This is a genomic window from Sphingobium sp. CFD-1, from assembly GCF_024611115.1.
Lineage (GTDB): Bacteria > Pseudomonadota > Alphaproteobacteria > Sphingomonadales > Sphingomonadaceae > Sphingobium > Sphingobium baderi_A.
Genome location: NZ_CP084398.1, coordinates 2,741,949 through 2,854,055, shown reverse-complemented (window position 1 = coordinate 2,854,055; position 112,107 = coordinate 2,741,949). Strand labels below are relative to the sequence as shown.

Sequence of the window (112,107 nt, the reverse complement as noted above, 5' to 3'; positions counted from 1 at the left end):
TCCGGCTCCAGGCTGGGGCCGCATTTCATGCCGATGGGGTTGCCGATCCCGCGCAGATATTCGACATGCGCTGAGCCTTCGAACCGCGTGCGGTCGCCAATCCAGAGCATATGCGCGGACGTGTCATACCAATCGCCGGTCAGCGAATCCTGCCGGGTCAGCGCCTGCTCGAAAGGAAGAAGCAAGGCTTCATGGCTGGTGTAGAAGCTGGTCCCGCCAAGCTGCGGCACGGTTTCGGGCGACAGGCCGCAGGCACGCATGAAGTCGAGCGCTTCGCCGATCCGGTCGGCCACCGCATCGAACTTCGCGGCGAGCGGGCTGCGGCCCATGAAATCCAGCATCCAGCCATGGACACGGTCGAGGCTGGCATAACCGCCGGTTGAGAAGGCGCGCAGCAGGTTGAGTGTTGCCGCCGACTGGTTATAGGCGCGGACCATGCGCTGCGGATCTGGCTCGCGCGCTTCGGGCGTGAAGGCGATATCGTTGACGTTGTCGCCGCGATAGCTGGGCAGTTCGACCCCGCCGATGGTTTCCGTCCCGGCCGAGCGCGGCTTGGCGAACTGACCCGCCATGCGTCCGACCTTCACGATCGGCAATTTCGACGCGAAGGTCAGCACCACCGCCATCTGGAGCAGCACGCGGAAGGTGTCGCGGATATTGTCCGGATGGAACTCCGCGAAGCTTTCCGCGCAGTCGCCGCCCTGCAGCAGGAACGCTTCGCCCGTCGTGACCTTGGCAAGCTCCGCCTTCAGGCTGCGCGCTTCGCCGGCAAAGACGAGCGGGGGAAACTGGCCAAGTTGGGTCTCCACAGCAGCCAGCGCCGCCGCGTCCCGATATTCGGGCATCTGGATGCCCTCTTGGCTGCGCCAGCTTTCCGGCGTCCACTTCGCCGCCACAACGAGTCTCCTTGAACATATGAAAATAGGCGCCGCACCTACGATGAAGCAGCGATCAAGGCAAGTTTATAGCGGTTTTAGGTGGAGTAGCGCTAATGGATTGCTTCGATCAGGCTGATCGACGTCATTTATCGCAAGAATAGCGTTCGTTGAGCGCCACGCTGACGAGCACGGAGGCAGGGGCTTTTCGCTGGTCGGGATAGCGTTCCAGATAGGCGACGACGACGCGGCGCACGTCTTCCCCCTTCATTTGGGCGGGCCAGCAATTAGGGCGGGCGCGGCCCAGGAACACATCTTTCTTGATGCCGTCCACTGCCCCGACGATATAGGCGGTGCAGGCGAGTGCATATTCCGGCGCCTTGTTTCGGCATTTGGCGAGCAGGGTCGTGCCGGTTTCGAACATGAACGCCTGTGTGGGCGTACCCTCGGCCGCAGACTGGGGCGCGGCAACGGCAGGCGTTATCGCCGCACCGCTCAAGGCGGCCATGATCGTCAACCACTGTTGGAACATGCAGAGAAAGTTATACTTTTGCTCATTTCTGTCCAGTCGGATCGACGGTGGACGGAAACGGCTCGTCGCATATCGAATCAAGTAAATATTTGATAAATAATGTTTATAGAGAGAGGCGCCAATCCCACCGCAGGGGATCACCATCCATCACCTCCACCCCGCGTGCGGCGAGCGCATCGCGAATTTCGTCGGACAGGGCGAAATCCTTGCTGGCGCGGGCGCTCTGGCGGCGATCGAGTTCGGCTTCGATCTCCTCCGGCGTGATTTGCGCGTCCTTCGACTGGAGGCGTAGATCGGCGCGGTTGAGCGTGAGCAGATTGAGGCCGAGCGCGAAATCGAAGGCTGCGATCAGGCAGAGCTTTTCATCGACGGGCACTTTCTTGAGCGCAATGGCTTCCTCCAGCAGCGGGAGCGCGCGTGGCGTCATCAGGTCGTCGCTGATCGCGGCGTCGAATTGTTCGAGCAATGGCGCCAACTTGGGGTGAAGGTTGGCGCGCAGGAAGTCGAGGCGCGGCGATTGCCATGTCACGCCTTCGGCCCTGGCTTTCAGGGCCTCCACGCCCATGACGAGCCGTTTCAAGCGCGTGAGAGCTGCGCCCACCCCTTCCGCGCTGAACTCCAGTTCGCTGCGGTAATGCGCGCCGAGGCAGAGCAGGCGATAGGCGAGCGGGTGTATGCCGGCGTCGATCAGGGAGAAGAGCGTGGTAAAGCCGCCCTTCGACTTGCTCATCTTGCCTTGGCGGTCGACGAGAAAGTTGTTGTGCATCCACCAGCGCGCGCCCGTGAAGCCCGCCGTCGCCGCGTCCGGTTCGCCGCAGCACGCTGCGTGGAACGCCTGGTTCTGAGCGATTTCATTGGGATGGTGGATTTCGCGATGGTCGATGCCGCCGGTATGGATGTCGAAGGGGTGGCCAAGCCGCGCCTGGCTCATCACCGAACATTCAAGGTGCCAGCCGGGTGCGCCCTTGCCCCAGGGGGAATCCCATTCCATCTGCCGCTGCTCGCCTGGCGGAGACTTGCGCCAGATGGCGAAGTCGGATGCGTTGCGCTTGCCCGCGACCGGATCGATGCGGGCATGAGCGGCGTCATCGCGACCGCCCGCCAGCGCGCCATAGTCGGGCACGGTGCCGCTGTCGAAATAAAGGCCGGTTTCCAGTTCGTAGCAATGATGCGGCGCGATTTTTTCTGCGAACGCGATCATCTGCGGGACATAATCGGTCGCGACAGTCCATTCGCTCGGCGCGATGATATTGAGCGCGGCAACATTGGATTTGAAGGCGTCTGTATAGTGCGCCGCTATGTCCCAGATGCTCTTGGCCTGGGCACGGGCGGCAGCCTCCATCTTGTCGTCGCCCGCGTCGGCGTCGGAGGTGAGGTGGCCGACATCGGTGATATTGATGATGTGGGTGACGGCCAGCCCTTTCCATAACAGAGTGCGGCGCAGCGTGTCGGTGAAAACATAGGCGCGCAGATTGCCGAGATGGGCGTAATTATAGACGGTCGGACCACAGCTATAGACGCGTACATGGCCCTGTTCGATCGGCGCGAAGGACTCGGTCGAACGGGTGACGCTGTTGAACAGGCGCAGCGGTGCGGCGATATGCTGGTCTTCGGACATGGCGAGGAGCCATGCGGCCAGAAGCGCCGGGCGTCAACGGGGAGAAGGGATGGCGGCGGTGGCCGTTGGCGGAAGATTGCTCCGGGGGGTCTTATACGCAGGCGCGTTTCGCCTGAATGTCGCGCAGGATGTGGGCACAATGTTGCATCCTCTTCATCCTCGCCTGAAGGAAAATGACGGCCAGTTTTTTTTAATGAACCGCATGGGGCCGCACTGTCGATTGTAACAAAGTATTGCTGATGCACCGATCCCTTGCGCTGGGCCGTTTGACTTCCGATATTGCCGTTGCGGGCCGGGCCCCTCTGGCGGTTGGACAATTCCAGCCGTGATGTCGGACCGCATCGAGTGTGCTCGGTGCAGGTTCGGGGGATTGTTGCCCCCTTCATTCCACCGAAGACCGCGCTGGGCCGCTCGATCCTGTGTGTTTTGGAAGGATGGAGTTTTAACGCCGTGAATAATCCCGTTCGCATGCCGGGCTATGATGCCAGCCAGACGGTGCAGGTCGATGCCGGCTTGCGCGCGCATATGCTGGGCGTTTTTCGCAATATGGGCATTGGTCTGGTTATCACCGGCCTCGTGGCTGCATTTGTCGGCAACACACCCGCATTGGCCGCCGCTATTTTTGGCACGCCGCTCAAATGGGTGGCGATCTTCGCGCCGCTGGCCTTTGTGTTCTTTTTCAGCTTCCGCATCGAGAAAATGACGACTGCGGGTGCACGCATGGCCTTCTACGCCTTTTCGGCGGTGATGGGCGTATCGCTGGCCAGCATTTTCCTGATCTTTACAGGCGGGAGCATCGCCCAGGCCTTTTTCTCCGCGTCGGTGATGTTTCTCGCCATGGCGCTGTGGGGTTATACGACGCAGCGCGACCTCACGAAAATGGGATCGTTCCTCATCATGGGCCTGATCGGCATCATCGTCGCCAGCCTCATCAACCTGTTCATCGGTTCTTCGGCGATGGCGATGGTGGTTTCGATCCTGGGCGTGGTGATTTTCACCGGCCTGACCGCCTGGGACACACAGCGCATCAAGTCGGAATATTTCACCTATGCCGGCCATGAAATGGCGGAAAAGATGCAGGTGATGGGTGCACTGTCGCTCTATCTGAACTTCGTCAACCTGTTCCAGATGCTGCTCAATCTGACCGGCGAGCGGGAATAAGCGGATGCGTGACGCACAGGCCGTATCGGCCATGCTCTGCCCGGTCTGTCATGTCGGATTGGCGATGACGGACCGGCAGGGGGTGGAAGTCGACTATTGTCCGCAATGCCGAGGCGTTTGGCTGGACCGGGGCGAACTGGATAAGATCATCGAGCGGTCGGCGCGGGAAGCCATGCCAGCCGCCCCGGTGAGCCAGCCCAGCTACCGGCCCGACCGCGACTATCGGGACGATGGGCGATATTATCAGAAAAAGCGAAAGAAGAGCTTTCTGGAAGAGCTGTTCGATTGAGGAAAGGCCGGTCGTGATGACCGGCCTTTTCTTTTTGCGGCGTGCTTCGTCATGCCAGTGACTGGCCGCCGCTTAGTGCGCTGCGCCCCAACTGGGGCCGTGGCCGATTTCGACGCCCAGCGGGACGGAGAGCTTCACCAGAGGTTCGGCTGCGCCTTCCATGACGCGGCGGATGACGGGGCTGGCGCGCTCCACATCGCTTTGCGGCAATTCAAACACCAGTTCGTCATGGACCTGTAGCAGCATCCTTACCTGATCCAGTCCCTCGGCGGCCAGCGCCGGGCCCATGCGGGCCATGGCGCGTTTGATGATGTCGGCGCTGGTGCCCTGGATCGGGGCGTTGATTGCGGCCCGCTCCGCGCCCTGCCGTTCATGCTGGATGGATGCCCGGATGCGAGGGAACCATGTCTTCCGGCCGAAGAGGGTTTCGGTGTAGCCGCGCTCGCGTGCCTTCTCGATTGTCTCGTTGATGTAGATGCTGATGCCGGGGAAGCGCTCATAATAGCGGGAGATCATGTCCTGCGCCTCGTCCGCCGTGATCTCCAGCCGTGCGGCCAGGCCCCAGCGGGAAATGCCGTACAGGATCGCGAAGTTGATCGTTTTGGCGCGGGCGCGGGTATCGCGGTTGACCTCCCCGAAAAGCTGTTCCGCCGTGGCGGCGTGGATGTCCTCGCCATCTGCGAAGGCCTGTTTGAGCGCGGGCACATCCGCCATGTGCGCGGCGAGGCGCAGTTCGATCTGGCTATAGTCCGCCGCGAGGATGACATTGCCCGGTTCCGCGACGAAGGCATGGCGTATCTGGCGGCCGACTTCGGTGCGAATGGGGATATTTTGCAGGTTCGGATCGGTGGACGACAGACGGCCCGTCTGCGCGCCCGAGAGCGAATAGCTGGTGTGGACGCGGGCTGAATCCTTGTTGATCTGGGCTTGCAGCGCATCGGTATAGGTGGATTTTAGCTTGGAGAGCTGACGCCAGTCGAGCACCTTGCCCGCGATCTCCGCGCCCTGGGCCTTCAATTGTTCGAGAATGTTGACGTCGGTGGAATAGGCGCCGGACTTGCCCTTGCGCCCACCCTTATAGCCCAGCTTGTCGAACAGGATCGCCCCCAGCTGCTGCGTCGAACCGATGGCGAAGGGCTGGCCCGCGAGCGCGTGGATTTCCGTTTCCAGCGCCGCGATGCCAGCGGTGAACTCGGCGGACAGGCGGGACAGCGCCTCGCGGTCCACCTTGATCCCTTCATGCTCCATCTTCGCGATGACCGAAACGAGCGGGCGGTCGACCAGTTCGTAGATGCGGGTCGCGCCTTCGTTCGCGATGCGCGCCTTGAACAGTTTCCACAGGCGCAGCGTGACATCTGCATCCTCTGCGGCATATTCGGTTGCCCTGTCGAGCGGTACTTCGGCGAAGCTGATCTGCTTCTTGCCTGTTCCCGCCACATCCTTGAAGCTGATGCAACTGTGGTTGAGGTGGGTCTTGGCTGCCTCGTCCATGCCATGCCCGGCGAGGCTCTGCCCTGCGTCGAGGTCAAAGCTCATGACGATGGTGTCGTCATAGGGCGCGATCTCAATGCCGTGGCGGCGCAGGATCGTGATGTCATATTTGAGGTTCTGGCCGACCTTAAGGACGCTATCGTCCTCCAGCAGAGGCTTGATCTTGGCAAGGACAAGGGCGAGCGGCAACTGTTCGGGACGTTCGGCGAACATGTCCTTCCCGCCGTGGCCGACCGGGATGTAGCAGGCTTTGCTGGGGCCGATGGCGAGGCTCACGCCCACCAGAGCGCAGGACACGCAGTCGAGCATGTCGGTTTCGGTGTCGACCGCCACAACGCCTTCCGCATGGGCTTCAGCGATCCAGCGTTCGAGTGCTTCTTCCGTCACCACGGTTTCGTAGAGGCTACGGTCAATGGGCGGTTCTTCCTCCGCTTGAGGAGCGAGCGGTGGCGTGCTTTCGCTGATGGCAGCAGAGGTGGCCGCGACCGCCACCGCTGCAGCGGGCGCACCAAGGCGGGCCAGCAGCGATTTGAAGCCGTGGTGGGACAGGAATGCCTGCAAGGGTTCAGGCGGGATACCCTTGAGCGTCAGATCCTCCAGCGGTTCCGGCAGGTCCATGCTGTCGTGCAGCGCCACCAGCTTGCGCGATAGGCGCGCCATATCGGCATGGGCGATGAGGTTTTCCTGCATCTTCGATTTTTTCATCGACGGCGCGGCTTTGAGCGCGGCTTCAAGTGAGCCATATTCGGTGATGAGCTTCGCCGCCGTCTTGGGACCGATGCCCGGCACGCCCGGAACATTGTCGACGCTGTCACCCATCAGCGCAAGGACATCGCCCAGCTGCTCGGGCTGGACGCCGAACTTGCCCATCACATAGTCCGCGCCGCGCCTTTCGTTCTTCATGGTGTCATACATGTCGACGTCGGGCTGGATGAGCTGCATCAAATCCTTGTCGGAACTGACGATGGTGACTTTCCAGCCCTGCGCGATGGCGGCCTTTGTATATGTTGCGATGATATCGTCGGCTTCGAAACCCGCTTCTTCGATGCAGGGGAGGGAGAAGGCGCGGGTCGCATCGCGGATCATTGGGAACTGGGGAACCAGATCTTCCGGCGCAGGCGGGCGGTTCGCCTTATACTGGTCATACATGTCGTTGCGGAAAGTGTGGCTGCCCTTGTCCAGCACCACGGCCAGATGCGTGGGGCCGTCCGTATTGCCCAGCTCCGTCGCCAGCTTCCAGAGCATCGTCGTATAGCCATAGACCGCGCCCACCGGCTGGCCATGTTGGTTGGTGAGCGGCGGAAGCTGGTGATAGGCGCGGAAGATATAGCCGCTGCCGTCCACCAGATAGAGATGATTCTGAGACATGGAGCGGAGATAGCGGGTTATGCCTTCGCTCTCCAGTGCCGGACGGCGGGGAACCAGCCATCATGCCGTTTATTTCCCTTTTGTTTCCATATACGCCTTTCACAAAAAGGGGGATGCATGAAGGGTTTCAGCGGATCGTGCGTTGGATTGGCGGCCTTGCTGGTGGTGGCTGCCGCAGGAATTGGCGCGCAGGCGCAGGCGGCGGAACAACGGGATTTCTGCGCCGACCGGCCGGGCATCGGGACGCCGGCCTGCACCATGAATCCGGGCCGCGTGCAACTGGAACTGGGACTAGGCGACTGGGCGCGGGAGAAGGATGCTGCGACCCGGACCGACAGCGTGGAGCTGGGCGAGGTGCTGGTGCGGGTGGGCGTGACCGGCAGCACTGAAGCGCAGATCGGCTGGACAGCCTTTGGCCATGTGCGGGAAAAGGATCGCATCACGGGCGTCGTGAGCAAGGATAGCGGCGTCGGGGACGTGACGCTGGCGATCCGGCAGAATCTGCGAAATCCGGATGGCTCGGGTTTTTCGGCGGCGGTCATGCCCTATGTGACGTTGCCCAGCGGAGGATCGGCCATAGGCGCGGACGATTGGGGTGCGGGGGCGTTGCTCCCTTTGTCCTTCGATCTGGGAAGCGGTCTGTCGCTCGAAGCGATGGGCGAGATGGACGCTGCGGTCGATGAGGATCGGGACGGACGGCATCTGGCCTATGGCGGGGTGCTGGGGGTGGGTTTCGATCTCAGCCAAACGGTGTCGGCCATGTTCGAGATTTCCATGCTGCGCGACAATGATCCGACTGGTCATGCGACGGAGGCATTGTCGGGCCTGTCGCTGGCGTGGCAGCCGTCAGGCAATATGCAGGTCGATATCGGAACCAATGTCGGCCTGAACCACGACAGTCTCGATAGTGAGGTCTATCTTGGTATATCGCGACGCTTCTGAGAAGGCCGAACCCACCTGTGCGAAGGGCGGGCTCGGCGGACATCATCGCTTCTCGTGATTGGCGGCGACGGCTTTTGCCACGGCCTGCATTAACTGCCAGCGGACGGGAATAGGCTCGGTGGTACTGCCGATCATCACGGCGACGGCATAGCTGGTGCCGTCTGGCGCTGTCATGATGCCGATATCGTTGTAGCCGGTAGAACGCGGCGCCAGATCCTGCCCCGTCCCGGTCTTGTGCAGATAATGCCAGCCCGGCGGGACACCGCCCTTGATCCGTTGCGGACCTGTCTTGGCCTCGCCCATGATGGAGAGTAGCGCGCTGGTGGAGGAGGGCGACAGCATGTCCCCTTGTTTAAGCTTTGCCAGTGCCTGCACGACGGACGCAGGCGCCGCGCCATCCGGTGGATTGGCTAGGTAATTGTCGAGCGCCTTCTTGCGGACCGATGGGGGCAGCTTGGCGCGCGCGGCGTAGAAATTACGACCGATCGAATAATCCTGCCGCCAGTCGAGACCTGCCGTCGCCGATTGCAACAGCCGCTCTCCCGGGCCGAAGCGAATATTGCTGATGAACCGCCGGGCGAGGAAGCCGCGCACTGCGTCAGGTCCACCGACCGCGCGCAGCAGCGCGTCGTTGCAGGTATTGTCACTCTGCGTCATCGCGCGGTTCATGAGGTTGCTGTAAGTGGTCGTCCAGCCGGTGTTGCCGACCATGGCGGCGCTGGGCTGGTGGAAAAGGGTCAAGTCCTTGCGCGTGATCGTGGTGGTGTCGGACAGACGCAGCTTGCCCCGGTCGACCGCGTCGAGAAAGGCCATTGACACCCAGAGTTTCGACACGCTCTGCTGTGGAAAGAGCTGATTACCATTAAAGGCGACGGTCCAGTCCGCCCCCACGCGGCGGACGGCGATGCCGACATGGCCATTGAAGCTCTGCCCCAAATTGCGGATGACGCTGACGAGCGCGGGGGAAGGCGCTTCGCGTTGATCGACATCCTGATAAGGGCGCGGAGGATTGGCGACCTGTTTGATGGGAAAGGTTGCCGTGGTGGGCTGTGGCTTGGCGGCGCGGGCCTGCGCGGCGGGCGGCTGTGGCGCGCTTACACAGGCAGACAATGCCGCAACTAACAGAATCAGCTTCGCGGAAATGATACCGCCTTCAGGCCGCCCACCCGGCCCTTTATCCTTCGAATTCATGAACGTCCCCGCTCTCCAGAGCATCGTTTAGGCACTCTCTTTCCCATAGGCCGCAAGATTCATGCGACGAATGATTCCACATTCGCGATGTAAGGAGTCTGAACATGGGAACCGTCTCATCCAGCCGCTCAGTTGCGGTTCAGGTCGGCGTCGCGATAGAAAAAGGCATATGATGGACAGGCGAACATGGTTGTTGGGTAGCGGCGCGCTGCTGGCTGGATGGGCGGCATGGAGTGGCCCGGCGAAGGCGGCCGCATTCGCGTCGCGGCGTATCGCCGTCACCGTGCGCGGCAGCGGGCGCGACGTACTGTTGATACCCGGTCTGGCGAGCGGCCCGGACATCTGGAACGGCTTGGTAAGTGCGGTGCCGGGTTTTCGCTGGCATCTGATCCATGTGCGTGGCTTTGCCGGGCTGGCGGCGGATGCCAACGCCAGTGGGCCGCTGCTTCAGCCGCTGGCGGACGAGATCGCGCGTTATGTGCGAACCTGTGGGCTGGTCCGGCCTGCAGTGGTGGGGCACAGCATGGGCGGCACGCTGGCGATGATGCAGGGGTTGAAGGGAATCAGCGGGCGGATCATGGTGGTCGACATGTTGCCCGCCGGGGCTGCGATGGTCGGCGGGACGGCCGGGGGCGTGGGCTATCTTGCCGATCAACTGGGACAATATTTCACGGGAACCAAGGCTGGGCGGGCTTATCTGGCGCAGATCGTGGCGCAGGCGCCCGGTGCGAAGGGCAGCGACCCGGATGTCATCGCCAATGCGCTGCGCGATCTGGCCAATGTCGACCTTGGTCCGCAATTGCCGCGTTTGGCTAAACCGCTGGAGGTGGTCTATGCCGTGGGTAGCGACGGGGAGCAGGCCAGGGAAATCAGTGCGCGCTTTCGCGCTGCTTATGCGCTTAAGAAGGATGCGCGGCTGGTGCCGATCGGGCCGAGCGGTCATTTGGTGATGGCGGATCAGCCGGCACGCTTTCAGACCACGCTTCGCAATTTTCTGACGCGCTGACCTGGGCTTGGTCTAGGCCAGGGAAGCTGCGTGAGTATCGCCGCCGGTTTTCTTACGGCGTCAGCACGGTATCGACGGCCTGCGGCAGCATGTCGGGATAATCGAGCGTATAATGCAGACCCCGGCTTTCCTTGCGATGCAGCGCGGAGCGGACGACGAGCCGCGCGACTTCCAGCAGGTTGCGTAGTTCGATGAGGTCGGGCGTCACGCGAAAATTGCCATAATATTCGTCCACCTCCTGCGCGAGCAGGGTGACGCGGTGCTGGGCGCGTTCCAGCCGTTTCGTTGTCCGGACGATGCCGACATAATCCCACATGAACCGACGGATTTCCTTCCAGTTGTGCTGGACGATGACTTCCTCGTCGCCATTGGTGACGCGGCTTTCGTCCCATGGGCGGATGGAAGGCGGGGATGGAAAATCATCCCAATGAGTGCGGATATGCTTCGCTGCCGCTTCGCCAAAAACGAAACATTCGAGCAGCGAGTTCGAGGCAAGGCGATTGGCGCCATGCAGCCCGCTTTCGGTGACTTCGCCTGCGGCATAGAGACCGGGCAGATCGGTGCGACCGTCCAGATCTATGATGACGCCGCCGCAGGTATAATGCTGGGCCGGAACGACGGGGATCGGCTCCTTCGTAATGTCGATATCGAGGTCCAGCAGTCGCGCATGGATGGTCGGGAAGTGATGCTTCACGAATTCCGGCGGCTTGTGACTGATGTCGAGATGGACATAGTCGAGGCCGAGCCGCTTGATTTCATGGTCGATGGCGCGGGCGACAATATCGCGCGGCGCAAGTTCGGCGCGCGGATCGAAGCGGGGCATAAACCGCTCGCCGCCGCCAGGGATGCCGGGCGGGAGCTTGAGATGTCCGCCCTCGCCACGCACGGCTTCGGTGATGAGGAAGTTCTTGACCTCCAGATTGTAGAGGCAGGTCGGATGAAACTGATTCATCTCCATGTTGGATACACGGCAGCCCGCGCGCCAAGCCATGGCGATGCCATCGCCTGTCGCGCCGCGTGGAGCGGTGGAGAACAGATAGGTACGGCCCGCGCCGCCGGTAGCGAGGATGGTCGCCTTTCCCAGCAGGGCGTCGACATGGCCGGTTTTCTTGTTGAGGGCGTAAACGCCCCAGACATGGCCGTCGCCCGAATATTTCTCGCCATGGCGAGAGGTGATGAGGTCGATGGCGATCAAATCCTCGATCAGGGTGATGTTCGGGTTGGCGCGGGCAGCCTTGAGCAGCGCCACCTGCACGGCATGTCCCGTCGCGTCGTCGACATGGACGATGCGGCGGTGACTGTGCCCGCCCTCTCGCGTCAGGTGCCAGCGTTCACCAAATTCCTCCCCGCCGTTGAAGGGAACGCCGAGCTTCGCGAGCCGCTCGATCGCGACGGGCGCTTCGGACACGACGAATTCGACCGTCTCGCGATTGTTGAGACCCGCGCCCGCTATCATCGTGTCTTCAACATGCGCGTCGAAACTGTCGCCTGCGTCGAGCACCGCCGCGATGCCGCCTTGCGCCCAGTTGGTGGAGCCGCCGTCGAGAGCTCCCTTGGCCAACACCACGACCTTGCGGTCCTGCGCTAGGTTGATCGCGGCGGTGAGCCCTGCAGCGCCGGAGCCTATAATGACGACGTCATGGGTGGTTGTGGGCATCTGCTCTCTGACTTTTCTGGCCGTTCGGCGGGTATTGTTTCAAGTCCTGCCTTATGAAGGGAAGAACAGTCCTTCGACAAGCGCAGGACGAAGGGGCGTTTCAGATAGTCACGCCGCCGTCGTCAGGTTGAGGAACACATCCTCCAGATCGGGATCGCGCGTTACCACATCCACGATGGCAAGGCCGCTCGCCTGCACGGCGGAAAGCACCTGTCCGGCATTGGCGCGATCTTTCATATAGGTGATCGTCAGGGTGCGGTCGCCCGACAGTTCGACCTTCTCGAAACAGGGCGCGTCGGGCGCGATGGCGATGTCGCGATCCACCGTCACCTGCACCACTTTTTCCTGCGCCATGGCGATAAGTTCGCGGGTCGGCTTGTCAGTGATGAGGCGGCCATGGTTGATGATGCCGATGCGGTCGCATAGTTCTTCGGCTTCTTCCAGATAGTGCGTGGTAAGGACGATGGTCACGCCTTGCGCGTTGAGTTCGCGCACATAGGTCCAAAGCTGCTGGCGCAATTGCACGTCCACGCCTGCCGTGGGTTCGTCCAGCACGAGGATGGGCGGGGAATGGACCATGGCCTTCGCCACCAGTAGGCGACGTTTCATGCCGCCCGACAAAGTGCGGGCATAGGCGTTCGCCTTGTCGTCCAGATGAACGGCGCGCAACAGCTCCATCGAGCGGCGGCGGTCCTTGGGCACGCCATAATAGCCCGCCTGATTTTCCAGCGTCTCAAAGGGCGTGAAGAAGGGATCGAAAACGATCTCCTGGGGCACGATACCGATGCTGTTCTTGGCGTTGCGGGGGTTCTGGTCGATGTCGAAGCCCCAGATGCTTGCGCTTCCGCTGGTCTTGTTGACGAGCCCCGCCAGGATGTTGATCGTGGTCGATTTGCCCGCGCCATTTGGCCCCAACAAGCCATATATCTGCCCGCGCGGGATGGTGAGGGAGATATCATCCAGCGCGCGCTTGCCGCCCGTATAGACCTTGGTGAGGTTGGTGATCTCGATGGCGGCCTGGGAAGAGATGTCGGTCATGGCGCTCCATATGGGGGACCAACCGGCCCGGCGCAAAGGGGTTCAGAACTGATCGGCGGCGTCCAGCAAGGCGGTGAGCTTCCTTGGCGCGACGGTGCGCCAGCTTCTCTGAAGACGATCTTCCACCAGATCCCAGTCCACCTGACCAAGGTCGAGGCGGATGCCGATCCAACCCGCCGGCCCTAGATAGGCGGGGCGGTAATAGAGGTCGGGATCGCTGTCGATCAGCATCGCCTGTTCTTCCGGCGCACTGGTCTTGACCAAGAGTGCAATGATGCCGATGCCATGATGATCCTGCGTGAAATAGGCGAATTTCTTGCCCTTCTCGATACCGAAGCTGGACATTCCATGCGACAGCCCTTCGTCCGATTGGGGCAGGGCGAGGGCGCGCTGGCGGACCTGATCGAGCAGCCAGTCGGGCGAGCGTTCGCGTGTCACGAAGTCAGCGAGGACATGAGGATAAAGCTGATGCTCGGCGAAGAGGGTGCGGGCGGCGAGGCTGTCCGCCGTGTCGCCGGGCAGGATCGCAACTTCGATCTGGGCCAGCACCGGGCCATCGTCGAGATCGGCGGTGACGATATGGATTGAGCAGCCGCCGTGGCTATCGCCAGCGTCTATGGCGCGCTGGTGCGTGTCGAGGCCCTTATATCTGGGTAGCAGGCTGGGGTGGACGTTCAGCATCCGGCCTTCCCAGCGTGCCACGAATTCGGGTGAGAGCAGGCGCATATAGCCTGCCAGTGCGACATATTCGGCCCCGGCTTTGCGGAGTTCAAGGTCGATGAGGCTGTCGAACTCGGCGCGCTTCATCCCCTTGTGGCTGTGGGCGAAGGTAGGAACGCCTTCGGCCGCCGCCAGCGCCAGACCGGGCGCGTCCGGGTTGTTGGAGGCGACCAGCGCGATCTCATAGGGGCATGTCGGGTTCTTCGCCGCATAAAGCAGCGCCGCCATATTGGAGCCGCGACCGGAAATGAGGACTGCGACTTTTGCCTTGGTCATCTACCAAACTCCGTTCGGTTCGGGCGAAGTCGAGAACCGTTCGCGCTGTCGTGTCTGGACTTCGCTCGACACGAGCGGGGGGCTATCCTAGATGCGTGGCTTTCCAATCGGCCTTGGCGCTCCATGTTTCCACCGAACCCTTGACCGTGCAGCCCTTGTCGCCCGCTTCGATCACGCCGATGCGGAAGACCGTTTCGCCTGCGCCTTCCAGCGCGGCGATGACGGCGGCGGCTTCGCCTTCATCCACGGCCAGCACCATGCCGACGCCGCAGTTGAAGGTGCGCGCCATTTCGCCCGGCTCGATATGGCCCTGCGCCTGGAGGAAGGCCATCAGGCGCGGTTGTTCCCACGCGTCGGCATCGACGACTGCGTGTGTGCCTATGGGCAGCACGCGGGGGATGTTCTCCAGCAGGCCGCCGCCGGTGATGTGGGCGAGGGCGTTGATCCTGCCTTCGCGAACCAGCGGCAGGAGTGGCTTCACATAGATGCGCGTTGGCGCCATCAGCGCGTCGATCAGCAGAACCTCGTTGTCGAACAGAGCAGGGCGGTTCAGCTTCCAGCCCTTGTCGGCGGCGAGGCGCCGGACCAGCGAATAGCCGTTCGAATGCACGCCCGACGAAGCGAGGCCCAGCAGCACATCGCCCGCTTTCACTTTGTTGCCGGTGAGCGCTTGGGTGCGTTCCACCGCGCCGACGCAGAATCCGGCGAGATCATAGTCGCCATCGGCATACATGCCTGGCATCTCCGCCGTCTCTCCGCCGATCAGCGCGCAGCCTGCCTGGCGGCAGCCTTCCGCGATGCCCGCGATTACGCGCTCGGCGATGCCGCTCTCCAGCTTGCCTGTCGCATAGTAATCCAGGAAGAACAGCGGCTCCGCGCCCTGTACGATCAAGTCGTTGGCACACATGGCGACCAGGTCGATGCCGACGCCGTCATGGCGGTCATAGTCGATGGCGAGCTTCAGCTTGGTGCCGACGCCATCATTGGCCGCGACCAGCAAGGGGTCGTCATAGCCTGCCGCTTTGAGGTCGAAGAAGCCGCCGAAGCCGCCCAGTTCCGCATTGGCGCCGGGCCGACGGGTGGACTTGGCCAACGGGGCGATGGCGCGGACCAGCGCATTGCCAGCCGCGATGTCGACGCCAGCCTTGGCGTAGCTATAGGATTCGTTGTCGCTCATATCCGCGCGACTAGAACAAAGCGCGGGAAAACGGAACGGGAAATGGGTTGCCGCTTGGCATATCGGGCAAATCTCGCCAAAAGGGCGCGCGTGAGCCTCAACATTGCCCTTCGTCGTTTGACGTTATCGCCGCAGCGTCTGCTTTCGCTCCTGTCGCGCCCGACCCAGATTGTGGGCGCCATCGCGCTCGGCCTCGCCGCAGCGGTGCTTTTCGCGCAGATGGAGGGCGAACGCGGCGTCCCGCCCATTGCCAGCGGCGGCGATTTCGAAGTGCGCGACGTCAAAGTGGATGTCGTCGCCAAGGACGCCGACAGCGCCCGCAAGGCGGGCTGGCGGCTGGCGGAGCGGCAAGCGTGGAAGATGCTCTGGGCGCGCACCCATGGAGGTGCGGGCGCGCCGGCGCTGCCCGATTCGCAGCTTGAAGGCATGATTTCCGGTATCGAGATCGAATATGAGCAGATCGGTCCGACACGCTATGTCGCGACTCTGGGCATTTTGTTCGACCGCGCGCGGACCGGGCAATTGCTGGGGGTCAGTGGCCATGTGATGCGATCGCCGCCTCTGTTGGTGATTCCGGTGTTGTGGGACGGCGGATCGGCCGTGTCCTATGAGCGGATCAACCCCTGGCAGGAAGCATGGGCACGCTACCGCACGGGGGAAAGCGCCATCGACTATGTGCGCGTCGCCGGATCGGTGGCGGACCCCATCCTGCTTAACGCCGGGCAGATCGGGCGGCGCGGGCGCTTGTGGTGGCGTGTGCTGCTGGATCAATATGGCGCGGCGGATGTGGTGATCCCCATTGCGCGGCTGGAACGGCAATGGCCGGGCGGGCCGGTGCTGGGCACCTTCACCGCGCGCTATGGCCCGGATGACAGCCTGATCGGCAGCTTCTCTTTGCGCGCCTCCAACGACAGCGCGATCCCGAAGATGATGGACGAAGCGGCGCGGCGGATCGACGCGCTTTATACCACGGCGCTGAATGACGGCCGCTTGCGGCCCGACCCCTCGCTCATCATTGAGGAGCCGGTCGATCTTGAAGCGCTGGCCATTGAAAATGCCGCGGACTTGCCGATCGAGGCGCTGGATGTCCCTGTGGAGAGCGGCATGACCACCTTTGCGGTGCAATTCGACACGCCCGACGTGGGATCGGTGGCGCAGGGCGAATCGTTGATGCGTACCATCGCCGGCGTGCGGTCCGCGTCCACCAGCAGTCTGGCCCTGGGCGGAACTTCGGTGATGCAGGTGAACTTCGTCGGGGGCGTTGACGCATTGCGCGCGGCCCTGCAGGCGCGGGGTTATACGGCGGCGGTTTCCGGCACGACGATTCGTATCCGCCGTGCAGCGGCGCCTGCCGGAACCGCCAACGCCCCATGAGTCAGATCAGCCTGCCATTCGATTGGGTGGGCCAGGGGACGGGCGAGGATTTCCTGGTCAGCGACGCCAATCGCATTGCGGTTCGTCACCTGGAAAGCTGGCGCGACTGGCCCCTGTCGGTTAGCGTGCTGACCGGGCCGCCTTTGTCAGGCCGCTCGATACTCGGGCAGCAGTTCGCCCGCATGAGCGGCGGTACGTTGATCGACGACGCGCAGGGACAGGACGAGCATAAGCTGTTCCACGCATGGAACGAGGCGCAAACGCAGCGAAGGCCCTTGCTGATGATCGGTCAGGCATCCCCCGCGCAATGGACGGTGGCGCTGCCGGACCTGCGGTCCCGTCTTGCCGCCGCACCGCATGTCGCCATCGCGGAGCCGGATGAAGCGCTGGCACGCGCCTTGATCGAACGTGGGCTGGCGACGGTGGGGGCCAGCTATGCCGCAGATCTGCCCGACTGGCTGCTGCGGAGGGTGGAGCGCAGCTATGCGGGAATTGCGGGGGTGGCGCGGCTGTTGAACGAGGCGTCATTGTCATCCGGGCGTAAGATTTCCGTCGCAATGGCGAAAGAGGCTCTGCAAGGAGCCGGTTTTCTGCCTATACTTCCATCCGACCCTTCCCACTGATCCCATGCGAGACATTTGTGGCCGAAGCTGATCCCTCCGCCAGCCTGACAGTGCCGGGCGAACGCTATTTCAACCGGGAGCTGAGCTGGCTGGGCTTTAATCAGCGGGTGCTGGAAGAAGCGATGAACCGGGCGCATCCCCTGCTGGAGCGGCTGCGTTTTCTGTCGATTTCGGGTGCGAATCTGGATGAGTTTTTCAGCGTGCGGGTCGCGGGGCTGAAGGGTCAGCAGTTGCAGGATGTGGACATGCGTTCCGCCGACGGGCTGACCCCGGCGCAGCAACTGGCGGCGATTACCGATGAAACGGTGCGGCTGATGGCGGCGCAGCAGAAAGTGTGGGGCGCGCTGCATGGGGAGCTGGCCCAGGTCGGGATAGAAGTGATCGGCCCCTCCAGCGAGATCGACCCGCTGGCGCAGGCATGGCTGCGCGAGCATTTCCTGACGCAGATCTTCCCGATCCTGACGCCGCAGGCGCTGGACCCGGCGCATCCCTTTCCCTTCATTCCCAATCAGGGGCTGTCGATCGTGTTCGATCTGGAACGCCTGTCGGATAAGCAGCCGATCCGCGAACTGGTGATGATCCCTTCCTCGCTCGCCCGCTTCGTTCGCATGCCGGGAGAGTCGGCGCGCTTCATGGCGCTCGAAGCGGTGATCCGTCGCTTTTCGGCAGACCTCTTCCCCGGATACCGTGTCCGCAACAGCGGCGTGTTTCGCATCATCCGCGATAGCGACATCGAGATCGAGGAAGAGGCGGAGGATCTGGTCCGCTATTTCCGCAGCGCCATCAAGCGCCGCCGTCGGGGCCGCGTGATCCGCATGGAGATCGAGGAGCGCATCCCCGAACCCGTGGAAGAGATGTTGCAGGACATGCTCCAGGGGCATGAGGCGATCGTCGCCGAGGTTGAGGGGTTCGTCGGGATCGGCGACCTGTCGAACATTGTGGATGAGGATCGGCCGGACCTGAAGTTCGAGCCTTATGCGCCGCGATTCCCAGAGCGAATCAGAGAATATGGCGGGGATTGCTTTGCGGCGATTCGGGCGAAGGATATTCTGGTCCATCACCCCTATGAAGCGTTCGATGTGGTCGTTTCGTTCCTGAAACAAGCGGCCTCCGACCCCGATGTCGTGGCGATCAAGCAGACGCTTTATCGTGCGGGCAAGCAGTCCGCGATCATCCGCGCGCTGATCGATGCGGCGGAGGCGGGCAAGTCGGTGACGGCGGTGGTCGAGCTGAAGGCGCGTTTCGACGAGGAGCAGAACCTGATGTGGGCCGACGCGCTGGAACGCGCGGGCGTGCAGGTGGTCTATGGCTTCATCGACTGGAAGACCCACGCCAAGGTGTCGATGGTGGTTCGGCGCGAGGGCGAGCAGTTCCGCACCTACTGCCATTTCGGCACAGGCAATTATCATCCCGTGACGGCGCGCATCTACACGGATTTGAGCTTTTTCACCGCCGATCCGGCCTATGGGCGCGACGCCGCCGCGCTGTTCAACTACATTACCGGCTATGTGGAGCCGCAGGCGCTGGAAAAGCTGGTCATGTCGCCGCGCGACCTTCGCAATCGCCTGTGCGAGCTGATCGAGGCGGAAATCGGCCATGTGCGCGCCGGGCGGCCCGGCACGATCTGGGCCAAGATGAACTCGCTGGTCGACCCGGCGATCATCGAAAAACTCTACGCCGCCAGCAATGCGGGGGTCGAGATCGACCTGATCGTGCGGGGCATATGCTGCCTACGCCCCGGCGTTCCGGGCATGTCGGAGAATATCCGCGTCAAGTCGGTGGTGGGCCGCTTTCTGGAGCATAGCCGCATCACGGTGTTCGGCAACGGCAAGGCGCTGCCCAATAATGGCGCGAAGCTGTTCATCAGCTCGGCGGACTGGATGCCGCGCAATTTCGACCGGCGCGTGGAGTTCCTTGCACCGATCGAGAATCCGACCGTGCATGACCAGATACTCGACCAGGTGATGGTCGCCAATCTGATCGACACGGAACAAAGCTGGGAATTGGCGAGCGACGGCCATTATCAGCGGGTCGAACCGGGCGACCGCCCGTTCAACCTGCACCGCTATTTCATGACCAATCCGTCGCTGTCCGGACGCGGCGCGTCGCTGGACAGCGGAGCAGTACCGACGCTGCGCCTGCGCGCGCGTGCGGGCTGACGCGCATGAATTCCATGCTGAGCCGCGTGAGGGAGGTCGCCCAGACCATGGCGACCTCTCCCCAGGCCGCCACCGCGCGGACGGCCATCATCGATATTGGGTCCAACAGCGTGCGTCTGGTCGTCTATGACGGGCCGCGCCGTATCCCCTTCACCTTGTTCAACGAAAAGGTGATGGCGGGGCTGGGCGCGTCACTGGGCAAGACCGGGCGGATCGAATCGGAAGCCATGGAACGTGGGCTGCGGGCGGTGGCGCGCTTTGCCCATCTGTGCCGTGAAATGCGGGTGGCCGATATTCGCTGCGTGGCGACGGCGGCGGTGCGCGATGCGACCAACGGCCCGGAGTTCATCGCCCGCACGCAGGCGCTGGGCCTGGACGTGGAATTGCTGTCCGGCGCGCAGGAAGCGATCGGCGCGGCCCATGGCGTGCTGTCGGGCATCCCCGACGCGGACGGCATTGTCGGCGATCTGGGCGGCGGCAGCCTGGAACTGGCGCGGGTGCGTGACGGGGCGGTGCATCAGACCGTGTCGCTGCCGCTGGGCGTGCTGCGCCTGCCGCAGATTCGCGCCAAAGGGCCAAAGGTGTTGGAGCGGCTGCTGGCGAAGATGCTGGACAAGGCGGGCTGGCGACCCGAGCCGGGCCTGCCCTTTTACATGGTGGGAGGATCATGGCGCGCCCTGGCGCGGTTCGACATGCAGACGACGCAATTCCCTTTGCCGGTGGTCCATCAATATGAAATGCCGGCGGAACGGGCCGAGCAGCTGACCCGCATCATATCCCATGTCGGCAAGTCGCGGCTGAAGGACATTCCGGCGATCACCGGATCGCGCGTGCCGACCCTGCCGAATGCGGCGGCGTTGCTGTCGGTCGTCGTGCGCCAGTTGAAAGCGGGCAGGCTGGTCGTATCGGCCTATGGCCTGCGTGAAGGATTGCTGTTCGAGGATCTGCCCGCCCAGTTGCGCGCGCATGATCCGCTGCTGGTCTCGGCGGAAGCGGAAGGTGAGGCGCAGGCGCGCTTTCGCGGTCATGGCGACATGATCGAACGCTGGATCGCGCCGCTATTCCGTGACGATGATGCCGCCGCGCGCCGGATTCGCCGCGCCGCTTGCCTGCTGGCCGATGTCGGCTGGCGAGCCAATCCGGATTTCCGGGCGGAACGGGGCGTGGAAATCGCCATGCACAGCAATTGGGTGGGCATCACCGCGCCCGAACGGGCCATGCTGGCGCAGGCGCTTTACAGCAATTTCGGCGGGGGGGCTCAGGCTCCGGGCGGACTGGATCGCCTGGCTTCGCCCGATATGCTCAAACGCGCCACGCTGTGGGGCCTTGCAATCCGTCTGGGACAGCGGCTGTCGGGCGGCATGGAAGGGCCTTTGGCTGCGTCCCGACTGGATCGGGAGGGCGACGTGCTGGAGCTGATGCTGCGCGACGAGGATCGGGACCTGCTGGGCGAGGCGGTCGAAAAGCGGCTTCGCCAGCTCGCGCAGGCGATGGGCATGCGGTATCGCCTGACGCCCTGAAAGAGGATGGGGCCAAAAGAAAACCCGGCGATCAAGCGATCGCCGGGCCAAACGGGCCTTGGCTGGGAGCCGCCCTTATATGACTGCCTTCAGCCCTTCTTTTCGGGCGGCAGGGTGATCTTCACATTCTCGCCGCTCTGGCCGGGGAAGCCGGTGAACATCGCGTCGATCAGGTTCGGCACCAGATAGGTGAGTTTGTTCGAGAGTGACTGCGCGCTGGCCTTCCCTTCGAACAGGCGGCGATTATCGGCCGCGCGGTCGATCTTCATGATGAGATCGCTGGTATAGACGGTATAGCTCGTCACGTCGCTATAGCCGCCGCCACCGGGGCCGAACAGCCAGGGATCGTAGAAGCCATAGCCCCATGGCCGTGTCCAGCGCCCGCGCCAGCCCCATCCGCCATAGAAGGGATCGGGCGCAAAGCCGGTCGAACGCACCCGCTCACGGCCATTATCGACATCATAGGCGACCCGGACGATCAGGTCCGCGCGCGCCGGATCGCTGGCCTGCACATAGCCGGTCTGGCTGAGGCGCTGGCCGACCAGATCGGCATAATGGCCAAATTCCAGTCCGCCCGCGAGGCGAGGATCGTCGGCGACGATGGTGAAGCTTTGCCCGGCGGGGGCGGGGAGCTGCTGAAAACGGGCGACATCCGCCTTGAACGATGTAGCGCAACCCGAAAGCGCCACAAGCGCCAGCGCTGGCGCCGCAATCATGCCGATCTTCTTGAAACGGATCATTTTCCTGCGTCCTGTATCAGGCCGTCATGGCCTGCCAATAGTCTTGCGCCCTGCCATAGCAAAACGCAACTGAACATCGTTTGAACGCGCGAGCGGGTCGAACGGGCGCAAAACCATGCTCTGTCATTGCCAAGACGCCGCCGGCGGCTTTGTTCCGTCATGGCTTGCGAAATGGCAGCGTGATGTCGCCCGCCAGATCTTTACCGCATCAATCCCATGGCGTCATATGCCGCGCGCAGCATCGGTTCCGCCGCCGCCGAAGCCCTGGCCGCGCCTTTTTCAAGGATGGCGTCCAGCGCCGCATCGTTGGTTCGCAACTCCAGGAAGCGTTCCCGAATCGGGCGCAGCGTTTCGACCAGCAATTCGCCCAGCGCTGGCTTGAACGCGCCGAATCCCTTGCCCGCGAATTCCGCGCATACCGAATCCGCCGTCCGGTTCGAAAGCGTCGCATAGATGCCGACCAGATTGTTCGCCTCCGGCCGCCCAGCCAGTCCCTCCGCCGTTTCCGGCAGCGGTTCGGGGTCGGTCTTGGCCTTCTTCACCTTCTGCATGATAGCGTCGTCGTCATCGGTCAGGTTGATGCGGCTCATGTCGCTGGGATCGGATTTGGACATCTTCGCCGTGCCATCGCGCAGGGACATGATGCGCGCCGATTCCCTGGGGATGATCGGATCGGGCAGGGTGAACAGCTCTACGCCGAAATCGGTGTTGAACTTGGCCGCGATGTCGCGCGACAGTTCCAGATGCTGCTTCTGGTCCTCACCCACCGGCACATGGGTCGCGTTGTAGACGAGGATGTCGGCGGCCTGCAGCACCGGATAGACGAACAGGCCGACCGAAGCGCCCTCGCGGTCCTTGCCTGCCTTGTCCTTGAACTGGGTCATGCGATTGAGCCAGCCGATGCGGGCGGTGCCATTGAGCAACCAGCACAGCTCCGCATGGGCGGGCACCCGCGCCTGATTGAAGAGGACCGAGCGATCCGGGTCGATCCCCGCCGCCACCAGCGCGGCGGCCATGTCGCGGACATTGCGGATGCGCTGCTCGCGGCCTTCATGGATGGTGATCGAATGCATGTCGGCGAGGAAGAAGAAGCACTGGCTTTCGCGGTCCATCTCATCCTGCATCCGCACCCAGTTGCGGATCGCGCCGAGGTAGTTGCCAAGGTGCAGATTGCCGGTGGGCTGGATGCCGGAAAGGACGCGCATGATATTTTAGCTCGCTTTGGGCGGACGGCGCAGGGCCGCGCGCAGTTCGGATAGGGTGTAGGCCCTGAAGATCAGGGACGCCGCCCCATAGACCAGACCGCCGATGCCGCACAACAGGCCAAGCGCGACGATGCGCTCCATCAGGCCCTTCGCCATATAGGGGTCGAAAAGCGGGTTCATGAACCATAGCGCCACGCCCATCAGCGTGCTCGCCGCGATGATCCGCACGGCCTTCGCCCGAAAGCGCGCGTCCATCCGCAACTGGTCGCGCCGGTGCAGCAGCCAATAGAGCGCGATGACATTGACCCAGGCCGCAATCGCGGTGGAGATCGCCACGCCCACATGGCCAAAGGGCCAGATCAACGTCAGATTGCCGACGAGGTTGAACAGCATGGAAAAGACCGCGACGCGCACCGGCGTCTTCGTATCCTGCCGCGCATAGAAGCCGGGCGTCAGCACCTTGATGAGGACATAGGCCGGAACGCCCACGGCAAACGCCGCCAATGCTCCCGCCGCGCCGATGGTGTCGGCAGGGGTGAAGGCCCCATGCTGGAGCAGCCCCCGGATCAGCGGCGTCGCCGATATGCAGAGCGCGACGGCGGCGGGCAGAGCGAGGAACAGCGACAGTTCCATCGCCCGGTTCTGGGTATGGATGGCCGCATCTTCATTGCCCGACCCGATCTGACGAGAGAGCGCCGGGAGGATCGCAGTCCCCACGCCAATGCCGATCAGCCCCAGTGGCAACTGATTGAGCCGGTCCGCATAATAAAGATAGCTGACCGCACCTTGCGGCAGGAAGCGCGCGGCGAGGCTGGTGGAAATGAGCAGGTTGAACTGCACCGCCCCCGCACCCAGCGCGGCGGGACCGATCAGCGCCAGCAGCCGCTTCACCTGCGGCGACAGGCGCGGCAGGCCCAGTTTCAGCACGACGCCCGCTTGCCGGCAGGAAATCATCAGCCACGCCAACTGCATCACGCCTGATACAGTGACGGCGATGGCCTGGGTATAGGCCGTCTCGACGGCGGTGTCGCCGTGGAAGAACAGGATCGCGACGATCATGCAGATATTCAGCAACACCGGCGCCGCCGCGTTCACCCAGAAACGGTCGAGTGAATTGAGGATTCCGCCCAGCAGCGACACGATGCTGATGAGCGCCAGATAGGGAAAGGTGATCTGCGTCAACCGCACGGCCAGCTGGAACTTTTCCGGCCCGCCATCGGGGAAGCCGCCCGTCATCGCCCAGACGACCGGCCCGGCCAGCACCATCATCAGGACGGTGAAGACAAGCAGCACCGGGAACAGCACGGACAGCACCTGCCCGGCAAAGGCGACCGCCGCCGCCTTGCCGCTGCCCGGATCGTCGCGGTCATGTTCCGCCATGGTCCGGTTGAACATCGGCACGAAGACGGCGGAAAAAGCCCCTTCCGCAAAGAGCGCGCGAAAAAGATTGGGCAGCCGCCATGCGATCAGGAAGGCGTCGGACGCCAGCCCCGCGCCCAGGAAACGCGCCACCAGCATGTCGCGCACCATGCCCAGCACGCGGCTCACCAGCGTCAGTCCGCCGATGGTGGAGGTGGCTCTTAAAAGGCCCATGGCTTTACCCTGATCCCCGCTCGTTCCGTGTTGGTGTCGGGCGAGCGGGGAGGAAGATCAAGGCCGCGCCGCTCAGGCGTGGCCCGCCGGCTCGCCGGCGGTCTGCGCCATGGCCTGCGCCTGTTGCAGGTAAAGCCCGCCGAAATCGATGGGATCGAGCAGCAGCGGCGGGAAGCCGCCGTCGCGGATCGCGTCGGCCAGCACGCGGCGCGCGAAGGGGAAGAGCAGACGTGGCGCTTCAGCCAGCAGGAAAGGCTGGGCCTGATCCTCCGGCACGTTCCGCATCCCGAACAGTCCGGCATAGAGCAGCTCGACGGCGAAGGCGGTGCCCTGCGGCGCGACGGCCTTCACTTCGATCTTGAGTGACACTTCGACCACCTCGTCGCCCACCTTGTCGGCACCGATGTTGAACTGCACATCGATCTGCGGCTGGTCGGGCCATTGATAGACGGCGGGCGCGTTCGGATTTTCGAAAGACAGATCCTTGGCATATTGGCTGATGAGCGCGATCTGCGGCCCGTTGTCCGCGCCGTTGGGCTGGTTGTTGTCGATGATGTCGGCGTCTTCGGCCATGTCCTGTCCCCGCTGATGATGAATGCCGGACGCGCTGCGCGCCCCATTTGAATGATTGACCCGCGCGCTTAGCAGGGGCCGCGGGGCAGGGCAATGGCGGCGCTTGGCCGATGCGAGCGTCCCCGGCATTTGAAGTTGAAGCGAAACATGCCTATGTAGGCAGGAACCATTATTGCCAAAAAGGGTATTTGCCCCCGTGTATGTAATCGTCATCCTCGCCCTGATCGCCGGTTTTCTGGCGTTGCGGCTTTATTCCGTGCTGGGAAAGCGCACGGGGCATGAGCAGGAGCCTGCCCTTCGCCCGGCGGAAGAGCGCGCCAAGGTGACGGTCCTGCAACCCCGGCCCGTGCCGGATATGGGCGGCGATTCGGTGCGCCTGTCCGACGGCTTGCTCGCACCGGGAGCGGAAAATGGCGTGCGCGCCCTGATTTCCGCCGACCGCAATTTCGACGTGCCGCAGTTCGTGGACGGTGCGAAGAGCGCGTATAAGATGGTGCTCGAAGCCTTTTGGCGCGGCGACCGGGATGAATTGGCATGGTTGTGCGACAGCGACGTGTTCGCCTCCTTCCAGGAAGCAATCACCGCGCGCGAGGCGGAGGGGCATGTTCTCGATAACCGCCTCGTCCGTATCGAAAAGGCGCAGATCGTCGAAGCCTCGATCCAGGGCGGCATCGCCGAAGTGGCCCTGCGTTTCGAGGCGGATATCGCCGCCGTCACCCGTGACAAGGACGGCAATGTCGTCGCCGGGTCGCTGACCGACGCGGTCGGCACCAACGACATCTGGACCTTCACCCGCGATATCCGTAGCGCGGACCCAAACTGGAAGCTCAGCGAAACCGACGAGGCTGCATGAGCTTGCGCCAGTCGGGGGGGGCGCTGACCGCAGCGCTGATGCTGTCTGCGTGCGCGGGCGGCCTGATCCCGCCTTCCGCCGGTGGGCCATCGCCGAGCCGTCCGGCGCCGGAGAGCGGTCCGCCATCTTCCGCTGGTGAAACGGCGACCAAACCCGTGCCCTCGACGCCGCGTCCGACGCTGCCGGCCACGCCGCCGTCGGTGCAACCCGCCGATCAGCAGGGCACCGCCGCCGCGGCCGGCGTGACGCGTGGTCCGGACATCGCAAGCCTCATTCCCTCGGGCGAACGCTCCCGCGCGGCCCTGCAGGCATTCCGCCTGTCCTGCCCGACGTTGATGCGCCGCACGGATCAGAGCGGCCTGACCCGCGGATCGGACTGGAACAATGCCTGCGCCGCCGCATCGAGCTGGCCCGAAGCGAGCGCCTCGGAATTCTTCTCCCGCTATTTCGAAGCGGTGCAGGTAGGGGAGGGCGCAGCCTTCGTCACCGGCTATTATGAACCGGAAATATCGGGATCGCGCACGCGTCAGCCGGGTTATCAGGTGCCAATCTACCGCCGCCCCAATGATCTGATCGACGTCGATCTCGGCCAGTTCAGCGAAAGCCTCAAGGGCAAGTCCATTCGCGGCAAGGTCAGCGGTACGAAGTTCATCCCCTATGACGAACGCTCGCAGATTGTGGATGGATCGCTGTCCGGGCGCGGGCTGGAACTGGCCTGGGCGGCCGATCCGGTCGAATTCTTCTTCCTCCAGGTACAGGGCAGCGGACGTTTGCTGTTGCCCGATGGCGGGGTCATGCGGATCGGCTATGACGGGCAGAACGGGCGCGATTATACCGGCATCGGCAAGCTGATGAAGGATCGTGGCCTGATCCAGGCCGGTTCCATGCAGGACATCATGCAATATCTACGCGCGCATCCGGCCGAAGGCGCGGCGATCATGGATGAGAATAAGAGCTTTGTTTTCTTCCGCGAACTCACCGGTGCTGGGCCGGTCGGCGCACTGGGCGTTGCGGTGACGCCCGAAGCGACCGTGGCGGCCGATCCCAAATATGTGCCGCTGGGCGCGCCGGTGCTGCTTTCGCTCGACCGGGCGGAACCCAATGGCATCTGGATCGCGCAGGACACGGGCGGCGCGATCAAGGGCGCGAACCGATTCGACAGCTTCTGGGGCGCGGGCGCGAAGGCGCGCAGCGTTGCGGGCGGCATGTCGGCGCGGGGCAGCGCGCTGGTCCTGTTGCCGATCGGTTCCTATGCCCGGCTGAGTGGTCGATGATTTCCCACCATGCCGCGGCGTTCGCTTTCTCCTGAAGAGCAGGCGCTCTGGGCGGCGTTGACCCGCTCGGTAAAGCCAATCCGCGCGGCTGCCCGAATGCCGGCGCCAGCGGTTGTTCCGATAAAGCCGGTCGAGCCAAAAAGGTTAACGCCATCGTCAGCGCGTCCATTCGTCGCGCCACCGGCACGCTCCCCCGCAGCCATTCTGGATTCAGGCTGGGAACGCCGAATCCGCGGCGGCAATCTGGTCCCTGACATGACCATCGACCTGCATGGCCATACGCTGTCTTCGGCCCATGTCCGGCTGGGCCAGGCGATCGCGCTGGGGCTGGCGCAGGGGGCGCGAATCTTGCTTGTCATTACGGGAAAACCACCGAAAAGCGCGGCTTTTGACAGCCACTCGCGGCGCGGCGCGATCCGGGGGGAGATTGGCCATTGGCTTGAAACCGGCAGCTATGCCGACCGCATTGCCAGCGTCCGCGCCGCCCATCCGCGCCATGGCGGCGATGGTGCGCTTTATGTGATCCTGCGTCGGTCGCGATAACGCTTTTTCTGCGTTGGCGCAGACCATTTCTTAACCACTGTCCTTCATATCCTGATGATCCATCCGGTCATTCCGGCACAGCAAGATAAGGAGGCATATGCAGGGCGTTACAATGACGAGTCGCGCCACCGCCTTTGCTTGTGCCGCGGGCGCGGTGGTTTTCATTCTTTCGTTGCTGCTGGGACCGGGGCAGGATCGGCAGATCGCCGACATCGGTCGTTCGCTCATCATCGCCATATTGTGCGGCACGTTGAGCTGGGCTTCAGCGCGTCGCACCGTCGCGACCATAGCCGCCGCGCTCGACCGCGCGACCGACCGCCTGCTCGCCGCCGCGCATGGCGATCTGCAATCGCCCGTGCCGCCTGAAGCGACCAAGGAACTGCCCGACCTTTCAGTGGCGATGGAAAGTCTGTTCAGCCAGGTCCGCACCAATCTCGACCATGTGCAGGCGCTGGCGCTGTTCGATCAGGTGACGGGCCTTGCCAACCGCACCAGCTTTTGCCGGCAGGTGGAGCGCCTGCTGATCGAGCGGCGGGACGCGGGCACCGCCGCGCTGTTCTTCATTGATCTCGATGGCTTCAAGAATGTGAATGACACGCTGGGCCATGCCGCGGGCGACCAGTTGCTGGCGCGCGTCGCGGGGCGGCTGCGCGAAGTGGTGATGGCGCAGGTCGGCGCGGGTGTCGGCGATGCGGTGATCGGTCGTCTGGCGGGCGATGAATTCACCCTGTTCTTCCCTAGCCTCCCCGGCCGCGACGCGGCGGCCAAGGTCGCGCGCTCGGTTCAGTTCGCGCTGGGCGAGCGGTTCGACCTTGGCAGCCAGCATGTCGATCTGGGCGCTTCCATCGGCATCGCCTGCTGCCCCGATCATGCCGATACCCTGCCGGGCCTGCTGCGCGCGGCCGACATCGCCATGTATCATGCAAAGGATGAAGGGCGCGGGCGGACCGAGATGTTCACCGCCGAACTGGCGCTGAAGGCGGCGGACCGGGCCGAACTGGAGCGCGACCTGCTCCGCGCGTTGGAGCGGGAGGAGTTCCTGCTGGAATTTCAGCCGCAGATCGAAAGCCTGAGCGGCCGGGCGGTCGCGGCCGAGGCACTGGTCCGCTGGGCCCATCCCGAGCGCGATCTCGTCATGCCCGGACTATTTGTGCCGATCGCGGAGGAAAGTGGGGTTATCGTCGCGCTGGGCGACTGGGTGATGGACCGGGTCTGCGAAACCGCAGCGCGCTGGGCGCGGGCGGGCATCGCGCACCGCATCGCGATCAACATCTCCAGCCGCGAACTGGAGCAGGCCGATTTCTTCCTGCGCCTGCGACATGCCATGGCGACACATGCCACGCCGCCCGTCATGCTGGAACTGGAGATCAGCGAATCGCTGGCGATGGATATGGAAGCGCGCCTGCTCGACCAGCTAGGCGCGCTGCGCCGCGAGGGCGTGCGCGTGGCGATCGACGGTTTCGGCACCGGCTATTCCAACCTGTCGCGGCTCAAGGACTTGCCGGTAGACCGGATCAAGATCGACCGCAGCCTGGTGCGCGACATCGCCATATCGGCGGAGGCGCGGACGATATGCACCGCCATTGTCGGTCTGCTCCAGGGACTTGGCCTTGAAGTGGTGGTCGAGGGGGTCGAAAATCAGGCGCAGATGGACATGCTGCGCGTTATCGGCTGCACTCTGTTCCAAGGCTATCATTTCGACCCGCCAATGCGGGAGCTGGCCTATATCGGCCGTTACGCGCCGCAGCCTTCGCTGGACCAGCGCGACATAGGTTGACTGCGCTCCGTTACCCCGCCAGCGCCCGTCGGACGATCAATCCATAGATGGTCGCTAGATCCTGAAGATCCGTCACGCTGACGGCCTCGTCCAGCTTGTGCATCGTGGCGTTATTGAGGCCGAATTCCACCACCGGGCACAGACGCGAAAGAAAGCGCGCATCGGAGGTGCCCCCGGTCGTCGAAAGCTCCGCATCCAGCCCGGTCACTTCGCGGATGGCATCCGTCACCAGCTCCGACAATGCCCCCGGCTGCGTCAGGAAGGGCTCGCCGCTGATCTTCGCTTCCACCGTGCCGCCCTCGGCCGCGGCGAGTGTCCTGATCCGATCGATCAGGGACGCGCCGCTGTGCCGGTCGTTGAAGCGGATGGAGATGCGAGCTGTTGCCGCGCCGGGGATCACATTATGCGCGGCATTGCCGACTTCCAGATCGGTGATCTCGATATTGCTGGGCTGGAACCAGTCGGTCCCTTCGTCCAGCACCTCCGCCTCTATGGCGGACAGGATGCGGACCAGCTTCGGGATCGGATTGTCGGCGAGATGGGGATAGGCGACATGCCCCTGCGTGCCCGCCACGCGAATCCACATATTGACCGATCCGCGCCGCCCGATCTTCACTACGTCGCCCAGCCGGGCGGTGGAGGTCGGCTCGCCCACGAGGCACATGTCAGGCCGCAATTCCCGCGCGGCCATCCGCTCCATCAGCGCCAGCGTGCCGTAAACCGCCGGGCCTTCCTCATCCCCCGTGATGATGAGGCTGATCGTACCGGGCAGATCGTCGGGCAGGCCGCGCAGCGCCGCGACGAAGGCTGCGATCGCGCCCTTCATGTCCACCGCGCCCCGTCCATAGAGCAACTCGCCCCGCACCTGCGGCGTGAAGGGGTCGCTGGTCCAGCCAGGGCCCGGCGGCACCACGTCCAGATGGCCGGCAAAGGCGAAGTGCGGTCCCGGCCCGGTGGTCCGCCATGCCAGCAGGTTTTCGACCGGTCCGTCGGGCGCTTCGCCCACGGTGAAGCGGTCGATGGTGAACCCCAGCGGCCGCAGCATCTCTTCCAGTGCCGCGAACACATCGCCGGTCGCGGGGGTTACGGATGGGCAGGCGATCAGACGCTCGGTCAAGGCCACCGCGTCGGCATTGGTGCTGGTCATGCTCATGCCGCTGCGTTAGCGAAAGCCTTGCCGCTTGACCAGCAAGAGGAGGACAGGTCATGCCCCGGTTCGATCTCACTGCTATCGCGCAGACCAATGCGACGGGCTACCCTGCGCCTCATGCAGCGGCGGTCCGCGGCCGATGGGTCCGCCGCTTGGGGCCTGCTCTGGGCCTCGCCGATTTTGGCGTCAGTCATGTGACGCTGAAGCCGGGGGCAGCTTCTTCCCACCGACACTGGCATGAAGATGAGGATGAATTTATCGTGATGCTGGCAGGACAGGCGGTGTTGATGGAGGAAGGTTGCCGGACGCTGATGCGGGCTGGCGACATGGCGGCCTTTCCTAAGGGCGAGCCCAATGGGCATCAGCTGCTGAACGAGAGCGAGGCGGACTGTGAATTTCTGGCTTTTGGTCGCGTTCCCCTAGGCGACGCCCACTATCCCGACATCGACCTGCATTGGTCGGCAGGCCGCTATCACCACAAGGACGGAAGCCGCTATTGATGATCGCTTTTGACCGCCGCGCTTTGATGGCCGCCATGGGCGGCGCGCTCATCGCGGCCAGGGCGCCGGCCGCTTCCCATGCCCCTGCGGCATCCCTTGTGAAACCGCCGCGCCTGCGCCCCGGCGATACGGTGGGGCTGATCGAACCGGCGGGCTTTACCGACGACGCCTTCGATCTCGATCTGGTCAAGGAAGCGATCACCGCCATGGGCCTCAAGCCCAAAGCTGCGCCTCATCTGGCCGAACGCCATGGCTATCTGGCGGGCAGGGATGCGGACCGGGCCGCGGATGTGAACGCATTCTATGCCGATCCGGAAGTGCGCGCCATCTTCGCCGTGCGCGGCGGCTGGGGCTGCGCGCGCATCCTGCCCTTCCTCGATTTCAGCATGATCCGCGCCCATCCCAAGCTGCTGATCGGGTTCAGCGACATCACGGCGCTGCATCTCGCCTTCGCCGCGCGGGCTGGCTTTACCACCATCCACGGCCCCAATGCCTCGGCCAGCTGGCCGGCCTTTTCCTGGGACGCCTTCCGCGCCATCGCCTTTGATGGCGCGACGCCCACGCTGGTCAATCCGGTGGGCAGGGAGGATCGCCTGGTCCAGCGTATCGGCCGCATCCGGACCTTCCGCTCCGGCAAGGCCAGCGGGCGGTTGCTGGGTGGCAACCTCACCGTGCTGGCGGCGCTGATGGGAACGCCCTGGCTGCCCGATTTCACCGGCGCGATCCTTTTCCTCGAAGACACCAACGAAGCGCCCTATCGCATCGACCGGATGCTCACCCAATTGGCGCTGGGCGGGGTGCTGGGCAAGCTGGCGGGCGTGGTTTTCGGCCAGTGCACCGGCTGCGCCGCCGATGGCCCCTCCTATGGCGGCTTTACCCTGTCGGAAGTGTTACAGCAGCATTTTGAGCCGTTGGGTATTCCTGCCTTTCAAGGCGCGCAATTCGGCCATGTCGCCAGCCAGTTCAGCCTGCCGGTCGGCGTGCGCGCGGAAATCGACGCGAATTTGGGCAGCATTCGCCTGCTGGAACCAGCCGTGGCCTGAGCCGGTCGGTCCTGCGCGTCTAACCCAATCCCGCCAGCGGCACGATGTCCACCGGCCGGCCGTTGCGGCGCAGTTCTATCGTGATCATGGGTCGTCCTGCGCCCGCCACACCCACCGGATCGCCCTGCCGCACGGCTTCGCCCACCGGGGCCGTCACGCGGTGCAGGCCGGTGATCAGCGTGGTCCATCCCTGTCCATGGTCGATGATGAGGATCTGGCCATAGCCGCGATACGGCCCGGCAAAGGCGACGCGACCCGCCGTGGGCGCCACGGCCTGCGCCCCGGCCTGCGCGGCGATAGTGAGGCCGCGCGAGCGGACGCCGCTGTCGCTGACTTCACCCATGCCGGTCACGAGCTGGCCAATCACGGGGAGGCGGTAAGGGGGGGGGCTGCTATTCGCCCTGGCTTGCTGTGGCGCGGGAGCCTGCGTCTGATCGGGGCGGGCAGGGCGCATAATTGGCCCTGACAGCCGCGCCAGCCGATCGCGCAGGTCGCCCGCTTCCTCCAGCTTGTCCATCAGGTCGACAATGTCGCGCGCCCTTTCGCCCAGCGCTAGCGCTCGTTCGCTTTCCAGCCCGGCGTTGGAACGATAATCCCTTGCCGCTAGCCGTTTCTGCGCTTCCAGCTGTTCCAGCGCCGCCTGACGCTGTTTCAGTTCCGTCCGGCCCCGCGCCAGCGCGTCCGCCGCCTGCTGCGCCGTTGCACGCAGCGCCCGGCTGCGGTCCAGTTCGGCGCGCAGCCCCGCCGTTCGTTCGCGGATCGCGGGCAGCACATTGTCCAGCACGGCGCGCATATGGACCGCGTCAGTGATCGATCCGGGCTGCACCAGCGTCAACGCCAGCGGCCGCCGGGCTATCATCTGGAGGGCGGCGGTCAATTTCACCACCGGCTCCTGCCGCACCGCCAGCCGTGCCGCCTGCGCCCGTTGCAGCCGGGCGATGATGGCGATGCGCGCCTGCGCGGCCTGAATATCCGCCTCCGATTCCTGTATCCGCGCGGCCATGGCGGCGGCGCGGCGACGGGCCTGGTCCGCCTCGTCGCGGGCCATGGTGGCTTGTTGTTCCATCCGCTGCGAGCGGCTGCGGGCCTCGTCCGACTGCCGCCGCGCCGCCTTGAGCGCGGCCTGTTCCTGCTCCAGCGTCGTGCCGGCCGTGCCGGGGAGGATGATCGCGCCGTCGTCCGCCGCCGGCAGGCGCGTGGCCGCCAACGCCGCGCCGCTCATCAGCGCCGCCGCGGCCATCCATTTTGCATATCTGGTTGAGCCCCCGCCCGTCATGACGCCAAGGTTAGGCGGAAAGCCTGCCCGCTGTCGAGCCGCACGCGCTCATCCCTCGCGATGATAGGGGTGGCCCGCCAATATGCTGCACGCCCGCCAGAGCTGTTCGGCCAGCATCGCCCGCGCCATCATGTGCGGCCATGTCATCGCGCCAAAGGCGATCAGCAGGTCGGCGCCCGCCCGCTCCGCATCGTCGAAGCCGTCCGCCGCGCCGATCAGGAAGCGGCACTCCCGCGTCCCCGCATCGCGCCAACCCTCGATGCGCCTCGCAAAATCCATGGAGGAAAGCTGCCTGCCCTTTTCGTCCAGCATCACCGTGACGGCGCCGGGCGGGGCGGAGGGCAGCTTGCCGCCCCGATCAGGCATTTCGGTGATTTTATGCGGCATGGTCAGCCGTTTCATATAGCGCTCGACCAGTTCCCCTTCGGTCGAGCGCCCGATCTTTCCGCGCGCGATGATGTGGAGCAGCATGGCCGCTCCCTAAACGCTCGCGCCGTGCTTGTCGAACCTTACGCCGTCCCGGCGGTCGGCGCGTCGACGAAGCCCCACATCCGTTCCAGATTGTAGAAGCTGCGTACTTCCGGCCGGAACAGGTGGACGATCACGTCGCCCGCGTCGATCAGCACCCAGTCGGCGACCGGCAGCCCCTCGATCCGCGCGGAGCGGCCCGTGGTCTGCTTGATCCGCTCGGCGAGCTTCTGCGCCATCGACGCGACCTGACGGGACGAACGCCCGCTGGCGATCACCATATGGTCGGCAATGCTGCTCTTGCCCTGAAGAGGGATGGAGATGGTTTCCTGCGCCTGGTCGTCGTCAAGCGACTTGAGGACAAGGTCGTGCAGGGCGGCAACGCTATCGGCATCATGCACCGTGTCGTTGGCGGGCTGGGGTCTGGACAAACAAGCTCCTTTTCAGACAATCATCCGGCGCGTGAGCGGGTCGCGCACACGCGTGTGTTCATATTCGCGATGCCAGAGAGGGTCCGCCTGCCTAAGCAGGGTCGCCGATCTTGGATCAGGGCGAAAGCGCAACAGCACAAGCGCCGGCGGTCTCCAATCCGTCCAGTCTGCACTCTGGCGCACGGGCCGGACGAAGCGCCGCAGCCAAGCCATGGCCTTAGAGCCATAAGCGGCTTCATCATAGCCCGGACGCGCGATCACGGCAATGGGCATCTGTCGCGCAATGCCGCGCCAGTCCTTCCATTGGGCGAACTGCGCCAGATTGTCCCCGCCCATCAGCCAGATGAAGCGATGGCGCGGATAACGCTGCCGGATCGCGCGCAGCGTATCGACGGTATAGCGGGTGTGAAGTTCGCGCTCGACCGCGGTGGCCCGAATCGGCGCCCGCCGCGCCATCGCTCGCGCCCGCGCGAGGCGGGCGGGCAGGGGCGCCATCCCCGCTCGCGGTTTCAGCGGATTGCCTGGCGACACCAGCCACCATATTTCATCCAGCCCCAGCGCCTGCGCCGCGAACAGGGATATGGCGCGGTGCCCCCCATGCGCCGGATTGAAGGAGCCGCCAAGAAGGCCGATGCGTGCCATGCTCAGCGCCATGCCAGTTGCGGGGCGCGGGGGCAATGAGGTGCATTAGGCTCGAATTTTCAGGGTTGGAACAGACAATGAACAGCCGGCTTGTGATGGTGATGCGAATCGCTGAATATAATCCGTAGTCTGCAAGCCGATGGTGAGCTGAAAGGGGCATGTATGAGAGGATGAAGCATTTAATTTAGAGTTGGCCCGTCAAAGCTGTCACGATTTGCCAAATTTTTGGTCCCTGAAGCGCAGGCGGCTGTTGAAGAACAATGGTTCCAACAGTCAGAGCATTTCAAACCACACAAGAGGAATTTACTATGAACGGCACAACGGAGCGGTTATCTCATTTAGGGAGACCCGTCATGCTGAAGTTCCCAACCGGTTTTCATTTAAATGCTGATTCAAAATGGCATTGGTGTCCGCTGGATAAATCGGGAGATTTTATCGCGATTTCAGTTTAATCCTACGATAGTTTTGAAGAAGCAAGATTCGGTTATGGATGAACATGCTTTTCGTTATTACAATCTGCTTAATTTAGACTTTTAGGTGTAATTTATCTTGCAGGTGTAGGGGGGATTTGCTCAGGCCGCCCTGGTTTTATTTAAAGCCATTCTATATTTTTATGTGCATTTAAGGGTTTTTTGACGGAAACATTCGAATACTTTCTTCGGCCTGTGAATCGCGCGCTGTCACGTCGAGCGGTTCCATCGCCTCTATCTCCTTGCCCCCAGTTTCGATGTCGAGGTCGCGGAACTTCCGGCCGGTGGAAAGGACGCGGCTCTCGAAACTGCCGATGAAGCTATTATAGTTGGAGACGGCGCCGTTGAGGCCAGAACCGAGCCGCTTGAGGTGCGTCGCCGCTACCGCCAGCCGCTCGTAAAGTTCCTTGCCGAGTTGACCGACCTGCCGCGCCTGGTCCTGCATCCGCGCCTGTCGCCAATGGCCAGCCAGCGTGCGAGCCAGCGGCAGGAAGGTCGCGGGGCCGCAGATGATGACTCGGTTCTTGGCGGCGCGCTCCCACAGGTCCATGTCCGCCTCCAGCGCGGCGGTGACGAAATTGTCGCCCGGCACATACATGATGACGAAGTCGGGCGCCTTGTCGAACTGCTCCCAATAGGCCTTGCGCCCCAGCGCGTCGGCATGAGTCCGCACCGCGCGCGCATGGTCGGTCATATAGCGCTCGCGCGCCGCCGGATCGACCTGCTCCACTGCGTTGAGATAGGCTTCCAGCGAACATTTCACGTCCACGACAAGCTGCTGGTCACCGGGGAGGCGGATGATGAAATCGGGCCGCAGCCGCCCTTCCTCGACCGTGACCGACACTTCCTCGCGAAAGTCGACGAAGGGGGAAAGGCCCGCCGTTTCGATCAGGTTCTTGAACTGCTGCTCGCCCCAGCGACCCCGCGTCTTGGGCGCAGCGCGCAAGGCATTCACGAGCTTGGCCGTTTCTTCGCGCACCTGCCCCTGTCCAAGTTGCACCTGTTGCACGGCCTCGCGCAGTTCGGCATAGCTACCCACGCGCTCCTTTTCGACCCGCGCCAGCCCTTCCTCATAGCGTTTGAGGGTTGTTTCGACCGGCGAGAGCAGGGTCTTCAATTGCGCCTCGCTCTTTTCATGCGCCTGGGTCAGCCGCTGGTCGGCGCGTTCGAGGAACTGGCTTTGCGCCTGATGCAGCAGCTTGCCGCCAATTTCGCTGAATTGCGCGGAAAGCTGTTCCTTGGCCTCTTTGAGCGCCGCGATCTGCGCTTCGAACGCCTCTGCCCGCGCACGCGCGTCGGATTGCAGCGCCGCCAGTTCCCGCGCCGCTGCCTCCCGCGCTTCGCGCGTCGCATCCAGCCGCTGTTCCAGAGCCGCCGCCTGCGCCACCCGCTCTGCGTCGAGCCGTTCGGCAGCCGCCACCCGTTCCTGCATCGCGGCCAGTTCGGCAATAGCCCGGTTGCGCTGCTCGCTCGCCACCTCCAGCTTCGCCGCGAGGTCCGTCCGCTCCGCGCCCAACCCCGCAGCCGCCTTGCCGCGCAACAGCCAGCCGACACCCAGTCCTGCGAGCAATGCAATGACGGTAATCAGAATTGGCATGCTGTCCATGGATCACGCTTTCGCCAGAGTGATTTCGCGGCCGATGGCATTATCTGCCGATTCGGAAATCACGGAAAACAAAGGGCTGCCCGGCGTTATTCGGTTCGGCTGGAACCGCATGAAGCTGGGAACGAAAGGGGAACTTAGCGGGCCGTCCCGCTCTCCGCAAGCAGGCTTTGACGAAAGCGCGCCAGCCGGTCCACCGCCGCGTCGATCACGCCGTCGGCCTTGGAAAAGCACAGTCGTACCAGGCTCGTCACCGCGCCGTCGGGAAAGAAGGCGGAAACTGGGATAGCCGCGACGCCTGCCTCATCGATGATCCGCTCGCAGAAGGTCACATCGTCCATGGCGATGCCTGAAGCAGGCAGGTCGATGGACAGGAACCATGTCGCCGCGCTCGGTTGCACGGCATAGCCCGCCGCCTCCAGCCCTTCGGCCAGCCGGTCGCGTGATGCCTGATAATCGTCCCGCATCTGCGCGAACCATTGCGCGGGCTTGCCCAGCCCTTCGGCCACCGCCCATTGCAGATTGGGCGCGGTGGTGAAGGTGAGGAACTGATGCGCCCGGGCCAGCAGGGCCGCCAATGCGGGCGCGGCGCACATCCAGCCCACTTTCCAGCCGGTGAGCGAGAAGATCTTGCCCGCCGATCCGATCTTGACCGTGCGCTCCCGCATCCCCGGAAACGCCATCAGCGACTGGTATCTGGCGCCGTCGAAGATCACATGCTCCCACACCTCGTCGCAGATTGCGATCAGGTCGCGCTCCACGCAGAAGCGCGCCAGCAGCGCCAGTTCCGCCTCGCGCATCACCACGGCGGTGGGGTTGGTTGGGTTGTTGAGCAGGATGAGGCGCGTGCGATCGCTCGCCGCAGCCGCGAGCGCCTCCTGTGTGATGCGCCATTCCGGCGGGGTGAGCGTGATGACCTTCGCCACGCCCCCCGCTCGCTCAATCAGGGGGACGTAGGAATCGTATAGCGGCGCTAGCACCAGCACTTCGTCGCCCGGCGTCACCAGCGCCATCAAGCTGGCCGCCAGCGCTTCCGTGGCGCCGGAGGTGACGATCACCTCTTCCGGGCGCAGATCCAGCCCCTGATGCACGCCATAATGCGCCGCGATGGCTGCGCGCAGTTCGGGAAGGCCCATCATGGGCGGATATTGGTTGGAGCGATTGAGCAGCGCGTGGGCGGCCGCTTCCAGCACCTCATGCGGCCCCGGCCCGTCGGGAAAGCCCTGACCCAGATTGATCGCGCCGGTTTCGCGGGCACGGATCGACATCTTCTCAAAAATGGTGGTCGGCATATCCCGGAACAGGGGATGGCCGAGCGCGGCGGCAGGATCAGTCATGCGGTTTCATGCCGGGCTTTGCCAAGCCGGGTCAAGTGAAGGCGGTTAAACTTTCCGAGGCTGGTCCGGCATCCAACTGCGCCAACACATTTACTGGCATGACGGGGTTGCACGCACCAGGCTGCCCCGTCACAGTCCAAGCGCGCTATTCAGAGAATGTCGTGCGCTTTTTCCGGCGGACGGGCGATGACGACGCCTTTTTCGGTGATGATGATGGGGCGTTCGATCAGGATCGGGTAAGCGGCCATGGCGTCCAGCACAGCCATGTTGTCGTTCGTATCGAGGCCGATTTCCTGCGCCACGGCTTCGCCCTTGCGAATGGCTTGAGAAGGCGCAATGCCTGCTTTTTTCAGCACCGCTTCGATTTCCGAACGGGTCGGGGGCGCCTTGAGGTATTCGACGACCTCGATCTCCAAGCCGGACTTCGCCTCCAGGATCGCCAGAGCCTGCCGCGATTTGGAGCAGCGGGGATTGTGCCAGATGGTGGCCTTCATGCCGCGTCTTCCCGCGCCAGCCAATCCTCCAGCCACTTGATCGTATAGTCGCCGTTCAGGAAATCGGGATCGCGCAGCAGCGCCTGATGCAGCGGGATGGTGGTCTTCATCCCTTCGATCACATATTCTTCCAGCGCGCGCTTGAGGCGCATGATGCAGCCCTCCCGCGTGCGGCCATAGACGATCAGCTTGCCGATCATGCTGTCATAATAAGGCGGCACCTTATAGCCCTGATAAAGGCCGCTATCGACGCGGACATGCATGCCGCCCGGCACATGATAGCTGGTGACGGTGCCCGGCGACGGCGCGAAGGTGCGCGGGTCTTCCGCGTTGATGCGGCATTCGATGGCATGGCCGTGGAATTCGATGTCCTCCTGCGCGACGGAGAGCGGCTTGCCTTCCGCAACGCGGATTTGTTCGCGGACGAGATCGACGCCGGTGATCATCTCCGTCACGGGATGCTCCACCTGCAGCCGGGTATTCATCTCGATGAAGTAGAATTCGCCGTCTTCCCACAGAAACTCGATCGTTCCCGCGCCGCGATAGCCCATGTCGGCCATCGCCTTGCGGACGACTTCGCCCATGCGGTCGCGCTCCGCGGTGGAGAGGACGGGGGAGGGGGCTTCCTCCAGCACCTTCTGGTGGCGGCGCTGGAGCGAGCAGTCGCGCTCGCCCAGATGGATGGCATTGCCATTGCCGTCGCCGAATATCTGGAACTCGATATGCCGGGGGTTGCCCAGATATTTTTCCATATAGACGGTGTCGTCGCCGAAGGCGGCCTTGGCTTCGCTGCCGGCCTGTTTCATCAGCGTTTCGAGTTGGTCTTCGGACGGCACGACCTTCATGCCGCGCCCGCCGCCGCCCGATGCCGCCTTGATAAGGACGGGATAGCCGATCTTCGCGGCGACCTCCTTGGCTTCCTCGACGTCGGAAAGCGCGCCGTCGGAGCCGGGAACGAGCGGCAGGCCCAGCGCGCCCGCCGTCTTTTTCGCCTCCACCTTGTCGCCCATGATGCGGATATGTTCGGGCTTGGGGCCGACAAAGGCGATGCCGTGGGTTTCCACAATCTCCGCGAACTGGGCATTTTCCGACAGGAAGCCATAGCCGGGATGGATTGCGTCGGCGCCTGAAATCTCCGCCGCCGAAATGATAGCGGCGATGTTCAGATAGCTGTCTTTCGCGGCAGGGGGGCCGATGCAGATGGCTTCGTCGGCCAGGCGCACATGCATGGCGTCGGCGTCGGCGGTGGAATGAACCGCCACCGTCTTGATTCCCATTTCATGACAGGCGCGATGGATACGCAGCGCGATTTCGCCCCGGTTGGCGATCAACAGCTTTTCAATGGCCATGGCGTGCGGCGGCCTTATTCAATGACGATCAGCGGCTGGTCATATTCGACCGGCTGGCCGTTATCGACCAGAACGGCCTTGACCTTGCCCGATGTCGGGGCGGGAATCGCGTTCATGACCTTCATCGCTTCGACGATGAGGACGGTATCGCCCTGCTTTACGGTCGATCCAATGGCGGCATAGGCAGGTGCGCCCGGCTCGGCCGCGAGATAGGCAGTGCCGACGATGGGCGAACGCACGGTCGTGCCCGAAGGCAGCGCGGCTTCGGCCGGAGCGGCAGCAACCGCCGGGGCGGCAGCGGCCGGAGTGGCGACGGGTGCCGGCGCCGCGACATAGGCCGGGGCTACAGCGCCTGCCTTGCGCGCGACGCGGATCTTGCGATCGCCATCCTCCACCTCGATTTCCGTCAGGTTGGTGTCATCGAGCAACGTAGCCAGATCCCGCACCAGTTGCACGTCCACCTGCATTGCGCCCTTTTCCTGCTTGTCGTTCATCTCATGTCCCTGGACGGTGAAATTTATTCTGTGATGCCCGCGCCTATGACCATTTGCGCCGCAGCGCAATGTTCAAAGCTCCAGTGCGGCTTCCAGCGCGAGCATGTAGGACATCGCGCCAAAGCCCGCGATGGTTCCCTTGGCTGCCATGCCGACATAGCTTTTATGCCGGAAAGGCTCGCGCGCATGGGGATTGGAGAGGTGCACCTCGATCACCGGCACGGTGATGCCCTTGATCGCGTCATGCAGGGCGATGGACGTGTGGGTAAGGCCACCGGGATTGAGGATGACGGCGTGCGCGCCTTCGCCATGCGCTTCCTGCAACCAGTCAACCAGATGGCCTTCATGGTTGGATTGACGGAAATCGATCTCCACATGAGCGCGGCTGGCGGCGTCCTCCATGCGTTCGGCAATGTCGTCCAGCGTGTCAAAGCCGTAAATCTCCGGCTCCCGCGTCCCTAGCATGTTGAGGTTCGGGCCGTTCAGCACGAAAATCTTGCGTGTTTCGGTCATGGCCGTCCCCCATTCTCGTTTCAAGCCTGTTGCGGGGGCGACGCCCCTGTCCCTATATGCGCCCCACGGCGCGGGCCTTTGGCGGGCCTTCATAGCCGTTTGCGTCCGCTCAAGTCGAGACGGGATGTGGACGGCGGCAGGAGTTTCGAAAAGTGAGCATCGACGGCACCATCTCCATCCACATTAATGGCGAGCACCGGCGCGTGCGGGACGGGCTGACGCTGGCCGAACTGGCGAGCGAGCTGGGTTTCGTGCCGGAAAAGGTGGCGGTGGAGCGCAACCTGGAGGTCGTGCCCCGCTCCACGCTGGGGCAGGTGCTGGTCGAGGATGGCGATGAGCTGGAGATCGTGCATTTCGTGGGCGGCGGCGACGTGAGCGCGGTTGATGAGGATCGCTGGAGCGTCGCGGGCAAGAGCTTCCGCTCGCGGCTGATCGTCGGCACCGGCAAATATAAGGATTTCGAGCAGAACGCGGCGGCGGTCGAGGCTTCGGGGGCGGAGATCGTCACCGTGGCCGTGCGGCGCGTGAACGTGTCCGATCCCAAGGCGCCGATGCTGACCGACTATATCGACCCCAGGAAGGTTACTTACCTGCCCAACACGGCGGGCTGCTATACGGGCGAGGAAGCGATCCGCACCCTGCGGCTGGCGCGCGAGGCGGGCGGATGGGATCTCGTCAAGCTGGAGGTGCTGGGCGAGGCGCGGACGCTTTACCCGGATATGGTGGAGACGCTGCGAGCCACCGAAATCCTCGCCAAGGAAGGCTTCAAGCCGATGGTCTACTGCGTCGACGATCCGATCGCGGCCAGGCGGCTGGAGGATGCGGGTGCGGTGGCGATCATGCCGCTGGGCGCGCCGATCGGTTCGGGTCTTGGCATCCAGAATCGCGTCACCATTCGCCTGATCGTCGAAGGCACGGCGCTGCCGGTTTTGGTGGATGCGGGCGTGGGCACAGCGTCCGAGGCCGCCGAGGCGATGGAACTGGGATGCACCGGCGTGCTCATGAACACCGCTATCGCTGAGGCGAAGGACCCGATATTGATGGCCGCCGCGATGAAGGCGGGCGTGGAAGCGGGCCGCATGGCCTATCGCGCGGGGCGCATGGGCAAACGCCTTTATGCCGATCCGTCCAGCCCGCTGGCCGGTCTGATCTAGGACGGAGCGGCATCAGTTCAGGAGGGCCGCACGCGGCGTCTTTCTATGCTTCGGGTGCTCACGACCATGTAGGTCGTTGCGCGCCGGGTCATGGACATTCACCATTATAGCTTCGCTGGCCTTCGGCTCGCTCCACCATCCCCTGAATGTCGATCCGTCCTAGTCACCTGAATCCGAAGTTCGGCTCATTGTTTTCTGACAGAAGCGCCTAACCGAGGCGAGGATATCGTCGGCGGATTTGACCCACTTGTAGGGCTTGGGTCTTTCGTTGTGAGCGGTGATGAAAGCGACGATATCGGCTTCGAGTTCGGCCGTTGATCGGTGGACGCCTCGCTGCAACTGCTTGCGCGTCAACTCGGCGAACCAGCGCTCGACCTGATTGATCCACGATGCCGACGTCGGCGTGAAGTGTACGTGCCAGTGCGGGCGGCGTGCCAGCCAGGCCTTGATCCTGGGCGTCTTGTGAGTGGCATAGTTGTCCATCACGAGGTGGACCTCAAGGCCTTCAGGCATGGCTGCATCGATCTGCTTGAGAAAGTCGAGGAACTCGGTCGCGCGATGTCGCCTGTAGCATTTTCCGATCACGGCGCCGGTGGCAATATCGAGCGCGGCGAACAGCGATGTCGTGCCGTTGCGGACGTAGGTATGGGTGCGCCGCTCGGGCACACCAGGCGCCATGGGCAGGACCGGCTGCTCGCGATCGAGGGCCTGGATCTGCGATTTCTCGTCTACGCATAGCACCACCGCGCGGTTCGGAGGCGACAGGTAAAGACCGACAATGTCTTGCACCTTGTCGACGAACAGCGGATCGCTCGACAGCTTGAACGTCTCCGACCGATGTGGCTGCAGACCGAATGCGCCCCAGATGCGCCGGATGGTGGTGTGCGATAGTCCGACCTCGGCTGCCATCGAACGGATTGACCAATGCGTCGCGTCCTTGGGCGTGGTGTTCAGCGTGCGCTCGATCACCTGCGCCACCTGCGCGTCGCTCACCGTGCGCGGACGGCCCGCCCGATACTCGTCGGTCAGGCCTTCAATCCCGGCTTGCGCAAAACGGCGACGCCATTTGCCGACCGTATGCTCGTGAACCCCAAGTCGCTCGGCAACCTCCTTGCTCTGCAGCCCGTCCGCGCACAGCAGTACCATCCGGCAGCGGTCCGATAGTGAACGCGGGGCCTTATGACGCCGAACCTGCGATTCCAGGAACATGCGATCAGCTGCACTCAAAACCAACTTGTCCGCCTGACGCCCGACCATCCATGCCTCCTGCGCTCAACAAGAAGCATATACAATGTAGCTTACTTCAGTTCCAGGTGACTAGCGTCTCTCGCGATTGCAGCAAATTGACCGAATCCCTTCCTGTCCCTATGGCGTGAGCCTTGAACAGAAGAGGACGTGCGATGGTGAACAAGCTCTACCCTGATGCTGTATCAGCGTTGGAGGGCCTTCTTTTCGACGGGATGCATCTGTGCGCGGGCGGATTTGGCCTTTGCGGTATTCCAGAACGGCTGATCGACGCGATTCGGGACAGCGGGGTCAAGGATCTGACCATTGCCTCCAACAATGCCGGCATCGACGGCGAGGGACTGGGCAAGCTGCTGCGGACGCGGCAGGTGAAGAAGATGATCTCCTCCTATGTCGGCGAGAACAAGGAGTTCGAGCGGCAATATCTGGCGGGCGAACTGGAAGTTGAATTCTGCCCGCAGGGTACGCTGGCCGAACGCTGCCGCGCGGGCGGGGCGGGCATTCCCGGCTTCTACACCAAGACCGGGGTCGGCACGGCCGTGGCCGAGGGTAAGGAAGTCAAGAATTTCGATGGACAGGATTATATCCTCGAACGCGGCATCTTTGCCGACGTCGCCGTCATCAAGGGGTGGAAGGCCGATGAAAGCGGCAACCTGATCTTCCGCAAGACCGCGCGCAACTTCAACCAGCCGATGGCCACCGCCGCCAAGATCTGCATCGCGGAGGTCGAGGAAGTGGTGCCGGTGGGCAGCCTTGACCCCGATTGCATTCATCTGCCCGGCATCTATGTGAAGCGCATGATCGTCGGCGCGCCCTATGACAAGAAAATCGAATTTCGCACCGTTCGCCAGAGGGAGACCGCATGATGGCTGAGGAAACCAAAGGCTGGACCCGCGATGAAATGGCGGCCCGCGCGGCCAGGGAACTCAAGGACGGTTTCTATGTGAACCTTGGCATCGGCATCCCGACATTGGTGGCGAACCATATTCCGGCGGGCGTGGAAGTGACGCTCCAGTCCGAAAATGGCCTGCTGGGCATCGGACCTTTCCCGTTCGAGGGGGATGAAGACGCCGACCTCATCAACGCAGGCAAGCAGACGATCAGCGAACTGCCTAACAGCGCCTATTTCTCCAGCGCCGACAGCTTCGCCATGATCCGGGGCGGACATATCGACCTGACCGTCCTGGGTGCGATGGAAGTGGCGGAAAATGGCGACATCGCCAACTGGATGATCCCCGGCAAGATGATCAAGGGCATGGGCGGCGCGATGGATCTTGTCGCAGGCGTCAAGAAGATCATCGTCGTCATGGAACATACGTCCAAGGACGGTAGTCCCAAGTTCATTCCGGCCTGCACCCTGCCGCTCACCGGCAAGAATGTGGTGGACATGATCGTCACCGACCTGTGCGTGTTTCAGCGGCCGGACCATGACAGCCCGTTCAAGCTCGTCGAACTTGCGCCGGGCGTGACGGCGGAAGAAGTCGCCGCTAAAACTTCCGCTCATTATCTGAGCTGAAGGACCGCGCAATGAGCCTCGACGGCGTCTATGATGAAGGAAACCCCTTTTCCCTGATCCTTCAGGGCAAGCTGCCGTCGACCCGGCTCTACGAGGATGCACATACGCTCGCCTTCCTCGACATCCAGCCTCAATCCAGGGGGCATTCGCTGGTCATTTCCAAATGGTCCAGGGCGCGCAACCTTCTTGAAATGGAGGACGAAGCGCTCTGTCAGGTCATGGCAACGACCAGGAAGGTCGCAAGCGCGATCCGGGAAGCGCTGAACCCGGACGGCATCCACGTCGCGCAATTCAATGGCGCGCCAGCTGGGCAGACCGTGTTTCACATGCATGTGCATATCGTGCCGCGCTGGGAAGGCGGGCCGATGGGTTTCAGCGCGCATGCACAGGGCAATTTCGCCGATCCCGCCGAATTGCAGACCCTGGCCGAAGAGATTCGCGCCCGGTTTTGATATGCAATCGGAGGATCGGCGCTGTCCCGCGCATGGCAGAGGAATATCGCTGAAATGGCGCTCAAGCCCTTCATTGCCCCGGGCGCGCGTGTCGCCCTGCGTAGCAAGCCTGCCGGTCAGCGCATAGACGGGCAGCGGGGCGAAGCGGAAATCATTCTCGACATCTCCCGCCTTTTGTCGCGCTGTTTCCACCCGACGCCCACGGGCATCGATCGCGTGGAATATGTCTATGCGCGCGAATTGCTGGAGCGGATGCCGGATCGGCTGGCCTTTGCGGCGGTGCATCCGGCAGGCGGTTATTATGGGCGGTTGAATGGCGGAGCGGTACGCCAGTTTCTGGCCTTTACCGCCGCACGCTGGCGCAATGCGCGCGCCATGGATCAGAAGGAGGGGCGCGCGGCCATCGTCCGGCAACTCATTGCGCTGCGTCCCCGTCCGGTGCCGCGTGCGACCGGGCCGCGCGTCTATCTTCAGGTGTCGCCGCATCATCTCGACGATCATGGACAGGTGGACGCTATCCTGCGCGCGGAGGGTGCGAAATTCGTGACCCTGGTGCATGATGTCATTCCACTGAGCCATCCCGAATTTGCCCGGCCACAGGGCGCGGAGGAGCATCGCCGGCGCCTTCGCACTATCGATTCCTTCGCGAGCGGCATCATAGGCAATAGCCAGGCCACCATCGATGCGCTCGCGCCTCATCTGGCGGAGGGGCCGCGCAATCGTGTGATCCGTGTCGCTCATTTTGGAGCCGACCCGGCGGAACCGGCCGACGCCACCCGTCATAAGGTGCCCGATCGTCCTTATTTCATCTATATTTCAACCATCGAGCCGCGGAAGAATCATCTGCTTCTGCTGAACATCTGGCGCAGGCTGGTGGAACAGATGGGCGATGCCGCGCCCATGCTGGTGCTGGTGGGGCGGCGCGGCTGGGAAAATGAAAATGTCGTCGACATGCTGGAACGTGGTGAAATCCTGCGTGGCCATGTCATCGAAGCCGGACAGGTTTCGGACAGCGAGATGCAGGCGCTGACCCGGAACGCGCGGGCCATGTTGATGCCGTCCTTTGTCGAGGGATTCGGCATGCCTGTAGTGGAAGCCTTGGCGGCAGGCGTGCCGGTCGTTTGCAGCGATATCGTCGCGCATCGGGAAGTCGGCGGAGATGCGCCCGACTATCTCGATCCACTGGATGGCATGGGCTGGATACGGGTCATCCGGGCCTATAGTGTGGAAGGATCGCCCGAGCGGGCCGCGCAAATGGATAGGATCGCGGCTTGGTCCCCGCCGACATGGCGTGATTATTTCGACATAGTGGAAAATATTCTGGAAGATGTGACGGTGTCGGTTTCTTGACCTTGACGGTCCACACGTCCAAGGATGTCAACAGACCGGCGTTCGGCAAAAAATCGGCAATGTCATTCAAAGGACAGGTGAATAACCGGGGAATGCTGTGACAGTGCCGTCTTTCCTGCGATCTCCGCCTTTCCCGTCCACTGCGCCTGCCACGGCGGCGGTCAGCGCGCCTTTGCCTGTGGGCAGATCGGGCAAAGCTGTTTCCGACGCTGTGCTCGACAGCATCGCAGCCTCGCGAGTGGGCGGCGACTTTTGGGGGCATGCGGTTGAGGGCGTGAAGCTGGTCGCGCAGGCGGGTGTCCCGATCCCGCCCGAAAGGCTGGATGGACTGGACACCGGACAACTCGCGGTTATAGGAGGCGCGCCACCGGCGGAACTGGCTTCCTACGCCTGCAAGCTGCCGACGCCGTGCGACCCTTGGGTAATGGTTGAGCAGGCCGAAGCTGTCCACGCCCATGCAGAGGATGATATTGCCATTGTGGCGGGTCTGCTGGGCGTGCCGGTATTTGATGCCGATGCCCGGCCCATTGACCGGCAGCACCTGAAACTGGCTGCGCGCGATCGGATATCGGCGGCGAGCTATCGCAATTGCTTCACGGGCGAAGAGGCGGATGTGGAGCAGGTCGTGCGGCAACTGGCCGAATGGCGGGAAATTCTCCGTGCCAACAGACGCATTTGCGCCGCAAGCGGCATGGCATGGTGGAAGCGCGATGTCATGCGCGTTTTCCTGTGGGACGGTTTGCAATCTCCCCCTTTCCTGACGGCGGAAGAGGGGCTGCGGCGCGCGCGTGGGGAAAAAGGGGCGTTGGCCGTCTGGCCCTCTCGCGTGCCCGCTTCAACGGGCGATGCGGCAGCCGAGCAGGGCACGCCGCTGATCCGGATCGAGGATGGATTTCTCCGTTCGCGCGGCCTTGGCGCGGCCCTGCATCCCCCCGGCTCGGTCGTGGTGGATCAAACGGGCATTTATTATGATGCCCATGTCGGCAGCGATCTGGAAACGATCCTCGCGACCCATGATTTCCCGGAGGAGCTGGTGGCGCGGGCAGAGCGACTTCGGACGCGGATTTGTGCTGCGGGGATCACAAAATATGGGGCAGATGAAGGGCGGAATGTAGCCCTGCCCGAGGGGAAGAGGACGGTCCTTGCCGTAGGGCAAGTGGATGACGATCTGTCGGTGCATCTGGGCGGAGCGGGCGTCGCAGGCAATCTCGATTTCCTGAAACGCGTCCGCCAGGCGGAGCCGGATGCATGGATCGTCTATCGTCCGCATCCCGATGTCCAGGCCGGACACAGGGCCGGACATCTGAGCGACGCCACGGCATTGGAACATGCTGACAGCATCGACAGCGGCTCGCCGCTCCTGCAATTGGTCCAATCTGTTGACGAGGTGCATGTGCTGTCGTCCCTGACGGGCTTTGAAGCGTTGATGCGGGGCAGGCCCGTGACTGTGCACGGCATGCCCTTTTACGCCGGATGGGGGCTGACGCGCGATCTGGCCGCGCCAAATGGACGGCGTGGACGTCGGCTCGGCATAGATCAGCTTGTCGCGGGCGCTCTCATTCTCTATCCACGTTATGTTGATCCGGTAACACGGTTGCCTTGCGGTCCCGAAATCATGGTGAACCGGCTGGCGGACGGGTCGACGCCGTCTGTGAGCTGGCTCATCAGGCTGCGGGTGTTGCAGGGGAAGCTACGTAGATTGATGACTTTATCCGCAGAGTTTCTTCATGGCCGCCGCCCAGCTTAAGACCTTTCTGTTCCTTCAGGGCCCCCACGGCCCCTATTTCTACATGCTGGCCGATGCATTGTGTGAACGAGGGCATGAGGCGCTACGCATCAACATCAATGGCGGGGACAAGATCGACTGGCCGGGGCCGGGGGCGACCGATTATCGCGGAACGTTTCGCGGCTGGCCGCTCTTCTTCGATGATTTCGTCATCAATCATGGCGTTACCGACCTGATCCTCTTTGGCGATTGTCGGCCCTATCACGCCTCCGCGCACAAGATGGCCCGGCTGCGCGGCATAAGGGTGCATGTGGTGGAGGAAGGCTATATCCGGCCCGACTTTCTCACGCTTCAGAAGGATGGGGTGAACGGCAATTCCACCCTACCGCTCGATCCGCAATGGTATCGGGACCGGGCGCGGGATCTTCCTCCTGAAGGTGGGCGGAGCAACCCCATTCCCTCCACCTTTCGGCGCCGCGCGCAGCATACGATGCGTAATGGCCTGTCGGGCGCATTGATGCGTCCCTTGTTTCCTTTCTACCGCACACACCGGCCGCACAGCTTCGCGTTGGAATCGGTGGGCTGGTTCAACAAGTTGCTATGGCGGCAGACGGATCGACGCAAGGCGGCCGACAAGTGGGAGGAATTGCGCGGCCGTTCCTACTTCACGCTGCCGCTTCAGCTCAATTCCGACTATCAGATCCGCATCCATTCACCTTTTGGCGACATGCGCGCCGCACTGCGCTTCGTGCTCAAGAGCTTTGCCCGCTATGCGCCGGAGGATGTGGAGCTGGTGGTCAAGCGGCACCCGTTGGACCCGGGCCTTGTCGGTTGGGAAAGGCTGACCCGCAAGCTGGCGAAGCAATATGGCGTGGCCGACCGGGTGATCTATCTGGCCGATTGGGACATCGCCAAGGTCGTTCAGCGGTCTCTGGGCGTCGTGACCGTCAACAGTACGGTCGGCACGCTGGCGCTGAACACGGGCAAGCCCGTGGTGGTGCTGGGTCATGCCGTCTACAAGGTGCCTGGCATCGTGCATGAAGGTACGCTCGACGAGTTCTGGCGGCGGCCACAGGCACCGGATATGGCGCTTTATTCCGCTTTTCGCCGCGTGTTGATCGACCGTTGCCTCATTCGTGGCGGCCTGCTCAGCGACGAAGGATTGCGGATGCTTGTCGACAATGCGGTCGATCGGCTTGTGGGGGATCAGCAGGCTGCCATATCCCCTCTGGTTTATCTGCCTCATGTGCAAGAGCGCCGCATCGGCGGCGGTATCTGAAGCGAAAGATCGATGAGCGAGAGCGACGCAGCGAAGCGCGTGCAAGCCCCCATCTATCCCGTCATCCTGTCGGGAGGGGCGGGGACGCGCCTGTGGCCTTTGTCCCGGCCGGAAACGCCCAAGCAGTTCCTGACGCTGCTCGGCACCAGCACGATGATGCAGGAAACCGTCGCCCGCACGACTGGTCGTGCCGGGTTCGCATCGCCGCTGGTGGTATCGGGCGAGCGTCATGTGGCGCTGGTGGCGCAGCAGATCCGGGAGGCCGGAAGCGAACCGGCGGCGATCTTTCTTGAACCGGAAGGACGCAACACGGCAGGCGCGATCGCGCTGGCTGCCTATTGGCTGGCCGAACGGGATGGCGAGGCGTTGATGCTGATCATGCCGTCCGATCATGCGATCGCCGACATAGAAAGCTTTCACGGCGCCATAGCAGCTGCGTGTCCGGCGGCGCGTGCCGGGTGGCTGGTGACATTCGGCATTCGTCCGACTCACGCGGAAACGGGCTATGGCTATATCGAGGCGGGCGACGCGCTGGCGGATGTGCCGGGCGTGCATCGGGTCGCGGCCTTTGTCGAAAAGCCGCCGCTGGAAACGGCGCGTGCCCTGATTGAGACGGGACGGCATTGCTGGAATGGCGGCATTTTCCTGTTTTCCGCCCGCGCCTATGTGGGGGAACTGGAACGGCTGGCCCCGAAAGTGGCCGATGCCTGCCGATCGGCGATGCGCGCCGCGCGGGACGATGGCGATTATATTCGTCCCGATGCCGTGGCCTTTGGCGCATGTCCCAGCATCTCCATCGATTATGCGATCATGGAAAAGACAGACACCGCCGTGGTCGTGCCGGTCGATATGGGATGGTCCGATGTCGGCTCCTGGGAAGCGCTCTGGATGCTCAAGGACCGCAACGGGCAAGACAGCATTTGCGAAGGCGTGGCGATCGACATGGACGGTCGTGGCAATCTGGTCATCGTTGATGGCGGTCCGCCGGTAGGCACAATGGGGATGCGCGATTGCGTGATCGTGTCGACGGCGAAAGGCGTGCTGGTCATGCCGCGCGACCGCTCCGCCGATATTCGCGCTCTGGCCGAAGCGATGCTCAAGCGGACGGACGGGAACTGAAAAAAGGCTGTGCCGTTCAACGAAGACCCGGAACGGCGATCAGGGCGTTCCCTGCGCTCTGGGCATGCAATTCATAGCCTCCTTCGAGTATCCAGCACTGCCCCTGTCTCCATTGCGAGCCTGACTGATCGCGGCCCGTGCCTTCAAGCGGCACGAACCAGGCGGGGCCCGAGCTATTCAGCCCGATATGGTCGCCCGTCTGAAAGGCGATATGGTGAAGCCCGAAGGGGTTCCGATCTGCCGCCAGCAGTTCCCGCTTTTCACCGGCCGCGATATGCGGGACAGGCAGGTCGTAGCGTTCCAGCCGGGCGCAGGCGAGCGCCTGTTCGATATGGAGCGGCCGGTCACGGCCATAATCATAGAGGCGGTAGGTGATGTCGGCGTTGCGCTGAATCTCGACAAGCACGATATCGGCGCCAATGGCGTGGACGGTGCCAGCGGGGACCATGTAGAATTCGCCTGGCGAAACAGGACGCCAGGCAATCAGTTCTTCCAGTGTTTCATCGGCTATAGCGGCACGGACATCATCCTGTGTCACGGCATCGCGAAAGCCCAGGCCGATCATGGCGCCGGGCTTGCAGTCGAGGATATACCAGGCTTCGTCCTTGCCATGGACATGGCCGTCGCGCTGCGCGGTTGCATCGTCGGGATGAACCTGAATCGACAGGCGTTCGCTGGTCAGGATATATTTCACCAGCAGGGCTTGCCGTTCGGCATGTCCGGCGTCGAAAATCACCTCTCCGATACGCTCGCCACGCGCGCTTCCCAGCCAGGCCGGTAGGCTGTCCTTGCCCCATGGCTTGGCGATCGGGTGGGGGAGAAGCTGATGCATCAATTCTGCCGGGTGCATGATAGCGTTCATATAGAGCGCAAGAATGAGCAAGCGGTTAAGTGATAAGGCCGTGGCGCGCAATGGGATGCCTGGCGGATAAGGCGGCCTTGGTCTAAGGCAGGACCGCCGATATCGGAGTTCCGTTCATGGGAGAGGGTATTTCACTGCACTTTGTTACGCGGGGCGCGAGTTCGAGCGTCTACGCCATAGACGAGCGCGAAGTCGTGAAGCTGTTTCGTCCGGCGGTGTCGGGCGAGATGATCGAACGTGAAGCCTGGGCATCCCGGCGGGCGGTGGAACTGGGCATGCCGGCTGTTGCGTCATTGCGCGCGGTGACGATGGAAGATGCGCGGGGGCTGGTTTATCCGTGCGTGAAAGGGCGCACTTTGCTGGCAGCCATGCGGAAGCGGCCATGGCTTTCCGGCAGAATCATGGACTCCATGGCTCGATTGCAGGCGCGGATGCATGAAACACCGGCTACGTCCGGGCTGCGATATTTGAAGGATGTGTTGCGGACCGACATTATCTACGGTCCGGGGGGCAGTGCTCTCAAGGTCGCCGCGCTTGAACGGTTGGAAGATATGCCGGAGGGAGGCCAGTTGCTGCACGGCGATTTTCATATCGAAAATGTCATGGTCGACGGCGATGATCTGAAAGTGATCGATTGGTCCAAAGCAGCACTGGGCGATCCGGCGGCCGATGCCGTGCGAACGGAAATGCTGATGCGTTTCGGTGATGGGCCGGAAGACCCATTGACAGTTCTGTCCCGCGATTGGGCCGCGCGACGCTGGCGGGCAAGCTATTTGCGGGCAAGCGGTATGGATCGGGAACGGCTCGATGCGTGGCGGCCCCTGGTTGCCCTGGCTTGGCTACGATCGCGCAAGCCGATCCGGCAGCGGGCTTTCGAGCATTACATGAAGGACGCGGCAGGCAAAGCGGGCCTGCTGCGCTGAATATGCGTCTCCCTTGCCTGAAACGGCGAGGATAGGGGGCTCAGGGTCGGGTGAACCGATCCCGCCAAGCCTCCTTGGTTGTCAGCTTCTTACGATTCTCCCGATAGGCCGCTTGGAAATCCTCGTAATTTTCCATCAACCGCTTCATCACCGCGTCGAAGCGCTTGCGATTGGAAAAATAGCGGTCCCGGTCGATCCGGCAGATATATCCGGTCTGTGAACTCTGATCGAAGGTGATCGTCGAGCGGCGGCGGAAACTGTCCTTCGGATGCGCGCGCACGTCGAGCGGGAAAAGAACGGGCTTTCTGTAGAAATATCGGTCCGGCAACACATGACCGTTCAGGGTGAGCTTACGCAGCAGAGCGTACAAGCGGCCCTTGTGGCGCTTGGGGGGGCTCACGGGAAAAGGCCAGCGCCGTGAACAGCTTCTCATTGACGGTCAAGGCCGCCAGTTCGGCGCGCCGCCCGGCAAGGTCGAGATTATCTTCCCAGAACGGTTCTCCGGCAAGAATATCTTCCATCCCCATGATGAGCGCCTCAGCCGATTCATAGTGATAGGCGTCGTTGAACCGGTTGAAATAGGAGCGCATCATTCGGTTGATGCCGTTCTTGTCGAGCTTCAGATGGTCAAACGTCAGATGCAGGACCAGATGATAGCGCATGTCGAGATAAACCCTCATCGGCGACTGCTGGGCGAAGAAATCCTCCTGATGGCTGACGATGCCCGGGACGGTCAGAATGTCGAAATCATTCGGAGAGAAATAGATATCGTCTCCCGGACGAAGAAGGGAAATGGCCAAGTTTTTACTTTTGCGACGGGGTGCGTGAAAGTGCGATCCGAAAAAGCCGTCTCGCAACATTTCATTGGCATGGACGATGGGGATATAGAGGACGACCTGCCGCATCCCGTGCGGCAACGTGTCTACCAGAAACATTGCGCCGGACAAGGGATAGAGAATATAGATCATGGATGGCCAGAATTTGTTCACCAGCGGGGTCAGTTCAGACAACGCGCCGTGGGTGATGGACATGCCCATGGAGAACCAAGCAAGCAGGAGCCAGGCGAACACCACCTGCAATATGTTTTCCGGTGGCGAGATCTGGTTCTAGACCGTGTGGACGAATTTGGGGTTGAAGAGATTTTCCGATTCCCAAGATGAATCTGTTCTGATTCATAGGCTTCCGACTGTCATGGAGGTCGGAAGCGTTGTCGACACGGATGCGCGAGGAAGATTGGGAAAATGCGCTGCTGGTGTTCCGGGCGTGCCTGCCGCGCCGGGGACGCAAGGCGGCGGACGACCGGCGGTTTCTGGAAGCGCTGCATTTCTTCACGGTGGAGAATGTGCGCTGGCGGGCGCTTCCCAAGGAGTACGGCCACTGGAACACGGTGTGGAAGCGGTTCGACCGGTTGAGCAAGGCCGGGGTGTTCGAAGCCTTCTTCGATACGCTGGCCGCGATGAGCCCGTCAGCGCACCTGATCCAGATGTTCGATTCCACGGTCGTGCGCGCGTATGTGTCGGCAGCGGGTGCAAAAGGGGGCAAGCGGGCCAGGCGCTCGGTCGCTCGCGCGGCGGGTTCACGACCAAGATCCACGGCAAAGCGGACGGCTGCGGAGACCTGATCGCCTTCGACCTGACCGGCGGCGAAGCCTCGGACTGCACCCACTTCGAAACCCTGCTCGACATCGGGCCGGACATATCCCCACGCGCCGCCATCGCCGATAAGGGCTATTCCAGCAAGGCCAACCGGGCTGCCGCAAGGGCGCGGGGCATCGCTTCCGTCATCCCCCACAAGGCCAATGAAAAGAACCAGCCCGCCTTCTTCGCCAGAACCCTCTACCCAGAACCCTCTACAAGGCGCGCGGCCGTATCGAGCAAGGCTTCGGACGCCTCAAACGCTTCAAGCGCGTCGCTCTCAGATGCGAGAAAACCGCCGAAAACTTCAGATCAATCGTCAGCTTCGCCGCAGGCCTATGCTTGATCAAATTCGTCCACACGGCCTAGAAAAGCAGAAAGACCACGCATTACAGCGCGAAGGATGTGGTGGTGCCCGCCACTTCAAGCAGCATGCGCGCTAGATAGATATCGAGCATCTTCACGGGTCGATGTCGAAGTCGCGACTGATTGGGCTCAATGGCGTTGATGCACCGCCGCGACATATTACGCCAGAGCTGAATGCCCGAATAGCCCGTAATCACGAAGGAGACGATCGGGATATCGAAAATCTGGTGAAACCCCCGCGCCGTCCAGACCGCCGCGACGCATCATCGGTTCGACGAAGAGCTAGGAAGCCGATGTTGCGCCGCCCGTAACGAGTCAGCATTTCCCGCATCAGAAGTGCGCCGATGACACGGCGTTGGACCATCCATTGTTCAAAGAAAGTGCCACCCAGTCCCGGCGGTACGGGCTTGGTCATCAGCTGGACGGTTCGAGAAACTAGTGGCGGATAGCGGCGTAGGATGATTCACTGCCTTTGCGTGAGAGCGGAGGCGGCGATGGCGGGACAGCCTGGTTTCTTTGATCTTTCGGACCGGTACGAGGCGCTGAGCGCGGCAGGCGATCCACTTGAGCGCTTGGCCGGTGTCGTCGACTTTGAGGTTTTCCGGGGCCCGCTGGTGGCGGCGCTCCGGCGCAGTATTCGCGTCAAGGGCGGCCGCCCGCCATCTGACCCGGTGCTCATGTTCAAGATTTTGGTGCTGCAGGCGCTCTATTCCCTGTCAGACGAGGCCACCGAGTTCCAGATCAAGGATCACCTGTCGTTCCAGCGCTTCCTGGGACTGGGCCTCGATGGCACGGTGCCCGATGCTACCACGGTGTGGTTGTTCCGCGAGAAGCTCGTTCAGGCCAAGGCGATCGACAAGCTCTTCGCCCGCTTCGATGCCGCGCTTACCGACCGGGGCTATCTCGCCATGGGTGGGCAGATCATCGACGCCACCGTCGTGCCGGCGCCGAAGCAGCGGAATAGCGAGGAGAAGAAGGCCGCGATCAAGGATGGCCGGATCCCCGAGAGCTGGAAGGCAAGGTCGGCCAAACTCCGCCAGAAGGATCGCGATGCCCGCTGGAGCGTGAAATACACCAAGGCCAAGGTGAAGGAAGGCGCCGATCCCAAGGCGTTCAAGCCGGTGGACCTCGCCATCCCGATGTTCGGCTACAAGAACCACATCGGTATCGACCGGGCGCATGGGCTGATCCGCACCTGGGATGCCAGCGCCGCCAATGCCCATGACGGTGCGCGATTGCCGCAAATCTGGACTTTGGACCTGTGGCCTTCTGATCCGCCGCAATATCAGCGACGGCGATCTCGCTTTCTTCACAACCTAGTGCCTCGCCGGGACAGGCATCCAGGCGCTTGTTTCCGTCGAAGGTCATCGCTGGGCAATCGAAGACAGCTTCGAAACCGCCAAGAACGAACTCGGCCTTGATCACCACGACACGCGATCATGGCATGGCTGGCATCGCCACGTCTCGCTCGTGATGCTCGCCTTCGCCATGATGGCGGTGATCCGGTATCGCGCAAACTACGCGAGGCCCCCAAAAAGACTGAAGATGCCGACCATCAGGATCTGATCCGCTGGCCGATCCAGGAAGTCCGCCGGATCGCCAACAAGCTGGCCCAGAGTCATATCCAGCCAGCATACATCATCGCTTGGTCATGCTGGAGACGAGCGCATCAAGCTGCCGCACGCCGCGCGCACATCAGGTCAAAAATGCAACTGTAATGCTAAAGCGGCCCTCTGGGCATGTCCACCGATTTTTCCATGGCGCGATCCCGGGAATGGGGCGGCAAGGGCGCTCGGTTATCTTTCGCATGGCTTGGTCAAGCGGATAGGTCGTCACTCGATCATGACGATTTCCGCTTCCAGGCGATGCGCTTCGTCAAGGTCGTGCGTGACATAAAGGATCGGCACCTGGCTGATGTCGGGAATATGGCGGATCATGTCGAGTATCTCCGCCTTGCGGCGCGGGTCCACGGATGAAAGCGGCTCGTCCATCAACAGCGCGCGCGGATCGGACATGAGCGCGCGGCCGATCGCCACGCGTTGCGCTTCACCGCCCGACAGCGTGCCGGGCCAGCGGTCCAGAAGATGTGCAATCCCCAGAAAAGGGGCAAGCTCGTCCAGCGAGAGCGAGGAAGGAGGTCTGTGTCCATAGAGCAGATTATCGCGCACCCGGAGGTGCGGAAAGAGGCGGCGATCCTGAAAGACATAGCCAAGCCGCCGCTGCGCCGACGGCCGGTTGAGGCGACGCTCGCTGTCGAAAAGCGTTTCCCCCGCGACGATGATGCGTCCCTGATCGGGCTTCAACAATCCCGCTACCATGTTGAGGATGCTCGTCTTGCCGATGCCCGACGGGCCGATCAGCGCCACGATCCGCGCCTGTGCCCGGTGGCTCAGCGCGATCCGTCGCCTGCCATGCTGGACGGTCACGTCGATGTCAAAGGACATGGCTGTGGACACCCCTCCCGGTCTTGCGGGCCAGCAGTTCGGAAATGAGCAATGCGCCCAGCGACAGAAGGACCGATATGATCGCAAGGCGGCTGACGGCGGCTTCCGCGCCCGGCATTTGCAGCGCGGAATAAATGGCGATGGGCAGCGTCCGCGTTTCGCCGGGTATGTCGGATACGAAGGTGATGGTTGCACCGAATTCACCGATCGCGCGGGCGAAACCCAGCACCGCCCCTGCCAATATGCCGGGCAGGGAAAGGGGCAGGGCAATGGTGCGGAACACCCTGAACCGTCCGGCGCCCAATGTCCGGGCCGCGTCCTCAAGCCTGCGGTCGACGGCTTCGATGGACAGGCGCATGGCGCGCGTCATCAGCGGCAGGGCCATGATCCCCGCCGCCAGCGCGGCGCCCGTCCAGCGGAACAGCAAAGTCACGCCGAACCAGTCGAGCAGCCAGCGCCCTATCGGACCATTGGCCCCGAAAAGAAGCAGCAGCATCCATCCCGTGACCACCGGAGGGACGACCAGCGGCAGGTGCACGGCTGTGTCCAGCAGCAATTTGCCCGGAAAACGCCACCGCGCCAATATCCAGGCAAAGGCGAAGGAAATGGGCAGCATAGCTATCACCGCCGCCAAGCTGACCTTCAGCGACAGGCCGATGACCGTCCACTCTTCAGGACTGATGTTCCAATCTGTCACGAACCGCGAAAACCTTTAAGGAAATAGGCGAAAGGATTGCCGACAGCGTGTCGCCGCCCTATCGGCATTGCGGCCTGTCATAAGCAAAAAGGCAATTTTCTTCACGGCCTTTATCGGAGCCTCCCTGAAATGAAGCAATTGATTGCGTTCGACCTTGACGGCACCTTGGCGGAAAGCAAGCAGCCGTTGGAAGAGGCGATGGGGCAGGCGCTGGCCGGATTGCTGGCCGTGGCCCATGTCGCGGTGATTTCGGGGGGCGACTGGCCGCAATTCGACAAGCAGGTCGCAAGCCGCCTTCCGGCCCATGCCGATCTGTCGCGCCTGTGGCTGATGCCGACGACGGGCACCAAACTCTACACGCATCGCGACGGCCAATGGTCGCCGGTCTATGCCGAACTGTTCGACGATGCCCAGAAACAGGCAATCCTGACGGCTTTCGATGCCGCGCTGGAAGCCACGGGTTTCGTGCCCGAACAGACATGGGGCGAACGGATTGAGGATCGCGGCAGCCAGATCACCTTTTCCGCGCTGGGCCAGCAGGCCCCGATCCACGCCAAGGAAGGGTGGGACCCCGATTTCGCCAAGCGCAAGATCATCCAGGCGGACCTGCGCCGGCGGTTGCCGGGCCTTTCCATCAATATGGGCGGGGCCACCTCCATCGATATCACGCGCGAGGGAGTGGACAAGGGCTATGGCCTCAAGAAGCTGCGCGATGCGAGCGGCATAGAGCTGGATGCGATGCTGTTCATCGGCGATGCGATTTTCCCCGGCGGCAATGATTATCCGGCCAAGGCACTGGGCCTCGACACGATCCGGGTGCGCGATCCGCAGGAAACGCTGGCGGTGATCGACGCGATCATCGCCTGCCAGAAATAAGGCGGTCAGGGCGCGGTGAAACCATAGCGGGCAAAAATAGCCCGCCCTGTGCCCGACAGCAGGAAACGGCGAAACCCTTCCGCATCCTTGTGCGTGCTGGCTTTCAGGCGCGCCAGCGGATAGCGGATCGGCGCATGGCTGCCCGCAGGGAAAGTCCCGACGACGCGCACCTGTTTCGAGGCGCGGGCGTCGGTTTCGTAGACAATGCCCAGCCGCGCCGCGCCCCTTTCGACCAGCGCCAGGGCGCCGCGCACATTGTCGGCGCGCGCGACCTTCGCCGAAACGCTGGGCCAGACGCCGAGCGCCGTCAGCGCGGCCTTGCCATATTTGCCGGCCGGCACGCTGTCGGGATTAGCCATCGCCAGTCGCGAATCGCCCAAGGCTCGGGCTATCGCCATGCCGCGCCCGATCCGGAGTCGGACCGGCTGACCGACGGGCGCGACCAGCACCAGCCGGTTGCCCGCCAGGTCGGCGCGCGTTCCTTGCCACAGGAAACCTGCCCGTTTGACATCGTCCATCCAGTCCTCGTCAGCCGACACGAACAGGTCGGCGGGCGCTCCGGCCTTGATCTGCCGTGCCAGCGCCGAAGATCCGGCGAAAGACAGGACGGGCCGCGCATGTCCCTGGGCCGCCCATGCATCGGCGGCGGCGTTCATAGATTCCTGAAGGCTGGCGGCCGCCAGAACCAGCGGGCCTCTGTTCGGTGATGCCGCCATGGCCGAGGGAAGGAGCGCAGCGAACAGCCATGCCATCCACGCGGCGGCGAAGAGAAGTTTCCGGGTCATGACTTCTTTTGCTCCGCCCGCCACGCGCAGGCAAGCCCGTCAGGCGGGGGGCGTCTCGCCATGCGCGACGGCCTGCAAATGCTCCAGCAAAACATCGCCATTGGTGCCCCAGGTGAAGCGCAATGCGGTTTCGCGCACAGTTTCGCGATCAGGGGGATTGTCGAGCAACGCCTGTATCCCCGCCGCGATTGCTTCGGGTTCGCGCTCCACGATGCGTCCGGCTTCGGGCCGATCCACCAGTTCCCGCGCGCCGCCGACATCGCTGATGACGATGGGCGTGCCGCAGGCCAATGCCTCGACCCATGCATTGGCCAAGCCCTCGGAGGCCGAAACCAGCGCCATCACATCGGCGGCGGCATAGATACGGGGCAGGCGATCATGCGGGACTGAGCCAAGATAGCCGATCCGCCGGTCCACGCCCAGCTCCTCGGCCAGTTTCTCCAATGTGCGCCGATATTGCCCCTGTCCTGCCATCAGCAATGTGACATCGGGCAGATGGGATAGGGCGCGCACCAGCAATTCCTGCCCCTTGCGCGGGATCAGCGCGCCAACGCACAGGACGACCGGCCCCTCAAATCCCAACGCCGTCTTGGCCGCATCACGATCGGCCAATTCGAACCGGTCGAGATCGACGCCGGTATAATGCACCCGGATCTTGTCGTCTTCGATCCCCATCCTCGCCATCGACCGCTTCATGGCGGCCGACACGGCCAGCAGCCCGGCCGCACGATCCGCCGCGCGTTTCACCATTTTGCGCGTGCCAGAACGGGCGCCCCAATAATGGATGTCCGCCCCGCGCGCCTTGACCGAATAGGGGATGCCCAGCGCCCGCGACAGCCTTTGCGCCACCGGCCCGTCGGGAAAGAAGAAGCTGGCGTCGATGACGTCGAAGGGCTTTGCTTCATGCAGCCGCCTGACGAGCGGCAATATGGCGCGGGTCATGCTGTAGACGTTCGTTCGCCCGCCGAATTTCGGGATGATGGGAAAGGTGGGGCGATAGACCGTCATGTCCTTCCATCGTTCCTTGCGCGGCAGGGCGCGCAGCGGCGCATAGCGCGCGGCGTTGGACAGCGGCCATGGTGGCATCCCGATGGGCGCGATGACCGTGACATGGGCCTCCGCCCGGCTCGCCAGCTCGCGTGCCTGCCGTTCGACGAAAACGCCGAAATTCGGCCGGCTCATGTCCGGGAAAAGGGTGGACAGCATGAGGATGTTCAGCGTCATGACCTTCTTCCTAGCACGCCCATGGTTACGGGATGGTTAGGGAGAAAATGCGCGCTTGCCTATAGCTGTCGGACAAGTTGCACTGCTACCGCGCCCCAGGGCGGGTCGGTGAGCACCAGTTGCCGAGCATTGGCGCCGAGCGGGAGAAGATGCAGCCGGTCGCCCTCGCGCCCGATCAGCCGCCCGAAAAGAAAGCGACCCGCCGGGCGCGGCAACAGGATGTCGCGATTGAGCGCGCTGGCAAAAGCGTCCGGCGCGATCCGGCGGCACCAGATCGCGTCGCCGCTGCGATAGTCACCGATGCTGGCGCTGACGTGGACGCCGACCAGCCCTTCCGTCGCCAGTGGCGGAGGGAGCGCCATGGAGCGGGTGGGCGCGCGCGCGCCCTCCGGCCCGAGCAGCGCGGCGACCGGGGCCACGCTTTGCCCCGGCAGAGCGACCAGTTCGGCGCTGCTCACGTCCAGCGCCCTGGCGATCCGGTTCAGCCATTTTACGGAAACGGTGCGGGTGCCGGTTTCCAGCCGCCCGATGGTCTGCGCTGTTGTCGGCGGATCGCAAAGAGCTCCCACTTGCTCCAGCGTCAGGCCCTTTGCCCTGCGGACGGCACGGATACGCGTTATCATCTGGTTCCTGCATTTACCTATTTGGTTTTTCTCTTTCCTACATTCTATCCGTAATGGCAAGCGTTCCTTGCCCGTCAGCAAAGGAGGACAGACATGGCCGCGCTTCATGTGGAACAGACGATAGAAGATCCCGCAGGCTGCCCGCAGCGGGTCATGGTGCATCTGGGCGAATCGCCGCTTGGCTGGCTTCATGCGCGGGGCCATTTGAAGGAGCGGCATTATCTCGCGGGGGACATGTTGCGCGCCGATTGGGAGAAAGCGGGGCTGGGACCGCGCGTGACCATGCGCTGGGACGCAGCGCCGCGTGCGGGCGGGAGGCGGGAACGGCCCGATCCGTCCCTTGCCCAGCTTTCGGCTCGGGAACGGTTCGACGGCGCGATCCGCGCGGCGGGGCCGGGGCTGTCCGACATATTGTGGCGGGTCGCCTGCGCGGGAGAAGGCATTACCGCGGCGGAACGCGCCCTGGGTTGGCCCAGCCGCGCAGGCAAGCTCGTCCTGACGCTGGCGCTGGACCGTGTGGCCGACTGGTATCGTGTTTCGGGGTGATTGGCTGTCGGATGTGCATCGCGGTAGTGTTTAGGCGACCATCTCCGCGCCCAATAGCAGCAACAGTTTCACGTCCATCGCATAGCCTTCCGCGCGCCATGCATCGACCTGCGCGGCCAGTCCGGCGAGGGGCACGCGGTGGACATGGATATCTTCCCCGTCCACGCCGCCGCCATCGCCCGTCTTGTGCAGGTCGTGGGCGCGGAACAGGGTGAAGCTTTCCGACACCATGCCGGGCGAACTGTAAAATTCCCCCAGCGGTTCCATCCGTCCCGCGCGATAGCCGGTTTCTTCCTCCAGTTCGCGGGCGGCGGCGTCGGCGGCGTCCTCGTCCGCAGATTCGTCGCCGACCAGTCCGGCGGGCAATTCGATGCATCGCCTGCCCAGCGGCACGCGGAACTGGTCGACCAGAACCACATGGCGGCCATCTATATCCTCGTCGATCGCAAGGATCACGGCGGCGCGGATGTTGCGGGCGCGGCTGACATATTCCCATCGCCCCCGCTTCTTGGCGGTGATGAAGCGTCCGGCCCACATCATCTCTTCGGCCGTCGCCATATCCTGTTCGCTCATAATTCGATCAGCCTGTCGGGCAATTCATTGGGATTGTCCTGACTCTTGGGGAAATGGGCGGCAAGGACCGCGCCGACCTGCTCCACCGCCGCCGCCATGCCCTCTCCGGGCCGTCCGTCGCGCACCGCATCGATCAACGCGGCCATGGCGCAGCCCCATATGTCGGCCTCCACCTTCTCATTGATGGCGCTGTCGGCGACGATTTCCGCGCGATGTTCGTCCAGCGAAAGATAGATGAGCACACCCGTCCTTCCCCGCGTCCGGCCCTGAGCCACGGCGCGGAAAAGCGCCATGGCCCGCCGGTGGACGCGGCGCGTCTTGGTCGCTGCGGGCGTCAGGGCCATCCGCAAGGGCATCCACGCCAGTGCATAGCGGACAATCAGGAATATCAGGATGAGGAGGGCCAGCAGCACCGTCAGCATCTGCCAGTCGGGCAGTTCATGTTCCCAACTCCCCAGCAGTCGTGAACCGAGCGCGCGCAAATGGGCGGGAAAGGCGGCCGCCAGCGAGAGGCTGAGGAAGGTCGCACCGATGGCCCAGTGCAGCCCCGCATCATGATAGGCGTCGGAGCGGCGCGCGACGATGGTGACGATTTCGCCGTCGGTTTCCTTCTCCGCCGCCGCCACGGCTGCGGTGACGCGATCATGGTCGGCCTCGCCGAGGTGAAGGGGCATCACCATCCCCCCGATGCGCCGCCGCCGCCAAAGCTGCCGCCTCCGCCGGAAAATCCGCCCCCGCCGCCGCCCCAGCCACCTCCGCTGCCCCAGCCGGAGCCGCTGTCATGCCAGCCGGAATCGGATGGTCCCCACAGAATGACTGGTCCCGCGCCGCCCCGATAGCGGCGCCCGCCGCGCCCCCGGCCGGCAATCATGGCGACGAAGATGAAGCCGAGCACGATGACCCAGAAAATCACCATCACCGTGCCGCCGCCTCCACCGCCTTGCCGTTCCTGTGCGGCGGCGGCCTGCGCGCGCGCCTTTGCCTCTTGTGGAGGCAGAGCCAGCAGCGTGCCGATCTCCTCCGCGCCCGCCGCGATCCCGCCCGCCATGTCGCCTGCCTTGAACCGCGGCGTGATGGCGTTGCGGATAATCTGGGATGACAGGGCATCGGTCATTATGCCCTCCAGCCCATAGCCGACCTCTATTCGCACTCGGCGTTCATTGGGGGCGACGATCAGCAGCGCGCCGTCATTCTTTTCCTTGTCGCCGATCCCCCATTCCCGGCCCAGCCGATAGCCATAGTCGGAAATGTCATAGCCTTGCAGGTCGGGGATGGTCGCGACCACGACCTGCCGCCCGCTCTGCTGCTCCAGCGCGGCGAGCCGCTGATCGAGCGCCTGTTCCTGCGCCGGGGGCAACAGCCCTGCGTCGTCCACTACTCGCCCGGCCAGCTTGGGGAAGGTCTGCGCCTGTGTCGCCGGCGCGAACGCCAGCAGCATCAGGATCAGGAGAAGACGGCGCAGCATCGGCCTGTCAGTTGCCGAAATCGACCTTGGGCGCTTCTTCCGCGCCGGGCGTGGTCGCCTGGAAAGGCGTCATGGGCTTGGCGCCATGGATGATCTTCGCGCCGATCGCGTCGGGAAAGGTGCGGATGCGCGTATTATAGGCGCGCACGGCTTCATTATAATCGCGGATGGAAACGGCGATGCGGTTTTCCGTCCCTTCAAGCTGCGATTGCAGGTCGAGGAAATTCTGGTTGGTCTTGAGGTCGGGATAAGCCTCCACCGAAGCGAGCAGGCGGCCGAGGCCCTGGCTCAGTTGCGCCTGCGCCTGCTGGAACTGGGCGACCTTGGCGGGGTCGGACAGATCGTCGGCATTGACCTGAACGGAGGTCGCCTTGGCGCGGGCCTCCGTCACCTTGACCAGTGTATCCTGTTCCTGTTTGCCCGCGGCCTTCACCGTGGCGACCAGATTGCCGACCAGATTGGACCGGCGCTGATATTGCGCCTGCACATCGGCCCATTTGGCCTTTGCGACTTCCTCGGCGGCGGGCACGCTGTTGATCCCGCAGGCCGACAGCGCAAGCGCGCCGACGATAGGCAGGAAAAAGGCTTTGAGGCGGGAGAAGTGGTGCATCGAACATCCTCTGCTCATGTTTCGCCTGTTGAAATAGGCTGTTGTCGGATCGCGTGCAACGGCGCATGTTTGGTTTATCGAAGGGAGAGCAAGGGTTTCATCATGGGTCTTATTTCCGAGTTCAAGGCGTTCATCAATCGCGGCAATGTGATGGATCTGGCGATCGGCGTCATCATCGGCGGCGCGTTCGCGACCATCACCAAATCGCTGACGGACGACCTTATCATGCCGGTGGTCGGCTATATTTTCGGCGGCGCGGATTTTTCCGGCTATTTCATCCGGCTGGGGGATCTTCCCGCTGGCTTTAAGGGCAATCCGGAAAGCTATGCCGACCTGAAGGCGGCGGGCGTCGCCATGTTCGGCTGGGGCGAATTTCTGACCGTTTTCGTCAATTTCCTGATTTTGGCCTTCATCATTTTCCTGCTGATGAAAGTCGTCAACCGCGTGCTGACCAAGCCGGAAGAAACAGCCGCGGGACCGTCGGAAGAGGTTCAACTGCTGCGCGAAATCCGGGATTCCCTTAGAAAATAGACCAGGAATGCGATGAACCGAGTGCGGAAGGGGAACCATCCGCCGCCCGGCCTGTTGAACGCGGTCAGGGTTGGGGACGGCTTGGCGTCAGTCTCCTCCCGTGCCGAATGACGTCAGCCCAAGGGGGCGCAACAGGAGAACACGCCGTGAAAACCATCGTTACAGTCCTTGGCCTTGCCAGCATGGTCGCGCTTGCAGCTTGCGATTCCAAGCAGGAAAACAAGGTCGAGAACGCTTACGAGAATCAGGCGGACGCACTCGACAACCAGGCAGCGAATATGGAGTCGATGGCGGATAATCTTTCCGGCACCGCCGAAAACGCAGCGGAAAATGCCGCCGATGCTCTGGAGAACAAGGCTGCAGCCACCCGCGAAGCAGGTGATGCAGCGGCCGACGCGGTCGAAAAAAGCGAAAAGAAGTAGTTCTTCCTTTCGCGGTGATAGCCGTATCGGGGGCGTCGCGTCAAAAACGCGGCGCCCTTTTTCATGGCTCTTAAGACCCTCTTAACCACGCATCGCCATGGTAACGCACGCATATATGGGGCGTGAGAATGGACGAACTCCTTCAGGAATTCATATCGGAAACGCAAGAATCCCTGGAGGCTCTTGCGGGAGAGGTCGTCGCGTGGGAGGCCGACCCATCCGATCGTGAACGGCTGGACGCCATTTTTCGATTCTTCCATACAGTGAAGGGCAGCTGCGGCTTTCTGCATCTGCCGCGTTTCGAGCGCCTCAGCCACGCGGCCGAGGATGTGTTGTCGGACATCCGCTCCGGGGAACGCTGCCCGGATGCCGCGACAGTCAACGCCGTCCTGAGTATCATGGACCGCATTGCCCAACTTACGCACGCCGTTGCGGTTGGCGCGCCGCTCGCGCAGGAGGATGACGAACATCTCGTCGCGGCCCTTGCCATGCAGGAGGTCGAATGCGTCCCGCTTGACGTGCCCGGTCAACCTGATCCGCCCGCCACAGCCCACCGGCAGAGGTCAGCCCAGGCCGCACCCCGCACCATCCGCTTGCCATTGGCCTTGATCGACCAGTTGATGAATGGTGTGTCGGACATGGTGCTGGCCCGCAACGAACTGGCCCGCCAGTTGCGCGACAGGGCCGGCGACCCGGCGCTGGAAGGCGCATTCGAACGCCTGTCCAACTGCGTCGCCGATATGCGCGACGCGATTTCCCGCACGCGTATGCAACGGATCGACCGGCTATTCGCGGCCATTCCTCGCACTGTCCGCGACCTTGGCCGGGAACTGGGCAAACAGATCGCCCTCACCCTGGAAGGCGGGGATGTGGAGATGGATCGCGAAATGGTCGAAATGGCGGTCGATCCGCTCATCCATATCGTTCGCAACAGCATCGACCATGGGATAGAAACACCCGAGCGCCGCCGGGCGCTGGGCAAGCCGGAAACCGGCCAGCTTCGGCTGGAAGCACGCCAGTCCGGCAATCAGATCGTCATTGAAATCAGCGATGACGGTGCAGGCATTGACACTGCGCGCCTTGTCGAGAAGGCCATTGCCGCCGGTTGCCTGACGCCGCAAGCCGCTGCCCGCATGAGCGAGGCGGAAAGGATCGATCTCATTTTCCAGCCCGGTCTTTCGACCGCTCACGCGGTGACCGCCGTATCCGGGCGCGGCGTGGGCATGGACGTGGTTCGGGCCAATATCGAACGTATCGGCGGCGCGATCGGGCTGGACAATCAGCCGGGCCGAGGATTGCGTATCACCCTGCGCTTGCCGCTGACCCTGACGATCATTCCCGGCCTGGTCCTGCGCGCGGGCGGTCTTCATTTCGCGATTCCGCGCGCAGCGGTCGTCGAAATCCTCCACGACAATAATGAGATGCTCCGCATCGGCGCGGTGGGCGGCGCCAAGATCGTCACGATCCGCAATGTCCGCCATTCCATGATCGATCTGGAGGACGTGCTGGGCCTCGACATTCCCGCCCAGTCGGGGCCGCGCACCATCATGGTCGTTCGTTCGGCGAGCGGCTTGCCCTTCGCGCTGGGCGTGTCGGCGGTCGAGAATCATGAGGAACTGGTTATCCGTCCGGCATCCCCCATCGTGATGGCGAGCGGCATTTATGCCGGGATGACATTGCCCGACAATGGGAAGCCCATGCTGTTGCTGGACGCCGCGGGCCTTGCCCGGAACGCTTCGCTGCCGGAAATCGCCGAAAATCCCATCGAAGCGAAGGCTGAGGACAGGGCGGACGCTAAGAATGATGTAGAGATGATCGCGGCCCTGCGGTTCGAGGAGCTTTCGGGGGAACGTCGCCTGCTTCAGCTGTCCCTGATCGAAAGGGTGGAGGAACTGGAAACCCATCTTTTCGGCCAGTCAGGCGATCATGCCTTCGTGCGGCTGAGTGATAGGCTTGTCCCTGTCATCAACGGCCGACATGGTTTTGCGCGAGAGGCCGTGTCGGCCCTCCGGCTGCGCGATGGCGTTCGGGAGGCTTATTATGCGGTCGCGGCGGTGCTCGACATTGTTCAGATGCCGATCGTGCCCGACATGATCACCATGCAAGGCAATCTGAGCGGCGTGAGCGTGGTTGACGGCGAGCATCTGGAAGTGGTCAATCCCTTTGCCCTATTCGCGTCGCTGCCGGAAGAGCCGTTGGGGCACAGCCGTCCGGGCCGTTGCGTATTGGCGGATGCCCAGGATGGCTGGGCGCGTGAGATATTAGCGCCGCTGCTTCGCCATGCGGGGCATGACGTCCTGATCGGCTTGCCCGATGGCGAGGCCCTCGATCCGCGGGACATCGTGCTTTGCACCACCTCCGACGCCATGCAGGCCGCCGACATTCTAGGATGCCGGGCCGTCCAGTTGCGCGCCGCCCAGCAGCCTTCGGGACCGCAGGACGCCAGCATCTACCGTTACGATCAACCCGCCCTGATGGCGGCTATCGCGGGAGCGGGATAATGAAACAGCTTCATCTCTTCGCGACCCTGGCGGGAACGCGGGTGGCGATCGCGGCGGAGGAAGTGGAGGCCGTGGTCAGGCTGATCGACATTTCGCCGGTGCCCGGCCTTGGCGGCCATGTCGCCGGACTGTCGGCCCTGCGTAGCCGCGTCCTGACCGTTATCGACGTTGCTGCGCTGATATATGGCGCGCCCACGCCTGCCGACAAACGGGGACTGGCCATCATCGCCGCCATTGGCGGGCACAGCTATGCGCTGATGGTCGATGAGGTGTCGGACATCTGCCGGGCGCCCGGCGGGGCGCTGCCTCTGCGCGGTCAGCTCGACCCGGTCTGGAAGCCCTATGCCCGCGCGCTCGTGGAACATGCGGAATTGCCCTGGCTACTGGTTTCGCCCTCCGCCTTTCTGGAGAGCGGGATCGTGGGCCAGGCGGCCTGAGGGAATGAGAGATGTTTACCATTTGCTTGGCTTTCGACGTTAAATCCGCACCCTCAACAAGAAAAAACGCAAGGGACGCATCATGAAAAGCTGCCTGGTGGTCGACGACTCCAAGGTCATACGTAAAGTCGCACGCCATATACTGGAATCGCTCGACCTGTCGGTTCGCGAGGCGGTGGACGGGCAGGATGCGTTGATCCAGTGCGAAGAATCGGCCCCGGACGTGGTCTTGCTGGATTGGAACATGCCGGTGATGAGCGGCATGGAATTCCTCAGGGCCTTGTCCAGCGCCCGGATCGATGCGCGGCCCAAGGTCATATTCTGCACGACCGAAAATGGCATCGGTCACATAAAGGCGGCGGTCGAGGCGGGGGCCGACGAATATGTTATGAAGCCTTTCGATCGCGAAACGCTGGAAAGCAAGCTGGCCATCGTCGGTGTGATCTGAAGCGGCGCAAAACGGGAGCCGCTTCCGCGAAAACGGCATGATAAAGACTGGAGAGACATGCATCGGATATAACGCAGCGCAGCAGGATCGCCTGCCAGCGTCCGATCTCTTGTTTTTCCCGTTCGGAAAGTTTCTTCGTCCATGAATGCCATTGTTCCGATCCTCCATAACACAGCCGCCGCCGTTCCGGTCGCGCGCGTGTTGGTGGTCGACGATTCGGTGGTCGTCCGCACCGTCATCGAACGGATATTGAACAGCGATCCGGCCTTCACCGTCGTGCAGAAGATCAATAATGCCGAACAGGCCCTGCATTATCTTGCGAAGTTCCCGGTCGATCTGGTGTTGCTGGACATAGAATTGCCCGGTCAGAGCGGACTGGCGGCGCTGCCTGCCATTCTTCAGGCGTGTCCGCGCGCCAGGGTGGCGATCCTCTCGGGCAATTGCGAGGCGGGAAGCGCCGTTGCTGTCCAGGCCCTTGCCCTTGGCGCAAGCGATATCCTGTCCAAACCGCACAGCGGCAGCTTCGGCGAGCAATTCCCGCAGGCGTTGATTGAACGGCTCAAACGGCTGCTGCATGGCAATTTGCTGGCTCTGCCGGAACGGGAAACGGAGCCGCAACGGTCCCCGCCGCCAATGGCTGTGGCTTCGGCCGCCCTTCCGCTGGCTTGCCTGGGGATTGGCGCGTCGACGGGCGGCATCCATGCGCTGAACCTGCTGTTCGCGGGTCTTTCCGAGCCTTTGGGCGTGCCGATTTTGCTGACCCAGCACCTTCCTGCAAGCTTCACGCTTTATTTCGCGCAGCAACTGGCGCTCATGACCAGCCTCAAGGTCAAGGTTGCAGAGCAGGGCGACGTGCTGGAACCCGATACGGTCTATGTGGCTCCGGGTGACGCCAATCTGCGGCTGCGGCGCGATCTGAGGCGGCGGATATGCGTCCAGCTCACGCCCGAACGCACCCCATCGGGCAATCTGCCGGGTGTGGACCCCATGTTTTCCAGCATCGCGCAAATCTATGGCGCGGGCGGCGCAGGCATCGTCCTCACCGGCATGGGGCGCGATGGGACGGCGGGAGCAAGGGACATCGTGGCCGCGGGCGGCTGGATCGTCGCGCAGGACGAAGCCAGCAGCGTCGTATGGGGAATGCCCGGGGCGGTCGCCTCTGCGGGACTAAGCTGCGCGCTGCTTGAGCCGCGAACGATCATGGCTTTTGTCGCGCGGCAGGGGAAGATACGCTCTTGACGGCCGCCGTGCCTTCGGGATCGTCCATGCAGGATGGCGGCATCCGCCTGTTGTCCGATTTGCTGGAAGACCGGACGGGACAGCGTCTATCGCCCCAGCGGGGATGGCGGGTGGAAACCGCGCTCAAGCCGATGCTGCGCGTCCATGGCTTCAAGGATGTGGAGACGCTCGCGGCGCATCTGGCGCGTCACCGCGATCCGCGCCTGGAGGCGGAAGTCGTCGATGCGCTGCTGAACAATGAAAGCAGCTTTTTCCGCGACCTCCAGATTTTCGAGATGATCCGGGGGCAGATATTGCCGGACATCCATGCGCGCCGGCAAGACCGTCGCTTGCGTATCTGGAGCGCGGGCTGCTCCACCGGGCAAGAGGCCTATTCGCTCGCCATCCAGCTTTGCAACGACGCGGAACGCTGGGGCGATTGGCGCGTGGAGATATTGGCCACCGATATTTCCGCAACCGCGATCGAGCGCGCGCGGGCCGGGATATTCCCCCAAATGGATGTTCAGAGGGGACTGGCCGTCAATGACCTCATCCAATGGTTCGAACCGGTCGCGGGCGGCTGGCGCGCCCATGCCCGATTGCGCGGGATGATCGATTTCCGGCGGGATAATCTGCTCGCCCCCCTTGCGCCCACCGGCGCCTATGATCTTCTGCTGTGCCGTAATGTGATGCTGTATTTCGCGCACGACCGCCGGCAACGAATGTTCGATCTGCTCACGCGGCACAGTCACGATCATTCCGTCCTGTTGCTGGGCGCGGGGGAAACGGCGATGGGGCATGGCGATCCCTTCGTCGCGCATCCCCAATTCAGGGGCGCTTATCGCCGTCCGGTGTCCCTGTCGGCCTGCGCGGGCGGGCCGATGCGGCAGGGGATATGATCGTCAAGGCGGGCTTTCCGCTTCACCATGCTTGATTGACGGGCGGCTCTACGCCATTGTCCCGACAGAAGCCGCTTCATGAAAAGTGAGCCGGAAAGGGCGCGATGATCGAGAGCTTGTGGTGACTGGCCTTTCCCGATGACAGATATTCCGATGATCGAAACGCCCTCGCCCAATTTCGACGAGCGCAGCCTGCCCATATCCCTGCTGGTGCTGCACTATACCGGGATGCCGGACGCGGCGAGCGCGATCAACTGGCTCGCCAACCCGGAATCGAAGGTTTCGGCGCATTATGTCGTGACCGAGGACGGGCAGATCATTCATATGGTGGATGAGGAAAAGCGCGCATGGCATGCGGGTCGATCCCATTGGCGGGGCATCGACGACGTGAATTCCGCCAGCATCGGGATAGAGATCGTCAATCCTGGCCATGAATGGGGATACCGCCCTTTCCCGGAGACGCAGATGAGCGCGCTGATCCCGCTGATCCACGACATCGTGCAGCGGCGGAAGATCACGCGCGGCAATATCGTCGGTCACAGCGACATCGCCCCCGCGCGCAAGCAGGACCCCGGCGAACTTTTCCCCTGGGGGCAGCTCGCCCGCCTGCGCCTGGCCCTGCCGCGCCCGACGAAGAACCTGATGGACCCGCATTGGTCGGACGGCGGTTTCATGCTGGCGCTGGAGCGTTTCGGCTATGATATTGCCGAGCCGCAGGCAGCCGTCGTCGCCTTTCAGCGGCGCTTCCGGCCGGAACTGATCGACGGGATCGTCGACGGGGAATGCCGCGCTATCCTGCTGGCCTTATTGCTGCCCAAACCGATGGGGGATGACTGAGGCATGCTGTGCCTGTATAGGCCGCCGTGCCAGAGGGCCGGGCGACCGCGGCGTGGAGGGGTACTTTCACGGCGAGGAAAGTCCGGGCTCCACGAAATGACGGTGCCGGCTAACGGCCGGCTGGAGTGATCCAAGGGACAGTGCAACAGAAAGCAGGTCGCCCAGTCTTTGAGACTAAGCCTTCGGGCAGGCGAAATTGAAAGGGTGCGGTAAGAGCGCACCGCGTCTCCGGCAACGGAAGGCGGCACGGTAAACCCCACCGGGAGCAAGACCGAATAGGGGCGGCGCGCAGCTCGACTGCTAGGCCTGTTTCGGCCGAGACCGCCCGGGTTGGTTGCTTGAGGGGCGGAGCAATCCGTCCCCTAGAGGAATGGTCGCCTATCCCCGCAAGGGGTGGACAGAACCCGGCTTACAGGCCCTCTGGCATTTTGATTTCTCCGGGGTGGCGTTTGCCGCTCCGCTTTCCTAATTTGGTGATATGGCACGAAACGGGCGATCGAATGACTGGGGCTTTCCCCGCTGGCGCAGTTATGGCGCGACGCGTGAGGCGCAGGCGGTGCGGCTGTGCGATCGGCACGGTTGCGACCGGCCCGGCGATTGCCCTGCGCCCAAATCGCCCAACAGCCGCGAACGCTGGTATTTCTGCGCGGATCATGCCGGGGAATATAACCGCAACTGGGACTATTTTCAGGGCCTCGATCAGGAGGAGCGGGAACAGCGCGAACGGGACGAGCAGCGGGAGGCGAACGGCTATCAGTCGAGCGCCTATCATGGCTGGGGCGGCCCCGGCGATGGCAGCCGTTCGCGCGACGAGCTTAATGCCCTCAAGGCGCTGGAGCTTGAGGATGACGTCGATTTCGAGGCGGTGAAGAAAAGCTGGCGTCGCCTTGCCAAGGAAAACCATCCCGATGTGAAACCCGGCGACGCACAGGCCGCCATCCGTTTCCAGACCATCCAGGCCGCCTATGAAGTGCTGCGCGCGGCTGAAGAGCGGCGGACATGGAAGCCGCGGGAGCGGGCGGATTGAAAGATCATGTCCGGTCGAACTGGTCCAACGCGGTTCTGGTCTGCCGCAAATGCTCGAAGAAGCTGGACGGCGGCTTCGGCCCCAATGGGGATGAACGGCTGGCCAAGGCGCTGCGCCGCCGCCTGAAGCTCAAAAAGGGACGCAAGGCGGCTGCCGGCATCGTCGAGGTCAATTGTCTGGGCATTTGCCCCAAGGGCGCGGTGACCGTGGTCAACGGCGCGGATAGCCGCGAATGGCTGCTGGTGCGGCCCGGCGCGGATCTGGATGACCTGGCCCGCGATCTCGACCTGGCCTCGCCTGCTGACTAAGCAATCAACCGGCGCGGAGGGCCGAAACGGGATGGTCCTGCTGCGCCATCTGTTCAGCGAGCGGATAAAGCATCCGGTTTTCCCGTGTCACCCGGTCTGCCAGCGCGTCGAGAACCGCCCGTGTTTCCGTGCAGAAAGCTGGCCATTCCCGGATCATCCGATCCTCGTTCCATGAGGACATGTAGTGGGAAAAGCTTTCCGCCAACTGCCCGGTTTCGGCCTGGAGGTTCGAGGCGGTTTCACGCGCTTTCCTGTCCGGGCAGTGCTGCATGGCGGGGTAAAGAAAGCGGTCTTCCAGCGCGAGATGGGTCATTAATTGCCGCGCAAGCTGCCAGCGAAGCTGGCTGACGCCGACGGGTTGACTGCTCTGGGTGATGATGACTGCGATCCGCTTTGCCGTTTCGCTGATTTCATCATGCTGCCGACGTAGTTCGGCGAAATCCATTCCATGTTCCCATATTTGACGGAACATAGTCCCCAAAACCGGTTAAGAAAAGGTTCGCGATCGGCCTTATGGATCGGAAAAATCAGGAAAAACGCCCGCCGCGGTCCCGGCGGCGGGCGCAATTCTTGTCAGGCCGGCTGGTCGGCGCGGTTCACGCCGTTGCCGTCAAGATTCTGGGCGGCGAAGTCCCAGTTGATCGCTTCCTTGAGCACGCGGTCGGCATAGTTGGGCCGGGCGTTGCGATAGTCGATATAATAGGCATGTTCCCACACATCGAGGATCAGCAGCGGCGCATGACCTTCATGCGCGACCGGGGTGTCGGCGTCATGGTAGCTGGTCACTTCCAGCTTGCCGTCCTTCAGGATCAGAGCGGCCCAGCCGCTGGCGAAGTGGCCGACGGCTTCGGCTTTCAGCTTTTCGATCAGGGCGTCGACCGAACCGAAAGCGTCGTTGATGAGGTCGAGCAGCTTGCCGCTGGGCGCAGTCTTGCTGGGTGAGAGCGACTGCCAGTAGAAGGTGTGGTTCCAGATCTGTCCGACCTGGTTGAACAGGCCGCCCTTGGACGACCTGATCAGCTCGACCAGCGATTTGCCCTGAAGCGCGGGATCGGCGGCGACCAGCTCATTGGCTTTCACGACATAGGCATTGTGATGCTTGCCATGGTGATAATCGAAGGTTTCAGCGGAAAGAATGTCGCCAAAGGCATCCTTGGCATAGGGCAGGTCAGGCAGAACAAAAGCCATGTCGGAACTCCTCGGGTTCATGATGGGATGACCGCATAACGACGATGCGGCCGGAAGGCTCCCGAGCCACTAGCAGTCTCATCGCGCGGCGGGAAAAAGATATTTTCTTTCAGGCTTGCGGAAATATCCATGTGACAGGGGCGTAACGATACCCTAGGCTCAGGACCCATTGATCCGGGAGGGATGATCTGATTCAGGCTCCGCAAGGAGATTGAACATGAGCGACCTGTACTGGCTGACGGACGAGCAGATGGCTCGGCTCCGACCGTATTTTCCCAAGAGCCACGGCAGGCCACGAGTCGATGATCGGCGGGTGCTGAGCGGGATCATTTTCGTCAATCGCAACGGGTCGCGCTGGTGTGATGCGCCGAAGGACTATGGTCCCCACAAGACACTCTACAACCGATGGAAGCGGTGGGGCGAGATGGGTGTCTTCCTCCGCATGATGGAAGGGCTTGCCGCCGAGGGCGCCGATCCGAAGACGGTCATGATCGATGCGACCTACTTGAAGGCGCACCGCACGGCATCGAGCCTGCGGCTTAAAAAGGGGATCTCGGGCGGCTGATCGGCCGCACCAAAGGGGGCATGAACACGAAGCTTCACGCCGTCACCGATGCAAACGGTCGTCCGCTCAGCTTCTTCATGACCGCAGGCCAGATCAGCGATTATACCGGCGCTGCCGCGCTACTCGACGACCTTCCCAAGGCGCAGTGGCTGCTGGGCGACCGCGGCTATGACGCCGACTGGTTCAGGGGCGCCCTTCAAGAAAAGGGGATCAAGCCCTGCATTCCTGGGCGAAAATCCCGTCTCGATCCCATCAAATACGACAAGCGTCGCTACAAACGCCGCAACCGCATCGAGATCATGTTCGGTCGCCTCAAGGACTGGCGCCGCGTCGCCACCCGCTACGATCGGTGCCCTACGGTCTTCTTCTCCGCCATCGCTCTTGCCGCCACCGTCATCTTCTGGCTCTGATCAATGAGTCCTGAGCCTAATATTCCCGGTTAGGCCGCCCGGAAAATGTGGCGGTGAACGATAATCTGGGGGTAGGGCCATGGCAAAATTCTTCGGAAATCTGCATCTCGTGCTCGCGGCGGGTCTGTTGCTCGCGATCGTCGTCATGTTCGGCGCCCATGCCGGACTGGTGGACGCCAACAGCATATTCCGCTGGCTGCACCTGTTCTTCGGCATCACTTGGATCGGGCTGCTCTATTATTTCAACTTCGTGCAGATCCCGACCATGCCGAGCATTCCGGCCGAACTGAAGCCGGGCGTGTCGAAACATATCGCGCCGTCGGCCCTGTTCTTCTTCCGCTGGGCGGCTGCGTTCACGGTGCTGACCGGCCTGATCGTCGCCTGGCTGGCGGGATATCTCGTGCAGGCGCTGACGTTGCAGGGGCCTTTCCTGTTGATCGGCATCGGCATGTGGCTGGCGCTCATCATGGCGGCCAATGTCTGGTTCGTGATCTGGCCGAACCAGAAGAAGGCGCTGGGCATCGTTCCCGCTGAAGATGCGGCGAAGGCAAAGGCCGCGGCCACGGCGATGATCGCCAGCCGGACCAATACCCTGCTGTCGCTGGCGATGCTCTATTGCATGGTCAACTTCACCTGAACCGGCGTGGCGAGCGCCGGACGGCGCTCGCCATCATCCCTGCGGCGGCGTGGTTTCGCCGATATCTTCGCTGTCCAGCTTGTCCCCGATGTCGAGGCCGTGGCGCATCAGCATCGGGATATTGGCTGCGGCGAAGACGATCGACACGATGGTGACGCCCCACACCTTGACCGCCAGCCATGCGTCGAAGCTCATCGAACGGCGCATGACTTCATTCGCCACGGCCATGCCGACGAAGAACAGCGCCCAGTTACGCGACAGCTTGAGCCAGCCTTCCTCGGTCAGGCCGTCATAGGCCGCCTGCAACAGATATTTGAGCAGCGCCTTGCCGCGCACCAGTCCCGCGAACAGCATCAGCGCGAAAAAAGCGTAGATGATGGTCGGCTTGATCTGGATGAAACTCTGGTCGTGGAAATAAATGGTGAGACCACCGAAAAAGAGGATCAGCAGCGCCGACAGCCACAGCATCGGCGACACGCGGCCCAGCTTCACCTTCGACAGGATGACAGCAATCACGATTGCGGCCATGAAGGCGGCCGTGCTGAAGGTCATCGCGGTGATCGGGTTGCCCGCGCCCCAAAACCAGCCCGCCCCTTTATAGGTCAGGAAAAAGACCAGTAACGGCCCGAAATCGAGCATCAGGCTGAGCGTGCCATTGTGGGCAGGTTTGGGCGTGGAATTGGTTTCAGTCATATGGAAGAACCTTCCGTCATCCTCTCAGCGCGCATAGGCCGTTCCCGCAATCGCTTTCGCCATATCCACGGCGTCGAAGGGGCGCAGATCCTCGATCTTCTCGCCGACGCCGATGGCATGGATGGGCAGGTGATATTTGTCCGCCGCCGCGACCAGCACGCCACCGCGCGCGGTGCCGTCCAGCTTGGTCATGACGAGGCCGGTGACCTGCGCCACCTCCTTGAACACCTCGATCTGACTCAATGCATTCTGTCCCGTGGTGGCGTCCAGCACCAGCACGACGTCATGCGGCGCCGCCGGGTTCAACCGGCCGAGCACGCGGCGGATCTTCGCCAGCTCGTCCATCAGCTCGGTCTTGTTCTGAAGGCGTCCCGCCGTGTCCACGATCAGCACGTCGATGCCGGTCGCGGTGGCCTGGCGAACCGCATCAAAGACGATGCCGGCCGCGTCGCCGCCTTCCTTGCCCGCCACGATGGGGATGCCGAGCCGGTCGGCCCAGACCTTGAGTTGTCCGATCGCCGCCGCGCGGAAGGTGTCGCCCGCTGCCAGCATCACGCCATAATCCTGCTCCAGGAGCAGGTTGGCCAGCTTGGCGATGGTGGTGGTCTTGCCCGAACCGTTGACGCCGATGACGAGGATCACCTGTGGGCGCGGGAAGGCTTCGATCTCCAGCGGACGGGCGACCGGGGCCAGCACCTTCTCGATCTCCTCCGCGATGATCTCGCGCAGATATTCCTCGGTCAGTTCGCGGTTGTAGCGCCCTTCGGACAGGCGCTCGCGCACGCGGGCGGCCATGGCGGGGCCAAGGTCGCTGACGATCAGCGCTTCCTCGATCTCATCCAGCGTCTGCTCGTCCAACGCGGCCTTGGTGAAAAGGCCGGTGAGATTGTCGCCGAGTTTGTCGGATGTGCGCTTGAGGCCGCCGAACAGGCGGTCGCGCCAGCTATTGCCGGATTCAGTCATCAAGCGCCTCTTGCGCGATCAGCGCGTCCTTCTCAAGCCCCGTGATGATGGCCCGGACGATGGAGGAGGAGGGGTGCGGCGTCGCGAAGCGGATGGGCGCGAAATTTTCGGCATGGCCGTTGACGCCGTTGCGCTCGACCAGCACGGCCTGGGTCGTGCCGACCAGGCTTTGAAGCCAGCGGCCGCGTTCCTCCGCGCAAGTCTCGCGCAGGCGGGCGGCGCGGGCCTTGACGCGCAAGCGATCTACTTGTGGCATTCGGGCCGCGGGGGTGCCTGTGCGGGGCGAGTATGGGAAGATATGGCCGTGGACGATGCGACACTCCGACACGAGACGCAGGCTGTTTTCGAACATCGCCTCGTCCTCGGTCGGGAAACCCGCGATGATGTCCGCGCCGATGCTGATCTCCGGGCGGGCGCTTTTCAGGCGCTGGACGATGTGGATGGAATCGGCGCGGGTGTGGCGGCGCTTCATGCGCTTGAGGATCATGTCGTCGCCCGATTGCAGCGACAGATGCAAATGCGGCATCATACGTGGTTCATGAGCGAGGATGTCGAACAGCCGCTCATCGATTTCCACGCTGTCGAGCGAGGACAGGCGCAGACGGCGCAGATCCGGCACGCCCTTCAATATGCGTTCGATGAGCAGGCCGAGCGAGGGGCTGCCGGGCAGGTCAGGGCCATAGCTGGTGACGTCCACGCCGGTAAGGACGATTTCCCGATAGCCTGCGTCCACCAGTTGCTTCGCCTTGTCGATCACCGCGCCTGCCGGGACGGAGCGGCTGTTTCCCCGGCCATAGGGGATGATGCAGAAGGTGCAGCGATGGTCGCAGCCATTCTGCACCTCCAGGAAGGCGCGTGCGTGTTCGGCAAAGGCGCTTGCCATATGCGGCGCGGTGTCGCGCACGGCCATGATGTCGGAGACATGGAGCGCGGTGCCAGCGCCGTTCGTGTCGAGCGCAGGGGGGAGGCCGTCGCGCACCCGTGCCCCACCGCCCGACACGAACGGGCGATAGGAACCGGCTTCCATCTTCTCCCGATTGCCCAGCACGGCGTCCACTTCGGGCATGGCGGCGAAGGTCGCAGGCTCGGTCTGCGCCGCGCAGCCCGTCACCATGATCCGCGCTTCGGGCCGCTCGCGCCGCGCTCTGCGTATGGCTTGCCGCGCCTGCCGCACGGCCTCGGCGGTGACGGCGCAGCTATTGACGACGATCAGGTCATCCTGACCCTGCGCCATTTCGCGGATCGCCTCGCTCTCCGCGATGTTGAGGCGGCAGCCCAGCGTGATGATTTCAGGCGTGTTTCGGGAAGGACTGGGCATCTAGAAGCGGGTCCAGTCAGCCTCGCCGTTAAAGACATGAGTGGCCGGGCCGGTCATGCGAATGGTGCCGCCCGGCGTCCAGTCGATCGCAAGGTCGCCGCCGGGCAGGCTGACCGTCACGGGACCAGCCATGAGCTTGCTCCGAATCGCCGCGACGGCGGTGGCGCAGGCGCCCGTGCCGCAGGCCCGCGTCAGGCCCGCACCGCGCTCCCAGACGATGAGGCGCAGATGATTGTCGCCCGCGACTTCCGCGAAATTGACGTTCACGCGCTGAGGAAAGAGGGGATCATTCTCGATGATCGAACCCAGGCGCGGAATATCGACCACATCCAGATCGTCGCAGAAAAAGATGACGTGGGGATTGCCGACATTGACGGCGGCGGGCGCGGGCAGGTCTTCCCAACTGGCGGGCATGGTCAGCGTGTCCATGGCATAAGCCAGCGGGATGGCATCCCAGTCGAAGCGCGGCGCGCCCATGTCGACGCTTGCGCCACCTTCCACGCCCTTCGCGTCGAGCAGGCCCGCCTTCGTTTCGATCCGCACGTCGCGGCCCACGAACAGCGGCACGCAGCGCGTCGCGTTGCCGCAGGCTTCCACCTCGCTGCCGTCCGCGTTGAAAATCCGCATCGACACGTCGGCGCGCTCGGACGCGCCGATCAGGATCAACTGGTCACAGCCGATGCCCGCATGGCGATCGGCAATGGCGCGGGCGCGCGACGCCGTCATCTCGACCGCGCCATCCCGCGCATCGATCACCACGAAGTCGTTGCCGAGGCCATGCATCTTCGAAAAGCGTCCCATGATGGGCGTGCATCTAGTGGGGATAGGGCGGGAATACCAGCCTTCCCTATTGGGCCAGCCTTATCTTATCGGGATTGCCGCGGCTGCTGCCGTCGCAATGTGGCGGGCGGGTTGCGCTTTGGCCGGGGCTGCGCTAAAAGCGCGCTCGCAATCGGGCGGCTCTGCTGTCTGATACCCTGATACATCCATGGGCGCAGGTGGCGCTTTATATGGACGCTGGCCGGCGAGGTTTCGCCCGCCGGCGATTTTGTCGTTTGATGGGTATGCACGGTTTTTCGGGCCACTCGGCCCCATTGAGGTGATGATGTTCGATTCGCTAAGCGATCGTCTGGGCGGCGTATTCTACAAGCTTCGGGGGCGCGGCGCGCTCACGGAGGACGATGTCCGCGCCGCGATGCGCGAAGTGCGAATCGCCCTCCTCGAAGCGGACGTGGCCCTGCCGGTCGTGCGCCAGTTCGTCGACGATGTGACCGAACAGGCCGTCGGCCAGAATGTCCTGCGCTCGGTGACGCCGGGCCAGCAGGTGGTGAAGATCGTCAGTGACGCGCTGACCGCCGTGCTGGGGTCCGAAACCTCCGAGCTGCTGATCGACGTGACCCCGCCCGCCGTCATCATGATGGTCGGCCTTCAGGGGTCGGGCAAGACCACCTCCACCGCCAAGATCGCCAAGCGCCTGAAGGACAAGGAGCGCAAGAAGGTGCTGATGGCGTCGCTCGACGTCCAGCGCCCCGCCGCGCAGGAGCAATTGGCCGTGCTGGGGCAGCAGGCCGATGTGGCGACCCTGCCCATCGTGCCCGGCCAGCAGCCGGTCGAAATCGCCCAGCGCGCGCTCCAGTCCGCGAAGCTTCAGGGCTTCGATGTGGTGATGCTCGACACCGCGGGCCGCCTGCACGTCGATCAGGCGCTGATGGACGAGATGAAGGCGGTCGCCGATGCGAGCGATCCGGCCGAAATCCTGTTGGTGGTCGATTCGCTGACGGGTCAGGACGCCGTCAACGTCGCGCAGAGCTTCACCGCGCAGGTGCCGTTGACCGGCGTGGTCCTCACCCGCATGGACGGCGATGCGCGCGGCGGCGCGGCGCTGTCGATGCGCGCCGTCACCGGCCGCCCGATCAAGTTCGCGGGCACCGGCGAAAAGCTCGACGCCATTGAGCCTTTCCATCCGCAGCGCGTGGCGCAGCGCATCCTTGGCATGGGCGACGTGGTGTCGCTGGTCGAAAAGGCGGCCGAGACGATCGACGCCGAGGAAGCCGACAAGCTCGCCAAGAAAATGGCCAAGGGTCAGTTCGACATGAACGACCTGCGCGGCCAGCTCAACCAGATGCGCCGCATGGGTGGTCTGGGCGCGCTGGCGGGCATGCTCCCGGGCCTCAAGAAGGCGCAGGCGGCGATGGCGAACAGCGGCGCGAACGATAAGACGCTGCTGCACCTGGACGCCATGATCGGCTCCATGACGCTCAAGGAGCGGGAAAGGCCCGCCCTTATCAACGCCAAGCGTAAGATTCGTATAGCCAAAGGCTCCGGCACCACGGTGCAGGAAGTCAACCGTCTCCTGAAAATGCATCAGGAAATGGAAACGGCGATGAAGAAGATTCGCAAGATGGGCGGTCTCAAGGGGCTGGCCAAGATGTTCGGCGGTGGCGGCCTTGGCGGGATGCTGGGCGGCGCGGGCGGTCCCGATGGTGGGGCCGGAGCGCCGGATCTTTCGGGCCTTGGCGGGCTTGGCGGCAACATGCCCAAATTACCGCCGGGTTTTCAGAATTTCATGAAGAAATAAGTGTTTTCAATATATTATAATATTACAGAAAGGTAAGGTTGGTTTATATGGCAACGTCCATTCGTCTTTCGCGCGGCGGTTCCAAGAAGCGTCCCTATTACCGCATCGTCGTGGCCGACAGCCGCGCGCCGCGTGACGGCAAGTTCATCGAGCGCATCGGCAGCTACAACCCCGTCCTGCCCAAGGGCGACGAAAAGCGCGTCATCCTCGACGTCGAGCGCGCGAAGCACTGGGTGGCCGCTGGCGCGCAGCCGACCGACCGCGTGGCCCGCTTCCTCGACGCCGCGGGCGTGAAGGAACGCGCTGCCCGCAACAATCCCAACAAGGCGGAGCCGGGCCAGAAGGCCAAGGACCGCGCCGAGGAACGCGCCAGCAAGGCTGCCGAAGCCGAGGAAGCCGCAAAGGCGGCCGCTGAAGCTGAAACCGTCGAAGTCGTCGCGGAAGCCCTGGACGAAGCGACCCCCGAAGCCGCTGCGGAAGCTGCTCCCGAAGCGCCCGCTGAAGAGCAGGCCGAAGGCTGAACCTCTTGACCGACAAGCCCGTCACTCTGGCCGTCATCATCGGCGCGCATGGTGTGGCGGGCGAAGTCCGTCTGAAGCTCTTTGGCGAGGGCGTCGACACGCTCAAAAGCTACAAGAGCTTCGAGGTGGCAGGGCGCACGCTGACGTTGAAGTCGGTGCGCCCCGGTCCCAATGGCGCGGTGGCGCGCTTTGCCGAGATCGGCAATCGCAGCGACGCGGAATCCCTGCGCGGCACCGAACTCACCATCGCGCGTTCCGCCCTGCCGGACCTGGACGAGGGCGAATATTATCATGTCGACCTGATCGGCCTGCCCTGCATTTCCAGCGACGGTGAGGCGCTGGGCGCAATCGTCACGGTCGAGAATTTCGGCGCGGGCGATATTATCGAGGTCGAGCGCCCGAATGGCAAACGCTTCATGGCCCCGATGCACGCCGTCACGCTGGCCGATGGCCAAGCCGTGATCGAAGCGGCCTTCGCGGCCTGAGCCTTCGGGCCATGCAGACATTTCTGGCCATTCTCTACCCGGTGGTGTTGATCGCGATCGGCTGGGCTTTGTGGGGCGCGCCCTGGCATTGGGCGGTGCGGCTGGCGATCCTGCTTGGCGTAGTGGCGATTGTGCCCGCCTTCTTCATTCTGCCCACTGTCGTCCGCCCGCCGCAGGGCTTTGACGATCTGGCACGCGCTATTGGCTGGTTGGTTCTGGGGGTGGGGGCGGTCGCGTCTCTTGCGGGCATGGGTCTGCGTTGCTGCATGAGGGCGCGATGAGCTTCACCGCGCAGATATTGACCCTCTATCCTGAGATATTTCCCGGCCCGCTCGGCCATTCGCTCGCCGGACGGGCGCTGGCAGAGGGAAGGTGGGTCTGTGATCCCATCCATATCCGCGACTTCGCGGCCGACAGGCACCGCACCGTGGACGATACGCCTGCGGGCGGCGGAGCGGGCATGGTGCTGCGCGTCGACATTCTCGCCAGCGCTGTCGATCATGCGCTGGAGCGCCGCCCTGATCTTCCCGTCATCGCCATGACGCCGCGCGGCGCGCCCGTCACGCAGGCGCGGGTGCGCGATCTGGCGGCGGGGCCGGGCGCGACGATTCTCTGCGGCCGGTTCGAAGGTTTCGACGAGCGTATTTTCGAAGGCCGACCGGTCGAACAACTCTCCATGGGTGACATCATATTGTCGGGCGGAGAGATGGGCGCATTGATGCTGCTGGATGCTTGCGTTCGGCTGCTTCCCGGTGTAATGGGCGCGGCTTCCAGCGGGGATGAGGAAAGCTTCGAAAGCGGCCTTCTTGAATATCCGCACTATACCCGGCCCGCTGAGTGGGAAGGGCGCACGATCCCGCAAGTGTTGCGATCGGGGGATCATGCGAAGATCGCCGCCTGGCGGAAACAAAGGGCGGAAGATGACACACGGCTAAGGCGGCCGGACCTTTGGGAACGCCATATCGGTGTTCGGGACCAGTCGCCCTCTGGCGCGCAACGCGAAGATAAGGACTGAGTTACATGAACTTGATCCAGCAGATCGAGGCTGAAAACATCGCGGCCCTCGCCAAGGATATCCCCGATTTCCGTCCGGGCGACACGCTGCGCGTCGGCGTGAAGGTCGTCGAAGGCGACCGCAGCCGCGTCCAGAACTACGAAGGCGTGTGCATTGCCCGCTCGAACAAGGGCATGGGTTCCAACTTCACCGTTCGCAAGATTTCGTTCGGCGAAGGGGTGGAGCGCGTGTTCCCGCTCTATTCGCCCAATCTCGATTCGATCACGGTAGTCCGCCGCGGCGTCGTGCGTCGCGCGAAGCTCTATTATCTGCGCGGCCGTACCGGCAAGCGCGCTCGCATCGCCGAGCGCCGCGACATCCGCACCGAGGATTGATTCCCTCGCGCGGTTCGTGAGAGCCGTGAACGAAATAGCAGGCGGTGCTCCCCGGAGCGCCGCCTGTTTTCGTTGGCGTACGGAGAACGAATAAGCGGACAGTCCGCCAACTCACCTCAACAAGCGATCAGCCATTCCCAAACGGCAGCAGCGCCTCATACACCGCCAGCCCCGGCTTGCCGTCCACCGCCGCGCCGCATCGCATCAGGAAGGCATGGCGGACGATCTCGGCCTGCTGCTCCAGCCCATAGCGGTGGAAGGCCTTTCCCGGCGCGATCTCATATCCATAACGGCAAAAGGGATGGCGCATCAGCGGCAGATACCATTTGCCGCCGCGCTGGGCTTGCCACACATGGGTCATCTCATGGATGAACAGCCCTTGCAGGTGCAGCGGGCCGCCGCAGAAATCCGCACAGAACAGGCCGCCTTCGGGATGGAACCACAGGTCGCCGTCCGGCGCCATGGTCACGCGCCGGGGCTGGAAGGGCCACCATTTGCGGTTATGCACCCGCACCCGGTGATAAGCGATGGCGTCGCCAAATATCGACCGGGCGAGCGCAATCTCCGCTTGTGTCAGGTTGCGGCTGCTCAATGGTCCTTATGCTCGTCCGTTTTCGCTGCTGGAGCCGCCGCGCCCGGCTTCTGGATCACGGCATCCACCAGCAGGCGGTCGCCATTGGAAAGAAGGAAGGTAAGCTGCATCGTGCCCCGGCTGATCGCGGTATCGTTGACGCCCCACAGCATCAGATGCTTGCCGCCCGGTGCAAAGGCCACCTTGCCCTTGGCCGGAATGTCCACGCTGGAAATCGGCTTCATCGTCATCACGCCGTTCTCGCTGACGCTCTCGTGCATTTCCACCTTCAGCGCATAATCGGTCAGCACGCCGCGCAATTGCACGTCGCTCGCACCGCCATGAGCCACGAAATAACCCGCAGAGGGCGTGTCCTTGTTGGGGCTGAGTCGCACCCAGGCCTGATCGATATAGGTGGGCGCGGGATCGCCGCACGCGCTCAGGACCAGCGGCGCGGCAAGGGCAAGGAAGGGGAGAATCGCGCGCATGGAATGGCCTTTCAGGGACTGTCTCGTTTTCGGTCGGTTATCTAGCTAATCCCGGCAGCTTCTTGTGCCAAGAAAAAGCGCGCCTATATCCGGCATGCAAACGGTCTTGCCTTGGCGCTTTCGTGAGGTATGGGGCCGTCAACCGCTGATAGAAATTGGGGTTAAAGAGGAAGAAATGGGAAAAGTAATCGGTATTGACCTAGGCACCACCAACAGCTGCGTGGCTGTGATGGATGGCGGGAAGCCCAAGGTCATTGAAAATGCGGAAGGCGCGCGCACCACGCCCTCCATCGTTGCCTTCGCCAAGGACGGCGAACGCCTGATCGGCCAGCCCGCCAAGCGGCAGGCCGTCACCAATCCGGATAACACGATTTTCGCGGTGAAGCGCCTGATCGGCCGCCGCTTCGACGATCCTACGACGAAGAAGGACATGGAACTGGTCCCTTATTCGATCGTGAAGGGACCGAATGGCGACGCATGGGTCAATGCGGGTGGCAAGGATTACAGCCCCTCGCAAATCTCCGCCTTCACGCTCCAGAAGATGAAGGAAACCGCCGAGAGCTATCTGGGCGAGACGGTCACGCAGGCGGTTATCACCGTTCCGGCCTATTTCAATGACGCCCAGCGTCAGGCGACCAAGGACGCGGGGCAGATTGCGGGCCTGGAAGTGCTGCGGATCATCAACGAGCCGACAGCGGCCGCGCTTGCCTACGGGCTTGAGAAGCAAGACGGCAAGACCATCGCGGTTTATGACCTTGGCGGCGGCACCTTCGACATTTCCATCCTGGAAATCGGCGATGGCGTGTTCGAAGTGAAGTCCACCAATGGCGACACGTTCCTGGGCGGCGAGGATTTCGACGCCAAGCTGGTGGAATATCTGGCCGCCGACTTCAAGAAGGAAGAAGGCATCGACCTCACCAAGGACAAGCTGGCGCTCCAGCGGCTGAAGGAAGCCGCCGAAAAGGCGAAGATTGAGCTGTCCTCGGCCCAGTCGACCGAAGTGAACCTGCCCTTCATCACCGCCGACCAGAATGGTCCCAAGCATCTGGTGAAGAATATCACCCGCGCCGATTTGGAACGGCTGGTGGCCGACCTCATCAAGCGGACCATGGAACCCTGCAAGAAGGCGCTGGCCGATGCAGGCGTTTCGGCCGCCGAGATCAGCGAAGTCGTTCTCGTGGGCGGCATGACCCGCATGCCCAAGGTGCGCGAGGCCGTGAAGGAATTTTTCGGCAAGGAACCGCACACCGGCGTGAATCCGGACGAAGTCGTCGCCATGGGCGCGGCGATTCAGGCGGGCGTGCTGCAGGGCGACGTCAAGGACGTGCTGCTGCTCGACGTGACTCCGCTGAGCCTCGGCATCGAAACGCTGGGCGGCGTGTTCACCCGCATGATCGACCGCAACACCACGATCCCGGCCAAGAAGTCGCAGGTCTATTCCACCGCTGACGACAATCAGCAGGCGGTGACGATCCGCGTGTTCCAGGGCGAGCGTGAAATGGCGGCGGACAACAAGCTGCTGGGTCAGTTCGACCTGGTCGGCATCCCGCCCGCGCCGCGCGGCGTGCCGCAGATCGAGGTGACGTTCGACATCGACGCCAACGGCCTCGTCAACGTCAGCGCCAAGGACAAGGGCACCGGCAAGGAGCAGCAGATCCGCATCCAGGCTTCGGGCGGCCTGTCCGACGCCGACATCGATCAGATGGTGAAGGACGCCGAACGCTTCGCCGAAGAGGACAAGAAGCGCCGCGAGTCGGCCGAGGCGAAGAACAACGCCGAAAGCCTGGTCCATACCACCGAACAGCAGCTTTCCGAGCATGGCGACAAGGTGGACGCGGCCCTCAAGTCCGAAATCGAAACCGCGATCGCCGCGACCAAGTCCGCGATCGAGGGCGGGGACGCCGAAGACATGAAGACCAAGGCGCAGGAACTCGCCACGGTCGCCATGAAGCTCGGCCAGGCGATCTATGAGAAGGAACAGGCCGCGGCTGCTTCTCCAGATGCCGAAGCGCCGAAAGCGGATGACGATGTCGTCGACGCCGAATTTTCGGAAGTGGACGAGAACAACAAGGCGTAAGGCCCGATGAAACGCTTCTCGACTTCGCCCCGCGCGGACGGCATGGTATCTGACCAGCGCGACCGTTCGGGGCGGAGCCGGGGAACGTGCGCGCCGGGGGCGAGATGACTACCGAAATCGACTATTATTCGCTGCTCGAGGTGGAACGCACGGCGGACGCCACGACCATCAAGAGCGCCTATCGCAAGCTGGCGATGAAATATCACCCGGACAAGACCGGGGGATGCACCGACGGCGAGGCCCGGTTCAAGGCCGTGTCCGAAGCCTATGAGTGCCTGAAGGATCCGCAGAAACGCGCGGCCTATGACCGCTATGGCCACGCAGCCTACACCAATGCCCAGAATGGCGGCGGGGGCGGTTTCAATGGCGGGCGCGGCGCGGGCGGTTTTTCCGATCTGGGCGATATTTTCGAGACGATCTTCGGCCAGGCCGGTTTCGGCGGCGGCGGGGGACGTCAGGCCCAGCGGCGCGGCGCCGACCTGCGTTACGACATGGAGATCACGCTCGACGAAGCCTATCACGGCAAGCAGAGCGAAATCGAGATCGAAGTCTCCGCTTCCTGCGATGCCTGCGACGGGTCCGGCGCGCAGCCGGGCACGGGCGTCAAGACCTGTGGCACGTGCGGCGGTCATGGGCAGGTCCGGGCGCAGCAGGGCTTTTTCGTGGTCGAACGCACCTGCCCGGCCTGTCATGGCGCGGGGCAGGTCATCGAAAACCCCTGCCGCTCGTGCCGGGGCGAAGGGCGCGTGGACAGACCCAAGACCCTGTCGGTCAACATTCCCGCCGGCGTCGACGAAGGCACCCGTATCCGCCTGTCGGGCGAAGGCGAGTGCGGGGCGCGCGGCGCACCTCCGGGCGACCTCTACATCTTCCTGCATGTGAAGCGGCATCCGATCTTCGAGCGCGACGGCACGACCCTGTTCTGCCGCGCCCCGGTCAGCTTCACCACGGCATCGCTGGGCGGCACGATCGAGGTGCCCGGCCTCGACGGCAGCCGGCATGAGATCAAGATCCCGAGCGGCATCCAGTCCGGCAAGCAGATCCGCCAGCGCGGCGTGGGGATGCCGGTGCTGAACGGACGCGGGCAGGGCGATCTGGTCATCCAGGTCGATGTCGAAACCCCGACCAAGCTCAGCGCCCGCCAGCGCGAACTGCTCGAAGCCTTCCGTGAAACGGAAACGGGCGAGGAATGTCCCCAGTCCACCGGCTTCTTCAGCAAGCTCAAGGAACTTTGGGGCGACTGAACCCGGGCCAGCCCGCTGCATTCTCTTCAGGGAGCCGGAAACAGTTTCGCCTGTTTCCGGCTTTTCTGTTCTGCAGATCGATAGAGACATGACGCTGCGAAACAGAGCATAATGCATCTCAGTTCCAGCGAGCGCACATTCCAAACGGACTGGTCGTCAACTTTGACCGGACGACCATCCTACCGCCGCGCCCGGCATGGCATGACCGCCTTTCGCGCAGACTGGCCCACGTCACCGCGCTCTTCGCGCTTCATTACCGCAGCGCGCAATAAAATATGCATGGGGGACTGGTCGTTTCGGGGGGAAGTGGTTACATGAGCCGCCACGATTCCCCAGAGGGACCAGCCGCCGGTCCCGCAGCAGAAAGTGGCAGTTCACATGGATATCCGCCTCGGCCTCACCTTCGACGACGTGCTTCTTCAGCCCGGCGAATCCGACGTGTTGCCCAGTCAGGCCGATACCAGCACGCAAGTCACCCGGGAAATAAGGCTCAACATCCCGATCCTGTCGTCCGCCATGGACACGGTAACGGAAGCGGACATGGCGATCGTCATGGCGCAGCTTGGCGGGATCGGCGTGCTGCACCGCAACCTCTCGATCGAGGAACAGGCGGCGGCGGTCCGTGCGGTCAAGCGGTTTGAAAGCGGCATGGTGGTGAACCCCATCACCATCACCCCCAATGCCACGCTGGCCGACGCGCAGATGCTGATGGAACACCACAGGATCAGTGGCATCCCCGTGGTCGAGGCATCGGGCAAGCTGGTCGGTATCCTGACCCATCGCGACACCCGTTTCGCGGAAAACCCGTCCCAGCCGGTCAGTGAGCTGATGACGAGAGACAATCTCGCCACGGTGAAGCTGGGCGTTGGCCAGGATGAGGCGATGCGCCTGCTCCATCAGCGCCGCATCGAAAAGCTGCTGGTGGTGGACGACGCCTATCATTGCGTGGGCCTCATCACCGTCAAGGATATCGAGAAGGCCGTCACCTATCCGCAGGCGACCAAGGACGCATCGGGCCGCCTGCGCGTCGCCGCGGCGACCACGGTGGGCGATAAGGGGCTCGAACGCACCGAAGCCTTGATCGACGCCGAATGCGACCTGATCGTCATCGATACCGCGCACGGCCACAGCAAGCAGGTCGCGGTCGCGGTCGAAGCGGTCAAAAAAATGTCCAACCATGTTCAGGTCGTTGCGGGCAATGTCGCCACCGCCGAAGCGACCCGCGCGCTGATCGGCGCGGGCGCGGACTGCGTGAAGGTCGGCATCGGTCCCGGTTCCATCTGCACCACCCGCGTCGTCGCGGGCGTCGGCGTGCCGCAGCTCACCGCCATCATGGACTCCGCCGAAGCCGCCGCCAAGCACGGCGTGCCGGTGATCGCCGACGGCGGCCTTCGCACGTCGGGCGACGTGGCGAAGGCGCTGGCGGCGGGCGCGGGCTGCGTCATGGTGGGATCGCTGCTGGCCGGAACGGCCGAAGCGCCGGGCGAAACCTTCCTCTATCAGGGCCGCGCCTATAAGAGTTACCGCGGCATGGGCAGCGTCGGCGCGATGGCGCGGGGTAGCGCGGACCGCTATTTCCAGGCGGACATCAAGGACCAGATGAAGCTGGTGCCTGAAGGCATTGAAGGCCAGGTGCCTTTCAAAGGCCCGGCCAAGGACGTGATCCACCAGCTTGTCGGCGGTGTGAAAGCGGCGATGGGCTATACCGGCAGCCGCACGATCAAGGATTTGCAGGAGCGCGCCCGCTTCGTGCAGATCACCAATGCCGGCCTGTCGGAAAGCCACGTCCATGATGTGACGATCACGCGGGAAGCGCCCAATTATCCGACGCGCTGAGGACGGCGCGGCATGACGCCTTCCGCCCGCGTTCAGGCCGCCATCGAACTGCTCGACGCCATCATCGCCTCCGCGCGCGATGGCGGGCCCGCGGCGGACACGCTGATCGCCCGCTATTTCAAGGAGCGGCGCTATGCCGGATCGCGTGACCGCCGGGCGGTGCGCGATCATGTCTATGACGCGATCCGCCGCGTCGCCGAACGCCCGGAAAGCGGCCGCGCCGCCATGATCGGCATCGCCCATGAGCGCCCGGAGATCGCCGCCCTGTTCGACGGATCGGTCCATGCTCCCGCGCCAATCGAGCCAAGTGAAACAGGCGCCGAGCCGGGCATCATCCCCGCTTGGATCGCCCCCTTGCTAGCCGCGCCTGTGGAGCAGGACGCGTTGCTGGGCCGCGCGCCGGTCGATTTGCGCGTCAACCGGCTGAGAGGCGCGTTGGAGGATGCCCTGCCGCTCCTGCCCGACGCGATGCCAGTTCCCGGCGTGTCCGATGCGCTGCGCCTGCCCGAAGGCGCGCCAGTCGAAAAGAGCGAGCCGTGGCAGCGTGGTCTCGTCGAAGTGCAGGATGCGGGCAGCCAACTTATCGCCATTGCTTGCGAGGCGCGGCCCGGCCAGACGGTCATCGACCTGTGCGCCGGCGCGGGCGGAAAGACGCTGGCGCTGGCCGCCGCCATGGAGGGCAAGGGCACGCTGATCGCCGCCGACACCATCCGCTCCCGCCTTGCCCGCCTGTCTCCCCGCGCCGAGCGCGCAGGCGCGACATTCATCCAGACGCTCCTGCTCGATCAGGGGCATGAAGCGCGCGCGCTGGAAAGCCTGCATGGCCGGGCCGATGCCGTGTTGGTCGATGCGCCCTGTTCCGGCACGGGCACATGGCGGCGCAACCCGGAGGCGCGCTGGCGACTGACTCCCGCCCGGCTCGACAGGCTGGTGCAGGAACAGGCCCGCATCCTCGATTTCGCCGCGCCGCTGCTGGCGCCGGGCGGCGCGCTGGTCTATGCCACCTGTGCGCTGACGGACAGGGAGGGGCGGGGTCAGGTGGAGACATTCCTGCAACGGCATGATGGCTGGATCGCGGACGCCATCGACTTGCCATTGGGGCGGGCGCACGGTCCGGGTTGGCTGCTGACGCCGGGGCATGACGGGACGGACGGTTTCTACTTCGCCCGGCTGCGCCGCGGGCCATGAAAGAGACAATGGACAAGCGCCCGCAAAATGGCGACACTTGGCCGGAAGCAACGCCTGAAACATGGCTGGAGACATTGATGCGTTTTACCCCTGCCTCGATTGCCCTTGCCGTCGTGCTGACGACCGTATCCAGCGCGGGCATGACCCAGCGGCCCGACGCGCAGATCGATCCGCGCTCGATTGAATGGCAGCGTGCGGGCGAAACCGCGCGCAAGGCGGGCAATCTGGAAGGCGCGAACGATGCGCTGGAAAGCGCGCTGGCCGTCGATCCGCGCAATCGCGCCGCTTATATCGAACTGGCGCAGGTGGCGCGGGCGCAGGGGCTGCAGGGCAAGGCCATCCGCCTGTACAATGAAGCGTTGCTGCTGGACCCGGCGGATGTCGGTGCGCTGGTGGGTCAGGGCGAAGCCATGGTGGAAAAGGGCGCCATCGCCAAGGCCAAGGAAAATCTGGCGCAGGCGCAAAAGCTGTGCCGCGCCGATTGCGCGGGCGTGGGCCCGCTTGTTGCCGCGATTGAAAAGGGACCGCCCGCCGCGGTGCTGAGCGCGAAGGAAGACGTGCCCGCACCCAAAGTCGTGCCGACCGAAACGCCCTGACCGGGTTCTGGCGGCCGCATATTGGGGCGGCAGGCTGCGGCCATTTGCGGACAACCCACCTTCGCGCAAGGCGAACGGAGATGGGAATGGCGGACAGTCCGCAATCCACCCAAATCCGCCATTTCCTTTGGCCTCTCACTTGATTCGCTTGGCATAAGGAACGGCTTGCCCTATGGGCGGCGGCGTCCGGGGCGCTTCAAGCGCGGCGGACATGATCGCGCTGGTGCCCCACGGGGCTGAAAAGGGAATGCGGTGCGGAGGGTTCGCCCTCTTATTCCGCGGCTGTCCCTGCAACTGTAAGCGGTGAGCGCGATGCGTATTGGTCCCACATTCCTGCAAAGGGGCGGGAAGGGGACCGGCCACTGGACGCATGTCCGGGAAGGCTGGCGCATCGCTGCTATGACCCGCGAGCCAGGAGACCTGCCAGCGCCCGGTCGCTCTTGCCCTGGTCCAGGGATAGGCCATGGCACGGTTTTCCGTCTGAGCGACGCTGCCAAGCGGCCGGGGCCGCATCGGTGCGCGTGGCGGGAACCGGCGTCGGCCTGTCGCGCGTGTCGACCGCGCGCGCGGAGTCCCCGGCCTTGAAAGTCGCAAGGACGCTCAGGGAAGAGACGAAAAAATGTTGAAATCGGGATTGCCGCTCATGGCATTGCTGGCGGCCACGCCTGCGTTGGCGCAGGATGACGATATTGTCGTCACCGCATCGGGCATTGAACAGCCGCGGGACGAGGTGGGACAGGCGATCAGCGTGATCGACGCCGACACCATCCGCACGCGGCAGGCGGTCGATGTGACGGATTTGCTGATGACGACGCCGGGTGTGCGTTTCAATCGCTCGGGCACGACCGGCGCGGCGACGGGCGTGTCGCTGCGCGGCGCGGAAACAACGCAGACGCTGGTGCTGATCGACGGCGTGAAGGTCAATGATCCCAGCGGAATTGGCGACGGCTATGATTTCGGCCATCTGCTGGTCGGTAATATCCGCCGGATCGAAGTGCTGCGCGGTTCCAACTCTGTCGTCTATGGCAGTCAGGCGATTGGCGGCGTGGTCAATGTGATGACGGGTACGCCCGCTGAAGGCTATGCCGCCAATGCCTCGGTCGATTATGGTTATAGCGATACGCTGAACGCCAAGGCCGATGTGTCTGGCACCAGCGGCATCGCTTCGGGCGGCGTGGGCATGGCTTATTTCCGTACCGATGGCATTTCCTCGGCAGCGCGCTCCTTTGGCGCCACGGAAAAGGACGGCTACAAGAACATTGCCGCCAATGCGAAGCTCAAGCTCAGTTTCACCGATACGCTCAGCCTCGACCTGCGCGGCTATTATATTCATGCCGATCTCGATTATGACAGCTTCTTCGGCGCACCCGCCGACAGCGCTGACATCAGCAAATCGGACCAATATGTCGGCTATGCCGGCATCAATCTCGCTCTGCTCGACGGCAAGCTGACCAATCGGGCGGCGGTCACCTGGTTCCGCAACGACCGCGACTATTATTTCGTGCGCGGCACGGACCCCGACTATGGCTATAGCGGCACCAACCTGCGCTTCGAATATGAAGGCGTCTATGCGCCGGTCGATCAGGCGAAGCTGGTCTTCGGCTATGAGCATGAGCGGCCCGATTATGATTTCTTCGGCTTCGGCGACACATCCAGTGCGAAGGCGAATATCGACAGCGTCTATGCCCTGGCCATCGTGAAGCCGGTCGCGGGGCTGTCTGTCACCGGCGGCGTGCGTCATGACGATCACAGCCAGTTTGGCGGCGCGACAACCTTTGGCGCGAACGCCAATTATACACCCAACCATGGCGCGACCAATTTCCGCCTGAGCTATGGCGAAGGGTTCAAGGCGCCTTCCCTCTATCAGCTTTACGATATGTTCAGCGGCAACGCGGATCTGAAGCCGGAAAGGTCCAAAAGCTACGATATCGGCTTTGACCAGAGCCTGGACGATGGGCGGGCGATGCTGTCGGTCACCGCTTTCCGCCGCGATACGCGTAACCAGATCAACTATGACAATAACAGCTTCCTCTATGGCAATCTCGACCGCACCCGCGCCAAGGGTGTGGAGGCGACGCTGACATTGAAGCCGGTCGATGCGCTCACTCTCACCGGTTCATATAGCTATATCGACGCGCGAGACCGGTCGCCTGGCAGCGTGGATGAAGGCAAGCGCCTGCTGCGCCGCGCCGCCAATGCGGTCAGCGTGTCGGCGGATTATGCGTGGCCCTTCGGCCTCAGCACCGGCGCGACGATCACCATGGTGGGCGACAGTTTCGACCTGGACGCGGGCCGGAACAGGGTGCAACTGGACGGCTATGCCATTGTCGGCCTGCGCGCATCCTTCCCGATCGGCGAGCATCTGGAGATATATGGCCGGATCGACAATCTGTCGGATCAGGAATACGCCACGGCCTATGGCTATGGGGTCTATGGCCGGTCGGCCTATGGCGGCGTGCGTGTCCGCTTCTGATCGCGCTGAAAAGGGACGGGCGTGAGCGTCCGTCCCCTATCGGCGGCGGGGCGCGGCGTTGATCTGCGCCACGATGCTGCGCGCGGCCAGCACATAGGCGGGGCCGCCGCAGACCGTCCACGCCTGCGGCACGCGGATGCGGGGGATGTCTTTCAGGATCGGATGGTGCAGCATCTCCGTCCCCTGATCGACCACCTGTTCGCTGCCGCTTTCGACGATCAGCCAGTCGGGGCGTGCGGCGATCATCTGCTCAAGGGGAATCTGCGCCAGAGCAGGCTTCCCCAGCTTGCCGGCAAGGTTGGTGAGGCCCGCGCGCCGCATCAGGTCATCGACCAGCGTGCCGGTGCCGGTCATATAACCGCGCCGCTGATAATAGGCCGCGACGCCGCTGCGCTGGGGCCGCGGCAGCGCGGCGAGGTCGCGGTTCATGCGCGCGATCAGCGCCTCGCCGCGTTCCGGGTGTCCCACCGCTTTGGCGGTCCGCCGGATCTGCTCCATCACCATCGGATAGCTGTCCGCGGTTTCCAGGCCCACTATATTCCATCGCCCGGGCGGCGCGCCCGCGACGGTGTCGCCCAGCGGAAAGCCCAGCAGCAGGTCCGGCGCGATCGCCATCACCTCCTCGGATGGACGGCGCAGGCTGCGGAAGGGGCGCGCCTGCACGGCGGCGGCCGACAGCTCCGCGTTACGCGCATTGCTGCTGAGGGCGGCGATCTGCCCCGGATCGGCAAGCGCCAGCACATATTGATCGGCGCAGACATTCAGCGACACGATCCTGCGCGGCACGCCGGGGGCAGGGGCCGCGCCGATCAGGCCAAACGCCGCAATGGCTCCCAGGAATTTCATCCACTGCATATATTTGCCCCTAGCAGCGCGGGACGGGGGCGCAAGGGATGACCGCGCGCCGCCGCCACCCGCTGCTGCTTCCCTTGCTGCTGCTGTTGCTTGTGCTGGCGGCCTGCGGGTCGGTCACGCTGGGCGCGGTGCCGATTTCGCCGGAGCGCCTGCTCGCCGTGCTGATGGGCGGTGGAGACGACATTGCCCGCGCCATCCTGATCGACCTGCGCCTGCCGCGCATGATCCTGGGCCTGCTGGTCGGCGGGATGCTGGGCCTGTCGGGCGCGGCGCTGCAAGGCTATCTCCGCAATCCGCTGGCTGAGCCATCCGTACTGGGCGCATCCAATGCGGCGGCGCTGGGGGCAGTGTGCGCGCTCTATTTCGGGCTGGCGCAGATGCATGTCCTTGCCCTCCCGCTGCTGGCGATATTGGCGGGGATGATCGCCATAGGGGGTCTTTTCCTCCTCGCCGGGCCGTCCGAAAGTCCGCTGACGCTGATCCTTGCCGGGATCGCCATAGCGACGCTGGCCGGAGCGGGGATCAGCCTGTCGCTCAACCTGTCGCCCAACCCTTTCGCCGCGATGGAGATTATGAGCTGGCTGATGGGGAGCCTTGAAAATCGCAGTTATGTCCATGTGCTGACGGCGCTGCCCTGCATCGCCATCGGCGCGGCCCTGCTGATCGCGGACGGACGCACGCTCGACGCGCTGACATTGGGCGAGGATGGCGCGCAGGCATTGGGCGTCGACCTTAAATGGGCGAGGCTGCGTTTGATGCTGGGCGTCGCGATCGGTGTCGGCGGCGCGGTCGCCGTGTCGGGTTCGATCGGTTTCGTCGGCCTGATCGTGCCGCATCTGATCCGCCCGCTGACGGATCGGTCGCCTTCCGCCATCCTGCTGCCATCCATGCTGGGCGGGGCGGTGTTGCTGACTTTCGCGGATATCGGCGTGCGGCTCATCCCGACGACCAATGAACTGAAACTGGGTGTGCTGACCGCCATGCTGGGTGTGCCGGTCTTCCTTGTTCACCTGATGCGGGAGCGGCGGCTATGGTGACGATCCGCGCAGAGCAAATGGGCGTCCGATTGGGCCGTCATACGGCCGTGCGCGGCGTCACGCTGGATATGCCGCCCGGTCAGCTTGTCGGTATCATCGGTCCCAATGGCGCGGGCAAATCATCCCTGATCCGCGCGATGCTGGGCCTGGTGCCGTTGAGCACGGGCAGCGTTTCCCTCAATGGCCGCGACGTCGCCGTCCTGTCGCGCCGCGCAATCGCGCAACATATCGCCTATCTGCCGCAGGGGCAGACGCTGCATTGGCCGCTGGCGGTCGAGCGGCTGGTCGCTCTGGGCCGGTTGCCGCATCTGGGCCCCTTGTCGCGGCTCACGCCTGCCGATGAGGCGCTGGTGGATGCGGCGCTGGCGCGGGCCGACGTGCTGCACCTGAAGGGCCGCATTGCAACCGAGCTTTCGGGCGGCGAACGCGCGCGCGTCCTGCTGGCTCGTGCGTTGGCGGTGGGCGCGCCCGCGCTGATCGCGGACGAGCCGCTCGCCGCGCTCGATCCGGGGCACCAGATCGACGTGATGGAGTTGCTGAGCGCCGAGGCGCGTTCAGGCGCGCTGGTCGCGACCGTGTTGCACGACCTTGGCATGGCGGCGCGCTACTGCGACCGCCTGATCCTGATGGATCGGGGCGAAGCGGTGGCGGACGGGGCGCCATTGGACGTGCTGACCCGCGCCAATCTGGCCCGCGTCTATGGCATCGACGCCTGGATCGGGGAGGAAGCCGGGCGGCCGGTGATCCTGCCGCTCAGCCGCGTCTGATCGCTTCAGTCCGCGAAGCCGCGCGGTGCGGCGTCCACCACAGTGAAGGCTCCCGCGCCCACTTCGGACACTTCCAGCGCCCGTTCCGCCACGCCGTCGCGGTTGAAGCGGAACGCGCCGTCGATCCCTGCGAACCCGCTCGAATCGCGTAGCCTTGCAGCGGGGAAGGGCGTTCCCACCTTCCACTCCCGCGCGATCCGCACCGTCAGCAGCACCGCGTCATAACCCAGCGCCGAAAGACGGAAGGGCGCATTGCCGTACCGCGCGCGATATTTACCCGCGAGCTGGCGATAGAGGCCGTCCGAAACGCTGGCGAACCACGCTCCGCGCAGCACCGGGCTGGACGACAGCGCATTGTCGGTGTTCCACAATTCCGTGCCCAGCAGCCGCGCATTGGCGCCGCCATTTTTCCGCACGACTGGTGCGATCTGCAACGCCACGCGCCCGCTGTCCGCGATCAGCAGCGCGTCATAGCTGGACGAAGCCTGCAATTTCTTGACCGCCGCCGTGATCGATCCGGCCGAACGGTCGAAGGTCTGGAGCGATACGACAGTGCCGCCAGCCTGCTCGACGGCCCGCAGCAGCGCCGTGCCGGCACGCTCGCCATAGACGCCCTTGGGCACCAGTCCCGCAAAGCTGGACAGGCCCTTTTCCTTCGCGAAGCCGACCACCCGGTCGATCGACTGGTTGGGATTGTAGCCGAGGATATAGACGCCCTTGCCCGCGACGCTCACATCGTTGGAAAAGCTGATGACCGGCACGCCCGCCCGCGCGGCGATCGGCCCTACGACCCGCGCGTCATCGGCCAGCAGCGGGCCAAGGATCAGCCGATTGCCGTCCGCCAACGCCTTGTTGACCGCCGCCGCCGCGCCCAGATTCGTGTCATAGGTGGTGATGCGGACCTTGTCGGCCTTGGTATCCAGCAGCGCCAGCGTCGTCGCATTGGCGATGGACTGGCCTACCCCGGCATTGGTCCCGCTCATCGGCACCAGCAGGGCGACGCGGTGCCGTTCCGTATCGGTCGGCAGTCCCTGCGTCACTTCCGGTCCCGTGGGCTTCGGACCGGTGGGCTTCGGACCTTCCCCCTTGGGCACGATCGACTGACAGGCGGCGACCAGCAAAGCGCTGACCGCAAAGAGAATGCGCGCGCCGCGCTTCGTGGCGGTCCATATGTCCGCTTGCCGGGGGGCATCCGTCTCTGTCATCTGGGGTCCTTATGGAAACTCAACTTGAACCCGGTCTTTATATCGTCGCCGGTCCCATCGGCAACCTTGGAGACCTGACGCCGCGCGCTGCGGAGATATTGCGCCGCGCCGATGTGATCGCCGTGGAAGATACACGGGTCAGCGCGCGTTTGCTGCGCCATGCGGGGTCGGATCGACCGATGCTGCCCTATCACGACCACAGCGCGGGGGGCGTGCGCGCCCGCCTGATCGAGCGGATGGCGAGCGAATCGGTGGCGCTGTTGTCCGATGCGGGGACGCCGCTCATCTCCGATCCCGGATATAAGCTGGTGCGCGATGCGCGCGCGGCGGGGCGGCGGATCACGACGCTGCCCGGCCCCAGCGCGGCCATCGCGGCGCTCACTTTGTCCGGCCTGCCGACCGACCGTTTCCTGTTCATGGGCTTTCTCCCCGCCAAGGCCAAGGCGCGCGCCGACACTCTGGCCGAAGTCGCTGCCCTGCGCGCCACGCTCATCTTTTACGAAAGCGGTCCGCGCCTGTCCGACAGCCTCGCCGCCATGGCGGAGGGGCTGGGCGACCGTGAAGCCGCCGTCAGCCGCGAAATCAGCAAGGCGTTCGAGGAAACCGCGACCGGCACCCTCACGGACCTTTCCGCCCGCTACGCCGACGCCCCGCCCAAGGGCGAGATCGTCCTCATCGTCGGCCCGCCCGGCGAAGCCCCGCCCGCCAGCGCGGAGGATGCCGACGCCGCCCTGCTGGAGGCGATGGAGCGGCTCCCCGTCTCCAAGGCAGCGGGGGAAGTGGCGAAGAAGCTCGGCCTCGACCGCCGCGCCCTCTACGCCCGCGCCATGGAACTCAAGGCGTGAGGAAACAGGCGGCGGAAAAGCGCGGGCGGCAGGCCGAACGCATCGCCGCATGGTGGCTGCGCCTCAAGGGCTGGCAGATTCTCGTCCGCCGCGCGCGGACTCCCGCTGGCGAAGTCGACCTTGTCGCAAGGCGCGGCGGCATGATCGCCTTTGTGGAGGTGAAGGCCCGCGCCACCGCCGCCGATCTCGACCTTGCCATAGACGAACGCCGCCTCTCCCGCGTCGCCGCGGCGGCGGAAATCCTGTTCCATGACCTTGCAAAGCCCGGAGACGACATGCGAATCGACGTGATGCTCCTTGCGCCGGGGCGTCCGCCGCGCCATCTGGCGAATGTCTGGCACGGGGGCTGACTGCCGCTTCCCGACCGCGCGCAGAAAGAAGGACGATCATGACCCAGTTGAACCCGCTCACCATTGCCGTTCAGATGGACCCGATGGAAGGGATCAATATCGCGGGGGATTCCACCTTCCACATCATGCTCGCCGCGCGGGAGAGGGGGCACAGGCTCTATCATTATCTCGCCCCCGACCTCACCTATCGCGAAGGCCGGGTGCTGGCGAAGGCGCGGTCCGTGCGCGTGCAGAAGGTCGCGGGCGATCATTTCATCTTCGGCGAGCCGGAAGTGCTGGACCTTGGCCGGGACGTCGATGTCGTGCTGATGCGGCAGGACCCGCCCTTCGACCTCAGCTACATCACCGCCACCCATCTGCTGGAGCGGGTGCAGGCCGAAACGCTGGTGGTGAACGATCCCGCCGCCGTCCGCGACGCGCCCGAAAAGCTGTTCGTGCTGGATTATGCGCGTTTCATGCCGCCCACCATGATCACCCGCGATCTGGACGAGGTGAAAAGCTTCCTTGCCGAACATGGCGAAATCGTCGTGAAGCCGCTTTACGGCAATGCGGGCAACGCCGTCTTCCATGTGGGGCAGTCGGGCGCGAATCTGTCGGCGCTGGTGGAACTGTTCAAATCCTCATGGGTCGAACCCTTCATGGTTCAGGCTTTCATCCCCGGCGTGGCGAAGGGCGACAAGCGCATCGTGCTGGTCGACGGCGAAGTCGCCGGCGCGGTCAACCGCATCCCCGGCGCGGGCGAGATCCGCTCCAATCTTGCGGTCGGCGGGTCGGCGGCGAAGACGCAGCTTACCGAGAAGGAAGAGGAAATCTGCGCCGCGCTCGGCCCGGAATTGAAGCGCCGGGGGCTGCTGTTCGTCGGCATCGACGTGATCGGCGGGGAGTGGCTGACGGAAATCAACGTGACCTCGCCCACCGGCATCGTGTCCATCGACGCCTTCAACGGCACGGACACCGGCGCCATGATCTGGGACGCGATTGACGCACGCCTCGCCGCGCGGGTGGCGGCATGACGGATCGGCGCTTTAAGGCATGACCGATTTCGTCCTGCGCCTGATCGACGCGGGCGGCTATTGGGGCATTTTCCTGCTGATGGTGCTGGAAAATGTCTTTCCGCCTGTCCCCTCCGAACTCATCATGGGGATAGGCGGCATCCGCGTCGGGCAGGGGCGGATGGAGATGGAATGGCTGCTGCTCGCAGGCACGATCGGCACCACGGTCGGCAATTATTTCTGGTATCTGGTCGGCCATATCCTTGGCTTCGGCAGGCTGAAACCGCTGGTGGACCGTTATGGCCGCTGGGCCACGCTGGAATGGAAGGATGTGGAGGCGCTGGACCGCCTGTTCGGCAAATATGGGCAGATCGTCGTCTTCGTCTTCCGCTTCATGCCCGCCTTCCGCACGATGATCTCCCTGCCCGCGGGGCTGTTCCGCATGGGGCATGTGCGCTTTCTGCTTTGGACAACGGGCGGCGCGTTCATCTGGAACGTCGTCCTTGCCTATGCCGGTTTCCTGCTGGGCCAGAATTTCCGCGACATCGACAAATATGTCGGCCCCGTGGCCACGGCCTGCGTGATCGGCGCGGTGGTGATCTACCTCTGGCGGCTGGCCACCTGGAAGCCGCGCGCCTGAATCAGAGGCTGAATCAGGCGCGGGGATGGGCGTTGCGATAGACGTCCAGCAGATGCGCCGCGTCCACCTGCGTATAGACCTGCGTGGAGGACAGGCTGGCATGGCCCAGCAGTTCCTGCAACGACCGCAAGTCCGCGCCGCGTCCCAGCAGATGGGTGGCGAAACTGTGCCGCAGCGCATGGGGCGTCGTCCGTTCCGACAGGCCCAGCCGTCCCCGCGCGCCCTGCACCGCGCGCCGGATGAGGGCCGGGGAGAGCGGCCCGCCCCGCGCGCCCCGGAACAGCGGCGCTTGTCGCTCCATCGCATGGGGGCAAAGCGCGACATAATGTTCTATCGCCTGCCGCACCTGCGGCAGCAGCGGCACCACTCGCGTCTTGTTCCGCTTGCCCGTGACGCGCAGCGTGTCGCCCAGGGGCAGCACATCGCCGCTCAGTCCCACCGCCTCCCCGATGCGAAGCCCCGCGCCGTAAAGCAGCATCAGCACCGCCCAGTCCCGCGCGCCGATCCATCCGTCGCGCGCCGTTTCGGCTATATCGTCCGCCAGCGCCACGACCTCGTCCGGGGAGATCGGCCGGGGCAGCCCGCGCTTCACCCTTGGTCCCTTGAGCGCCGGCACGCGGCCCTCCTCGCCGCCCGCGAATTTCAGGAATCCCCGCACCGCCGACAATTCCCGCGCGGCGGACAGGTTGCCGATCCCGTCCATCCGCCGCGCCGTCAGGAAAGCGCGCACATCCGCCTGCTCCAGCCGCGCCAGCATCGCTTGCGTCACCGCTTCGCCGCGATGCGCCTCCAGAAAGGCGGCCAGTCGCTCCGCCGTCGCCACATAAGCGCGCACCGTATGCACCGACCGCCGCCGATCCAGCGCCAGATGGCGCCGCCAATTCTCGACGAGGGCGGAAGATGCGGTCATGCCCTTATCTTAAGCCACGCCCCGCCCAAACGGAATCCCTTCCGCGCCGCCCTTGAAAAAGTCCCCGAAATAGGCACATGGGAAGCATGAACGCCCCCATCGATCCGGCCGACATGCCGACCGGCATCCGCATGACGCTGTCCCCGCTGGTAGGGCGCGTGCTGGCTCCGAACCCGTCGCCCTTCACCTATACAGGGACGCAGACCTATGTGGTGGGGACAAGCGACGTGGCCGTGATCGATCCCGGCCCGGACGAGGCGAACCATATCGCGGCCATCGTCGCGGCGACCGGCGGCCGTCCCGTCCGCGCCATCCTGTGCACTCACACCCATCGCGACCATAGCCCGGCGGCGGCTCCCCTGGCGGCGGTTGTCGGCGCGCCGATCATCGGCTGCGCGCCGCTGACGATGGAAGATGACGGCCCGCGCGCCGATGCGGCGTTCGACGCCGCCTATCGCCCCGACCGCATATTGACCGATGGCGATCAGGTGGCGGGCGAAGGCTGGACGCTTCAGGCGGTCGCCACGCCCGGCCATACCTCCAACCATCTCTGCTTCGCGCTGCTGGAGGAAAAGGCGTTGTTCACCGGCGATCATGTCATGGGCTGGTCCACCAGCGTCATTTCCCCGCCGGATGGCGACATGACGGATTATATGCGCTCGATGCAGCGGCTGCTCGATCGGGACGATGCGATCTACTACCCCGCCCATGGCGATGCGGTGGACAATCCCCGGCGGCTCGTGCGCGGCATGATGGGCCATCGCAAGCAGCGCGAAGGGCAAATTCTCCGCTTCCTCGAACGCAATGGCGCATCGCCCATCCCGGCGATGGTGGCGGAAATGTATAAGGGCGTGGACTCCCGCCTGCACGGCGCGGCGGGGCGTTCGGTCCTCGCGCACCTCATCGATCTGGACCAGCGGGGCAAGGCTGCTCCGCTGGATGATGGCCGATGGCGGCTTTGCTGAAACGCTATGGCGCGCCCGCGGCGCTCGCGCTGCTGGTGCTGATCGTCGGCGCGGCGATGCTGGCGGGGTGGCAGCGTTACAATCGCGATTATGTCGTGACGGTGGAGGAGGACGGGTCCGCCGTGACGAAGCTCATCGCCCAGCGTTTCACCGGCACGAGCAGCCTCAAGGTCTCCGAACTTTCCGGCACGATCCAGAGCACGGCACGCGATGTGCGCGGATTTGGCTGGCTGAAATCGGATCAGGTTGTGAAGATGCCCTTCTCCGTCGATTATTTCATCGACGTGAGCCATATCGGTCCCGAAGATCTGGAATGGAACGAAAAGACGCGCACGCTCATCGTCAATGCGCCGGACGTGAAGCCCGCGCGGCCCAATGTCGACGAAGCCGCCCGCACGCTGGTCCGCACCAACGGCCTGTTCGTCACGCGGCAGGCGGCAGAGGAACTCAGCCGCCGCACCTCTGTCCACGCGCAGGGCCGCGCCGAAAAGGAAGCGCGCTCGCCCGAACGCATGGCGCAGGCGCGCGACTATGGCCGGGCAGCGCTGGGCAAGCTGCTGGGTGCGCCGCTGGGCGCCATGGGCTATGGCGATGCGCGGGTGATCGTGACTTTCCCGCCGGAAAGGCCCAATATCGATAAAGACCAATGGGACGTCACCACGCCGATCAACGAGGTGCTGGCAAACAAGCGACAGGCCCGCTAGTGACCTGAATCTGAAGTTCGCTACACTATGGGGCAGGCGGTGATCGAACTTCAGCTTCATCAGGGTCACTAGCAAATATAGAATCTTGGTGTGGTTTATGGATTTGAAATACGCTCCATCCCTCGCCGCTATAGTGAGGCATATTTCAAATCCACCACACCAGGGGCCGCGACAGGGTAATCGAGGAGTTAGGCACATGAACGCGATCACCGGAATCCCGCAGGGCGTGGATCTGCGCGCGGAAATCGACCGGCTGCGGAAAGAACGCAACGCCGTCATCCTCGGCCATTATTACCAGAAGCCGGAAATTCAGGACCTGTCGGATTTCGTCGGCGATTCACTTGAACTGTCGCGCCGCGCGGCGGAAACGGACGCGGATGTCATCGCCTTTTGCGGCGTGCGCTTCATGGCGGAAACGGCCAAGATCCTCAGCCCCGAAAAAATCGTGGTCCTGCCCGACATGGACGCCGGCTGCTCGCTGGAGGATAGCTGTCCGCCCGCCCAGTTCAAGGCGTTCCGCGAAGCCCATCCCGATCATATTGCCTTGAGCTACATCAATTGCTCGGCGGAGGTGAAGGCGCTCAGCGACATCATCGTCACCTCCTCCTCGGCGGAGAAGATACTCGCGCAGATTCCGAAGGATCAGAAGATCATCTTCGGCCCCGACAAGCATCTGGGCGGCTATCTGAAGCGCAAGCTGGGTCGCGACATGCTGCTCTGGCCGGGTGTGTGCATCGTCCATGAAGCCTTCAGCGAAACCGAACTGGAAAAGCTGAAACTTCGGCATCCCGGCGCGCCTGTCGCCGCGCATCCCGAATGCCCCAGCCACATCGTCGATCTTGCCGATTATGTGGGTTCGACCAGCGGCATCCTCGACTATGCCAAGTCGATGGACGGCGACACGCTGATCGTCGCCACCGAACCGCACATCATCCATCAGATGCAAAAGGCGATGCCGCACAAGAATTTCATCGGCGCGCCCGGTGCGGACGGCAACTGCAACTGCAACATCTGCCCCTATATGGCGCTCAACACGATGGAAAAGCTCTATCTGGCGCTGCGTGACCTGCAACCGCGGATCGAAATGGACGAGGAACTGCGCCTCGCCGCGAAAAAGAGCCTCGACCGGATGCTTGAGATGGCGAGTGGCACGGTGGGACAGGGCGACCTCGGTCAGCGTTAGGCCGGCCGGGGAGGGGCATCATGTTCGGCCTTCCCGACAGCGAATTGGGGATCGCTTTCTACATCCTCGAATGGGTGATCCGCATCGGCGCGCTGGTTGCGATTCCCTTTCGCCGTTCGCCCGCCGCGACGCGTTCCTGGCTGCTGCTGATCTTCTTCCTGCCGGTGCCGGGGCTACTCCTGTTCCTGACGATCGGCTCCCCGCATTTTCCCGAATGGCGGCGGGAAAGATTCCGCGAACTGGATGGCTGGTTCCATATCCTGGGGTCTCGCCTCGCCGCTTATGCGCCGCCACCGCAGCCGGACCGGGACGCCATCGTCGCGCTCACGGCCTCGCTCGGCAAGATGCCCGCGACGACCGGCAACGCCGTCGATCTGATCGCGGACTATGATGCCGCGATAGACCGACTGGTCGCCGACATCGACGGTGCGCGCAGCCATGTCCGCATCCTGGTCTATATCCTCGCCAATGATTCGGTAGGCCAGCGCGTCGCCGATGCGCTGGGCCGCGCCGTCACGCGCGGCGTGGCGGTGGAGGTGATGTTCGATCCCGTCGGATCGCGCCCATGGAGGCGCGGCACGCTGGCGATGCTGGAGGCGGCGAACGTTCCCCATCGGGAGGCTCTGCCCTTCCGCTGGCTGCGGGGACGCACGCGCAGGGATATGCGGAATCATCGCAAGCTGTTCGTGATCGACGGCGAGATCGGCTATGTCGGCTCGCAGAATATCGTCGCAAAGGACTTCAAGCCCGGCATCGTCAACCGCGAACTGGTCGCCCGCGTCACCGGCCCCGTGGTGGCGCAGATGGAAGCGTTGATCCGCGCCGACTGGTATCTGGAAACGCACAAGCTGTCGGCCTCGCCCGTCGTCGTGCCGCAACCCGCCGGACAGGCCGTGGCGCAGCTTCTGCCCAGCGGCGCGGAATATCCGTTGGAGGGGTTCAAGACGCTGCTGGTGTGGCAACTGCATCAGGCGCGCAGCCATGCAATTATCGTCACCCCTTATTTCATACCCGACGACGATCTGGTCGACGCCATGCGGACGGCGGCGCTGCGCGGGGTGCGGATCGACATCGTCGTATCGGCGGCGGTGGATCAATGGCTCGTTCGCCTCGCCCAAAACTCCTATTATGCGGAGCTGCTGGCGGCGGACATCCATATCCACGCCTATCGCCGCTATCTGCTTCACGCCAAGACGGTCAGCGTCGACGGCCGCCTTGCCCTGATCGGGTCGAGCAATGTGGACCTGCGTTCCTTCCAGTTGAATGAGGAGGCAAGCCTCCTCCTGTTCGACACGGAATCGGTGGCGCATGTGGAAGCGGTACAGCGCGAATGGCTGGCCCATAGCGATGAGATTGAGCGCGCCGCATGGCAGGCCCGGCCGTTCCCGCGCAAGATCGCGGAGAATATCGCCCGCATGGTGGGATCGCTGCTTTAGTTGCGTCCGATACTGGCATCGGGCGGCGGGATCGCTTATCGCCTTGCCCCATGAAAAAGCTGCCGGCCCTGCTCCGTTCGAGCGCCCTGACCCTCGCGGTCGCCCTCTCTCCAGCCCCGATCGCCGCCGCGCCTGTCGTGCCCGGCGATCCCTATATCTGGCTGGAAGATATTGAAGGCCCCAAGGCCATCGCGCAGGTCGAACAGTGGAATGGCGAAACCGATCGCCTGCTGCGCGCCGATCCATCCTTCGAACAGGACCGCGCCCGCGCCAGGGCGATCCTCGACGACGAAAGCCAGATCGCTGCCCCCGATCAGGTGCTGGGCGACCGCGTCATGAACCTGTGGCGCGACGCGAAGAACCCGCGCGGCCTGTGGCGTTCGACCGACCTTGCCTCCTATCTGGCGGGCAAGCCCAACTGGACGACCGTGATCGACCTCGACGCGCTCGGCCAGGCGGAGGGCAAAAGCTGGGTCTGGCACGATGCCGACTGCCTCGCGCCCGATTATGAACGCTGCCTCATCTCGCTCAGCCCCGGCGGCACGGATGCCGATGTCGTGCGCGAATTTGACCTTTCCACTGGTCAATTTGTGGAGGGCGGCTTCATCCTGCCCGAAGCCAAGAGCGATGTGGCATGGGCGGACAGGGACACGCTGCTGGTCGCCACCGATTATGGCGCGGGCACGCTCACCGCTTCGGGCTATCCCCGCATCGTGAAGCGGTGGAAGCGCGGCACGCCGCTCGCCGCCGCGACGCTGGTGAAGGAAGGCGCCGTCGGCGACATGACGCTCGCCCCCCGTGTCGAGCCGGACGGAGACAGGCGCTGGATCTTCATCAACCGCGCGCTGACTTTCTACACGGCGGAACTCTGGCTGGAGGGGGAAAGCGGCAAGCTCATTAAGACGCCCGCGCCCGAAACAGCCGAACTTCGCGCTGTCATCCAAGGCCGGATGATCGTTTTCCTGAACGACCCGCTGGGCGATATTCCCGCCGGATCGCTGGTCGCATGGCCGCTCGCGGACGTGGCGGCGGGCAAGGCGGGCGCGCCCGAAGTCGTGCTGAAACCCACCGCCCATGCCGTTGTCGAGGAGGTGCGCGCGACGGACCATGTTCTTTGGGTCAAGCAACTGGATGACGTATCCGGCGCGCTCCTCGCGCTCACCCGCGATCCCGCGACCGGGCAATGGAGCAGCCGCGCCGTGCCGCTGGCCGACAAGGCGACGGTGCATCTAGCGGGCGCAGCGGACAAGCGGGACATTATCTTCGTCTCGGTCGAAGGGATGCTGACCCCGCCCAGCCTGATGGCTGCTGGTCCCGATGGCGCGGCCCGCATGGTCCAGCAGCTTGCCCCTCGCTTCGACGCCAGCCAGTTCACTGTGGAACAGCGATTCGCCATGTCGAAGGACGGCGCCCGCATCCCCTATTTCCTGGCCCGTAAAAAGGGCGTGGCCGGCCCGGTCCCCGCGCTGATCCATGCTTATGGCGGTTTCCGGGCCGCGCAGACGCCGACATACCTCACCACCGAACCCTATCGCGCCGGGCCGCTCGGCCTGTTCTGGGTAGAGGACGGCAATGCCTATGTCCTCGCCAACATTCGGGGCGGGGGCGAATATGGCCCCGCATGGCACGCAGCGGCTCTGCGCGAAAAGCGGCAGAACGCCTTCGACGATCTCGCCGCCGTGGCGGAGGATCTCGTCAGGACAGGCGTAAGCGCAAAGGGCCGCATCGCCATTTCCGGCCGTTCCAATGGCGGCGTTCTGGTCGGCGCGGCGATGACGCAGCGGCCCGATCTCTATGGCGCGGTGATCGCCGGTTCGCCACTGGAGGATATGAAACGCTATTCCCACCTCTCTGCGGGCGCGTCCTGGGTCGCCGAATATGGCGATCCCGACAAGCCGGAGGACTGGGCCTTCCTGCAAAAATGGTCGCCCTATCAGAATGTCCGCAAGGGCGTGACATATCCGCCCGCCTTCTTCTATCTTTCGACCAAGGACGACCGCGTCCATCCCGGCCACGCGCGCAAGATGGCCGCGAAGCTGAAAGATTATGGAAATACCGTCTATTATCACGAATATCGCGAAGGCGGCCATTCGGTCGGCGCGGACCATGCGGAGGATGCCGTGCGCGCCGCCTTGCTGCACGCCTTCCTGAAGCGCGAGATGGGCCTGAAACGCGAAATCGGTGGGGAGAAGAAATGATGAGCCTGTTCGATCTGCCCGGCTTCGACCTCGATGCCTTCGTCCGCGCCACTCTCGCCGAAGATATCGGCCCCGATGCCCGCGATGTGACGAGCGAAGCCGTGATCCCCGCCGATGCGATCTTCGAAGGGGTGATGGACAGCCGCGACGCCGTGACGCTCGCCGGGCTTCCCATCGCCGCCGCTTTCTTCCGCCATCTCGACCCCGATGTGGAGATTGAGATGCTGGCGCAGGACGGTGACCGCGTGCCGGCCGGGACCGACATCATGCGGATGAAGGGCAAGGCGCGCGCTATGCTGACGGCGGAGCGGTCCGCGCTCAACACCGTCCAGCACCTGACCGGCATCGCCACCATAACCCGCGCCTATGTCGACGCGATCCTGGGCACCGGCGCGACCCTGCTCGACACGCGCAAGACCATTCCGGGCCTGCGCGTGCTGGAGAAATACGCCACGCGACAGGGCGGCGCGACCAATCACCGCATGGGCCTTTGGGACGCGGCGATGATAAAGGATAATCACGTCGCCGTCGCCGGATCGGTGGAGGAAGCCGTTCGCCGCGCGGCCGCCGCCGGCATTGCGCGCATCATCGTGGAGGTCGACCGCGTCGACCAGATCGAGCCTGCGCTTGCTGCTGGAGCGACGCATCTGCTGCTCGACAATATGGACGCGCCGACCCTACGGGGGGCGGTGACTTTGGTGGGCGGCCGCGTGCCCACGGAGGCATCGGGCGGCGTCACGCTGAAAACCATACGCGCCAAGGCTGAAACAGGCGTCACCTATATCAGCGTCGGCCGCCTGACCCAGTCCGCTCCGGCCGCCGACATCGGCCTCGACTTCGCCTATGCTTAGGGTCGCGCTGGCCCTGCTTGCGTTCCTTGTGCCCGGCATGGCCTTGGCGCAGGCCGTTCAGTGCAGTCCGCCCGCGCAAATGCCGCGTCCCCGGCCGGTGCAGCCCGGGACGGGCGAAGCGGGCCGGATCATGCCGATCGGCAGTTACACGCTCGCTTTGTCATGGTCGCCGCAATATTGCTCGACCGCGCGCGGCAGCGACAGCGCCTTCCAGTGCAAGGGCCGCAATGGCCGTTTCGGCTTCGTGCTGCACGGCCTGTGGCCGGACGGCGTGGGCCGGACATGGCCGCAATTCTGCCGCAAGGCCGACCTGCTGCCGAGAGAGGTCATCCGGCAGAATCTGTGCATGACGCCTTCGGCGCAACTCCTTCAGCATGAATGGGCCAAGCATGGCACCTGCATGGCGAGCAAGCCGGAACTCTATTTCGATCTGGCCCGCGCTTTCTATCAGTCGATGCGCTTTCCCGACATGGCGGCGCTGGCGCGGCGCGACAATCTGACCGTGGGGCAGTTCACGGACGCCTTCGTCCGCGCCAACCGCAGGCTGCGGCCGGACATGATCCGGGTCAGGACCACGCGCGGCAACTGGCTGTCGGAAATATGGATTTGCATGGACCGGGCGTTGGAGTTCGCCCGCTGTCCTGCGGGCAAGGATGGCGCGAAAGGCGCGGCCTATCTTCGTATCGAACCCGGTCCGGCGATGCCCCGGCCTAGCCCGGCCAGGCAGGCCCCGGTCACGCCGGCGCGCAAGCCTGGGCTGATCCTCAATCTCGATCCCAACACGCAGCCGCTCAAGAATGGCGGCAGATAGGCTTAGGCGTCGATGACGACCGTCGATGGATGGTGCCGGTCCAGATGCCGCCGGATGATCCGCAGATTCTTCGTGTTCGACTTGTAGAGGAAATCGAAGACATCCCCCGCAAAGGGGATCGCGCCGATCAGCGTATCGACGCCGACATTGGCGGCCATGCGCGTCAATTGCCATTTCGACATGCCCAGGTTGCGGGCTTCCCAGATCATCCATGCGCCCATGGCGGCGGTCGCGAAATCGCCCACCACCGGGATCAGGCCGACAAGGCTGTCCAGCCCGACGCGCCGGTTCGTCCCCGGTATGACGAACAATCCTTCCAGCAAGGCTTCCATCGCTTCGATCCGGCGGCGCACCGAAGCGGGATCGCTGCCGAAGCCCGGCATGTCGCGCGCGATGCGGTCAAACTGATCCTGGGAAATGGCCATCAAACATCCTCCAGCCTCCTAATTGGTGGCGCGGAACAGATGATTCAACGGGTGGCGCGCGCGGGGCGATGGCATGAACCCGGTCAGCCGCCGCGCGGCCAGCGACCATCGCACCGGCGCGCCCAGCGGAACATAGCCATCATGGGCCTGCGTCAGCGCCACGGCCTGCGCGATCCGGTCCGCGCGCTCTTCCGCCGTGGAGCCGATGCGGGCCGAGCGCAACATGGCTTCGGCGTCCTTGCTGCACTGGATGCCCCGGGCGCAGCCGACGCGGCCCAGATACCAGAGCGCGCTGTCATAGGCCGCCACTTCGTCGATCAGGCGCAGGTCCGCATCCTGTTTCACCTCGACCCTTTGCGCTGAAAGGCCGATGGCGCGCAGGCTCTGCTCCACCAGCGCGAACAGCATCGTCGATCCCGGTCCATCGGGCAGGGCGATCCGCAGTCGCGGCGGCGCGCCATGTGCGCCGCGCCAGCGATCGACCGCCGCCCGTCCCCGCGCCCGGCGTTCCTCGATCGAAAGCGCGGACCAGTCGGGCGCGGCGGACGGGGCGGGCAATTCGAGCTGGGCGGGAAGCAATTGCTCGCTCGTCGCCCAGCCGCCCAACGGGAACATCGTCGGCAACTGGCTGCGGTCGATGCTCATATTGATGGCGCGGCGGATGCTGTCATCGTCCAGCAAAGCTCCTTTGCCCGTGATGGCAAGGCCCAGCAGCCCCTGCACCGGATCGACGCGCACCGCGTCCCGGTCCACGCCGGAAGGCACCAGCAGCGGCAGGTCGGTATAGCGCCCGCCCAGAACCAGATCCGCCATGGCTTCACGAAAACGCACGATCGCCAAAGCCGCCCGTTCGGCCCGCAGGATGCGATTCTGCCAGGCGGGAAGGGCGCTCTCGGCATCCTCGGCATCCTCGCTTTTGTCGACCGGCTTCAGGAGCAGCGCCTTGCCCCACTTCCCGCCGCGATAGGGGCCGGTGCCGCCCGCGCTCGACAGGATCGCCATTTGTGGTTGGGCGAGCATCTGCAACACGAAGGGCCGGGGCATGGTCAGGCGTATCTCGACCACCTCGCCCGTCATCGGCACCACCGCCTCTACAGCATCGAGCGGCCCGTCCGGGTCCAGCCGCCGCAGGCTGTCGATGCGCGCCGACAAAAGCTGCGCGACATCCTTGGCCGTCACGCGCTCGCCATTGGGCCAGAAGGCGCGGCGCAGGCGGAAGATATAGCTTCTGCCATCGTCCTGCACGATCCACCGCTGGGCCAGGGCGGGCA

113 protein-coding genes, 1 other RNA gene, 3 pseudogenes and 1 riboswitch (2 of these 118 running past the window's edge) are annotated in these 112,107 nt (G+C 63.8%); of the genes and pseudogenes, 67 read left to right on the top strand and 50 right to left on the bottom strand.

Going from position 1 to position 112,107, the window contains the following annotated elements; genetic code table 11:
* The 3 genes from LDB26_RS14390 to cysS form a co-directional block, all read right to left on the bottom strand.
* Positions 1-896, bottom strand: partial view of a class II 3-deoxy-7-phosphoheptulonate synthase gene (locus LDB26_RS14390; protein ID WP_062068105.1) — the 5' portion only. 475 nt of this gene lie to the left of the window's left edge; only the first 896 of its 1,371 coding nucleotides appear in the window; the start codon lies at positions 894-896; its stop codon lies off the left edge, out of view.
* A gap of 124 nt (positions 897-1,020) precedes the next feature.
* Entirely contained in the window at positions 1,021-1,299 is a 279-nt protein-coding gene (locus tag LDB26_RS14385; RefSeq protein WP_082635345.1) for a Rap1a/Tai family immunity protein, read from the bottom strand.
* A 211-nt stretch (positions 1,300-1,510) separates the two neighbouring features.
* A complete protein-coding gene (gene cysS, locus LDB26_RS14380) occupies positions 1,511-3,025 on the bottom strand; it encodes a cysteine--tRNA ligase (RefSeq protein WP_062068101.1) in 1,515 nt (504 codons plus the stop codon).
* Between the two features lie 468 nt (positions 3,026-3,493).
* On the opposite strand from cysS, the gene LDB26_RS14375 reads away from it, so the two are divergent.
* Positions 3,494-4,186 carry a Bax inhibitor-1/YccA family protein gene (locus LDB26_RS14375; RefSeq protein ID WP_062068099.1) on the top strand — a complete coding sequence of 231 codons (693 nt, stop codon included), beginning with the start codon at positions 3,494-3,496 and terminating at the stop codon, positions 4,184-4,186.
* A 4-nt stretch (positions 4,187-4,190) separates the two neighbouring features.
* Positions 4,191-4,475 carry a zf-TFIIB domain-containing protein gene (locus LDB26_RS14370; RefSeq protein WP_257538912.1) on the top strand — a complete coding sequence of 95 codons (285 nt, stop codon included), beginning with the start codon at positions 4,191-4,193 and terminating at the stop codon, positions 4,473-4,475.
* 72 nt (positions 4,476-4,547) lie between these two features.
* On the opposite strand, the gene polA is transcribed toward LDB26_RS14370, so the two are convergent.
* The gene (polA, locus tag LDB26_RS14365; protein WP_257538910.1) at positions 4,548-7,334 is read right to left on the bottom strand and encodes a DNA polymerase I; all 2,787 of its coding nucleotides are present in this window, start codon (positions 7,332-7,334) and stop codon (positions 4,548-4,550) included.
* A 117-nt stretch (positions 7,335-7,451) separates the two neighbouring features.
* Between polA and LDB26_RS14360 the strand changes: the two genes are divergently transcribed.
* Positions 7,452-8,276 (top strand): transporter, encoded by an 825-nt coding sequence (locus tag LDB26_RS14360; RefSeq protein ID WP_257538908.1) that lies wholly within the window; start codon positions 7,452-7,454, stop codon positions 8,274-8,276.
* 42 nt (positions 8,277-8,318) lie between these two features.
* Here the strand turns inward: LDB26_RS14360 and LDB26_RS14355 are convergent, their stop codons facing one another.
* Complete coding sequence (locus LDB26_RS14355) at positions 8,319-9,467, bottom strand: serine hydrolase (RefSeq protein ID WP_257538906.1); 1,149 nt, start codon at positions 9,465-9,467, stop codon at positions 8,319-8,321.
* A gap of 169 nt (positions 9,468-9,636) precedes the next feature.
* Here LDB26_RS14355 and LDB26_RS14350 point away from each other — a divergent pair, with 169 nt between their 5' ends.
* Complete coding sequence (locus LDB26_RS14350; RefSeq protein WP_062068089.1) at positions 9,637-10,473, top strand: alpha/beta fold hydrolase; 837 nt, start codon at positions 9,637-9,639, stop codon at positions 10,471-10,473.
* A gap of 52 nt (positions 10,474-10,525) precedes the next feature.
* On the opposite strand, the gene nadB is transcribed toward LDB26_RS14350, so the two are convergent.
* From nadB to purM, 4 genes are all read right to left on the bottom strand, one after another.
* On the bottom strand, positions 10,526-12,130 hold the full coding sequence (nadB, locus tag LDB26_RS14345; protein WP_257538904.1) for an L-aspartate oxidase: 1,605 nt from the start codon (positions 12,128-12,130) through the stop codon (positions 10,526-10,528).
* Positions 12,131-12,238: 108 nt separating this feature from the next.
* Positions 12,239-13,168: an ABC transporter ATP-binding protein gene (locus LDB26_RS14340; RefSeq protein ID WP_257538902.1), complete on the bottom strand. Its 930-nt coding sequence runs from the start codon at positions 13,166-13,168 to the stop codon at positions 12,239-12,241.
* 42 nt (positions 13,169-13,210) lie between these two features.
* Positions 13,211-14,164 carry a phosphoribosylglycinamide formyltransferase gene (gene purN, locus LDB26_RS14335; RefSeq protein ID WP_257538901.1) on the bottom strand — a complete coding sequence of 318 codons (954 nt, stop codon included), beginning with the start codon at positions 14,162-14,164 and terminating at the stop codon, positions 13,211-13,213.
* A gap of 82 nt (positions 14,165-14,246) precedes the next feature.
* The gene (gene purM / locus LDB26_RS14330) at positions 14,247-15,341 is read right to left on the bottom strand and encodes a phosphoribosylformylglycinamidine cyclo-ligase (protein WP_062068082.1); all 1,095 of its coding nucleotides are present in this window, start codon (positions 15,339-15,341) and stop codon (positions 14,247-14,249) included.
* 90 nt (positions 15,342-15,431) lie between these two features.
* On the opposite strand from purM, the gene LDB26_RS14325 reads away from it, so the two are divergent.
* Genes LDB26_RS14325 through LDB26_RS14310 form a run of 4 tightly spaced genes read left to right on the top strand, consistent with a single transcriptional unit; the run spans position 15,432 to position 21,017 of the window.
* Positions 15,432-16,715, top strand: a complete 1,284-nt coding sequence (locus LDB26_RS14325) for a heavy-metal-associated domain-containing protein (protein ID WP_257538900.1) — start codon at positions 15,432-15,434, stop codon at positions 16,713-16,715.
* Entirely contained in the window at positions 16,712-17,338 is a 627-nt protein-coding gene (locus LDB26_RS14320) for a chromosomal replication initiator DnaA (RefSeq protein ID WP_257538899.1), read from the top strand. The genes LDB26_RS14325 and LDB26_RS14320 overlap by 4 nt, the downstream gene beginning before the upstream one ends.
* A 17-nt stretch (positions 17,339-17,355) precedes the next feature.
* Positions 17,356-19,497 (top strand): RNA degradosome polyphosphate kinase, encoded by a 2,142-nt coding sequence (locus LDB26_RS14315; protein WP_257538898.1) that lies wholly within the window; start codon positions 17,356-17,358, stop codon positions 19,495-19,497.
* Between the two features lie 5 nt (positions 19,498-19,502).
* Positions 19,503-21,017 carry a Ppx/GppA family phosphatase gene (locus tag LDB26_RS14310; protein ID WP_257538897.1) on the top strand — a complete coding sequence of 505 codons (1,515 nt, stop codon included), beginning with the start codon at positions 19,503-19,505 and terminating at the stop codon, positions 21,015-21,017.
* Positions 21,018-21,106: 89 nt separating this feature from the next.
* On the opposite strand, the gene LDB26_RS14305 is transcribed toward LDB26_RS14310, so the two are convergent.
* The 4 genes from LDB26_RS14305 to secB form a co-directional block, all read right to left on the bottom strand.
* On the bottom strand, positions 21,107-21,757 hold the full coding sequence (locus LDB26_RS14305; protein WP_062068074.1) for a DUF4136 domain-containing protein: 651 nt from the start codon (positions 21,755-21,757) through the stop codon (positions 21,107-21,109).
* Between the two features lie 200 nt (positions 21,758-21,957).
* A complete protein-coding gene (trpS, locus tag LDB26_RS14300) occupies positions 21,958-22,962 on the bottom strand; it encodes a tryptophan--tRNA ligase (RefSeq protein WP_257538896.1) in 1,005 nt (334 codons plus the stop codon).
* 6 nt (positions 22,963-22,968) lie between these two features.
* Positions 22,969-24,555 (bottom strand): murein biosynthesis integral membrane protein MurJ, encoded by a 1,587-nt coding sequence (murJ, locus tag LDB26_RS14295; RefSeq protein ID WP_257538895.1) that lies wholly within the window; start codon positions 24,553-24,555, stop codon positions 22,969-22,971.
* 72 nt (positions 24,556-24,627) lie between these two features.
* A complete protein-coding gene (gene secB / locus LDB26_RS14290; RefSeq protein WP_062069037.1) occupies positions 24,628-25,128 on the bottom strand; it encodes a protein-export chaperone SecB in 501 nt (166 codons plus the stop codon).
* Positions 25,129-25,324: 196 nt separating this feature from the next.
* On the opposite strand from secB, the gene LDB26_RS14285 reads away from it, so the two are divergent.
* The 4 genes from LDB26_RS14285 (at position 25,325) to LDB26_RS14270 (ending at position 29,575) form a co-directional block, all read left to right on the top strand.
* The gene (locus LDB26_RS14285) at positions 25,325-25,981 is read left to right on the top strand and encodes a Tim44/TimA family putative adaptor protein (RefSeq protein WP_257538894.1); all 657 of its coding nucleotides are present in this window, start codon (positions 25,325-25,327) and stop codon (positions 25,979-25,981) included.
* Positions 25,978-27,255 (top strand): murein transglycosylase A, encoded by a 1,278-nt coding sequence (locus LDB26_RS14280; protein ID WP_257538892.1) that lies wholly within the window; start codon positions 25,978-25,980, stop codon positions 27,253-27,255. The genes LDB26_RS14285 and LDB26_RS14280 overlap by 4 nt, the downstream gene beginning before the upstream one ends.
* 9 nt (positions 27,256-27,264) lie before the next feature.
* The gene (locus LDB26_RS14275; protein WP_062068058.1) at positions 27,265-27,798 is read left to right on the top strand and encodes a Smr/MutS family protein; all 534 of its coding nucleotides are present in this window, start codon (positions 27,265-27,267) and stop codon (positions 27,796-27,798) included.
* 97 nt (positions 27,799-27,895) lie between these two features.
* Complete coding sequence (locus LDB26_RS14270; RefSeq protein WP_062068056.1) at positions 27,896-29,575, top strand: bifunctional diguanylate cyclase/phosphodiesterase; 1,680 nt, start codon at positions 27,896-27,898, stop codon at positions 29,573-29,575.
* A gap of 10 nt (positions 29,576-29,585) precedes the next feature.
* Here LDB26_RS14270 and dapE read toward each other — a convergent pair whose 3' ends face one another.
* Entirely contained in the window at positions 29,586-30,728 is a 1,143-nt protein-coding gene (dapE, locus tag LDB26_RS14265) for a succinyl-diaminopimelate desuccinylase (RefSeq protein WP_257538891.1), read from the bottom strand.
* Positions 30,729-30,781: 53 nt separating this feature from the next.
* Here dapE and LDB26_RS14260 point away from each other — a divergent pair, with 53 nt between their 5' ends.
* Positions 30,782-31,225, top strand: coding sequence for a cupin domain-containing protein (locus tag LDB26_RS14260; RefSeq protein WP_257538890.1), 444 nt, complete (start codon positions 30,782-30,784; stop codon positions 31,223-31,225).
* Entirely contained in the window at positions 31,225-32,268 is a 1,044-nt protein-coding gene (locus LDB26_RS14255; RefSeq protein WP_257538889.1) for an LD-carboxypeptidase, read from the top strand. The genes LDB26_RS14260 and LDB26_RS14255 overlap by 1 nt, the downstream gene beginning before the upstream one ends.
* 19 nt (positions 32,269-32,287) lie before the next feature.
* Here LDB26_RS14255 and LDB26_RS14250 read toward each other — a convergent pair whose 3' ends face one another.
* The 10 genes from LDB26_RS14250 to aroQ all read right to left on the bottom strand — a co-directional run bounded on the left by LDB26_RS14250 (position 32,288) and on the right by aroQ (position 41,345).
* Complete coding sequence (locus LDB26_RS14250; protein ID WP_257538888.1) at positions 32,288-33,508, bottom strand: murein hydrolase activator EnvC; 1,221 nt, start codon at positions 33,506-33,508, stop codon at positions 32,288-32,290.
* 84 nt (positions 33,509-33,592) lie between these two features.
* The gene (locus LDB26_RS14245) at positions 33,593-34,015 is read right to left on the bottom strand and encodes a 23S rRNA (pseudouridine(1915)-N(3))-methyltransferase RlmH (RefSeq protein ID WP_257538887.1); all 423 of its coding nucleotides are present in this window, start codon (positions 34,013-34,015) and stop codon (positions 33,593-33,595) included.
* 38 nt (positions 34,016-34,053) lie between these two features.
* Positions 34,054-34,443 carry a ribosome silencing factor gene (rsfS, locus tag LDB26_RS14240; protein ID WP_257538886.1) on the bottom strand — a complete coding sequence of 130 codons (390 nt, stop codon included), beginning with the start codon at positions 34,441-34,443 and terminating at the stop codon, positions 34,054-34,056.
* Positions 34,444-34,455: 12 nt separating this feature from the next.
* On the bottom strand, positions 34,456-35,085 hold the full coding sequence (locus LDB26_RS14235; protein WP_062069035.1) for a nicotinate-nucleotide adenylyltransferase: 630 nt from the start codon (positions 35,083-35,085) through the stop codon (positions 34,456-34,458).
* Positions 35,086-35,706: 621 nt separating this feature from the next.
* Positions 35,707-37,161, bottom strand: a complete 1,455-nt coding sequence (gene rmuC, locus LDB26_RS14230; RefSeq protein ID WP_257538885.1) for a DNA recombination protein RmuC — start codon at positions 37,159-37,161, stop codon at positions 35,707-35,709.
* 134 nt (positions 37,162-37,295) lie between these two features.
* Positions 37,296-38,495: an aminotransferase gene (locus tag LDB26_RS14225; RefSeq protein WP_062068041.1), complete on the bottom strand. Its 1,200-nt coding sequence runs from the start codon at positions 38,493-38,495 to the stop codon at positions 37,296-37,298.
* Between the two features lie 149 nt (positions 38,496-38,644).
* Positions 38,645-38,989 (bottom strand): arsenate reductase (glutaredoxin), encoded by a 345-nt coding sequence (gene arsC, locus LDB26_RS14220; RefSeq protein WP_062068040.1) that lies wholly within the window; start codon positions 38,987-38,989, stop codon positions 38,645-38,647.
* Positions 38,986-40,338, bottom strand: coding sequence for an acetyl-CoA carboxylase biotin carboxylase subunit (accC, locus tag LDB26_RS14215; protein ID WP_062068038.1), 1,353 nt, complete (start codon positions 40,336-40,338; stop codon positions 38,986-38,988). Before accC ends, arsC begins: the two co-directional genes overlap by 4 nt.
* A gap of 14 nt (positions 40,339-40,352) precedes the next feature.
* The gene (accB, locus tag LDB26_RS14210) at positions 40,353-40,832 is read right to left on the bottom strand and encodes an acetyl-CoA carboxylase biotin carboxyl carrier protein (protein WP_257538884.1); all 480 of its coding nucleotides are present in this window, start codon (positions 40,830-40,832) and stop codon (positions 40,353-40,355) included.
* Positions 40,833-40,904: 72 nt separating this feature from the next.
* Positions 40,905-41,345, bottom strand: coding sequence for a type II 3-dehydroquinate dehydratase (gene aroQ / locus LDB26_RS14205; protein WP_062068035.1), 441 nt, complete (start codon positions 41,343-41,345; stop codon positions 40,905-40,907).
* Positions 41,346-41,497: 152 nt separating this feature from the next.
* On the opposite strand from aroQ, the gene thiS reads away from it, so the two are divergent.
* Complete coding sequence (gene thiS, locus LDB26_RS14195) at positions 41,498-42,499, top strand: sulfur carrier protein ThiS (protein WP_306812032.1); 1,002 nt, start codon at positions 41,498-41,500, stop codon at positions 42,497-42,499.
* Positions 42,500-42,658: 159 nt separating this feature from the next.
* Here the strand turns inward: thiS and LDB26_RS14190 are convergent, their stop codons facing one another.
* Positions 42,659-43,756 (bottom strand): IS630 family transposase, encoded by a 1,098-nt coding sequence (locus LDB26_RS14190; RefSeq protein ID WP_019052766.1) that lies wholly within the window; start codon positions 43,754-43,756, stop codon positions 42,659-42,661.
* Positions 43,757-43,899: 143 nt separating this feature from the next.
* On the opposite strand from LDB26_RS14190, the gene LDB26_RS14185 reads away from it, so the two are divergent.
* From LDB26_RS14185 to LDB26_RS14155, 7 genes are all read left to right on the top strand, one after another.
* Positions 43,900-44,610 (top strand): CoA transferase subunit A, encoded by a 711-nt coding sequence (locus LDB26_RS14185; protein WP_257538882.1) that lies wholly within the window; start codon positions 43,900-43,902, stop codon positions 44,608-44,610.
* Positions 44,610-45,260 carry a CoA transferase subunit B gene (locus LDB26_RS14180; protein ID WP_062069031.1) on the top strand — a complete coding sequence of 217 codons (651 nt, stop codon included), beginning with the start codon at positions 44,610-44,612 and terminating at the stop codon, positions 45,258-45,260. The genes LDB26_RS14185 and LDB26_RS14180 overlap by 1 nt, the downstream gene beginning before the upstream one ends.
* A gap of 11 nt (positions 45,261-45,271) precedes the next feature.
* Positions 45,272-45,712: an HIT family protein gene (locus LDB26_RS14175; protein WP_062068032.1), complete on the top strand. Its 441-nt coding sequence runs from the start codon at positions 45,272-45,274 to the stop codon at positions 45,710-45,712.
* 54 nt (positions 45,713-45,766) lie between these two features.
* Positions 45,767-47,062, top strand: a complete 1,296-nt coding sequence (locus tag LDB26_RS14170; RefSeq protein ID WP_257538880.1) for a glycosyltransferase family 1 protein — start codon at positions 45,767-45,769, stop codon at positions 47,060-47,062.
* Between the two features lie 97 nt (positions 47,063-47,159).
* A complete protein-coding gene (locus tag LDB26_RS14165) occupies positions 47,160-48,809 on the top strand; it encodes a beta-3-deoxy-D-manno-oct-2-ulosonic acid transferase (RefSeq protein WP_257538878.1) in 1,650 nt (549 codons plus the stop codon).
* Positions 48,790-50,067: a capsule biosynthesis protein gene (locus tag LDB26_RS14160; RefSeq protein WP_257538877.1), complete on the top strand. Its 1,278-nt coding sequence runs from the start codon at positions 48,790-48,792 to the stop codon at positions 50,065-50,067. Before LDB26_RS14165 ends, LDB26_RS14160 begins: the two co-directional genes overlap by 20 nt.
* 12 nt (positions 50,068-50,079) lie before the next feature.
* Entirely contained in the window at positions 50,080-51,186 is a 1,107-nt protein-coding gene (locus LDB26_RS14155; protein WP_257538876.1) for a mannose-1-phosphate guanylyltransferase/mannose-6-phosphate isomerase, read from the top strand.
* A gap of 16 nt (positions 51,187-51,202) precedes the next feature.
* Here the strand turns inward: LDB26_RS14155 and LDB26_RS14150 are convergent, their stop codons facing one another.
* Complete coding sequence (locus LDB26_RS14150; RefSeq protein ID WP_257538875.1) at positions 51,203-52,048, bottom strand: class I mannose-6-phosphate isomerase; 846 nt, start codon at positions 52,046-52,048, stop codon at positions 51,203-51,205.
* Positions 52,049-52,164: 116 nt separating this feature from the next.
* Here LDB26_RS14150 and LDB26_RS14145 point away from each other — a divergent pair, with 116 nt between their 5' ends.
* Complete coding sequence (locus LDB26_RS14145; RefSeq protein ID WP_062068022.1) at positions 52,165-52,971, top strand: phosphotransferase family protein; 807 nt, start codon at positions 52,165-52,167, stop codon at positions 52,969-52,971.
* Positions 52,972-53,011: 40 nt separating this feature from the next.
* Here the strand turns inward: LDB26_RS14145 and LDB26_RS14140 are convergent, their stop codons facing one another.
* A complete protein-coding gene (locus LDB26_RS14140) occupies positions 53,012-53,341 on the bottom strand; it encodes a hypothetical protein (protein WP_257538874.1) in 330 nt (109 codons plus the stop codon).
* Entirely contained in the window at positions 53,322-54,044 is a 723-nt protein-coding gene (locus LDB26_RS14135; protein ID WP_257542126.1) for an ABC transporter permease, read from the bottom strand. The genes LDB26_RS14140 and LDB26_RS14135 overlap by 20 nt, the downstream gene beginning before the upstream one ends.
* A gap of 134 nt (positions 54,045-54,178) precedes the next feature.
* Here LDB26_RS14135 and LDB26_RS14130 point away from each other — a divergent pair, with 134 nt between their 5' ends.
* The 4 genes and pseudogenes from LDB26_RS14130 to LDB26_RS14120 all read left to right on the top strand — a co-directional run.
* Positions 54,179-54,592: a transposase gene (locus tag LDB26_RS14130; RefSeq protein ID WP_257538873.1), complete on the top strand. Its 414-nt coding sequence runs from the start codon at positions 54,179-54,181 to the stop codon at positions 54,590-54,592.
* Positions 54,559-54,974 (top strand): annotated as a pseudogene (locus LDB26_RS21655) (transposase). Before LDB26_RS14130 ends, LDB26_RS21655 begins: the two are co-directional and overlap by 34 nt.
* Positions 54,975-55,465: 491 nt before the next feature.
* Positions 55,466-56,218 (top strand): annotated as a pseudogene (locus tag LDB26_RS14125) (IS5 family transposase); the annotation flags it as partial.
* Positions 56,214-56,537: pseudogene (locus LDB26_RS14120) on the top strand (IS701 family transposase); the annotation flags it as partial. The pseudogenes LDB26_RS14125 and LDB26_RS14120, both read left to right, overlap by 5 nt.
* A 266-nt stretch (positions 56,538-56,803) precedes the next feature.
* Here LDB26_RS14120 and LDB26_RS14115 read toward each other — a convergent pair.
* Together LDB26_RS14115 and modB are read right to left on the bottom strand one after the other, a co-directional pair.
* Positions 56,804-57,415, bottom strand: coding sequence for an ATP-binding cassette domain-containing protein (locus tag LDB26_RS14115; protein WP_257538872.1), 612 nt, complete (start codon positions 57,413-57,415; stop codon positions 56,804-56,806).
* Positions 57,405-58,112, bottom strand: coding sequence for a molybdate ABC transporter permease subunit (gene modB / locus LDB26_RS14110; RefSeq protein ID WP_062067989.1), 708 nt, complete (start codon positions 58,110-58,112; stop codon positions 57,405-57,407). The genes LDB26_RS14115 and modB overlap by 11 nt, the downstream gene beginning before the upstream one ends.
* 129 nt (positions 58,113-58,241) lie before the next feature.
* On the opposite strand from modB, the gene LDB26_RS14105 reads away from it, so the two are divergent.
* Positions 58,242-58,988 carry an HAD-IIB family hydrolase gene (locus LDB26_RS14105; RefSeq protein ID WP_257538871.1) on the top strand — a complete coding sequence of 249 codons (747 nt, stop codon included), beginning with the start codon at positions 58,242-58,244 and terminating at the stop codon, positions 58,986-58,988.
* Between the two features lie 5 nt (positions 58,989-58,993).
* Here the strand turns inward: LDB26_RS14105 and modA are convergent, their stop codons facing one another.
* From modA to LDB26_RS14090, 3 genes are read right to left on the bottom strand one after another with little or no spacing between them, the layout of a single operon-like run.
* On the bottom strand, positions 58,994-59,773 hold the full coding sequence (modA, locus tag LDB26_RS14100) for a molybdate ABC transporter substrate-binding protein (protein ID WP_257538870.1): 780 nt from the start codon (positions 59,771-59,773) through the stop codon (positions 58,994-58,996).
* Between the two features lie 39 nt (positions 59,774-59,812).
* The gene (locus LDB26_RS14095) at positions 59,813-60,997 is read right to left on the bottom strand and encodes a glycosyltransferase (RefSeq protein WP_257538869.1); all 1,185 of its coding nucleotides are present in this window, start codon (positions 60,995-60,997) and stop codon (positions 59,813-59,815) included.
* Between the two features lie 59 nt (positions 60,998-61,056).
* Positions 61,057-61,620: a helix-turn-helix domain-containing protein gene (locus tag LDB26_RS14090; protein ID WP_062067981.1), complete on the bottom strand. Its 564-nt coding sequence runs from the start codon at positions 61,618-61,620 to the stop codon at positions 61,057-61,059.
* 93 nt (positions 61,621-61,713) lie between these two features.
* Here LDB26_RS14090 and LDB26_RS14085 point away from each other — a divergent pair, with 93 nt between their 5' ends.
* Entirely contained in the window at positions 61,714-62,166 is a 453-nt protein-coding gene (locus tag LDB26_RS14085) for a DUF6456 domain-containing protein (protein WP_257538867.1), read from the top strand.
* 30 nt (positions 62,167-62,196) lie between these two features.
* Here LDB26_RS14085 and LDB26_RS14080 read toward each other — a convergent pair whose 3' ends face one another.
* From LDB26_RS14080 to LDB26_RS14065, 4 genes are read right to left on the bottom strand one after another with little or no spacing between them, the layout of a single operon-like run.
* The gene (locus LDB26_RS14080; protein ID WP_257538865.1) at positions 62,197-62,739 is read right to left on the bottom strand and encodes an NUDIX hydrolase; all 543 of its coding nucleotides are present in this window, start codon (positions 62,737-62,739) and stop codon (positions 62,197-62,199) included.
* Positions 62,736-63,413 carry a TPM domain-containing protein gene (locus tag LDB26_RS14075; RefSeq protein ID WP_257538864.1) on the bottom strand — a complete coding sequence of 226 codons (678 nt, stop codon included), beginning with the start codon at positions 63,411-63,413 and terminating at the stop codon, positions 62,736-62,738. The genes LDB26_RS14080 and LDB26_RS14075 overlap by 4 nt, the downstream gene beginning before the upstream one ends.
* Positions 63,413-64,204: a YgcG family protein gene (locus LDB26_RS14070; protein ID WP_257538862.1), complete on the bottom strand. Its 792-nt coding sequence runs from the start codon at positions 64,202-64,204 to the stop codon at positions 63,413-63,415. Before LDB26_RS14070 ends, LDB26_RS14075 begins: the two co-directional genes overlap by 1 nt.
* 7 nt (positions 64,205-64,211) lie before the next feature.
* Positions 64,212-64,814 (bottom strand): LemA family protein, encoded by a 603-nt coding sequence (locus LDB26_RS14065; RefSeq protein ID WP_062067973.1) that lies wholly within the window; start codon positions 64,812-64,814, stop codon positions 64,212-64,214.
* Between the two features lie 102 nt (positions 64,815-64,916).
* Between LDB26_RS14065 and mscL the strand changes: the two genes are divergently transcribed.
* The 11 genes from mscL (at position 64,917) to LDB26_RS14010 (ending at position 73,442) form a co-directional block, all read left to right on the top strand.
* Entirely contained in the window at positions 64,917-65,345 is a 429-nt protein-coding gene (gene mscL / locus LDB26_RS14060) for a large conductance mechanosensitive channel protein MscL (protein WP_257538860.1), read from the top strand.
* Between the two features lie 146 nt (positions 65,346-65,491).
* Entirely contained in the window at positions 65,492-65,767 is a 276-nt protein-coding gene (locus LDB26_RS14055; RefSeq protein ID WP_062067969.1) for a hypothetical protein, read from the top strand.
* A 128-nt stretch (positions 65,768-65,895) separates the two neighbouring features.
* Positions 65,896-68,268, top strand: coding sequence for a chemotaxis protein CheA (locus LDB26_RS14050; RefSeq protein ID WP_257538858.1), 2,373 nt, complete (start codon positions 65,896-65,898; stop codon positions 68,266-68,268).
* Positions 68,268-68,705, top strand: a complete 438-nt coding sequence (locus tag LDB26_RS14045; RefSeq protein WP_062067961.1) for a chemotaxis protein CheW — start codon at positions 68,268-68,270, stop codon at positions 68,703-68,705. Before LDB26_RS14050 ends, LDB26_RS14045 begins: the two co-directional genes overlap by 1 nt.
* An 82-nt stretch (positions 68,706-68,787) precedes the next feature.
* Positions 68,788-69,153 carry a response regulator gene (locus LDB26_RS14040; protein WP_257538856.1) on the top strand — a complete coding sequence of 122 codons (366 nt, stop codon included), beginning with the start codon at positions 68,788-68,790 and terminating at the stop codon, positions 69,151-69,153.
* Between the two features lie 141 nt (positions 69,154-69,294).
* Positions 69,295-70,392: a chemotaxis-specific protein-glutamate methyltransferase CheB gene (gene cheB / locus LDB26_RS14035; protein WP_257538855.1), complete on the top strand. Its 1,098-nt coding sequence runs from the start codon at positions 69,295-69,297 to the stop codon at positions 70,390-70,392.
* Between the two features lie 26 nt (positions 70,393-70,418).
* On the top strand, positions 70,419-71,270 hold the full coding sequence (locus tag LDB26_RS14030) for a protein-glutamate O-methyltransferase CheR (protein ID WP_257542124.1): 852 nt from the start codon (positions 70,419-70,421) through the stop codon (positions 71,268-71,270).
* Between the two features lie 138 nt (positions 71,271-71,408).
* Positions 71,409-72,107, top strand: a complete 699-nt coding sequence (locus tag LDB26_RS14025; RefSeq protein WP_062067955.1) for an N-acetylmuramoyl-L-alanine amidase — start codon at positions 71,409-71,411, stop codon at positions 72,105-72,107.
* Positions 72,108-72,136: 29 nt separating this feature from the next.
* An RNA gene (gene rnpB, locus LDB26_RS14020) (RNase P RNA component class A) lies at positions 72,137-72,535 on the top strand.
* A 50-nt stretch (positions 72,536-72,585) separates the two neighbouring features.
* Positions 72,586-73,134: a J domain-containing protein gene (locus LDB26_RS14015; RefSeq protein WP_062067953.1), complete on the top strand. Its 549-nt coding sequence runs from the start codon at positions 72,586-72,588 to the stop codon at positions 73,132-73,134.
* Complete coding sequence (locus LDB26_RS14010) at positions 73,107-73,442, top strand: hypothetical protein (protein WP_062067951.1); 336 nt, start codon at positions 73,107-73,109, stop codon at positions 73,440-73,442. The genes LDB26_RS14015 and LDB26_RS14010 overlap by 28 nt, the downstream gene beginning before the upstream one ends.
* Before the next feature lie 4 nt (positions 73,443-73,446).
* Here LDB26_RS14010 and LDB26_RS14005 read toward each other — a convergent pair whose 3' ends face one another.
* Together LDB26_RS14005 and LDB26_RS14000 are read right to left on the bottom strand one after the other, a co-directional pair.
* Positions 73,447-73,887, bottom strand: a complete 441-nt coding sequence (locus LDB26_RS14005; protein ID WP_257538854.1) for a hemerythrin domain-containing protein — start codon at positions 73,885-73,887, stop codon at positions 73,447-73,449.
* Positions 73,888-74,015: 128 nt separating this feature from the next.
* Entirely contained in the window at positions 74,016-74,630 is a 615-nt protein-coding gene (locus LDB26_RS14000; RefSeq protein WP_257538853.1) for a superoxide dismutase, read from the bottom strand.
* A gap of 217 nt (positions 74,631-74,847) precedes the next feature.
* On the opposite strand from LDB26_RS14000, the gene LDB26_RS13995 reads away from it, so the two are divergent.
* A protein-coding gene (locus LDB26_RS13995; protein WP_156415232.1) for an IS5 family transposase occupies positions 74,848-75,605 on the top strand; the annotation gives its coding sequence in 2 pieces (ribosomal slippage) (positions 74,848-75,181 and positions 75,181-75,605; 759 coding nt in all).
* Positions 75,606-75,684: 79 nt separating this feature from the next.
* On the top strand, positions 75,685-76,242 hold the full coding sequence (locus LDB26_RS13990; protein ID WP_062067945.1) for a urate hydroxylase PuuD: 558 nt from the start codon (positions 75,685-75,687) through the stop codon (positions 76,240-76,242).
* A gap of 33 nt (positions 76,243-76,275) precedes the next feature.
* Here LDB26_RS13990 and ispZ read toward each other — a convergent pair whose 3' ends face one another.
* The 4 genes from ispZ to dapF are packed head-to-tail and all read right to left on the bottom strand — an operon-like array spanning position 76,276 to position 80,020.
* Positions 76,276-76,935, bottom strand: coding sequence for a septation protein IspZ (gene ispZ / locus LDB26_RS13985; protein WP_062067943.1), 660 nt, complete (start codon positions 76,933-76,935; stop codon positions 76,276-76,278).
* A 24-nt stretch (positions 76,936-76,959) separates the two neighbouring features.
* Positions 76,960-77,898, bottom strand: a complete 939-nt coding sequence (gene ftsY / locus LDB26_RS13980) for a signal recognition particle-docking protein FtsY (RefSeq protein ID WP_062067941.1) — start codon at positions 77,896-77,898, stop codon at positions 76,960-76,962.
* Entirely contained in the window at positions 77,891-79,216 is a 1,326-nt protein-coding gene (gene mtaB, locus LDB26_RS13975) for a tRNA (N(6)-L-threonylcarbamoyladenosine(37)-C(2))-methylthiotransferase MtaB (RefSeq protein ID WP_257538852.1), read from the bottom strand. The genes ftsY and mtaB overlap by 8 nt, the downstream gene beginning before the upstream one ends.
* On the bottom strand, positions 79,217-80,020 hold the full coding sequence (dapF, locus tag LDB26_RS13970) for a diaminopimelate epimerase (RefSeq protein ID WP_257542121.1): 804 nt from the start codon (positions 80,018-80,020) through the stop codon (positions 79,217-79,219).
* A 298-nt stretch (positions 80,021-80,318) separates the two neighbouring features.
* Between dapF and ffh the strand changes: the two genes are divergently transcribed.
* The 6 genes from ffh to rplS are packed head-to-tail and all read left to right on the top strand — an operon-like array spanning position 80,319 to position 84,189.
* Positions 80,319-81,794: a signal recognition particle protein gene (gene ffh, locus LDB26_RS13965; protein WP_257538851.1), complete on the top strand. Its 1,476-nt coding sequence runs from the start codon at positions 80,319-80,321 to the stop codon at positions 81,792-81,794.
* A 47-nt stretch (positions 81,795-81,841) separates the two neighbouring features.
* Entirely contained in the window at positions 81,842-82,315 is a 474-nt protein-coding gene (gene rpsP, locus LDB26_RS13960) for a 30S ribosomal protein S16 (protein ID WP_062067933.1), read from the top strand.
* Positions 82,316-82,320: 5 nt separating this feature from the next.
* Positions 82,321-82,800, top strand: coding sequence for a ribosome maturation factor RimM (rimM, locus tag LDB26_RS13955; protein WP_257538850.1), 480 nt, complete (start codon positions 82,321-82,323; stop codon positions 82,798-82,800).
* A gap of 11 nt (positions 82,801-82,811) precedes the next feature.
* On the top strand, positions 82,812-83,081 hold the full coding sequence (locus LDB26_RS13950) for a hypothetical protein (protein WP_062067929.1): 270 nt from the start codon (positions 82,812-82,814) through the stop codon (positions 83,079-83,081).
* On the top strand, positions 83,078-83,815 hold the full coding sequence (trmD, locus tag LDB26_RS13945; RefSeq protein ID WP_062067927.1) for a tRNA (guanosine(37)-N1)-methyltransferase TrmD: 738 nt from the start codon (positions 83,078-83,080) through the stop codon (positions 83,813-83,815). Before LDB26_RS13950 ends, trmD begins: the two co-directional genes overlap by 4 nt.
* 5 nt (positions 83,816-83,820) lie before the next feature.
* On the top strand, positions 83,821-84,189 hold the full coding sequence (gene rplS / locus LDB26_RS13940; protein ID WP_062067925.1) for a 50S ribosomal protein L19: 369 nt from the start codon (positions 83,821-83,823) through the stop codon (positions 84,187-84,189).
* A 127-nt stretch (positions 84,190-84,316) separates the two neighbouring features.
* On the opposite strand, the gene LDB26_RS13935 is transcribed toward rplS, so the two are convergent.
* Positions 84,317-84,781, bottom strand: a complete 465-nt coding sequence (locus LDB26_RS13935; protein WP_062067923.1) for a hypothetical protein — start codon at positions 84,779-84,781, stop codon at positions 84,317-84,319.
* A complete protein-coding gene (locus LDB26_RS13930) occupies positions 84,778-85,248 on the bottom strand; it encodes a copper chaperone PCu(A)C (protein ID WP_062067921.1) in 471 nt (156 codons plus the stop codon). Before LDB26_RS13930 ends, LDB26_RS13935 begins: the two co-directional genes overlap by 4 nt.
* Before the next feature lie 175 nt (positions 85,249-85,423).
* On the opposite strand from LDB26_RS13930, the gene dnaK reads away from it, so the two are divergent.
* The 6 genes from dnaK (at position 85,424) to LDB26_RS13900 (ending at position 94,662) form a co-directional block, all read left to right on the top strand.
* Positions 85,424-87,325, top strand: a complete 1,902-nt coding sequence (gene dnaK, locus LDB26_RS13925) for a molecular chaperone DnaK (protein WP_062067919.1) — start codon at positions 85,424-85,426, stop codon at positions 87,323-87,325.
* Between the two features lie 104 nt (positions 87,326-87,429).
* Positions 87,430-88,569 carry a molecular chaperone DnaJ gene (dnaJ, locus tag LDB26_RS13920; RefSeq protein WP_062069012.1) on the top strand — a complete coding sequence of 380 codons (1,140 nt, stop codon included), beginning with the start codon at positions 87,430-87,432 and terminating at the stop codon, positions 88,567-88,569.
* A gap of 378 nt (positions 88,570-88,947) precedes the next feature.
* Positions 88,948-90,405: an IMP dehydrogenase gene (gene guaB, locus LDB26_RS13915; RefSeq protein ID WP_062067917.1), complete on the top strand. Its 1,458-nt coding sequence runs from the start codon at positions 88,948-88,950 to the stop codon at positions 90,403-90,405.
* Positions 90,406-90,417: 12 nt separating this feature from the next.
* On the top strand, positions 90,418-91,593 hold the full coding sequence (locus LDB26_RS13910) for an RsmB/NOP family class I SAM-dependent RNA methyltransferase (RefSeq protein WP_257538849.1): 1,176 nt from the start codon (positions 90,418-90,420) through the stop codon (positions 91,591-91,593).
* A gap of 77 nt (positions 91,594-91,670) precedes the next feature.
* Complete coding sequence (locus LDB26_RS13905) at positions 91,671-92,189, top strand: tetratricopeptide repeat protein (protein WP_062069010.1); 519 nt, start codon at positions 91,671-91,673, stop codon at positions 92,187-92,189.
* Between the two features lie 204 nt (positions 92,190-92,393).
* Positions 92,394-92,632: riboswitch (cobalamin riboswitch) on the top strand.
* A 176-nt stretch (positions 92,633-92,808) separates the two neighbouring features.
* Positions 92,809-94,662: a TonB-dependent siderophore receptor gene (locus LDB26_RS13900; RefSeq protein WP_257538848.1), complete on the top strand. Its 1,854-nt coding sequence runs from the start codon at positions 92,809-92,811 to the stop codon at positions 94,660-94,662.
* A gap of 36 nt (positions 94,663-94,698) precedes the next feature.
* On the opposite strand, the gene LDB26_RS13895 is transcribed toward LDB26_RS13900, so the two are convergent.
* Positions 94,699-95,517, bottom strand: coding sequence for an ABC transporter substrate-binding protein (locus LDB26_RS13895; RefSeq protein ID WP_257538847.1), 819 nt, complete (start codon positions 95,515-95,517; stop codon positions 94,699-94,701).
* Positions 95,518-95,555: 38 nt separating this feature from the next.
* Between LDB26_RS13895 and LDB26_RS13890 the strand changes: the two genes are divergently transcribed.
* Both LDB26_RS13890 and LDB26_RS13885 read left to right on the top strand, forming a co-directional pair.
* Positions 95,556-96,554, top strand: a complete 999-nt coding sequence (locus tag LDB26_RS13890; RefSeq protein WP_257538844.1) for an iron ABC transporter permease — start codon at positions 95,556-95,558, stop codon at positions 96,552-96,554.
* Positions 96,548-97,321 (top strand): ABC transporter ATP-binding protein, encoded by a 774-nt coding sequence (locus LDB26_RS13885; protein ID WP_257538842.1) that lies wholly within the window; start codon positions 96,548-96,550, stop codon positions 97,319-97,321. Before LDB26_RS13890 ends, LDB26_RS13885 begins: the two co-directional genes overlap by 7 nt.
* Before the next feature lie 5 nt (positions 97,322-97,326).
* Here the strand turns inward: LDB26_RS13885 and LDB26_RS13880 are convergent, their stop codons facing one another.
* Complete coding sequence (locus LDB26_RS13880; protein WP_257538840.1) at positions 97,327-98,526, bottom strand: penicillin-binding protein activator; 1,200 nt, start codon at positions 98,524-98,526, stop codon at positions 97,327-97,329.
* 11 nt (positions 98,527-98,537) lie between these two features.
* Here LDB26_RS13880 and rsmI point away from each other — a divergent pair, with 11 nt between their 5' ends.
* From rsmI to LDB26_RS13860, 4 genes are read left to right on the top strand one after another with little or no spacing between them, the layout of a single operon-like run.
* Positions 98,538-99,371 carry a 16S rRNA (cytidine(1402)-2'-O)-methyltransferase gene (gene rsmI / locus LDB26_RS13875; protein ID WP_257538838.1) on the top strand — a complete coding sequence of 278 codons (834 nt, stop codon included), beginning with the start codon at positions 98,538-98,540 and terminating at the stop codon, positions 99,369-99,371.
* Positions 99,368-99,721 (top strand): YraN family protein, encoded by a 354-nt coding sequence (locus LDB26_RS13870; RefSeq protein ID WP_257538836.1) that lies wholly within the window; start codon positions 99,368-99,370, stop codon positions 99,719-99,721. The genes rsmI and LDB26_RS13870 overlap by 4 nt, the downstream gene beginning before the upstream one ends.
* A gap of 38 nt (positions 99,722-99,759) precedes the next feature.
* Entirely contained in the window at positions 99,760-100,734 is a 975-nt protein-coding gene (gshB, locus tag LDB26_RS13865; protein ID WP_257538833.1) for a glutathione synthase, read from the top strand.
* 19 nt (positions 100,735-100,753) lie between these two features.
* Positions 100,754-101,353, top strand: coding sequence for a DedA family protein (locus LDB26_RS13860; RefSeq protein ID WP_031290797.1), 600 nt, complete (start codon positions 100,754-100,756; stop codon positions 101,351-101,353).
* A 13-nt stretch (positions 101,354-101,366) separates the two neighbouring features.
* Here LDB26_RS13860 and LDB26_RS13855 read toward each other — a convergent pair whose 3' ends face one another.
* Positions 101,367-102,263, bottom strand: a complete 897-nt coding sequence (locus LDB26_RS13855; protein WP_257538831.1) for a tyrosine recombinase XerC — start codon at positions 102,261-102,263, stop codon at positions 101,367-101,369.
* A gap of 86 nt (positions 102,264-102,349) precedes the next feature.
* Here LDB26_RS13855 and LDB26_RS13850 point away from each other — a divergent pair, with 86 nt between their 5' ends.
* From LDB26_RS13850 to LDB26_RS13820, 7 genes are all read left to right on the top strand, one after another.
* A complete protein-coding gene (locus LDB26_RS13850; protein WP_257538829.1) occupies positions 102,350-103,228 on the top strand; it encodes an MBL fold metallo-hydrolase in 879 nt (292 codons plus the stop codon).
* On the top strand, positions 103,213-103,932 hold the full coding sequence (locus tag LDB26_RS13845) for a DUF4230 domain-containing protein (RefSeq protein WP_257538827.1): 720 nt from the start codon (positions 103,213-103,215) through the stop codon (positions 103,930-103,932). Before LDB26_RS13850 ends, LDB26_RS13845 begins: the two co-directional genes overlap by 16 nt.
* A 196-nt stretch (positions 103,933-104,128) precedes the next feature.
* Positions 104,129-105,115, top strand: coding sequence for a quinolinate synthase NadA (gene nadA / locus LDB26_RS13840; RefSeq protein ID WP_062067892.1), 987 nt, complete (start codon positions 104,129-104,131; stop codon positions 105,113-105,115).
* Between the two features lie 20 nt (positions 105,116-105,135).
* A complete protein-coding gene (gene cls, locus LDB26_RS13835) occupies positions 105,136-106,551 on the top strand; it encodes a cardiolipin synthase (RefSeq protein WP_257538825.1) in 1,416 nt (471 codons plus the stop codon).
* Positions 106,552-106,601: 50 nt separating this feature from the next.
* Positions 106,602-108,749 (top strand): prolyl oligopeptidase family protein, encoded by a 2,148-nt coding sequence (locus LDB26_RS13830; RefSeq protein WP_257538823.1) that lies wholly within the window; start codon positions 106,602-106,604, stop codon positions 108,747-108,749.
* Positions 108,746-109,600, top strand: a complete 855-nt coding sequence (nadC, locus tag LDB26_RS13825) for a carboxylating nicotinate-nucleotide diphosphorylase (protein ID WP_257538820.1) — start codon at positions 108,746-108,748, stop codon at positions 109,598-109,600. Before LDB26_RS13830 ends, nadC begins: the two co-directional genes overlap by 4 nt.
* On the top strand, positions 109,593-110,411 hold the full coding sequence (locus LDB26_RS13820) for a ribonuclease T2 (protein ID WP_257538819.1): 819 nt from the start codon (positions 109,593-109,595) through the stop codon (positions 110,409-110,411). Before nadC ends, LDB26_RS13820 begins: the two co-directional genes overlap by 8 nt.
* Positions 110,412-110,413: 2 nt before the next feature.
* Here the strand turns inward: LDB26_RS13820 and LDB26_RS13815 are convergent, their stop codons facing one another.
* Positions 110,414-110,836, bottom strand: coding sequence for a DUF4112 domain-containing protein (locus LDB26_RS13815; protein WP_062067882.1), 423 nt, complete (start codon positions 110,834-110,836; stop codon positions 110,414-110,416).
* An 18-nt stretch (positions 110,837-110,854) separates the two neighbouring features.
* On the bottom strand, positions 110,855-112,107 hold the 3' portion of the coding sequence (locus LDB26_RS13810; RefSeq protein ID WP_062067879.1) for an ABC transporter substrate-binding protein. Its footprint extends 253 nt past the window's final position; only the last 1,253 of its 1,506 coding nucleotides appear in the window; the start codon falls outside the window, past its right edge — the gene reads right to left on this strand; the stop codon is at positions 110,855-110,857.

Bases quoted from the DNA above. Each gene is read 5' to 3' on its own strand.
- nadC (WP_257538820.1), top strand. From the start codon at position 108,746: ATGATGAGCCTGTTCGATCTGCCCGGCTTCGACCTCGATGCCTTCGTC.
- LDB26_RS14245 (WP_257538887.1), bottom strand. From the start codon at position 34,015: ATGCTGCTCCACATCATCGCGCGCGGAAAGATCGGGCGCTCGACCGAA.
- LDB26_RS14000 (WP_257538853.1), bottom strand. From the start codon at position 74,630: ATGGCTTTTGTTCTGCCTGACCTGCCCTATGCCAAGGATGCCTTTGGC.
- LDB26_RS14145 (WP_062068022.1), top strand. From the start codon at position 52,165: ATGGGAGAGGGTATTTCACTGCACTTTGTTACGCGGGGCGCGAGTTCG.
- LDB26_RS14010 (WP_062067951.1), top strand. From the start codon at position 73,107: ATGGAAGCCGCGGGAGCGGGCGGATTGAAAGATCATGTCCGGTCGAAC.
- LDB26_RS14305 (WP_062068074.1), bottom strand. From the start codon at position 21,757: ATGATCCGTTTCAAGAAGATCGGCATGATTGCGGCGCCAGCGCTGGCG.
- LDB26_RS13850 (WP_257538829.1), top strand. From the start codon at position 102,350: ATGAACGCCCCCATCGATCCGGCCGACATGCCGACCGGCATCCGCATG.
- LDB26_RS14030 (WP_257542124.1), top strand. From the start codon at position 70,419: ATGCAGGATGGCGGCATCCGCCTGTTGTCCGATTTGCTGGAAGACCGG.
- cls (WP_257538825.1), top strand. From the start codon at position 105,136: ATGTTCGGCCTTCCCGACAGCGAATTGGGGATCGCTTTCTACATCCTC.
- LDB26_RS14115 (WP_257538872.1), bottom strand. From the start codon at position 57,415: ATGTCCTTTGACATCGACGTGACCGTCCAGCATGGCAGGCGACGGATC.
- LDB26_RS14260 (WP_257538890.1), top strand. From the start codon at position 30,782: ATGCCCCGGTTCGATCTCACTGCTATCGCGCAGACCAATGCGACGGGC.
- LDB26_RS13885 (WP_257538842.1), top strand. From the start codon at position 96,548: ATGGTGACGATCCGCGCAGAGCAAATGGGCGTCCGATTGGGCCGTCAT.
- purM (WP_062068082.1), bottom strand. From the start codon at position 15,341: ATGAGCGACAACGAATCCTATAGCTACGCCAAGGCTGGCGTCGACATC.
- LDB26_RS13900 (WP_257538848.1), top strand. From the start codon at position 92,809: ATGTTGAAATCGGGATTGCCGCTCATGGCATTGCTGGCGGCCACGCCT.
- LDB26_RS14050 (WP_257538858.1), top strand. From the start codon at position 65,896: ATGGACGAACTCCTTCAGGAATTCATATCGGAAACGCAAGAATCCCTG.
- modA (WP_257538870.1), bottom strand. From the start codon at position 59,773: ATGACCCGGAAACTTCTCTTCGCCGCCGCGTGGATGGCATGGCTGTTC.
- LDB26_RS14175 (WP_062068032.1), top strand. From the start codon at position 45,272: ATGAGCCTCGACGGCGTCTATGATGAAGGAAACCCCTTTTCCCTGATC.
- aroQ (WP_062068035.1), bottom strand. From the start codon at position 41,345: ATGACCGAAACACGCAAGATTTTCGTGCTGAACGGCCCGAACCTCAAC.
- LDB26_RS14270 (WP_062068056.1), top strand. From the start codon at position 27,896: ATGCAGGGCGTTACAATGACGAGTCGCGCCACCGCCTTTGCTTGTGCC.
- dnaJ (WP_062069012.1), top strand. From the start codon at position 87,430: ATGACTACCGAAATCGACTATTATTCGCTGCTCGAGGTGGAACGCACG.
- dapE (WP_257538891.1), bottom strand. From the start codon at position 30,728: ATGAGCATGACCAGCACCAATGCCGACGCGGTGGCCTTGACCGAGCGT.
- LDB26_RS14360 (WP_257538908.1), top strand. From the start codon at position 7,452: ATGAAGGGTTTCAGCGGATCGTGCGTTGGATTGGCGGCCTTGCTGGTG.
- LDB26_RS14005 (WP_257538854.1), bottom strand. From the start codon at position 73,887: ATGGATTTCGCCGAACTACGTCGGCAGCATGATGAAATCAGCGAAACG.
- LDB26_RS14280 (WP_257538892.1), top strand. From the start codon at position 25,978: ATGAGCTTGCGCCAGTCGGGGGGGGCGCTGACCGCAGCGCTGATGCTG.
- ispZ (WP_062067943.1), bottom strand. From the start codon at position 76,935: ATGACTGAAACCAATTCCACGCCCAAACCTGCCCACAATGGCACGCTC.
- mtaB (WP_257538852.1), bottom strand. From the start codon at position 79,216: ATGCCCAGTCCTTCCCGAAACACGCCTGAAATCATCACGCTGGGCTGC.
- dnaK (WP_062067919.1), top strand. From the start codon at position 85,424: ATGGGAAAAGTAATCGGTATTGACCTAGGCACCACCAACAGCTGCGTG.
- LDB26_RS13845 (WP_257538827.1), top strand. From the start codon at position 103,213: ATGGCGGCTTTGCTGAAACGCTATGGCGCGCCCGCGGCGCTCGCGCTG.
- trpS (WP_257538896.1), bottom strand. From the start codon at position 22,962: ATGCGCGTCCTTTCCGGCATCCAGCCCACCGGCAATCTGCACCTTGGC.
- LDB26_RS14385 (WP_082635345.1), bottom strand. From the start codon at position 1,299: ATGTTCGAAACCGGCACGACCCTGCTCGCCAAATGCCGAAACAAGGCG.
- LDB26_RS14250 (WP_257538888.1), bottom strand. From the start codon at position 33,508: ATGGCCGCGGCGGCGCTGATGAGCGGCGCGGCGTTGGCGGCCACGCGC.
- gshB (WP_257538833.1), top strand. From the start codon at position 99,760: ATGACCCAGTTGAACCCGCTCACCATTGCCGTTCAGATGGACCCGATG.
- nadB (WP_257538904.1), bottom strand. From the start codon at position 12,130: ATGCCCACAACCACCCATGACGTCGTCATTATAGGCTCCGGCGCTGCA.
- LDB26_RS14160 (WP_257538877.1), top strand. From the start codon at position 48,790: ATGGCCGCCGCCCAGCTTAAGACCTTTCTGTTCCTTCAGGGCCCCCAC.
- LDB26_RS13930 (WP_062067921.1), bottom strand. From the start codon at position 85,248: ATGCGCGCGATTCTCCCCTTCCTTGCCCTTGCCGCGCCGCTGGTCCTG.
- purN (WP_257538901.1), bottom strand. From the start codon at position 14,164: ATGACCAAGGCAAAAGTCGCAGTCCTCATTTCCGGTCGCGGCTCCAAT.
- cheB (WP_257538855.1), top strand. From the start codon at position 69,295: ATGAATGCCATTGTTCCGATCCTCCATAACACAGCCGCCGCCGTTCCG.
- trmD (WP_062067927.1), top strand. From the start codon at position 83,078: ATGAGCTTCACCGCGCAGATATTGACCCTCTATCCTGAGATATTTCCC.
- ffh (WP_257538851.1), top strand. From the start codon at position 80,319: ATGATGTTCGATTCGCTAAGCGATCGTCTGGGCGGCGTATTCTACAAG.
- LDB26_RS14045 (WP_062067961.1), top strand. From the start codon at position 68,268: ATGAAACAGCTTCATCTCTTCGCGACCCTGGCGGGAACGCGGGTGGCG.
- rplS (WP_062067925.1), top strand. From the start codon at position 83,821: ATGAACTTGATCCAGCAGATCGAGGCTGAAAACATCGCGGCCCTCGCC.
- LDB26_RS14185 (WP_257538882.1), top strand. From the start codon at position 43,900: ATGGTGAACAAGCTCTACCCTGATGCTGTATCAGCGTTGGAGGGCCTT.
- murJ (WP_257538895.1), bottom strand. From the start codon at position 24,555: ATGGGCCTTTTAAGAGCCACCTCCACCATCGGCGGACTGACGCTGGTG.
- LDB26_RS14095 (WP_257538869.1), bottom strand. From the start codon at position 60,997: ATGACGCTGAACATCCTCATGCTGTCCACCCTTTTCCCGGACATGAGC.
- LDB26_RS14040 (WP_257538856.1), top strand. From the start codon at position 68,788: ATGAAAAGCTGCCTGGTGGTCGACGACTCCAAGGTCATACGTAAAGTC.
- LDB26_RS14310 (WP_257538897.1), top strand. From the start codon at position 19,503: ATGAATTCCATGCTGAGCCGCGTGAGGGAGGTCGCCCAGACCATGGCG.
- LDB26_RS13895 (WP_257538847.1), bottom strand. From the start codon at position 95,517: ATGCAGTGGATGAAATTCCTGGGAGCCATTGCGGCGTTTGGCCTGATC.
- LDB26_RS14340 (WP_257538902.1), bottom strand. From the start codon at position 13,168: ATGACCGACATCTCTTCCCAGGCCGCCATCGAGATCACCAACCTCACC.
- arsC (WP_062068040.1), bottom strand. From the start codon at position 38,989: ATGAAGGCCACCATCTGGCACAATCCCCGCTGCTCCAAATCGCGGCAG.
- LDB26_RS14080 (WP_257538865.1), bottom strand. From the start codon at position 62,739: ATGAGCGAACAGGATATGGCGACGGCCGAAGAGATGATGTGGGCCGGA.
- ftsY (WP_062067941.1), bottom strand. From the start codon at position 77,898: ATGACTGAATCCGGCAATAGCTGGCGCGACCGCCTGTTCGGCGGCCTC.
- LDB26_RS14150 (WP_257538875.1), bottom strand. From the start codon at position 52,048: ATGAACGCTATCATGCACCCGGCAGAATTGATGCATCAGCTTCTCCCC.
- LDB26_RS13815 (WP_062067882.1), bottom strand. From the start codon at position 110,836: ATGGCCATTTCCCAGGATCAGTTTGACCGCATCGCGCGCGACATGCCG.
- LDB26_RS13910 (WP_257538849.1), top strand. From the start codon at position 90,418: ATGACGCCTTCCGCCCGCGTTCAGGCCGCCATCGAACTGCTCGACGCC.
- LDB26_RS13890 (WP_257538844.1), top strand. From the start codon at position 95,556: ATGACCGCGCGCCGCCGCCACCCGCTGCTGCTTCCCTTGCTGCTGCTG.
- LDB26_RS13830 (WP_257538823.1), top strand. From the start codon at position 106,602: ATGAAAAAGCTGCCGGCCCTGCTCCGTTCGAGCGCCCTGACCCTCGCG.
- LDB26_RS14015 (WP_062067953.1), top strand. From the start codon at position 72,586: ATGGCACGAAACGGGCGATCGAATGACTGGGGCTTTCCCCGCTGGCGC.
- nadA (WP_062067892.1), top strand. From the start codon at position 104,129: ATGAACGCGATCACCGGAATCCCGCAGGGCGTGGATCTGCGCGCGGAA.
- LDB26_RS14065 (WP_062067973.1), bottom strand. From the start codon at position 64,814: ATGCACCACTTCTCCCGCCTCAAAGCCTTTTTCCTGCCTATCGTCGGC.
- LDB26_RS14170 (WP_257538880.1), top strand. From the start codon at position 45,767: ATGGCGCTCAAGCCCTTCATTGCCCCGGGCGCGCGTGTCGCCCTGCGT.
- accB (WP_257538884.1), bottom strand. From the start codon at position 40,832: ATGAACGACAAGCAGGAAAAGGGCGCAATGCAGGTGGACGTGCAACTG.
- rpsP (WP_062067933.1), top strand. From the start codon at position 81,842: ATGGCAACGTCCATTCGTCTTTCGCGCGGCGGTTCCAAGAAGCGTCCC.
- LDB26_RS14085 (WP_257538867.1), top strand. From the start codon at position 61,714: ATGGCCGCGCTTCATGTGGAACAGACGATAGAAGATCCCGCAGGCTGC.
- LDB26_RS14355 (WP_257538906.1), bottom strand. From the start codon at position 9,467: ATGAATTCGAAGGATAAAGGGCCGGGTGGGCGGCCTGAAGGCGGTATC.
- mscL (WP_257538860.1), top strand. From the start codon at position 64,917: ATGGGTCTTATTTCCGAGTTCAAGGCGTTCATCAATCGCGGCAATGTG.
- LDB26_RS14320 (WP_257538899.1), top strand. From the start codon at position 16,712: ATGAGTCAGATCAGCCTGCCATTCGATTGGGTGGGCCAGGGGACGGGC.
- rsmI (WP_257538838.1), top strand. From the start codon at position 98,538: ATGGAAACTCAACTTGAACCCGGTCTTTATATCGTCGCCGGTCCCATC.
- secB (WP_062069037.1), bottom strand. From the start codon at position 25,128: ATGGCCGAAGACGCCGACATCATCGACAACAACCAGCCCAACGGCGCG.
- LDB26_RS14225 (WP_062068041.1), bottom strand. From the start codon at position 38,495: ATGACTGATCCTGCCGCCGCGCTCGGCCATCCCCTGTTCCGGGATATG.
- LDB26_RS14075 (WP_257538864.1), bottom strand. From the start codon at position 63,413: ATGCCCCTTCACCTCGGCGAGGCCGACCATGATCGCGTCACCGCAGCC.
- cysS (WP_062068101.1), bottom strand. From the start codon at position 3,025: ATGTCCGAAGACCAGCATATCGCCGCACCGCTGCGCCTGTTCAACAGC.
- accC (WP_062068038.1), bottom strand. From the start codon at position 40,338: ATGGCCATTGAAAAGCTGTTGATCGCCAACCGGGGCGAAATCGCGCTG.
- LDB26_RS13855 (WP_257538831.1), bottom strand. From the start codon at position 102,263: ATGACCGCATCTTCCGCCCTCGTCGAGAATTGGCGGCGCCATCTGGCG.
- rmuC (WP_257538885.1), bottom strand. From the start codon at position 37,161: ATGGACAGCATGCCAATTCTGATTACCGTCATTGCATTGCTCGCAGGA.
- LDB26_RS14235 (WP_062069035.1), bottom strand. From the start codon at position 35,085: ATGGCACGCATCGGCCTTCTTGGCGGCTCCTTCAATCCGGCGCATGGG.
- LDB26_RS13820 (WP_257538819.1), top strand. From the start codon at position 109,593: ATGCTTAGGGTCGCGCTGGCCCTGCTTGCGTTCCTTGTGCCCGGCATG.
- guaB (WP_062067917.1), top strand. From the start codon at position 88,948: ATGGATATCCGCCTCGGCCTCACCTTCGACGACGTGCTTCTTCAGCCC.
- polA (WP_257538910.1), bottom strand. From the start codon at position 7,334: ATGTCTCAGAATCATCTCTATCTGGTGGACGGCAGCGGCTATATCTTC.
- LDB26_RS14350 (WP_062068089.1), top strand. From the start codon at position 9,637: ATGATGGACAGGCGAACATGGTTGTTGGGTAGCGGCGCGCTGCTGGCT.
- LDB26_RS13905 (WP_062069010.1), top strand. From the start codon at position 91,671: ATGCGTTTTACCCCTGCCTCGATTGCCCTTGCCGTCGTGCTGACGACC.
- LDB26_RS14070 (WP_257538862.1), bottom strand. From the start codon at position 64,204: ATGCTGCGCCGTCTTCTCCTGATCCTGATGCTGCTGGCGTTCGCGCCG.
- LDB26_RS14370 (WP_257538912.1), top strand. From the start codon at position 4,191: ATGCGTGACGCACAGGCCGTATCGGCCATGCTCTGCCCGGTCTGTCAT.
- LDB26_RS13990 (WP_062067945.1), top strand. From the start codon at position 75,685: ATGGCAAAATTCTTCGGAAATCTGCATCTCGTGCTCGCGGCGGGTCTG.
- LDB26_RS13950 (WP_062067929.1), top strand. From the start codon at position 82,812: ATGCAGACATTTCTGGCCATTCTCTACCCGGTGGTGTTGATCGCGATC.
- LDB26_RS14105 (WP_257538871.1), top strand. From the start codon at position 58,242: ATGAAGCAATTGATTGCGTTCGACCTTGACGGCACCTTGGCGGAAAGC.
- LDB26_RS14275 (WP_062068058.1), top strand. From the start codon at position 27,265: ATGCCGCGGCGTTCGCTTTCTCCTGAAGAGCAGGCGCTCTGGGCGGCG.
- LDB26_RS14025 (WP_062067955.1), top strand. From the start codon at position 71,409: ATGACAGATATTCCGATGATCGAAACGCCCTCGCCCAATTTCGACGAG.
- LDB26_RS13860 (WP_031290797.1), top strand. From the start codon at position 100,754: ATGACCGATTTCGTCCTGCGCCTGATCGACGCGGGCGGCTATTGGGGC.
- LDB26_RS14155 (WP_257538876.1), top strand. From the start codon at position 50,080: ATGAGCGAGAGCGACGCAGCGAAGCGCGTGCAAGCCCCCATCTATCCC.
- LDB26_RS14190 (WP_019052766.1), bottom strand. From the start codon at position 43,756: ATGGTCGGGCGTCAGGCGGACAAGTTGGTTTTGAGTGCAGCTGATCGC.
- LDB26_RS13880 (WP_257538840.1), bottom strand. From the start codon at position 98,526: ATGACAGAGACGGATGCCCCCCGGCAAGCGGACATATGGACCGCCACG.
- LDB26_RS14180 (WP_062069031.1), top strand. From the start codon at position 44,610: ATGGCTGAGGAAACCAAAGGCTGGACCCGCGATGAAATGGCGGCCCGC.
- LDB26_RS14375 (WP_062068099.1), top strand. From the start codon at position 3,494: ATGCCGGGCTATGATGCCAGCCAGACGGTGCAGGTCGATGCCGGCTTG.
- LDB26_RS14255 (WP_257538889.1), top strand. From the start codon at position 31,225: ATGATCGCTTTTGACCGCCGCGCTTTGATGGCCGCCATGGGCGGCGCG.
- LDB26_RS14090 (WP_062067981.1), bottom strand. From the start codon at position 61,620: ATGATAACGCGTATCCGTGCCGTCCGCAGGGCAAAGGGCCTGACGCTG.